This window comes from Denitromonas ohlonensis (assembly GCF_007625205.1).
In the GTDB taxonomy this organism is placed as follows: Bacteria; Pseudomonadota; Gammaproteobacteria; order Burkholderiales; family Rhodocyclaceae; genus Nitrogeniibacter; species Nitrogeniibacter ohlonensis.
In genome coordinates this window covers 1-110,291 of sequence record NZ_VMNI01000003.1, presented here as the reverse complement: position 1 = coordinate 110,291, position 110,291 = coordinate 1, and the positions used below count along the sequence as shown (strand labels likewise).

Here is a 110,291-nt window from a genome sequence, read left to right as displayed (position 1 = left end):
CGAAAAGCGCGAGTTGTTCGGCGAAATGAGTGTCGAGGACAACCTTGTGCTCGGCGCCTTCCAGCGCTATCGCATGGGGCTGCGTGACCATGCCGGGACCATGGAAGAGGTGTATGCGCTGTTCCCGCGGCTCAAGGAGCGGCGCAGCCAGATGGCGGGAACGCTGTCGGGGGGCGAGCGCCAGATGCTGGCGGTCGGCCGCGCCTTGATGGCCCGGCCCAAGCTGCTGATGCTCGACGAACCCAGCCTCGGATTGGCACCGCTCATTGTCCGGGAGATCTTCCGGATCATCGGTGAACTGCGAAAACGGGGTGTTTCCATCCTGCTGGTCGAACAAAATGCACGTGCTGCACTGCAAGTGGCGGACGAGGCTTATGTGCTCGAAACCGGGGAGGTGGCGATGAGCGGGCCGGCCCGGCAACTGGCTGACGACCCGCGTGTAATCGAGGCCTATCTGGGGCTCGGTGGCAAGCATCAGGACCGACTGGCGGTGACCGGTGAATGATGCTGCAGCGCAGCAGCAAAAAAATAATTGATATGCACGGGTTGACGTTCACGTACAACACGTAAAAATATGCGTCCCAAATCCCTGAATCCGCGTCAATCCTTGCATCCGGCGACGCATTGCTCGAATGTTCGGTGCTAGAATCGGCTGCAGGAAATAACCCTTCCACTCCTATCCGAGGATCAACATGAACAAAGGTGAATTCGTCGAAGCCCTGGCCGACCGTATGGACGTGTCGCGCGCTCAAGCTGACCGTGCAGTGTCCGCTGTGCTCGACATTATTGCGGAAGAGCTCGCCAAGGGCGGCAAAGTGGCGTTCACGGGTTTCGGCTCCTTCGAAGTGTCGAAGCGCGCTGCCCGTACCGGCCGTAACCCGCAGACCGGCGCGACCATCAAGATCGCAGCCTCCAGCGTGCCGAAGTTCTCCGCTGGCGCGACGCTGAAAGCCGCTGTCAACGGCAAGTAATCCCAGCGATTACGCAGTTCAGAAAGACCCGGCCTTGGCCGGGTTTTTTCTTGTCTTGCGTTCCGCGTCGATCCGCCGCAGCACCACATGGCATGAAGATCACAACCCACAGGGAGCACACCGATGGCTGAGACCAATTTTGAAGAATTCTACGGGCACCGCTTTGAAGACCTGACGGTCGGCATGAGCGGCGCGTATGGTCATACCGTGACCGAAGCGGACATCCTGCTGTTTGCCGGCGTGTCGGGTGACACCAATCCGGTGCATCTCAATGAGGAACTGGCCGCAGCGTCGATGTTTGGCGGCCGGATCGCTCACGGCATGCTGTCGGCCAGTTTCATCTCCACCGTGTTCGGCACCCGTCTGCCGGGCCCGGGCTGCATCTATCTGTCACAGACCCTGAAGTTCAAGGCGCCGGTGCGCATCGGCGACACCGTGGTGGCGCGGGTGACCGTCAAGTCGCTCACCCCCGAAAAGCGCAAGGCGCTGTTCGACACGGTGTGCACGGTGGGCGAGACCGTGGTGCTGACCGGCGAAGCCGAGATCATGGTGCCCAAGCGCGACTGATCGGTTGTTGCGCGGCCCTCCCGCCGATGGCGGGTGGGCCGTGTGAGGCTCAGCGCAGTTTCAGCGCCCGGGCCTGGTCGCGCAGCTCGCTCCGGAAGTCCGGGTGGGCAATGTTGATCAGCGCTTCGCAGCGTTGGTGAGCGCTCTTGCCGCGCAGTTGCGCCACGCCGTATTCGGTCACCACATAGTTGATGTCATTCTTGCTGGTGGTGACATGCGTGCCCGGCGTCAGTGTCGGCACGATGCGCGAGATGCTGCCGCCCTTGGCCGTCGAGGGGAGCACGATGAAGGCCTTGCCGTCACGCGAGCGATTGGCGGCGCGCACGAAATCGACCTGACCGCCCGTGCCTGAATAGGGCAGGCTGCCCAGACTCTCCGAGCCGCACTGGCCGAGCATGTCGATTTGCATGGTGGCGTTGATGGCGACCAACTGATCGTTGCGTGCCGCAATGTAGGGGTCGTTGGTGAATTCGACCGGGTGCATCTCCAGCGCCGGGTTGCGGTGCATGAAGCGATAAAGCTTCTGCGAACCGAGTCCGAAGGTGGCGACCATCTTGCCGGGCATGAAGGTCTTTTTGCGGTTGGTGACGGCGCCCGCTTCGAGCAGCGTCAGAATGCCGTCGCCGATCATTTCGGTGTGAATGCCCAGATCGCGCTTGTGCTTGAGCTGCATCACCACCGCATCGGGGATGCCGCCGTAGCCGATCTGCAGCGTCGAACCGTCGTCGATCAGGTCCGCTACATATTTGCCGATGGCTTCCTGCACCGGCCCGATCTCGGGCAGACCGACTTCCAGCAGCGCGTCCTGGCTTTCGACCAGGGCGCTGACCTGCGAGATGTGCACATGGCAATCGCCGAAGGCGAAGGGCACGTTGGGATTCACCTCCAGCACGATCACACGCGCCTTTTTAATGGCGGCCATGGTGTAGTCGGGCGCCAGCGCGAGCGAAAAGTAGCCGTGCTCATCCATCGGTGAGGCGAGCGAAAAGACGACGTCGGACGGGGTCAGCCCGCGTTCGATCAGCTGCGGCAGTTCCGAGAAATACGCCGGCACAAAGTCGATCCATCCGGCCTGCCCACCGGGGCGTGACGCGCCGCCGAAAAAGTAGGCGCTATGACGAACGTGGTCGAGCGTGGTTTCGTCGAAATAATCAAATTTGCGCAGCGGCAGGATCTGGCTGACCACGACGCCGTTGAGTGACCGGCGCTGGTCCGACAAGGCGGTGAGCAGCGCGGGCGGCTCGCCCACGCCGGTCGGGACGATGATGGTGTCGCCGTCTCGGACCAAAGCGATGGCCTCGGCGGCGGTGCAGGTTTTCTGCGTGTAGTGCTCGAGATGATTCATTTCACGGCTCCCTCCGAAAATGTGTGCATTGCAGCATCTACGGGGGAGTATAACGCGAACATACGCCGCCGTATGGCGCGAATGTCATTTGGTATGCGTGCGCAAACACAAACGCCGGCGCAAGGGCCGGCGTTTGTATTTGAGGCGGACGGCGTGTCGCCGCCGGGCGCTTAGTCCGAGTTGCCGAAGCGGCGCGGACGGGCGTCACGGCCCGGGGCGCCCTGGCTGCGGCCGGCCGGCTTGTCGCGGCCTTGACCCTGCGCGTCGCGCGGGGCGCGTTGCGGGTGGGCGGGGCGCTTGCCGTCGGCGTTGCGAGTGTTCTGGCTGTCCGGGTTGGCGCGGCCGTGTCGATGACCATTGCGCTGCGACGGGGCCTTGGCATCACGCGGGGGGCGCTGACGGGATGCACGGGTTTCGTCCACTGTGAACCCGGCCACGACGATACGCTCGATGGGGGCGTTGATGACCCGCTCGATGGCGCGCAGCTGCTTCATTTCGTTGTCCGGGCAGACCAGCGATACGGCCTTGCCTTCGGCGCCGGCACGACCGGTGCGGCCGATGCGGTGCACATAGTCTTCCGGCACGTTCGGCAGTTCGAAGTTCACCACCATCGGCAGCGAATCCACGTCGATGCCGCGGGCGGCGATGTCGGTGGCGACCAGCACTTGCAGCTTGCCGCGCTTGAACTGGTCCAGCGCGCGGGTGCGGGCGTTTTGCGCCTTGTTGCCGTGCAGGGCCGCGGTCGGGATGCCGGCGCGGGTCAGTTGCTCGGACAGGCGGTCGGCGCCGTGCTTGGTGCGGCTGAACACCAGCACCTGGAACCATTGCTGTTCCTGGATGAGGTGGATCAGCAGATCACGCTTGCCGCTTTGCGGGACCATCATCAGCGACTGGTCGACCCGCTCGGCGGTGGTGTTGCGCGGTGCCACATCGACGCTCACCGGGTTGGTCAGCAGGCTGTTGGCCAGGCCACGGATGTCGTCGTTGAAGGTGGCCGAGAACAGCAGGTTCTGACGCTTGGCCGGCATCTTGTCCATGATCTTGCGGATGTCGCGGATGAAGCCCATGTCGAGCATGCGGTCGGCTTCGTCCAGCACCAGGATCTCGATGTCCGACAGGCTCAGGTTGCCCTGGCTGATGTGGTCGAGCAGACGGCCCGGTGTCGCGACCAGGATATCGACCGGGCGGCGCAGGGCCTTGCTCTGGCCGAACACGCTGACGCCGCCATACACGGCGAAGGAGCGCAGCGGCAGGTGCTGGCCGTAGGTGCGGACCGACTCATCGACCTGGGCCGCGAGTTCGCGGGTCGGGGTCAGGATGAGGGCGCGCGGACGACCGGTGCGGGTGCGCTGGGCGGTTTCCATCAGACGGTGCAGGATCGGCAGCGCGAAGCTGGCGGTCTTGCCGGTGCCGGTCTGGGCGGCGGCGAGCAAGTCGCCACCGGCCAATACAGCCGGAATGCCTTTGGTCTGAATCGGGGTCGGGGTGGTGTAGCCTGCGTCGGTGAGGGCGCGCAAGAGGGGTTCTGCCAGCCCAAGGGCGGCAAAGGTGTTTTCGGATTGCATTGTGTTCTGCTCCAGCGACGGCCTGTCGCTGTGTTGAGCGACACCAATCAAGGCTGGCGGGGGAAGTGGGCGTGCGAACGTGTATCGCTTCGCCCCGGTTGAATGATTCTGGCCGGTACGCTGATTGGTCGACGCGTACGGGAGGCCGGATGATAACGGATATCGCCTTGCTGTTGGGGATTATTTTGCAGTGCGGCATTCCATTGCGGCCGCATCTGCGTACCATGTCGCCTTTTCCCGGGGCGGCGCAGGCATGGCACTCAAATCCACCGTTTTCAAGTTTCAGCTGCAGATCGCGGATCTGGATCGTCATTATTACGCCGACCATGCGCTGACCCTGGCGCGCCACCCCTCCGAGACCGATGTGCGGCTGGTGTCGCGGGTGCTGGCCTTCGCCCGCCAGGCCGACGAGCGCCTGTCGATGACCAGCGCGCTGTGCGATCCGGATGAGCCGGATCTGTGTCTGGCCAGTCTGGACGGGCGGATCGAGCGTTGGATCGATGTCGGTCAGCCGGACGCGCGTCGGATCATCAAGGCCGCCGGGCGGGCCGATCGGGTGACGATTCACCCCTACGCCGGCGCGTCGTCGCTGCTGTGGTGGCAGGGCGCGCAGCGCGAGCTGGCGCGCTTGCGAAAGCTTGAGGTGATTGCTTTCCCCGAGCCCGAACTCAAAGCGCTGTCAGCGTCGCTGGTGCGCACCACGGCCTGGCAGATTACGGTGCAGGACGGCATTCTGGCGGTGTCTGGCGATCATGGCTGTGTCAGCGTCGAACCTGACACCTGGCGCGGCATCGCGTAGAAAGTGTCCTCGCCCCGGCGGGCGAGTTTGCGCTATAAGGTGCATATGCACTTATTCAAAGCTCAACCGTGAAAACGTCGCTGCCGCCGCTGGCCTGCACGGGCGCCCGCCTGCGCCGTCTGACCCGTCGGGTGACGGTTTTTTATGAGCAGTATCTGCGGTCGGTCGGCTTGCGCCTGACCCAGTACTCGCTGCTCGCGCATCTTGAGTTGGAGCCGCAGCCGCTGCAGGTGCTGGCCGAGAAGCTGGAAATGGATCGCACCACGCTGACCCGCGGGATCAAGCCGCTGGTGGCGGCGGGATGGATTGTTCAGACCCCCGGCGCGGATGCCCGCCAGCGCTTGCTCGCGCTGAGCCCGGAGGGCGTTGAATTGCGTGCGCGTGCCCGTGAGGTGTGGGCGCGCGCGCAAGGTGAACTGGAGGCGGTGATGGACCGCGACTTTGTGGCCGAACTCAATCTGAATCTGGACGCGGCGCTGCTGCGCTTGAAGCCGGCCTTGCCGGAGGACAACTGAGCATGCGCTGGCGCGACGATCCTGACATGCGGCAATGGGGCCTGGTGCTGGCGGCCGCGGGCTTGCTGGCGATCACCATGGGCGGGCGGCAGACGCTTGGTCTGTTCGTGTCGCCGATCAACACGTCCACCGGGCTCGGCATCACCACCATCAGTTTTGCGATGGCGGTGGCGCAGTTCGTGTGGGGGGCGATCCAGCCGGTGGCCGGCGCGGTGGCCGACCGCTATGGGCCGGGGCGGGCGCTGGCGGCGGGCATCCTCCTGATGGCAGCCGGTGCGGCCCTGACGCCGATGATGGATTCGAGCATCGGCATGGTCTTTTCGATTGGCTTTCTGATGGCGGCCGGCTCGGGGGCCGGCAGCTTTTCGGTCTTGATCGGCGCCGCGTCGCAGCGCTTGCCGACGCATCGCCGCGGCATGGCCTCCGGGGTGATCAATGCCGGCGGCTCCTTCGGGCAGTTTGTGTTTGCGCCGCTGATGCAGAAGCTGATTGGCGTGTTCGGCTGGATGGGCGCGATGTATTCACTGGCCGTGATCACGCTCGCTGCCTTACCAATGGCGCGGCTGCTTCGCGGGCGCCCGGCGCCAGTAGCCAGCGTGAGCGCGACCGAGGCGCCGCCGCTCGAACGGGGCATGCGCGCCACCCTGAGCGATGCGTTCCGCGATCGCAGCTACCTGCTGGTGCATGCCGGTTTCTTTACCTGCGGTTTCCATATTGCGTTTCTGGTGACTCACCTGCCGGGCGAGGTCGACCTGTGCGGCTTGCCTGCGCAGGTGGCGAGCTGGTCGCTGGCGATCATCGGGCTGGCCAATATCGCGGGCAGTCTCTACGCCGGTTGGTGCGTCCAGCACTATCGCAGCAAATACATCCTGTTCTGGATGTACGCCTCGCGTGCTGCGCTGGTGGCGCTCTATCTGGTCGCGCCCAAAACGGAGATGACCTTCTATATCTTCGCCGCGGGTCTCGGCTTTACCTGGCTGGCCACGGTACCGCCCACGGCAGGCGTGGTGGGCAAGCTCTTTGGTACGCGTTATCTGGCCACCTTGTTCGGCATGACCTTGCTGAGCCACCAGGTCGGCGGATTTCTCGGTGCCTGGCTGGGCGGTATCGCCATCACCGAGACCGGCGACTACCAGTGGATGTGGTACGCTGACATCGCCTTGGCAGCATTGGCGGCGGTGGCAAATCTGCCCATCCGCGAGCCGCGCATCGAGCCTCGGCCACAGCCGGCGTGAGCCGGTTTTTTCGTAGTTTGTAATTCAGGAGTTTGTCCGAATGAGTAAGCGGCGTAGTGCTCGCCTGCGCAAGAAATTGTGCGTTGGAGAGTTCAAGGAACTGGGGTTTGATCTCGATCTGAGCTTCCCCGAAACAGCGGACGAGGCGTCGGTGGATGCCTTTTATGAGGCTTTCTTCAACGAAGCCATCGACCCGGCCGGCTTGATTTACGGCGGTGGCGACGACAGCGGCTTCGTGTGCTGCGCCGGTCGCGGCTCGGTCACCCCGGAGCAGCGCGCCGCCGTCGAGCAGTGGCTGTCCGGCGCCAAGGTGTTGGCCGACTACCGCGTTGGCGATTTGGTCGACGCCTGGTACCCCGGTATCAACGGGATTTAAGCCTGATTGCGGCCGGGGTGTTGACAGTCAATGCCCCGGCCCGTTAGTTTGCACTCATGATTTCGCAACAGACCCGCTTCGCCATCGTCTCGATGGTCGCCTGCCATACCGCGCTCTGCGGTCTGGGTCTGCTGCTGCGCGCCCCGCGCAGCTAACCTCTACCCCTTCCTGTTGTGACCCCGCCGCCGCTCACCGAGCGGTGTGATGCCATGTCTGGCGCCTTGCGCCCCTGGAGCGACCATGCTTCCGAAGCCTCGATTTGATCTGCGACTGCCAACCGGTAACCGGGCCGCGAAGCCGTGGTCGCCCGGTTGCCGTGACGGCCACCCGAATTCGAATGATGTTTTGCAAAAATCGAGGAGTGATTTCCGATGTTGAACGACCCGAGTCAAAAATACCCTGCCTTCAATTCCTTCCCGGACGGCCAGCCCTTGCGCGACCGGACCTGGCCCGACGCGACGCTGACCCATCCGCCGATCTGGATGAGCACCGATCTGCGCGACGGCAACCAGGCCTTGTTCGAGCCGATGAACGCCGAGCGCAAGCAGCGCATGTTCAAGACGCTGGTGGCGGTCGGCTTCAAGGAGATCGAGGTCGGCTTTCCGTCGGCCAGCCAGACCGATTTTGATTTCGTGCGCGCCCTGGTCGACAGCGGCGACGTGCCCGATGACGTGACCATCGAAGTGCTCACCCAGGCGCGCGAGCCCTTGATTCGCCGCACCTTCGAGTCGGTGCGCGGCGCGCGGCGTGCGATCATTCATTTTTACAACGCCACGGCGCCGAACTTCCGCCGCATCGTGTTCGATCAGGACCGTGCCGGCGTTAAGCAGATCGCCGTTGAGCATGCACGCCTGATCCGCGAGCTGGCGGCCACCCAGCCCGACACTGAGTTTGTCTTTCAGTACAGCCCGGAAGTCTTCACCGGCACTGAAATCGACTTCGCCGTTGAGGTGTGCAACGCGGTGATCGCCGAGTGGGAACCGACCCCCGAGCGGCCATGCATCATCAATCTGCCGGCCACGGTGGAGATGAGCACGCCGAACATCTACGCCGACCAGATCGAGTGGATGAGCCGCCACCTCGACCGGCGCGACGCCGTGGTCTTGTCGGTGCATCCGCACAATGATCGCGGCACCGCCGTGGCCGCGGCGGAACTGGCGGTGATGGCCGGCGCCGACCGTGTCGAAGGTTGCCTGTTCGGCAACGGCGAGCGCACCGGCAACGTCGACCTCGTGACGCTGGCGCTCAATCTCTACAGCCAGGGCGTGCATCCGGGGCTCGACTTCTCGTGTATCAACGAGATCGCCCGCACCGTCGAGCACTGCACCCAGTTGCCGATCCACCCGCGCCACCCGTATGTCGGCGATCTGGTGTTTACCGCCTTCTCGGGCTCGCACCAGGACGCGATCAAGAAAGGCCTGGCCGTGCAGCAAGCCGATGCGCCGTGGGCCGTGCCCTACTTGCCGGTCGACCCGGCGGACCTCGGGCGCAGCTACGAATCGGTGATCCGGGTGAACAGCCAGTCGGGCAAGGGCGGCATCGCCTATTTGCTTGAAGCCGAATATGGACTGGTGATGCCGCGCCGCCTGCAGGTGGCGTTCTCGAATGCCGTGCAGGCGGTCACCGATGACACCGGGCGCGAGATGCGCGCCGAGGATCTGTGGGCGATCTTCACCGAGACCTACCTCGAAAATGCGGATCAGGTGGCCTATGCTGAACATCATCTGTTTGAACATGGCGATCAGCAGGGTATCCAGCTGGGGGTGACGCGCGGCGGCCGGCAAGAAGCCTTGCGCGGCATCGGCAACGGGCCGATCGATGCGGCGCTGCACGCGCTGGCGCCGGATGCGCGTTTGCTCGGCTACGAGGAGCGGGCGATCGGTCAGGGCTCCGATGCCCGCGCGGTGGCCTTCATCGAGTTGCAGGGCGAAGGCGCGGCTGGCGCGGTGTTCGGCGTCGGGATTGATGGCAGCATCGTCACGGCCTCGGTGAAGGCGATTGTCTCGGCGGTGAATCAGCTGGAGCAACGCGCCGGGCTGGAAGCGGATGTGAAGAAGCGCGCCTGAGGCGAGCGAGAGGGAGGGGCGGGCGGCCATCGGGTCGCCCGTTTCTTTTCTGGGCGGGGGCGCTGCGCGTGTGAAATCGGCGGGGCTGTTTATGCCATATGCAGGAACGCCCCAATGGCGGGGGGAGTGAGGTAGCGGGTAGTGTGATGTCATATGCTGTTCGGTCGACATGCGGCGACTACGTCTAAAGTTGTATTTTTATTGTCATTTCAATCGTTTACAGTGAGCCCTCCTCGGATTTACCGGACGCCATGACGCGTATTCGCCCCCGATCTTCTGCCACGGTTCGCCGTCTGGCTCGCCGCCTGTCCTGGCGCGCAGCCGGGGCGCTGACCGTGCTGGCACTGGCATCCGTTGCCAGTGTGGGCCTTGCCGTGGTGCTGATGATTGCCGTGGTGCCGGCGTCGGCCGGGACGCCCATGCTGCAGATCGGTGTGGCGGGGTTGGCTGCGGCACTGGTCTGGGGGGCGGTGCGAATCGTCCGCTGGTTGCTGGTGCCGGCGCCGCGCGCTGAAGGGGTGCGGATTGATCGACACGCCGCGCCAGCCCTGTATCGGCTGCTCGACAATCTCGCCGAGCGCATGGGCGCCGAAAGCATTCAGACCATTCGTATCTCGTCCGAAATGAACGCCGCCGTTTTCCAGCGCCCGCGGTGGGGCTACTGGGGCGCGATGGACACCACCTTGATTATCGGGCTGCCGCTGGTGCACAGCGTGTCGCCGCGCCAACTCGCCGCCATCCTGGCGCATGAGCTGGCCCACCTCAATCGACAGCGCGGCGGCTGGCCCGCCTGGGGCGCACATGTGCGCGCCTGGTGGCACCGGGTGTGTGAGCGGATTGCGGCCGAAGACAGCTGGCTGGCGCAGTGGGTCGATCGTGGTTTTGCGCGCTGGGCCGAGGCCGACCTGATGGCCGCCGTACGCCTCAACCATCTCGAAGAATACGAAGCCGATCGGCTGGCCGCCCGTATCGTCGGCAGCAAATTGCTGGGCGATACGCTGGTGGAAGTGGCCATGAAGGCCAACTTCATCGAAACCGATTACTGGGATGCGGTGATGTCGCAGGCCGCCGAAATGCCGCGCCCCAGTTTGCGCCCCTTCCGCGACATGGGGATGGGCGTGGCGGCGGGCTTTCACGCAGCGCCGCAGCACCGGGCGCTGCATTCGCTGGTGTGCGAGGATAGCGGCTTGTGCTTTCATCCCACGCTGACCGATCGTCTGGTGGCCCTGGGCGTGGCCCCGCGCGTGCCTGAGCCCGACGCGCACACGGCGGCCAGTCACTATCTGCAGCGATCGCTGCCCCGTTTGTCCCGTGTGCTGGATCGGCGCTGGTGGCGAGCCGCGCGTCAGGACTGGCGCCGCTATTACGCGAGCACCATGCTCGGTTCGGGCGAGCGCGATTAGTCCGGCGCGTGGCGCGGCTGCGTCAGATTGCCGAGACGCGGTCGAGCGCGGCAGCAATGGCCGGCAGACCGGCCTCGATGGCGACCATGCCCGGCGACAGGATCAGCGCTGATTTGATCTCGTGAATGCGCTGTTGGCGAACGGCCTCCAGCGCGTCCCAGCCGGGCCGCCCGGCGATCTGCTCCGCCCGTACTTTCTTACCGCACCACGAGGCCAGAATGATGTCCGGCTGCCGCGCGATCACCTCGGCGCCATCGGCGATGATGCGGGCGCTGGCGCCGGGCGCGGTCGCTCGCTCACCAAACACGTCCTCGCCCCCGGCCACCGCGATCAGCTCGGACACCCAGCGGATGCCGCAGATCATCGGCGTATCCCATTCTTCGAAATAGACCCGTGCTCGCCGGCCGAGTCGTGCGATGCGGGCATCGCCGGCGCGGCCGGCGGCGTCGAGTTGGGCATCGAGCTGCGCCACCAACACCTCGGCCCGCGCCTGCGCGCCGACCAGGGCGCCGACGGTGGTGATCATCGCCAGGATGCCGGCGATGTCACGCTGGTTGAACACATGCACGGCGATGCCGGCGCGAATCAGGTCGCGGCAAATGTCCGCTTGCATGTCGGAGAAGGCCAGCACCAGGTCGGGGCGCACTGCCAGAATCTTGTCGATGCGTGCGCTGGAAAAGCCGCTGACCTTGGGCTTTTCCTTGCGCGCTCGGGCGGGGCGTACCGTAAAGCCAGAGATGCCGGCAATGCGGTCGGCTTCGCCCAGCGCATACAGCACCTCGACCGTTTCGGTGGACAGGCAAACGATGCGTTGCGGGTGGCGTGACATCAGGGCGTGCGCTTGCCGCGGGCGGTATCGAGGTGGCGGCAGAGCCTATCTGCGCCGTCGAGAATGCGCGGGGTGTGGCGCTGGATCAGGTCGGGCGGCACAAAGAACAGGTTGTTTTGTTGCACGGCGGTCAGGGTGGGCCATTTGCGCCATTCATCCAGCCACTCGGGGCGCGACTCGCCCATGCCGCTGGCGACGATGGCTTCGGGGTTGCTGGCCAGCACCGCCTCGACGCCGATCTTGGGCGCCAGCACATCGAGGCTGTCGAACACATTGTGGCCACCGCACAGGCGGATCACATCCGAGATCAGGTGGTGGCCGTTGATGGTCATCAGCGGCTGGTTCCAGATCTGGTAGAACACCGGCACCGGCGGGCGGCTGCCGTAGTCGTCGCGCAGGCGATTGCGGTGCGCCACGAAGGCGTCGGCGGCGCGGTTGGCCTCGCCCTGCGTGCCGGCCAGAATACCGATCTGACGGAGTGAGTGGGCGACCGCATCAAGGCTGCGCGGCTCGTTGATATACACCGGCAGACCCAGCGCGCGCAGGCGTTCGAGCTGAGTGGCGGGGTTGCCGCTGCGCCAGCCGATGACCACGTCCGGCTTGAGCGCCGCGACCGCCTCGAGATCGATTCGCACATAGCTGCCGATGCGTTTGACCGCGCGCGCCTCGGCCGGATAGTCGCTGTAATCGACCGCGCCGACCAGCATGTGACCGGCGCCGGCGGCGTAGATCAGCTCGGTGACATGTGGCGCCAGCGAGACGATGCGTCGCGCCGGGGTGGGCAGGGCGACCGACTGGCCCACGTCGTCGGTGACGGTGAGTTGCGCATGCGCCGGCGGGCCGGGGATGAGCAGGGCGAGTGTGAGGATCAGGGCGGAAAAGCGAAAAGTCATGGGCAAAGATTACTCCAGTGAGTGTCCGTCGCGCCGGGCGCGAGAGAGCGCGGCGTCGAGCCGTCGCCAGCCGGCTTCGTCTGGCGGCAGGCCGAGGCGTAGCGCGGCTGGGGTGTCGAAAGCGCGCACCAGAATCGCCTCGCGCGCCAGGGCGTCTTGCCATGGGCGGGCGGTGTCGGTGCGAAGGGTTTTGAACAGCGCCGGGCCGGTGGGGCTTGCGCCGTGGTGCTTGAGCAGCGCCGCCATGCGTGCGCCGTCGGTGGCGAGCGCGGCGCGCATGTGGTGTTGCCAGGCGGTGTCACTGAGCGCCTGACGGGCGATGTCTTGCGCGGGGGCGCTGATCGTCCAAGGGCCGAGGTGATTGGCGAGGGCATCGCGCACCGCCGGTTCGGCCAGCACGAAACCCACCCGCGCGCCGGCCAGGCCGAAGAACTTGCCCAGCGAGCGCAGGATCACCAGTCCGGGCGTGCCGGCAAGCGGGGCGAGGCTGTCGGCGGGGGCGGCGTCGATGAAGGCTTCGTCCACGATCAGCGTGCCGCCGTGCCGCGCCAGCCGGCGGTGCCAGCCGATGAGGTGCGCGCGGTCAAAGTGCTCGCCGGTCGGGTTGTTGGGCTGCACCAGCAATAGCGCGTCCAGGGTGTCGACTGCGGCGTCGATAGTGTCCGCGTTCAGCCACACAATGTCGTGGTGTCGCCAGGCATGCGCGTGTTCGGCGTAGCTGGGCGCCAGCATGCCGACGCGGGGTGCGCGGAGCACCGCCGGCAAGGCCTGAATGGCGGCCTGGCTGCCCGCTACGGGCAATAGCTGGTCGCTGCCGTAATAGGCGGCGGCCGCGGCCAGCAGGCCGGCGTCGGGTTCGGGCAGGCGATGCCACGCGCTGGCCGGCGGCGCGACCAGCGGATAGTGGGCGGGGTTGATGCCGGTGGACAGGTCCAGCCAGTCGGCGACCGGGATGCCGTAACGCGCTGCTGCCGCGCGCAGACCGCCGCCGTGCTCAAGCATGGGCCAGCCCCCACGCGACGGCGCCGGCGAGCAGGCTGAGTCCGATCCACAAGGCCAGCGTGCGATTGACCAGCGCGATGGCGGCAAACAGGCTGGACGCATCCGGCGCGCTGCCGCTGCCCAGTGGCGGTCGTTGGGTCATTGCGCCATGGTAGGGGGCCTCGCCGCCGAGCTGCACGCGCAGGGCGCCGGCGCCGGCGGCCATCACCGGCCCGGCGTTCGGGCTTTTCCAGCCCGGCCCCTGGTGTCGCCAGCAATGCAGGGCGTGGCGGGTGTGGCCGAGCAGGGCATAGCTCAGCGCCGTCAGCCGGGCGGGCAGCCAGCCGAGCACATCGTCAGCACGCGCGGCGATGCGGCCAAAGTGCAGGTAGCGCTCGGTGCGATAGCCCCACATGGCATCCAGCGTGTTGGCCAGACGAAACAGCAGCGCGCCCGGGCCGCCCGCGACAAGAAACCAGAACAGGGTGCCGAAGATCGCATCGTTGCCGTTTTCCAGCACCGACTCGGTGCCGGCGGCGGCCACCTGCGTCGGGCTGAGCGCGGCGGTGTCGCGCGAGACGATCCAGCCAACACGGCGGCGGGCTTCGGCCAGATCGCCCGCCTGTAGCGGCACGGCCACGGCGCGGGCGTGTTCGACCAGCGAGCGTGCGCCGAGGGCAAACCACAGCAGGGCGATGTCGACGCCGATCGCGATGGCGCTGCCAAGGCTTCTGAGCCAGAGCGCGGCAAGCACCCACGGCAGCACGGCCAGCGTCCACGCCAGTGCGCCGCGGGCGATGCGGTGTTCATTTCGGTTCCATCGTTTTTCCAGCCAGGCCGCCAGCGCGCCGAAGCCCACCAGCGGGTGAAAGCGTCGCGGTTCGCCGAGTAAACGGTCGAGCAGCACGCCGGCGGCGAGGGTGAGGGCCAGTTGAGTGAGCGGTGGCATGGCGAAAGTGCGCGGCGTGGCGCCGCTTGCGGGATAATCCGGCGTTTTGCGAGAACGGGATTGTACGTGATGCACGATTGCGCCAGCCTGATGGTTCAGGGCACCACCTCGGATGCCGGCAAGACCACTCTGGTCGCTGGCCTGGCCCGCCTGCTGGCGCGCGGTGGTTGCCGGGTCGCGCCCTTCAAGCCGCAGAACATGGCGCTGAATTCGGCGGTGACGGCCGACGGTGGCGAGATCGGCCGGGCGCAGGCACTCCAGGCGCTGGCCGCTGGCGTCGCGCCGCACACCGATTTCAACCCGGTGCTGCTCAAGCCGGCGACCGACATCGGCGCGCAGGTGATCATCCACGGCAAGGTGATGTCCACGCTGTCGGCCAAGGACTACCACCACTACAAACCGACCGCGATGGCGGCGGTGATGGCAAGCTGGGGGCGATTGACGGCAGCTTATGACTGCGTGCTGATCGAGGGCGCAGGCAGCCCGGCCGAGATCAATCTGCGTGACCGCGACATCGCCAACATGGGCTTTGCCGAGGCGGCGGATTGCCCGGTGATTCTGGTCGCCGATATCGACCGCGGCGGCGTGTTTGCGCATCTGGTCGGCACGCTGGAACTGCTCTCGCCGAGCGAGCAGGCGCGGGTGAAGGGCTTCATCATCAACCGTTTTCGTGGCGACATCAGCTTGCTGCAGTCGGGGCTGGACTGGCTGGAGGCGCGCACCGGGCGGCCGGTGATCGGCACCGTGCCGTATCTGCACGGCTTGTTTCTGGATGCCGAAGACGCGTTGGGCGATGCACGGATCGACAAGGGCGAGATCGCGCTGCGCGTGGTGGCCCCCGCCTTTCCGCGCATTTCGAACCACACCGATCTGGACGCGCTGCGCCTGCATCCGCAGGTCGACTTCCGTTGGGTCGGGCCGGGTCAGCCGATTCCGCCGGCCGATCTGATCGTACTGCCGGGCTCAAAGAGCGTGCGCGCGGATCGCGAATGGATGGTGGGGCAGGGCTGGGACGCTGCGATTCAGCGGCATCTGCGCTATGGCGGCAAAGTGGTCGGCATCTGCGGCGGCTTCCAGATGCTTGGCAAAGAAATGCACGATCCGCAGGGTGTCGAAGGGGCGCCGGGCAGTAGCGCCGGGCTGGGCATTCTCGACATGGACACGACGCTCGAGGCGGTCAAGCAACTGCGCAATGTGAGCGGCCGCTTGTGCTTCGGCGGTGCGGCCGCCATGACCGGCTACGAAATTCATATGGGGGTGAGCCGCGGTGCGGCGCTGGACCGCCCGGCGGTACGTTTTGACGACGGGCGTGTTGATGGCGCGATCAGCGACGATGATCAGGTGCTTGGCAGCTACGCGCATGGTCTGTTCGATGCGCCGGAGGCGCTGGCGGCGCTGCTCGCCTGGGCGGGGGTGCAGGCGGCGCAACCGGTGGATGTGGCGGCGCGACGCCTGGCCGATCTCGACCGTCTGGCCGATTGTCTGGCCGAGCATCTCGACCTCGACCGCCTCGCCGCGTGCTTTGGACCGGCGCATGAAAGCGCCATCCGTGCATACGTTGCTTGACCGCGACCGGCCCGGCTCACTACCATCTGATCCATGGACGCCGAACTCGACCACCTCCAGCAGCAACTGGAAGAACTGATCCGCTACTTCGATGCGCAGAAGCAGGAGAATCGCGAGCTCAAATCGCGGATCGCCACGCTGCAGACCGAGAACAAGCGACTGGCCGCAAAGGTCGATGCCGCCGTGCGTGGCGTCAGTGCCGTGCTCGAAACCCTGCCCGAGAGCTGAACGACATGGACACACTCGATATCATTCTGCTGGGCAAGGAATACCGGGTTGGCTGCGCGCCGGAAGATCGCGAAGGCCTGCAGGCCGCGGTGCAGGTGCTTGAAGGTAAATTGTCCGAACTGGGTGGAAAGACCGGCGCCACGGGCGAGAAGCTGGCGGTCATGACCGCCCTGAATATTGCACATGAATATCTGCAGTTTCAGCGCTCAGGAGGGTTTGACATGCCGGGCATGAAGCGTAAGATTGACTCCATGAATTCGCGCCTGGACGATGTCCTGGCGCAACAGGAAAAGTTGTTCTGAGAGCCCGTCGGGCTGTCTAAGATCAATCCCCTGCGGTGTTCGCGTCGGCCGTTGATTCCTTGAACCAATGTCATGCGACACGGTTGCTAACCGCTACGATTGCCGTTGTGCGCATCCCTTGTTGGATGTGCCTGAAGCGTCAGGTACAGCGACCACCTGAACCCTAGGTTCAGGATGCCCGGTCGGGTCGGCATCGCGGGGGACCTACACAAGAGGGTGTGGCCAAGGCCACGCCCTCTTTATTTTTGTGCGGCCGCTTCGCAGGCGTGGATGTCGACGCGCGCGATCTCGGGCAATCCTGGCAGCCAATCGACCAGCGCCTGACAGCGGCCCGCCGCGCACAGGGTGTAGCCGGCGGTAAAGGGCGAGTGGGTCAGGGCCAGTGTCGGCTCACGGCGCATCACGTGGTAGTGCCACACGCCGTCGATCAGACGGGCGCCCGGCGCGGGTTCCATGCCGGCGCCCGAGCCCAGTACCCGTGCTTCGTCCAGCACCATCTGGCCGGCGTCGAGGCGCCAGTCTTCTTCCCAGCGGATTTTCTCGATCGAATGCGTCCAGGCCAGCGTGAAACGCGTGTCCGGCAGTGTCTGGGCGGGGACGCCTTCGCTGCTCAGGCAGAGCTGTGGTGTCGCGACGATGGCCGGGTGGGTGCAGGCGGTCATTAGCATTGCGGCGAGCATGGGGAGGCGTTGGCGCATGGGCGCATGCTAGTCGCTCGACCGGCCCGGCTCAAGCGGCGCGCTGGTAAAGTAGCGGCCTGACCCGCGGGAGCCCGCCATGCGCTACTGGCTGATGAAATCCGAACCGGACGATTGCTCGATCGACGACCTGGCGGCAATGCCCGAGCAGACCGTGGCCTGGTACGGCGTGCGCAACTACCAGGCGCGCAACTTCATGATGAATCAGATGACGGTGGGCGATTGGGTGTTGTTTTATCACTCGAGTTGCCCTGAACCGGGGATTGCCGGCATCGCGCAGGTGGCTTCGCCGGCCTACCCGGACGCAACGCAGTTCGATGCGTCGAGCCGGTTTTTCGACCCCAAGTCCCGTCCCGAGCAGCCGCGCTGGTTCAATGTCGATGTGCGCTTCGTGCGCAAGACGCGCCTGATCGGCTTGCCCGAATTGCGCGACACGCCCGAACTGGCCAACATGCGCGTGCTGGCGCGGGGCAACCGCTTGTCGATCACGCCGGTGGATCCGGATGAATGGCGCTTTATTACTGAAACGATGCTGGAACTGAAGACTGATGAGCTTTGATGTGTGGTGGCTGTCCTATCCCCTGCTCGGGGCCTTCGTCGGCTTTTTCGCCGGGCTGCTTGGGGTGGGCGGCGGCGGCATCATGGTGCCGGTGCTGGCCTCACTGTTTGCCGCGCAGGGCTTCCCCGCTGACAAGCTGGTGCACATGGCGCTGGGGACCTCCATGGCCGGCATCGTGATGACCTCGGTGGCGAGCCTGCGTGCGCATCATCGTCATGGCGCGGTGCGCTGGGATGTGGTGCGCTTCATCACACCGGGCATTCTGGTGGGCACTTTCGGCGCCACCTTCATCGCCTCGCAGGTGGCATCCAGGCCGCTGGCGATCTTTTTTGCCTGCTTCATGGCGTATGTCTCGACTCAGATGCTGCTCAACATCAAGCCCAAGCCCAGCCGGGCCTTGCCTGGCCCGGTCGGGATGAGCGGGGTGGGGCTGGGCATCGGTGGCATTTCGGCGTTGGTGGCGATTGGCGGCGGCTCCTTGTCGGTGCCGTTCATGACCTGGTGCAATGTGAAGATGCAGAACGCAATTGGCACCTCGGCGGCCATTGGTTTGCCGATTGCGCTGGCCGGGACGCTTGGCTATGTCGTCAATGGCTGGGGTGCCGAAGGCACGCCGGCCTATACCGCGGGTTTCATCTATCTGCCGGCGCTGGTCCTGATTACCGCGGTCAGCATGTTCACCGCGCCGGTCGGCGCACGGCTGGCACACCGGCTGCCGGTGGCGACGCTGAAGAAGATCTTCGCCGGCGTGCTCGTTATCCTGAGCCTGAAGATGCTGCACAGCGTCTTCGGCGCATGAGACCTATTTACCTGTGAATTGCGGTTTGCGCTTCTCGAAAAAGGCGCGAATCCCTTCGCGGTAGTCGTCCGTCGCCAGAAAGTCGAAGGCTGAACGCTTCTCCGCTTCGCTGAGTGGCCGGTCGTGGGTCAGGCGTAGCGCCCACTGCTTGTGCCAGCGCGCAACCAATGGCGCGCCTGCGCTGATGCGGGCGGCCGTTTCTTCGGCTTCGGTGAATACGCGCTCATCGCTAACCACGCGGCTGAGCAGGCCTTTGGCCAGTGCTTCGTGTGCGTTGAAAATCCGGCCTTCGAGCAGAATCTCCAGCACGACCGCCGGCCCGACCAAGGCCAGCAGCCCCGCCATTTCACCGGGATACATCGAGAAACCGAGCCGGTTGATGGGCGCGCCGAAGCGTGCCGATTCGCCGGCAATGCGAATGTCGCAGCAGCCGGCGATCTCCAGTCCGCCGCCGATGCAGGCGCCCCGGATGGCGGCGACGGTCGGGATCGGGCTTTGGCGGATGGCCTCCAGCGCTGCCGCGACCAGCGTGTCGTGGTAGTGCAGGGCGTCGTCAACGGTGGCCCGGACGGTCTGGAACTCTTCGATATCCCCGCCCGCAGCGAAGGCGTCGTCGCCGTCGCCGCGCAGGATGATGCATCGAACCTCAGGATTGCCGGCGGCGCGTTCGAGTGTAGCGCGCAGTGCGGTCCACATGCCGGCGTCAATCGCGTTGAGCTTTCCCGGGTGGCTCAGACGGATGGTCAATGCCGGGCCATCCATACGCTCAATGACCATTCCCATGATTGATCTCCATCAAGAATTTGTGCATTGCAGCATGCCGAAACACCACCGTTTGTCGGTTAAATTCAAAGAGTTGCTGCAAGTGCAAAAAAATCCCATACGCACTGGTATGGCGGAGTGAAGATGATATATCATCCGGCTAGCAACATGACCGCGGTCTAAGTCGCGGCAAATAATATTGGGCCGTTATTGGACCGAGGATGTTCGCGCGCCGTGCCGATGGCAGGCGTGCAGACCTGCAAGGCCAGCGCGCCCCTGCACCATTTTTTTAATGGTTTTTTTGGGAAGGGAGGTCGCAGCATGTCTAGCATTGCCTATGCTCGCATTCGCAACAACCCGCAGTTCGCTCAGTTGGTGGCTGCACGAGGGCGTTTTGCTTGGTTTCTGTCAGCGATTGTATTCATCGTTTTCTTCAGCTTCGTGTTGGCCGTGGCGTTCGCGCCGGACTTCCTCGCGCAGCGTCCGTTTGCCAGCAGCAACATCACGATCGGTATTCTCGCGGGCTTGTTTCAGTTCATCTCCTTCTGGCTATTGACGCTGATGTATGTGCGACGTGCCAATGGTGAATTCGACGACCTGAACAAGGCCATCATCGACGCCGCTTCGCGGGAGGACAAATGATGCGCGCCTTGAATCCCGTACGTTCGCTCGCGCTTGGCGCGGGTCTGTTTGCCTCGTCGGCTTTTGCCGGTGATGCCATCAGCCAGACGGCCAAGCAGCCGATCAACCTGACCGCGATCGGTATGTTCTTCATCTTCGTGCTGATGACGTTGGCGATCACCTACTGGGCGGCCAGCCGCACCAAGTCGACTGCGGACTTTTACACCGCTGGCGGCGGCATCACCGGTGCGCAGAACGGCCTGGCCATTGCCGGCGACTACATGTCGGCGGCCACGCTGCTTGGCCTGACCGCGATGATGTACACCCGCGGTGTCGACGCCTACATCTACATGATCGCGTTCTTCGTGGGCTGGCCCGTCATTCTGTTCCTGATGGCCGAGCGCCTGCGCAACCTGGGCAAGTTCACCTTTGCCGACATCACCGCCTATCGCCTCAACCAGGGCAAGGTGCGCACCATGGCCGCGATCAGCTCGCTGGTGGTGGTGTGCTTCTACCTGGTGGCGCAGATGGTGGGCGCGGGTCAGCTGATCAAGCTGCTGTTCGGCCTCGACTACGGCATTGCGCTGGTCGTGGTGGGTGCGCTGATGATGGTGTATGTCACCTTTGGTGGCATGGTCGCGACCACCTGGGTGCAGATCATCAAGGCCTGCATGCTGCTGTTTGGTGGCACGACGGTGGTGATTCTGGCGATGACCCAGTTCAATTTCAGCTTTGACGAGCTGACCACGCGCGCCATCGATGTGCACAAGCTCGGCACCAAGCTGCTCGCGCCGGGCAGCCTGCTGGCCGATCCGGTCACCGCGATCTCGCTGGGCCTTGGCCTGATGTTTGGTACGGCCGGTCTGCCGCACATCCTGATGCGCTTCTTTACCGTCACCGACGCAAAAGAGGCGCGCAAGTCGGTGCTCTACGCGTCGGGCATCGTGGCCTACTTCTTCAACGTGGTGGCTTTGATGGGTCTGGCCGCGATCATCATCGTCGGTCAGAACCCCGAGTACTTCGAAGGTGGCGATATCAGCGGCGCGATCATTGGCGGCGGCAACATGGTGGCCATGCACTTGGCCAAAGCCGTTGGCGGTGACATCCTGCTCGGCTTCCTGTCGGCCGTGGCCTTCGCGACCATTCTGGCCGTGGTGTCGGGTCTGGCACTGGCCGGTGCCTCGGCGATCTCCCATGATATCTATTCGCGGGTGATCATGAAGGGCAAGGCGACCGAGAAGGCTGAACTTCGCATGTCCAAGTTCGCCACCATCGGCCTCGGCATCGTGGCCGTGCTGCTGGGCCTGGCCTTCGAGAAGATGAACGTCGCCTTCATGGTGGCGCTGGCCTTCGGTGTGGCCGCCTCGGCCAACTTCCCGGTGCTGATCCTCTCGATGTACTGGAAGGGGCTGACCACGCGCGGCGCGCTGGCTGGTGGCTATCTTGGCCTGTTCTCGGCGGTGACGCTGGTGGTCTTGTCCAAGTCGGTGTGGGTGGATGTGTTCGGCTTTGCCGCGCCGCTCTTCCCCTATACCCAGCCGGCCTTGTTCTCGATGCCGCTGGCCTTCCTGGCCACGATCATCGTGTCGAACATGGACACGAGCCGTGCGGCAGAGGCTGAGCGCGAAGCCTTTGGCGATCAGTATGTGCGTGCCCAGACGGGCCTGGGGGCCGCCACGGCGTCCTCGCACTGACGGTATTGCGCGGCGAGACTGTCGCGCTGCAACAACAACCCCGGCCAGCAGCATCGGCCGGGGTTTTTCGTTCACCGGGTGACCCGCTAGACTGGCGCCCTGTCGGATGTTCGGATCAACCCCATGTTTCATCGCTTGTTTGGTTTATTGATGCTTGGCGCCGTGCTGGCCTCGCCGGCGAGTGGCGGGCAGGGCGGTGTGGCGCTCGTGTTGTCAGGGGGCGGTGCGCGCGGCGTGGCGCATATCGGCGTGCTCAAGGTGATGGAGCAGATGCGCATTCCGGTCGACTGCGTGGTGGGCACCAGTATGGGCGCGATCGTCGCCGCCGCTTACGCCGCGGGCGTGCCGCTGGACGAGATGGAGCGCCAGGTGCGCGCCGCCGACTGGGACGCCATTTTCGCCAACACCGTGGCGCGCGATCAGCAGCCCTTCCGCGAAAAACAGGACGCCTCGCGAAACCGCAGCGCGGTGTCGCTCGGCTACGGCAACGGCCGCGTGCTCTTGCCGCACAGCGCGATCGCCGGGCAGGAGCTCGATCGCTTCTTGCAGCGCCTGATCGGCTCGGCCGACGCGCTGACCAATTTTGATTCGCTGGCGCTGCCCTTCCGTGCCATGGCCACCGACCTCGAGACGGGCGGACTGGTGGTGCTCGACGACGGACCGCTGTGGCGGGCGATGCGCGCCAGTATGGCCGTGCCCGGCGTATTTTTGCCGATCGAGCGGGAAGGGCGTCTGCTGGTCGATGGTGGCCTGGTCCTTAACTTGCCGGTCGATCAGGGGCGGCGCTTGTGTGGCTCGCGGGTGATTGCGGTCAATCTCGGCACGCCGCCGATGGCGCGCGATCGCCTGCAATCGGCCACCGATATCGTGTTGCAGGCGATCAACCTGGCGCTGGAGCAGAACGTGGCGCAGCAACTCGCCCAGCTTGGCCCCGATGATGCGCTGGTGCAGGTCGACCTCGGCACGATCACCTCCATGGATTTTGACCGGGTGCTCGATACGCTACCGCTGGGCGAGGCGGCGGCACGACGGGCGGCCACCGATCTCGCCCGTTTCAGTGTGGACGCCGAGAGTTTTGCCGCGTGGCAGCGCCAGCGCGAGTTGCGTTGGCGAGTGCCCGAGCCGGTCATTCGCGAAGTGGTGGTGGATGGCTTGCGCTATGTGTCGCCCGATGCGATGGCGGCGCGCCTGCGTGGTCTCAAGGGCGAGCCGCTGGACCGCGTTGCGCTTGAGACGCAGATTGACGACCTGTATAGCGGCGGGGACTTCGAGCGTCTGCGTTACAGCCTGGTGCGCGATGGCGCGGTGGCCGACCTGCGGATCGAGGCGGCGGAAAAATCCTGGGGGCCGACCTTCCTGCGTTTTGGCGGTGGCTTGTCGGCTGATTTCGAAGGCGACGGCGCCGTCGGGCTGTATGCCGGCGTGTCGCGGCGCTGGCTCAACCGCTGGGGGGCGCGGCTCGATGCTGACATCCAGCTCGGCACGACCAACCGCTTCCGCTCGGAGCTCTATCAGCCGCTGGGGCGGAACGCGGCGTGGTTCGTGGCGCCGTCGATCGAGCTGCAGACCCGGGCGCTACCGGTGTACAACGACGGCAACAAGCTGGCCGATTACAAGGTACGCGAGCGGACGCTGGGCCTGGATCTGGGCTATGAGGTGGGCGCCTGGGGCGAGCTGCGGATGGGGCTGCGCCGCGGCACCCAGCGCGCCGAAGTGCTGGCCGGTCAGGCCTTGTATCCGGCCGTGGATTTGCACACCGGCTGGCTGGAGGCGTCTGCCACGCTGGACCGACTCGACAGCCCGTTCTTCCCGCGGCGCGGCTACGCGGCACGGCTGCGCGTGGCGCGCCACCACGAGCGCTTCGGCAGTGACCAGGATTACACGCTGACTGCGCTCAATGGCTCGGCCGCGATGTCTTATCGGGAACATAGCGCGCAGTTCGGTGTGCTGGTGTCAGGCAGCCCCGATCGGGATCTACCTGCCGTGGCGCGCACGCTGCTGGGCGGCCCGTTCCTGCTGTCGGGGTATCGCTACGGTGAGCTGACCGCCGATCAGGTTTTCTTGCTGCGCGGGGCCTACTACCGCCGCATCAGCAAGCTGCCCGACTCACTGGGGCGGGGCGTATACATGGGCGCGACCTACGAATGGGCCAGCCTGCGCGCTTACGCGTCGGCCGATGCGGACGCCGGGGTCTACCGCTCGCTGTCCTTGTTCGTCGGGGCGGATACGGTGCTCGGGCCGCTGTATCTGGGGGCGGGCGTGTCGCCGGAGGTCAATGAAGTGCGCTTCTTCTTGCAGTTCGGCCAACCGTACTGAGGGCGGTTCAGGCGGCCTCGGTGCGTGCGGCGGCAATGCGCGCCAAGGCTTTGCGGCCGCTGGCGATGTGCTCGCGCATCGCGAGATCGGCGGCATCGGCGCTGCGCGCCAGCATGGCTCTGAGGATCTGACGGTGCTCGGCGAGTGACTGCTCGAGCCGGCCGTCGCTGAACAGCGAGTGGTGGCGCGAGAGCTTGATCACCTTGCGCAGGTCTTCGATCACATGCTGCAACCAGTGGTTGTCGGCGATGCATTGCACCTGCTGGTGGAAGGCCTGATTGGCTTCGAAATACCCGTTGATGTCGCCGGTCGTCGCGGCACGCTCCAGATCGGCGTGGATCTTCTCCAGTTGCTTCAGGTCGGCAGCGCTGGCGCGGGTTGTCGCGTCGCGCGCGCACTGGCCTTCGAGCAGGCCCATGACGGTGAAGATTTCGTCCAGATCGCGCTCAGAAATTTCGGTCACGTAGCAGCCACGGCGCGGCTTGAGCGTGACCAGTCCTTCGGACGCCAGCACCTTGAGTGCTTCGCGCAGCGGTGTGCGGGAGATGCCGTAGTGCTCGGTGAGGGCTTGTTCGTCGATCCAGGTGCCGGGTTTGAGCTCGTGGGCAAAGATCCGCTCACGCAGGCGTTCCGCGACTTCCTGGTACAGCGCCATGGGCGCGATGCGAGAGGCGTTCATAAAACCCTGGTCTCCTGACGGGTGGCGATGGCAGCAACAGGTGTTGTAGGCTGCGCTTGTGCGTTGTATACAAGAACGGCACACGCGATGAAAGCTTGCGAACCGAAGGGGCTTTTCGACCCCTTGGCCTGCGCGTAACATGATAGCGCGATTCCGATAGGTCTTGCATTCATAATTATGGATAAAGTATTATTGCTGCGTTGCAAGTCAAATCCTGTGCAGTGTCCGGACACAAAGAGGGCGTCGCTTCGGCGGCGGAGAGGGAGGGACGCTAGTGCAGGGCGCCGACGGCCGCCCGCGTTGATTGCGGGCGGCGCAGTCGCCGCAACACCCTAAGCAGACACCCGCGGGGCCGCGAAATCGGCCCCGCTTTGCAGATCAGAGAGGTAAGCATGTCGAAGGCGCCTGATACTCCCCAGTTCTCACTGGACGACTGGTACAAAGCTGCGGCCAAGACCGCACCGGGCAATGATCCTGCGTCGCTGAACTGGACGACGCCAGAAGGTATCGTCGTCAAACCCTTGTATACCGCCGAGGATGTGGCCGATCTGGCGTATACCAATACGCTGCCGGGTTTTGCGCCTTATGTGCGCGGCCCGCAGGCCACGATGTATGCCGGTCGCCCCTGGACCATCCGCCAGTACGCCGGTTTTTCGACCGCCGAGGCGTCCAACGCCTTTTACCGCAAGGCGCTGGCCGCCGGTGGGCAGGGCGTGTCGGTGGCTTTTGATCTGGCTACGCACCGCGGCTACGATTCGGACAATCCGCGGGTCACCGGCGACGTCGGCAAGGCCGGCGTGGCGATCGATTCGGTCGAAGACATGAAGATCCTCTTCGACAGCATCCCGCTCGACAAGGTGTCGGTGTCGATGACCATGAATGGTGCCGTGCTGCCGATTCTGGCCGGCTATATCGTGGCCGCCGAAGAGCAGGGCGTGAGTCAGGAGAAGCTGTCGGGCACGATCCAGAACGACATCCTCAAAGAATTCATGGTGCGGAACACCTATATCTATCCGCCCACCCCGTCGATGAAGATCATCGCCGACATCTTCGGCTACACCGCGCAGCACATGCCGAAGTTCAACTCGATCTCGATCTCCGGCTATCACATTCAGGAAGCGGGCGCGAACCAGGCCATCGAACTGGCCTTCACGCTGGCCGACGGTCTGGAGTATGTGCGTACCGGCATCGCCAGCGGCATGGATGTCGACAAGTTTGCTGGCCGCCTGTCCTTCTTCTGGGCGGTGGGCATGAACTTCTATCTTGAGATCGCCAAGATGCGCGCGGCGCGTCTGCTGTGGTGGCGGATCATGAAGCAGTTCAACCCCAAGAGCGAAAAGTCGCTGATGCTGCGCACGCACAGCCAGACCTCCGGCTGGTCGTTGACCGAGCAGGATCCGTACAACAACGTGGTGCGCACCACCATCGAGGCGATGGCCGCGGTGTTTGGCGGCACCCAGTCGCTGCACACCAACGCACTGGACGAAGCCATCGCGCTGCCGACCGAGTTCTCGTCGCGTATCGCCCGCAATACGCAGATCCTGATTCAGGAAGAGACGCACATCACCAGCGTGGTTGATCCGTGGGCCGGCTCCTACATGATGGAATCGCTCACCCAGGAAATGGCCGACAAGGCCTGGGCGATCATCGAAGAGATCGAAGCCATGGGCGGCATGACCAAGGCGGTCGAGGCCGGCTGGGCGAAGATGAAGATTGAAGAGTGTGCCGCCGAGAAGCAGGCGCGCATTGACTCGGGCAAGGATGTGATCGTCGGGGTCAACAAGTACCGGCTGGCCAAGGAAGACCCGATCGAAATTCTCGACATCGACAACCATGCGGTGCGCGATTCGCAGGTGGCCCGTCTCAAGACGATCCGCGCCACGCGTGACCAGGCCGCCGTCGAGGGCGCGCTCGCCGCGCTGACCGAATGCGCCAAGACCGGCGAAGGCAATCTGCTCGATCTGGCCGTCAAGGCCATGCGCTTGCGTGCCACGGTGGGTGAAGTGTCCGATGCGCTCGAAGCCGAATGGGGCCGCTACCGCGCGAATCCGCAAGTCGTTTCAGGAGTGTATGGCGCCGTGGTTGAAGAACAGGATGACTGGAAAGCCCTGAAGGCCGACATCGAAGCCTTTGTGGCCGAAGAGGGCCGCCGCCCGCGCATCATGATCGCCAAGCTCGGTCAGGACGGCCACGACCGTGGCGCCAAAGTGGTGGCCTCGGCCTTTGCTGACCTCGGCTTCGACATCGACATCGGGCCACTTTTCCAGACGCCGGAAGAGGCCGCACGCCACGCCGTTGAAAACGATGTGCACGCAGTGGGCTGTTCGAGCCTCGCCGCGGGTCACAAAACGCTGGTGCCCGAGATCATCAAGCATCTCAAGGCGCAGGGCGCGGACGACATCATCGTGTTCGTGGGCGGCGTGATTCCCGCGCAGGACTACGACGCGTTGCGCAGCGCAGGTGCGAAAGGTATTTTTGGACCGGGCACGCCCATCCAGACTGCCGCCCGCGAAGTGCTGGCCCAGGTCCGCAAGGCCCGCGCCGGTTGATTGGCCGGCGGGTCGGGGTTGGCCTTTGCCGCCCCGGACCGCTGACCGTTGAACAATGAATATTCCTCAGATGCCTGCCGATCTCGACATCTCTGACCAGCACCTGGTCGATGGTGTGGTCGGGCGACAACTGCGCCCACTGGCCAAGACCATCACGCTGATCGAGTCCCAGCGACCCGATCACCGCGCGCGTGCGCGCCGTGTGCTCGAAGCCTTGCTGCCGCATACCGGCGGCGCCATGCGGGTGGGCATCTCCGGCGTGCCGGGGGTGGGCAAGTCCACCTTCATCGAAGCGCTGGGTTTGTTGCTGATCGAGAAAGGCTTGAAGGTCGCGGTGCTGGCGGTGGATCCGTCCTCGTCGGTGACTGGCGGCAGCATTCTGGGCGACAAGACGCGCATGGAATTGCTGTCGCAGCGCACCGAAGCCTTCATCCGGCCCAGCCCGTCGGCGGGCAGTCTGGGCGGTGTGGCCAGCAAGACGCGCGAGACGCTGCTGGTGTGCGAGGCCGCCGGTTTTGATGTGGTGATTGTCGAGACCGTCGGCGTGGGCCAGAGCGAAACCGCGGTGGCCGGCATGACCGACATTTTCTGCCTGCTGCAGTTGCCCAATGCGGGCGACGATCTGCAGGCGATCAAGAAAGGGATCATGGAATTGGCCGACCTGATCGTCATCAACAAGGCCGATATCGACCCGCGTCAGGCGGCGGTGGCAAAGAGCCAGATCAAGACGGCTTTGGGCATGCTGCGGCATAGCTCGCCTAACTGGGTGCCGCCGGTGCTGACGCTGTCGGCCCTGAAGAAAGACGGCGTGGCGCAGTTCTGGGACGAGATCATGCGCTATCGCGACACCATGCGCGGCAGTGGCGAGTTTGATGCAAAGCGGCGGACGCAGGCGCAGGCCTGGATGTGGGAGTTGATCGACAGCGGCTTGCGCCAGCGCTTTCGCGAACATCCGCAGGTCCGGGCTGAACTGGCGGCCTTGCAGGCGGCCGTGGCGCAGGGAGAAACCACCCCGGCCGCGGCGGCGCACATCCTGTTGAACCATTTGAGTGAACACTAGGCGGCGCACCCGGTAACCGCCGGGTCGTCGCATGCAAAGAAGTGCCTTTCCGGAGACCTGAGATATGCATGAAATCATCCGACAGTTGGAGGAGAAGCGCGAGAAGGCCCGCCTCGGCGGTGGCCAGAAGCGCATCGACTCGCAGCACACCAAGGGCAAGCTGACCGCGCGCGAGCGCATCGAGCTGCTGCTCGACGATGGCAGCTTCGAAGAGTGGGACATGTTCAAGGAGCACCGCTGCACCGACTTCGGCATGGCGTCCGAAAAGGTGCCGGGCGACGGCGTGGTGATCGGCTACGGCACGATCAACGGCCGTCTGGTCTTCGTGTTCTCGCAAGACTTCACCGTGCTGGGCGGCTCGCTGTCCGAGACCCACGCCGAGAAGATCTGCAAGGTTATGGACCAGGCCATGAAGGTTGGCGCGCCGGTGATTGGCCTCAACGATTCGGGTGGTGCGCGTATTCAGGAAGGCGTGGCCTCGCTCGGCGGTTACGCCGATGTGTTCCAGCGCAACGTGATGGCGTCCGGCGTAGTGCCGCAGATCTCGCTGATCATGGGCCCCTGCGCCGGTGGCGCGGTATATAGCCCGGCCATGACCGACTTCATCTTCATGGTCAAGGATTCGTCATACATGTTCGTGACCGGTCCCGAGGTCGTGAAGACCGTGACCCACGAAGATGTGACCGCCGAAGAACTCGGTGGCGCGATGACCCACAGCAGCAAGTCGGGCGTGGCCGATCTGGCCTTCGAGAACGACGTTGAAGCGCTGATGGTGATCCGCCGCATGATGAGCTTCATCCCCGGCAGCAACCGCGAGAAGCCGCCAATGCTGCCGTGCGTCGATCCGGCCGATCGCCTCGACATGTCGCTCGACACCCTGGTGCCGGACAACACCAACCAGCCCTACGACATGAAAGAGCTGATCATCAAGATGGTCGATGACAGCGATTTCTTCGAGCTGCAGCCCGACTACGCCAAGAACATCATCATCGGCTTTGGCCGCATGGAAGGCTCGCCCGTGGGCATCGTCGCCAACCAGCCGCTGGTGCTGGCCGGATGCCTCGACATCAAGAGCTCGATCAAGGCGGCGCGCTTCGTGCGCTTCTGCGACGCGTTCAACATCCCGGTGGTGACGCTGGTCGATGTGCCGGGCTTCATGCCGGGCACCGCGCAGGAATACGGCGGCATCATCAAGCACGGCGCCAAGCTGCTCTACGCCTATGCCGAGTGCACCGTGCCCAAGGTCACCGTGATCACCCGCAAGGCCTACGGCGGCGCCTATGACGTGATGAGCTCCAAGCACCTGCGTGGCGATGTGAACCTCGCCTGGCCGACGGCCGAGATCGCGGTGATGGGGCCGAAAGGCGCGGTGGAGATCATCTTCCGCGAAGAAAAGAACAACCCGGAAAAGATCGCTGAGCGCGAGGCCGAGTACAAGGCCAAGTTCGCCAACCCCTTCGTGGCCGGTGCGCGTGGCTTCATCGACGACGTGATCATGCCGCACGAAACCCGCAAGCGCGTGTGCCGTTCGCTGGCCATGCTCAAGGACAAAGAACTCCAGAACCCGTGGCGCAAGCACGGCAACATTCCGCTCTAAGCCCGGGAGGACACAAACTATGTTCAAGAAGATTCTGATCGCGAACCGCGGTGAAATCGCCTGCCGCGTGATCAAAACCGCCCAGAAGATGGGCATCAAGACTGTTGCCGTGTATTCCGAGGCCGACAAGCGTGCGTTGTTTGTGGCGCTGGCCGACGAGGCCGTGTGCATCGGACCGGCGGCCTCGGCACAGTCTTATCTGGTGGCCGACAAGATCATCGCTGCGTGCAAGCAGACGGGCGCCGAAGCGGTGCATCCGGGCTATGGCTTTCTGTCCGAGAACGCGGACTTCTCGCGCCGGCTGGAAGAGGAAGGCATCAAGTTCATCGGCCCCAAGCACTACTCGATCGCCAAGATGGGCGACAAGATCGAGTCGAAAAAGCTGGCACTCGACGCCAAGGTCAACACCATTCCCGGCCACAACGAAGCCATTTCCGGCCCGGACGAGGCGGTCAAGATTGCTCAGGGCATCGGCTACCCGGTGATGATCAAGGCCTCGGCCGGCGGTGGTGGCAAGGGCTTGCGCGTGGCCTTCAACGACAAAGAAGCGCACGAAGGCTTCTCGTCCTGCGTCAGCGAAGCCAAGAACGCCTTTGGCGATGACCGCGTGTTCATCGAAAAATACGTGCTTGAGCCGCGCCATATCGAGATCCAGTTGCTGGGCGATTCGCATGGCAACTATGTGTACCTGAACGAGCGCGACTGCTCGATTCAGCGTCGTCACCAGAAAGTGATCGAAGAGGCGCCGTCGCCCTTCGTCGATCCGGCCATGCGCAAGGCCATGGGCGAGCAGGCCGTGGCGCTGGCGCGCGCGGTGAATTACGAATCGGCCGGTACGGTCGAGTTCGTGGTGGGCGCCGACAAGAGCTTCTACTTCCTCGAGATGAACACCCGCTTGCAGGTTGAGCACCCGGTCACCGAGTACATCACCGGCGTCGATCTGGTCGAGCAGATGATTCGCGTCGCCTACGGCGAAAAGCTGGCCTTCAGCCAGGCCGACGTCAAGCTCGATGGCTGGTCGATGGAGTGCCGCATCAACGCCGAAGACCCGTTCCGCGGCTTCCTGCCCTCAACGGGCCGCCTGGTCAGGTTCGATCCGCCGGCTGAGCGCGAGGACGTGCGTGTCGACACCGGCGTGTACGACGGCGGCGAGATCTCGATGTTCTACGACTCGATGATTGCCAAGCTGATCGTGCACGGCAAGGACCGCGACGACGCGATCCAGAAGATGCGCGACGCGCTCAACGAATTCGTCATTCGCGGCATCAGCTCAAACATCCCGTTCCAGGCCGCCTTGCTGCAGCATCCGCGCTTCTGCTCGGGCAACTTCAACACGGGCTTCATGGTCGAGGAGTATCCCGACGGTTTCGACGCGTCGATGGTGCCGCACGACGATCCGGCGCTGCTGGCGTCTGTCGCCACCTTTGCCCGCATGCGTTACATCGAGCGGGCGGTGCAGATTTCCGGTCAGATGGCCGGGCACGGACGCAGCGTCAAAAAGGATCTGGTGGTGTTGATGGCGGGTGTCCGCTATCCGGTGTCGGTCGAGGCCATCGACGGCGGCATGCGGATTCGTCAGGGCGACAAGGCTTACGACATCGTCTCCGACTGGACTTTCCGCGACCTGCTGTTCAAGGGGACGGTCAATGGCGCCCCGATCTGCTTGCAGATCGAGCGTCGTGGCCTGTGCTACCACATCAGCCATTTTGGCCTGCAGGTTCAGCCGATGGTGATGACCGGCGTGGCAGCCAGCCTGCTCGAGCGGATGCCCGAGAAGCAGCCCCCCGATCTGTCGAAGTATCTGCTGTCGCCCATGCCGGGCCTGCTGCGTGAAGTGGCCGTGCAGCCGGGTCAGGAGATCAAGGCTGGACAAAAGCTGGCGGTGATCGAAGCCATGAAGATGGAGAACGTTCTCAAGGCCGAGCAAGATAGTGTGGTCAAGAAAGTCGTTGCCCATCCGGGCGCCAGCCTGACGGTGGACGAAATCATCATCGAATTCGAATAAGACAGTTTCGCTGATCGATAGGGAGGGAGACTCGCTACGCAAGATGGCGAGTGCCTGTCGGCGCATCGGGGCTCACGCAAGTGAGCCCCTTTTTTTGACCGTGGCTGCGAGCGGAACCGGGTGATGCACGATGCGGTCAACCAAATACGAAAGCGGCGGTTGAGCCGGCTCGATTTGCTTTGAAATGTTTTGTGCAATAGTATTCGGTCGTTAACGTTTGACCCTTACCAGGATCGATAGCGCGCAGTGACCCTCTGCAGCGCGTCCTGATGGCAGCGGTCGGCGCCGTCCCTGTGCGCCCCAACCCGAGTATGTCTGCTGCCCCCAATGAATTGGCCAAAAGCCTTGGTACGCCATCGTGCCAGTCCCCCGCCGTGTGTCTGTCAATTGGACGGCGGGGAAAAGAAAGGAGACCATCTATGCCGCAACAAGCCGAAACCATCATCAATCAGTGGCCCTTGCATGCTGTGGACGGAGGTTACGAAATGGTGCCCTTCAAGGTGTATACGCAGCGCGATCTGGACAAGATCGAACCCTTGCAGAAGCTGTCCGAGGCGATGCGCTTCGAGATGAAAGTGGTGTCCTCGGTCCTGCCTTTCCGGGTGAACCAGTACGTGATCGATGAGCTGATCGACTGGGACAACGTCCCGGCCGACCCGATGTTCCAGCTCACCTTCCCGCAGCGCGGCATGCTCTCGGCCGAGCATTACGACACCATCGCCAAGCTGATTCAGGACGGTGCCGACAAGGCCACCCTGGCCGCCGCGGTGAACGAGGTGCGCCAGGCGCTTAACCCGCACCCGGCCGACCAGATGGAAATGAACATGCCGGTTGACGACGAGGGCAACCGCCTCGACGGCATCCAGCACAAGTACCGCGAAACCGTGCTGTTCTTCCCCAGCCAGGGCCAGACCTGCCACGCCTACTGCACTTTCTGTTTCCGCTGGGCGCAGTTCGTCGGCGACAAGGAGCTGCGTATCGCCGCCTCCGAGGCCAGCACGCTGCACGATTACCTGAAGGAACACACCGAGGTCACCGATCTGCTGTTCACCGGTGGCGACCCGATGGTGATGAAGACCAAGCACCTGGCCGCTTACCTCGAACCGCTGCTCGAACCCGAGTTCGACCACATTCAGACCATCCGGATCGGCACCAAGGCGCTCACCTTCTGGCCGCACCGCTTCCTCGGTGCGGAGGACGCCGGCGAGCTGATCGACCTGCTCACCCGCATGGTGCGGGCGGGCAAGCACGTGGCGGTGATGGGGCATTACAACCACTGGAAAGAGATGGACACCGACGCCGCCCGTGCCGCGATTCGTGCCATTCGCAGCACCGGTGCAGTGATTCGCGCCCAGGGCCCGCTGATCGCCCATATCAACGACGACCCCGATGTGTGGGCCAAGATGTGGAAGATGCAGGTCAAGCTCGGCATCATCCCGTATTACATGTTTGTCGAGCGCGACACTGGCGCCCGTGGCTACTTCGAGGTGCCGCTCGATCGCGCCTGGGAAATCTACCGTGAGGCCATGCAGCAGGTCTCCGGTCTGGCCCGGACCGCGCGCGGCCCGTCCATGTCGGCCAGCCCGGGCAAGGTCGAGGTGCAAGGCGTGACCGAGATCAACGGCGAAAAAGTGTTCGTGCTGCGCTTCATCCAGGGCCGCAATCCGGACTGGATCCAGCGCCCGTTCTTTGCCAAGTACAACCCGGACGCCACCTGGCTCCATCATCTGGAGCCTGCTTTTGGCGAAGAGAAATTCTTCTTCGAAGACGAGTACGAAGCGATCCGCGATGAGCGCATCGATGCCGCCCAGGCCTGAGTGTCAGCTCGTGTGTGACAAAAGCCCGCCCCTTGTGGCGGGCTTTTTCGTCAATTGATGCAACACGCGGCGCCGTCCGGCCGCTTTGCGCCGGCAAGCGTGCCGGGGTGTGCAACAATCGACGCCGATGACAGCATGCCGAGAGCGGCAAGAGGTGAGCCATGCGCTTCGACAATGGACGACAAAGTGACAACGTGGAAGACCGCCGAGGCGCCCGCGGTGGGCGCAGTGGCATGCGGATGGGCCGTGGCAAGATTGGCGTCGGCACCATCGTGCTCGCGCTGGTGGCCATGTACTTTGGCGTCGATCCGAGCGTGGTGCTCAATTCCGGCTTGACCGGCGGCGGTGTTGCGGTTGAATCGCCGGCCGGCGCGCCGCCCGCGAACGACGCCCAGGCGCGCTTCGTGTCCATGGTGCTGGCCGACACCGAAGCCACCTGGCAGGCCATTTTCCAGCAAGCTGGCGGCCGTTATGTCGAGCCCAAGCTGGTCTTGTTCACTGGCGCAACGAACACGGCCTGCGGCATGGGCCAGGCCGCGATGGGGCCGTTCTACTGCCCCGGCGACCAGAAGGTGTATATCGATCTGGCCTTCTATGACGAGCTGCGCACCCGCTTCCGCGCGCCCGGCGACTTTGCCCAAGCCTATGTGATCGCCCACGAGGTGGGCCACCATGTTCAGAACTTGCTCGGAATCTCCGGCAAGGTGCAGGAAGCGCGCCAGCGGGTCAGCGAAGCCGAAGGCAACCAGCTGTCAGTGCGGCTCGAATTGCAGGCCGATTGCTTCTCCGGCGTGTGGGCGCATCACGCCGACCGCGCGCGGCAAGTGCTTGAAGCGGGCGATATCGAGGAAGCCCTCGGCGCCGCCGCCGCGATCGGCGACGACCGGCTGCAGAAGCAGGCGCAGGGGTACGCGGTGCCCGACAGCTTCACCCATGGCTCGTCGGCGCAGCGGGTGCGCTGGTTCAAGCAGGGCTTGGGCAGCGGGGATCTGAAGAGTTGCGATACCTTCTCGGCGCGTACGTTGTAATCGGGGTGACGCACCATGGACATCCATCACATCCCCTTCGGGACGACCGACTGGTCAAGCATTCCTGTCACAACCCATGCGGGCGTGAATGGCGTGGCTTATTGGCGGACAGGCCACTTCGGCGATCTTCGCGTACGCATGGTCGAGTATTCGCCGGGCTATCTGGCGGATCACTGGTGTTCGAAAGGCCACATTCTTCTGTGCCTCGAAGGGGAGTTGCACACCGAGCTTGAAGATGGTCGGCGTTTTGTTTTGCGTCCGGGCATGAGTTATCAGGTTGCCGACAACGCCGAACCGCACCGCTCGTCCACCGCCACTGGGGCGAAGCTTTTCGTTGTCGACTGAGGGCGCATACCAACAAGAGACTGGCGGGGTTGATGCCTTGGGGCCAGCACCGATTCGTAAGAAGGGCGCCGTTTGGCGCCCTTTTTGATGTCGGGGGTCAGTCCGCCAGCCTGGCGAAGGCCGCCACCACTTCCGGCGGCGCCTGCACCAGCTCGATCAGCACGCCTTCGCCGGCGATGGGAAATTCGTCGTTGGCCTTGGGGTGCATGAAGGTGATGTCGAAGCCGGCTGCGCCCTTGCGGATGCCGCCCGGCGCGAAGCGCACGCCTTGCGAGGAGAGCCACTCGACGGCGGTGGGCAGGTCGTCGATCCACAGGCCGATGTGGTTGAGCGGGGTGGTGTGCACCGCCGGCTTCTTGTCGGCATCGAGCGGTTGCATGAGGTCGACTTCGACCTTGAAGGGGCCGCTGCCGATGGCGCAGATGTCTTCATCCACGTTCTCGCGTTCGGAGACGAAGTTGCCGGTGACTTCGAGGCCGAGCATGTCGACCCACAAGGTTTTCAGGCGGTCTTTGCTCGGGCCGCCGATGGCGATTTGCTGGATGCCGAGGACTTTGAAGGGGCGCTGAGTCATGGGAGTCTCCGTGGATTAATAATCCATAATTATGGATAGAAGTGCAGGCCTTGTCGAGAGGGCGGATGAGGATCCACGGCGGGGCCGCCCAGGGCTTGGCCGGGCGCTGCGATACGGCGTTATCGCGAGCGCAATGCGGCCCGGTTCATTCCCAGCTGACGCTGCTGCAGAACAGGTAGCCGGCGCCATACACGGTCTTGATCAGCGCGGGGTTTTGCGGGTCGTCTTCGAGCTTTCGGCGCAGGCGGGAGATGCGCACGTCGACGCTGCGGTCAAAGGGGTCGATGTCGCGTTCGCCGATGAGTTGCTCGCGGGTCAGGATGCGGTTGGGGCTCCGGAGCAGCGCGCTGAGCATGGTGGCCTCGGTGGCCGAGACCGAGACTTCGCGCCCGTCGGGGGTGATCAGCATGTGGCGGCCGAGGTCGAAACGCCAGCCGGAGAACACCGCGGTGCCGGGCGAGGCGGGGGCGTCATTGGACTCGGCGCTGCGCAGGTAGCGGCGCAATATGGAGCGCACGCGGGCGACCAGTTCACGCGGTTCGAAGGGTTTGACGAGGTAGTCGTCGGCGCCCAGCTCCAGGCCGAGCACGCGGTCGGTGACGTCATTGCGGCCGGTGAGGATCAGCACGGCGCAGGGCGAGTGCTCCTGCAGTTCGCGGATGACCTGCATGCCGTCCATGTCGGGCAGGCCGAGATCGACAATGGCCAGGTCCGGCGGGGTCTGTTTTGCCATTTGCAGAAAGCGCCGCCCGGTCTGATGGTGTTCGCAGCGGAAGCCGTAGCCGTCGAGACCGTTGCAGATGAGGCGGGCAATGTCGACCTCGTCTTCGAGCACCAGTATGCGGGGGTGGGTCGCGTCTGTGGTCATGCGTCGGAGTCCTGAAGAAGTTGAGCCAGGGTGCGCTCGAGCAGCTTGCGGTCGAAGGGCTTGCGCAGCACGGGGACGTCGAGCTCCTGCACCTCGTGGATGGCATTGCCACTGGCGTAGCCGGTGATCAGCAGGACGGGCAGGTCGGGGCGAATTTCGCGGGCGAACTGCACCAGCTCCTTGCCGCCAATGGCGCCGGGCATGACGGTGTCGGAGATCAGCAGGCCGATGTCGGGAATCTGCCGAACCATGTCCTGGGCGGCGGCGCCGTTGTCGGTTTCAAGCACAGGGTAGCCCAGCTCGGTGAGCTGCATGCGGATGATCTTGCGCACCTCGGGCTCGTCTTCGACCAGCAGCACAGGCGGGCGCGGCGCGTCGGCGTCGTGCGATTTCTCGCGCGCCTCGTCGGCGACCGGCGCAGGTGGGTCGGTGCGCGGGAGGACGAAGGTGACGGACGAGCCTTTACCGATGGTGCTGCGCACCCGGATATTGCCGCCGGATTGCCGCACGAAGCCATACACCATCGACAGGCCGAGCCCGGACCCTCGGCCGAAGGGCTTGGTGGTGACGAAGGGTTCGAACACGCGCGGCAGCAGCTCGGGGGCGATGCCGGTGCCGGTGTCGGAGACCTCGATCTGCACATAGTCGCCCACCGGCAGCTCGATCAGCATGGCGAGGCTGGAGGGGATGTGCCGCTCATGCACCCGGATGCTCAGCTCGCCGCCGCCGGGCATGGCGTCGCGGGCGTTGATGGCGAGGTTCAGCAGTGCGCTTTCGAGCTGATGCGGGTCGGCCATGGCATACAGCGGCATGTCGGGCAGATGGGTCTGGATGCGCACCGATTCGGTCAGCGAGCGACTGAGTAGCTGGGTCATGTCGCGCACCAGCTGGCCGACCTCAACGGCGCTGGGCTCCAGCGTCTGGCGGCGCGAGAAGGTCAGCAGGCGGCGGATCAGCTCGGCGCCGCGTTGGGCGGCATGCAGTGCGGGGTTGAGGTAGTCGGCAGCCAGCGCCGGGTCGCAGCGCTCCTTGGCGGCTTCGAGGTTGCCCATGACGATGGTCAGCAGGTTGTTGAAGTCGTGCGCCAGGCCGCCAGTGAGCTGGCCGACCGCTTCCATTTTTTGCGCTTGAACCAGGGCGGCTTCGCTGGCGCGTTGTTCGGTGATGTCGATCGACAACACGAAAAAGCCGACCACCTTTTTGTCGCTGTCGAACTCCGGCACCACCACGCTGCGTGCATAGACGGTACGGCCCTTGTCGGCCTTGCGTGCGTATTCGTAGGAGACGCGTTCACCGCGGGTGGCGGTGTCGAGGTAGTCGGTGATGCCGGCATAGGCCTCTTCGCCGAACACCGCCTCAATCGAGCGCCCGACGATGTTCTCTTTGGTCAGACCGAACCATTCGGCGTAGCCCTTGTTGGCGAACTGGTACTTGCGATTCACATCCACATAGGCGATCAGTGCGGGGATGGAGTCGATGATCATCAACAGGCGCGCCTCGCTACGGCCCAGTGCCTGAGCGATGTGGTCGATCTCGGTCTTGGCCGAGAGCAGCTCGGCGGTGCGTTCGCGCACTCTGGCTTCGAGCAGCACGTTTTGTTGCTGGATCAGGGTCTCGTAGCGGCGCTGCTCGGTGATGTCGGTCCACAGCGACACGAAGCCGAGGTTGGGAATCGGCACGCCGCGAATCGCCAGCACTTTGCCGTTGGGGCGCACACGCTCGACATAGTGGGGTTCGAAGGCGCGCACCGAGGCCATGCGCTCGGCGATCTGCTTTTCCAGGTTGCCTTCGCCGTACTCGCCACGCTCGGCGTTGAAACGCACAAAGGCCTCGAAGGGCGTGCCCACGCGGACCAGCGATTCGGGGAAGTCGAGCAAACGCACCATCGCCTTGTTCCAGGTCACCAGCTTGGGCGTGGCGTCGAATACCGCAATCGCCTGGTCAAGCAGATCGAGGCCGGCCAGCAGCAGGTCGTAGCGGCGCAACTCCTCGGGCGAGTTGCCGGCGGCGGGCGCTGGGTGTGCGAAGGGGTTGCGGGGTGGCATGAGCGCGTCTCAGTGGGCTGGGGCGGCGGGGCGAGGCACCATTCTAGTGCGTGGCCGTGTCGGGCGGGAAGGGCGCCGCGTCTTCACCCGTGTGCATTTGTACCTGACGGCGGAAGCGGTCGGGGGCGAGGCCGGTCCAGGCGACAAAGGCGCGGTAGAAGGCGGAGGTGTCGGCGTAGCCGAGATCGGCGGCGATGTCGGCGATGCGCTGGCGGGTCTTGGTCAGGCGCGAGAGCGCGATGTCGCGCCGGAAGGCGTCCTTGATCAAGCGAAAGCCCGAGCCTTCTTCTTCGAGCCGGCGGTGCAGGGTGCGGGTCGACATATGCAGACTAGCCGCCGCTTCGGTCACGGTGAGGGCGGCGGGCAGGGCGTCGCGCAGCAGATCGCGCACCCGGAACACCAGCTCGCGGTCGCGGCGGTAGAGCATGCTGATCTTGCCGGGGGCGCCGTCCAGGAACACGGCCAGCGCCGCTTCGTCGCGGCGGATGGGCAGGTCAAGCAGATTGGCGCGCAGGCTGGCTTCGAGGTCGGGCGCTTCAAACGACGAATGCTCGGTATACACCAGCGCGTAGTCGTCGGCATGGGCCGGGCGGGCGTAGGGAAAGCGCACCGCCTCCAGCGCCAGCCCGCGCCCCACCAGCCAGCAGGCGACGCTGTGGAGCAGGCGCAGCAGCCACTCGAAGGCAAATACGCGGGCCGGGTCGTCGCGGGGGCCGAGGGGGCGGGTTTCGACGATGCGCAGCTGCGCCATGTCGCCGCGGCGGTGGATGGTGATGTTCAGGTCGGGCAGCACCAGATGCAGAAAGCGGCCCGCGCGCTCCAGTGCGTCGGCCAGCGTGGTGGCGCCGAGCATGCTGCGGCACAGGAACTCGAAGCTGCCGGGGCGCACCGGTTGCGAGAACAGGCCAAAGCCCTCGTCGCCCAGTTCGGCAATGATGCGGTTGTACAGCGCGGCATAGCGGTCGACCTCGATGCGCAGCGTCGGGTTGTCCAGATCGATGCCGGCATCGGCCAGCAAGGGCGCGGGGTCGCGGCCTAGCCGCTCCAGCCCGGCGAGCATGCCGGTGACGAAGCCGGGGGCGACCGTGGCGCGCGGGCGGCGCGGCCGGCCGGCGGTGCCGGGCGAGGCGGCGGACTTTGCAGGTCGGGGCATGGCAATCTCCCGGTGTGCCGTTGCTGACAAGCGACGCAGAATGTTGGCCGATTTTGCACGATATGCGTCACCGGGGGCAATGGCATTGTGCCCGCCCGCCCTCTACCATGAGACAGATAACCAGACCCCGGGAGAGACACATGACTGATCTGAGCGTCGCCAAGAAGCTGAAGCCCTACAAGCCCAAGAACAAAGTGCGGTTCGTGACCGCCGCGTCCCTGTTCGACGGTCATGATGCCTCAATCAACATCATGCGGCGGATTATGCAATCTTCCGGCGCCGAGGTGATCCATCTGGGCCACAACCGCTCGGTCGGCGAGATCGTCAATGCCGCGCTCCAGGAAGACGTGCAGGGTATCGCCATCACCTCGTACCAGGGCGGCCATGTCGAGTTCTTCAAGTACATGATCGACCTGCTCAAGGCCAACGGCGGCGAGAACATCAAGGTGTTTGGCGGCGGCGGCGGCGTGATCGTGCCGAGCGAGATCAAGGAGCTGCACGACTACGGCGTGACCCGCATCTACTCGCCCGAAGACGGCGCCACGATCGGCCTGCAGGGCATGATCAACGACGTGGTCAAGACCTCCGACTACGATCTGGCCCCGCTCGCACCGGCCGCCAAGGACATGCTCAAGCAGCTCAAGGCGGGCGACCTGCGCGCGCTGGCACAGATCATCACCGCGCTCGAAAACGGCGCGTATGACGCCGCCACCAAAAAAGCCCTGATCGACGCCGCCGCCAAGCTGACCGTGCCGGCGCTGGGCATTACCGGCACCGGCGGCGCGGGCAAGAGCTCGCTCACCGACGAACTGGTGCGTCGCTTCCGCCTCGACCAGGAAGACAAGCTCAAGCTGGCCGTCATCTCCATCGACCCCTCGCGCAAGCGCACCGGCGGCGCGCTGCTGGGCGACCGCATCCGCATGAACGCCATCGAGCACGAGAACATCTTCATGCGCTCGCTGGCCACCCGCGACACCGGCGCCGAAGTCTCCGCCGCGCTGCCCGAAGTGATCGCCGCGTGCAAGCTGGCGGGCTTCGATCTGGTGGTGGTCGAGACCTCCGGCATCGGCCAGGGCGACGCGGCCATCGTGCCCTTTGTCGACAAGTCGCTGTATGTGATGACGCCCGAATTCGGCGCCGCCAGCCAGCTCGAAAAAATCGACATGCTCGACTTCGCCGACTTCGTCGCCATCAACAAATTCGACCGCAAGGGCGCTGACGACGCGCTGCGCGATGTGCGCAAGCAATACCAGCGCAACCGCGAAGCCTTCAGCACGCCGACCGAGCAGATGCCGGTGTTCGGCACCATGGCCGCGCGCTTCAACGACGACGGCGTGACCGCGCTGTATCAGGCGATTCTGCCGAGCTTGATCGAAGCCGGCCTCAAGGCCAAGCCGGGCAAGCTGCCGGTGGTGAGCGTGCGCTCGTCTTCCAAAGGCCGCGCCATTGTGCCGGCCGAGCGCATCCGCTACCTGGCCGAGATCGCCGAGTCGGTGCGTGACTATCACAAGCACACCGGCCAGCAAGTGCGCGTGGCGCGCGAGCGTCAGTCGCTGCGCACCGCCAAGGCGCTGTTCGAGCAGTGCGGCAAGCCGGCCGCGCATTTTGACGAGATGATCAACTGGAAGGACGGCGAGCTTACCCCGACGGCGCGCAAGCTGCTCGAGCAGTGGCCCACCGAGAAGGCGCTGTACGCTGAAGATGAGTACGTGGTGAAGATCCGCGACAAGGAGATCCGCACCCAGCTGACCCGCAAGTCGCTGTCGGGCACCAAGATCCGCAAGGTGTCGCTGCCCAATTTTGAAGACGAAGGCGAGACGCTGCGCTTCCTGATGAAGGAAAACGTCCCCGGCTCCTTCCCCTACACCGCGGGCGTGTTCGCCTTCAAGCGCGAGGGCGAAGACCCCACCCGCATGTTCGCGGGCGAGGGCGACGCCTTCCGTACCAACCGCCGCTTCAAGCGCGTCTCCGAAGGCATGCCGGCGCACCGTCTGTCGACCGCCTTCGACTCGGTCACGCTGTATGGCTGCGACCCCGACCCGCGTCCCGACATCTACGGCAAGATCGGCAACTCGGGCGTCTCCATCGCCACGCTCGACGACATGAAGGTGCTCTACGACGGCTTTGACCTGTGCGCGCCGACCACCTCAGTGTCGATGACCATCAACGGCCCGGCGCCCTTCATCCTGGCCTTCTACTTCAACACCGCGCTCGACCAGCAGGTGGCCAAGTTTAAGGCCGACAACGGCCGCGATCCGACCGAAGACGAGCATGCCAAGATCAAGGCCTGGACGCTGTCGACCGTGCGCGGCACGGTGCAGGCCGACATCCTGAAGGAAGACCAGGGGCAGAACACCTGCATCTTCAGTACCGAATTCGCGCTCAAGATGATGGGCGACATCCAGGAGTACTTTGTGCACCACAAGGTGCAGAACTTCTACTCGGTGTCGATCTCCGGCTATCACATTGCCGAAGCCGGCGCGAACCCGATCAGCCAGCTCGCCTTCACGCTGTCGAACGGCTTTACCTACGTGGAGTCGTATCTCGCGCGCGGCATGCACATCGACGATTTCGCGCCCAACCTGAGCTTCTTCTTCAGCAATGGCATGGACCCGGAATACACCGTGATCGGTCGCGTCGCCCGCCGCATCTGGGCCGTGGCGATGAAGAACAAGTACGGCGCCAACGAGCGCAGCCAGAAGCTCAAGTACCACATCCAGACCTCCGGCCGTTCGCTGCATGCGCAGGAGATGGACTTCAACGACATCCGCACCACGCTGCAGGCGCTGATTGCCATCTACGACAACTGCAACTCGCTGCACACCAACGCCTACGATGAAGCTATCACCACGCCGACCGAAGAATCCGTGCGTCGCGCCATGGCGATCCAGCTGGTCATCAACCGCGAGTGGGGCCTGGCCAACAACGAAAACCCCAACCAGGGCGCCTTCATCATCGACGAACTGACTGACCTCGTCGAAGAAGCCGTGCTGCGCGAGTTCGAAGCCATCAGCGAGCGCGGCGGCGTGCTCGGCGCCATGGAGACCGGCTACCAGCGCGGCAAGATCCAGGAAGAGTCGCTCTACTACGAGCACAAGAAGCACGACGGCTCCTACCCGATCATCGGCGTGAACACCTTCCTCAACCCGAAAGGCTCTGCCCAGCCCGAAATCGAACTGGCGCGCTCCACCGAGGAAGAAAAGCAGGGCCAGCTCACCCGCCTGGCTGACTTCCAGGGCCGCAACAAGGCCGAGTGCGACAAGTGGCTCGCCAAGCTGCGCCAGACCGTGATCGACAACGGCAACGTCTTCGAAGTGCTGGTTGATGCCGTGCGTTACTGCTCGCTGGGTCAGATCACCACCACGCTGTACGAAGTGGGTGGCCAGTACCGTCGCAGCATGTAAGTCATTGTTGCGGTGGCGGAATTTTCGCAACATGCCGCGGTCAGTGTTATTGAACGGTCGGGCGGGCAGATGCCCGCCGGCCGTCGGTAGCGCCGTTTCAACCGACCGAGGAGAACGTCATGACCAAAACCGTAACCGGCGACTTCAGCTCCAAGGATGCGATGGAGAACGTGCTCGACGATCTGGTGTCCATCGGCATTCCACGCGAAAACGTGTACCTGGTCACCGAGCAAATGCAGGTCAAGGTCATCACGCCCAATGCGACTGAGCGTGAAGTCACCGAGATCCTGATGCGACACAACCCGACCAAGATGCATCGATACCGAGCGCCATCGTCGCTTTGATAGCGCCAGAAACCGAGGCCGTGCGCCTCGGTTTCTTTTATCGGGTGCCCGCGCGACCTGAATCGTCGCGTATCGGCCAGGACGTCGCCCGCCGTGCAAATCCAGAAAATCTCGATTGACCGCAGGCGGCCGCGTGGGGATGCTCCTCCAACGCGTCTGGCAGCATCATCGCCATCGGCCATGGCGCCACACCAAGGAGTCGTCATGCGCCCGATCAAGCCATGGATCACCGCAACGCTGCTCGCCGGCGCACTGTTTGCCGGCAGCGCATCCGCGTGGGAACTGAGCGGCACCCGCAGCATCGTGCTGCACGCACGCGACGGGCAACCCATCCCCATCGGCACGGTCACTTTCACGCCACAAGGCGAGCGCATTGGCGTGGCCGTGCATATGGATCATGCGCGCTTCACCGACTTCTTTCTGTCGATGAAAGAGTTCAAGTGCCTCGAAACGCCAGACGAAGTGTTCTGCCACGTGCCGTATCCCCATGCCAACCCCGCCAGCGTCACCACCGACGATCTGGCCTGGCTCGAGCATGCGCTGATGTTCTTCTACAAACTGCCCAACGAGTTCGGCGCCAAACTCTGGAACGGCGTGTACTACCGCCTGCAGCGCACCGATGCGGGGCTGGTCGGCACGCCCCAGGCCATCGACCTCAACCTGATCGGCGCGCCGCCAGCCGACCCCGCGCTGCCGCCCTACGGGCCACATGAGCGCAGCGATGTCGCGCCCGGTGCGCGCTGGTTCGGAAGGCTGACGATTCAGTAGCGCCACTGCCGTTCGGCTGGCCGGCGCGATGCTTTTTGCCCTCGCACTGTGCGTGCCTGGCGCATCGAACGTACTATCGCCCCATGAACACCACCACGCTCGATGCGGCCGTCGCGCCCATTCCCTCACTGAAGCAGGACGCCGCCGTGATCGGCCTCGTTGGTCTGGCGCATGGCATCTCGCACTTCTCGCACCTGCTGCTCGCCCCCTTGTTTCCGGTGTTCATCCGCGAGTTCGGCCTGAGCTTCTCGGATGTTGGCCTGCTGATGAGCCTGTTCTTCGTCGTCTCGGGCACCGGGCAGGCGCTGGCGGGTTTCGTGGTCGACCGCTTCGGCGCCCGACCTGTGCTGTTCGCCGCGATCTCGCTGTTTCTGGTGGCGGCGCTGGTGGCGAGTCAGGCGACGGGTTACACCGGCTTGATGCTGGTGGCCGTGCTCGCCGGCCTGGGCAACGCGCCGTTTCATCCGGCCGACTTCACCATCCTCAACCAGAAGGTATCGACCGGCCGGCTCGGTCATGCCTTCAGCGCCCACGGCCTGACCGGCAACCTCGGCTGGGCGCTGGCGCCGGCCTTTCTGGTCGGCATCACCGCGCTGGCCGACTGGCGCACCGCCTATCTGTGCGCCGCCGCGCTGTACGCGCTGGTGTTGGCGGTGTTGTTCTGGCAGCGCGACAAACTGCGCACAGAGGTGGCCGTGCGCCACCCCGACGCCCCCAAAGGTTCTGATCTCGACTACCTCAAGCTGCCGGTCATCTGGTGGTGCTTCGCCTTCTTTTTGCTCTCCACCATGACGCTGGCCGTGGTGCAAAGCTTCGCGCCCTCCATTCTCGAAGCGGTGCACGGCGTCAGCGTCGAAGCCGCCACACTCACCATCAGCGCCTACATGCTGTGCGGCGCCTTTGGCATGCTGGTCGGTGGTTTCATCGCCGGCCAGACCCGCCACAGCGACCGGGTGGTCGCCTGGGCCATGACCGCCGGCGCCGTGCTGCTACTGGTTTGCGCCACCGGCTGGCTCGGCGGCCAAGGCACCATGGCCCTGCTCGCCGCCACCGGCTTCGCCGTCGGCATCGGCGGCCCCAGCCGCGACATGATGATCAAGAAAGCCGCCCCCAAAGGCGCCACCGGCCGTGTCTACGGCACGGTGTATTCCGGCCTCGACGTCGGCTTCGCCATCTCGCCAGTGCTCTTCGGCGCCTTCATGGATCAGGGCTGGTACGGCGCGACCCTGGCCGGCGCGGCGGTGGTGCTGATGATCGCCGTGGTCGCGGCGCTTGGGGTGGGGCAGCGTACGGTCTGAGCGTGACCGGCGTGTAGGTTGGGTTGAGCGCAGCGAAGCCCAACGCGTAGCCTGCAATAGTGGAAGACCGAGTCTTGGGCAAGCCGCATGCACTAAACTCCCGCCCATGCGTATCGAAACCCCGATTCCCGGCATCCGCATCAAACACCGTTCTGGCGCGATTCACGTCGAAAGCGAGGCGCTGCTGACAACACTCTCGTCGTCTTTCCATGGCAGCGGATTTCGCCGGGTACGCCATATCCTCAACGCGAATGTGCCCGTCGACTACGGCTCCGATGACCCGGCGTCAGACCTTGAACGCATCGCCAGCCAGTGCGACATCAGCGGCCCCTTCATCGGCCTGCTCACTGCGGTGCCGCTACACAAGGCACGACTCGCCCTCGTCGAAGACAACGGCGTGCGCGTCGGTGTGCTCGCCACCGCCGGCATCGGCAATGCCACCAGCGCCGGCATCTCAGCGCCGTACAAAGCCACGCCCGGCACCATCAACCTCATCGTGCTGGTCGACGCCGCATTCACCCGAGCCGCCATGGTGAACGCCATCATCACCGCCACCGAAGCCAAGACCGCCACACTCACCGAGATGGCCATCCGCACCTCCGACGGCGCACTCGCCACCGGCACCTCGACCGACACCGTGACAGTCGCAACCACCGGGCGCGGCGCCTCCCAGCCCTACGCCGGGCCCGCCACGATTCCTGGCTGGTTGATTGCGAAAGCCGTGCGACAAGTCGTTCGGGACGCGTTACTGGCGGAGTGATGCCTCCACGAGGCATCGCAGTAGCTCGCCACTCGCCCGGTAGTGCTTGTGGCTGCCGATACACGCATGGCGGACGTTGGTCTGGCATCACTCACGCTCACCATCGTGTTCAAGGTGTGAATGGTGGGTAATCGGGGAAAGGGCGTGACGGACCGCTATCGACGCCGAGCCGTCCGTCGCAAGTGCGCCACGGCTCCATGTAGGTTGGGTTGAGCGCAGCAAAGCCCAACGTTCAGCACTGAAATATCAAACCTGATATTGAAACTATTGCTTCGATGCAACTGAGGTTTCATTGCTTTCAACGGCGCTAGGTGAAAAGGTTCTAAACCGGGTCGTCACCGGCGGCGGTTGGTGCAGGGTTTGCTGCACCACGCAGCACCTTTGGGCCGCCGCATGCAGGGCATCTAGCAACTTGGGGGGCGTGCTCTCCTGCACACTCAGATGGATGTCACAAGTCATGGACTGAAAGCCCACCGGCACAGCCGTGTCCATGCCCAAGGCGCCTCGCACATCGACTTGCGCAGTCACACGAACTTCCAGGTGGATGATTTCGATCCCTAAACGATTGGCCACCATTCTGACAGCGGAGTCCTGACACGCCGCCAGCGCAGCGCACAGCATGTCACCGGGTGTGGGGGCATCATGCAGGCCACCGACGGCTCGATGAACACCAATAGGAACGCAAACGCCGCATCCATCCATAGGTTCCACCAAGGTGTGGAAAGGATCTGCGGGATTAGTGCCACAAGTGCGCGCGTGGTCGGTCACCATGGCCAAAGCCGGTGCCTCCTTGAACTGTTTGCGCAGCGGCTCCTGGGCATTTTGGACGATTGTTTTCACGGTTTAGTCCCTGTGAGCACTATCTCAATGTATTCACTGGGGACGACGCCGCTTGCCCATGCAGATGCTTGCATCTGCTCAACGGCATTGAAATGAGTTGAAATTTGCACGGTGATATCTCCCGAGTTGTAACGTTTAGACGGTGCCTCAATGAATGACGACTCGTCCTGTCTAGGCGTCGCGACGAATTGACTGACCGTCCTGAATTGGTAATGAATCCTCGCGACCGTTGCCTCAACGTCCGGATTTACTGTTTGATCATCCTGCGTGCAGTTCTGGTCAGCGCTAGGCATTGCTGGAAGCTGCTCAAAGCGCCCAGAATGTCATCTATTGAAACCAACCAAGGGGTCAGAAAATGGTACTTCAAGACATTGAGGCAGCGATATGCCGCGCGAAGGCTGCTTTTCAGCGACGCCCCAAGGTTGGTATTAGCGACGATGCTCCGGCAAGCGCCAGATGGGTATCCGGAACAAGGGTGCTTATCCGAAACGCCAATGGCATGGAGGTGGCAACTGACATGCCGGCGGAACTCGGTGGTAGCGGCGACCAGGTTTCGCCGGGCTGGTTGTTTCGTGCCGGTATTGCGTCATGTGCGACAACTTCAATCGTGATGGCCGCCGCATGTGAAGGAATCATACTTACGAATATTGAGGTCGATGTCGGCAGCCGCTCAGATGCTAGAGGTCTTCTTGGAATGTCTGAGTCCAATGGAGCGCCGGTTTATGCAGGCCCCTTCGATGTTGAGTTGCGTGTCACAGTCGCTGCGAACGGATCAACTCCGGCGGCCTTGAAAACTTTGGTTGAGAGTTGCCTTAGTCACTCCCCCGTCCCGAGTGCACTCCTGACAGCAACGCCGTTTTCCCTGCATGTCACCGTCGCGTCGTGACAATGGATGCCCTGTCTGAAACTTTGAGAGTTGTGCGTCTGATGGGCGCTATCTTTATCAACGGACGATTCACAGCACCTTGGTGCTATCAGTCTCCGCATGCTGACTATGCCGCGCCATTGCTAGAGCCTGGTGCCGAGCGAGTGGTAATTTTCCACATGATTACCGAAGGAGAATGCTATGTAGAGATGGCTGGGCAGCCACCTGTGCACCTCGTTGCTGGTGATGCGGTGGTTTTTCCTCAAGGCGATGCGCATCGCATGGCCTCCGCGCCAGGTGTACCTGCAGCCACCGGCGCGAAATTAGACGTTGTGTTGTCAAGGCGTCCTCGTAAATTGAGCTACGGTGGGGGCGGCGCAGTGACGCGCCTGGTGTGCGGGTATATGGCTTGCGATGCGCGTCTGGCCCGCATGCTCATGGCAGGCTTGCCTTCCATCGTCAAAGTCCATGTTCGCGGCTCAAATGCCGGCGTTTGGCTGGAATCATCATTGCGTTATGCACTGAGTGAGGCCCGGTCGCCACGCCCGGGTGGTATGGGCGTTTTGGCCAAATTATCCGAAGTGTTTTTCATTGAAGTTCTGCGTATCTACATGAACGAGCCGACGCTTGGAACCACAGGCTGGCTGGCCGGTTTGAGTGATCGCATCGTTGGAGCGGCATTGGGCGCGCTGCACAAGAGCCCCGCACATGCATGGACTCTCGAGGATCTGGCGAGCCAGGTAGGGACATCGCGATCGGTGCTTGCTGAAAGGTTTCAGCTGATTGTCGGCATCGCACCGATGCAGTATTTGACACAGTGGCGGATGCTTATGGCTGCCAACCTTCTAGCAGGTAGCAGCGCGCCACTGATCCGGATTGCCGAGGAAGTAGGGTACCAAACTGATACCGCATTTAGCCGCGCCTTCAGTCGAGAATATGGCGTACCGCCGGCGAAGTGGCGTCGTAGTCAGGTCGAAAAAAAAATTCAGGAAAACTGACAGGCAAAGTTCTGCCGTGGTCGTTTCAACTGCCGCGGATTGAGCAGTGCCCCGGGATTCAGTCTTCGGTGATGGACTGCAAACGCCGTGTTCTTGCCTCTAAATTCCCCGCCAGGCATGTCATTGCGAATGGAATGTCTTCAAATGAGAGACGGCTTCATGAAATCTCTCAAGTGAAAATTTTTCTGTCGCCAAAATGCTTCAAACTGAGCGCACTCCTGTCTGGTCGAAACGGGTGCCGTGGTCGTCGCACTCGACCACACCTTGCCGATGGGTAGTGACTGAGGTGAATGTCGGGTTGTTGGCGCGCAATTTGGAAATCCAATGTCGCCTTGCGCTGCATTGCTGCCTATTGCGCTGCTGGCTTCATCCGGCGGTTCCTGGCAGATGGCTGCCGTCTGTCGAAGATAGTGTGTCCTTGGGATGGGCGTACGCCGACGGCAGGTCAGCGGTTAGCGTCTCGGCTAAAGCCCAAGCCAGTAAGGGCGGCTGATGTCCGGCGGCCGATCAATCGATGAACTTCGGAGGCCCCCTGCGGGCCCCGGCCGGACTGCGCTGGCTACTTCGATGCGGCCTCGAATTTCCCGGAATAGCGGAAAACCTGCCCGAACAAAGGGTGGGTGAGGCGGAAGTCCATTGCGAAATGCTTTTCATCCACCGCTTCCTCGACGATTGTCGTGTGGCCCAGCACCATCCATTCCGGAATCGGAAGAAGGATCGGCCCCAATTTTGCGACGAACCGAACGCCGCGATAGTGGAGCCGGTTCTCCGTCACGAACGGCGCCATCTGCAGACCGAGCACAGGATTGACGAACTCGATCACTTGGCCATGAACGGCCGACACCCAGAAGCTATCGAAACGGATGACCTTCCCGTTTGGGTAGGTGATTGTCCGCCGCCAATGCTGCCGATCGCCGACCACGTGCTTTTCAACTACGGTTGAGACTTGCCGCCCGCTGCGATCGACCAGCGCGCCGAATACTCTCAGCACACTGAGAAGCGGCTGCATGAACCGCGGATATTCAATGTCCATTTCGCCGGTGTCGGTCGTCGTGCCGAACCGGTAGTGTGCCTGCAGGGCGGGCGGCAGCTTGTCCCAGTCGGCGCCGAGCGCCAGTTGCATCAGGCTTTTCATGATCCAGTTCCCGGAATGTGTTTGAAGACCATCAGCGCGACCACTGCAACCATCGCCGTAAAGGCGGGTACGCCCAGCCAGAACCACCAACGCGCCATTCGCCAGTAGAGCGGCGGTAAGCTCGACCCGTTGGCAAGGGCGTTTGCCGCGATCTTTTGCATGCGAATCTGCAGCCATACGACGGGGAGCCAACATGCGCCGGCCAGGAAAAAAAGCGAGAAACTGGCCGCGATCCATGGCGTTGTCAGGGGAATGTCGAGCAGGTAAACCATCCACAGCCCACTGACGGGCTGCCAGATGACGGTTGGCGTGGTGAAGATCCAATCGGCGAGCACAACATGACGGTTGGTGATGGCGATATGGGCAATATTGCCGCCACGGTCGGCCATCCACTTGTAGAACGCACTGCCAAGCCCGGTACCAAAGAGCAGCACCATGCTGAGGATGTGCAGCGTTTTGAGCGTGGCGTAGGTCATGACGCCCTCCTTGTGGGTTCGGATTGGGAGAAGAACAGCGCGGCCGTCGCGGTGTGCGGCAGGCGTCCGAGAAACCGTGCCAAGGGGGTGAAGTCAGCCCAGTACCCGCGCTGCAGCATGCGCAGGTTCTCCGGTTGCAGCATCGGGTTGAAGTAACGCCCCACGTAGGCTGCGGCCATCGCTATCCAGAGCGGGATGTGGGCAATCCGGGTGCGGGAGAGTCCGTGTGCTGCGCGCATCGTTTGCAGCCACTCGGCGAACGCGATGGTGTCGGGCCCCACGATGTCCAGCGTCTGTTTTGCCTCGGGCGATGTGAGGCTCTTCATGACGGTCAGCACGACATCGCTGATATGAACCGGCTGCAGTGCTTGCTGCCCGTCGCCGATGACCGGTATCCAGGGCAGCGTCGCCAAACGCATGAACAGTTCCGCGCTTTTGCCGCCGGGCCCGTAGATCAAGGAAGGGCGCAGCACGAACCAATCGAGATCGAGGCTGCGTAGGCAGTCGTCGGCAGATCGCTTGCTCAGGTGGTAGGCAGAAAAAGCGCTCTCGTCGGCGCCCAGCGCGGATATCTGCAATACCCGCCGGACGCCGGCTTGGGCGCAAGCGTGGAACAACGCCGACGGCGCTTGCGTGTGCAGGACGGCAAAACGCTGAGTGCCGCGTTCCCCGATGATGCCGACGCAGTTGATGACGGCATCCACGTCTTTGAGGCGTGGGAGCCAATGCTCGACAGACAGCATCTGCTTGAAGTCGACGCCCTCGCTGCGGCACACGGGCTTGATCTGGTGCCCCGCCGCGCTCAACGCGGTCGCGAGCGTGCGGCCGATGAAGCCGCTCACCCCGGTGATGAGGATATTCATGATGTGTGTCCCGGTTGCTCTGGCACGCGAACGAACTGGCCCAGGCGTTTTCCGATCGAGTGCAGGCCGATCAGCAGGCCGGCAAACGCCGCCATCAAGGCGAGGCGCACGCTATCTATCGGGCTGCTGAAGTGCGAGAACATATCGACCACCAGGACGAGCAGCAGCGGGGCGATCATCAACATCACCTGCGTGTAGCTCATCCAGAAGGACGCGGCCTGTTCGTCCGGGCAGACTCGGCCGAGGACATTCAACAAGGGGCGAGACAACACATGAAGCACTGCGAGGCTCATGGCGATACTGATGAGCACCTCGGCAAGCAGTAGAACGTAGGTGTTCATGACGGGCTCCTGATGGGTTGCTGGAGCCTGCAGTTTGGCGATCAGCCATTCCGGGTTCTTCCGTTCTTATCGGAATGGAACAGTTTTCGGTTCCGGAATGATCATTTCGGAGCTTTGGAAAACCCACAAACGCTATTGAGCCGGGCCGCTCCGAGCGCGAAGCTTGCGGAACTGGCCGGGGGCCATGCCCTCGATCTCGCGGAATGCTTCGTAGAAATTCGACTGCGAGGTAAATCCCACGCTGAGTCCAACAGACAGCACGGAAGCCGACGGTTCATCACACAGCATGATCTTGGCGGCTTCAATGCGCAGCTCTCGCAGGTAGCGGGAGAAGCTTTTTCCCAACCGGGCGTTGATCAGCTCCGACAACTGATGGTTGCTGAGCCCGAGACGCTCGGCCAAGCCGGGAAGGCTGAGGTTCGGATCGACATAGGTTCGGTCGGTCACCATGAGCCTGTCCAACGCCGACAGGACCGTATCGCAATCCACGTTGTTCAGCGTCGAGTTGGAATAGGCGGTCTGCACCGCCTCCCGGATTTCGGTCGACAGTCTTGGCCGGAGGCCGAGCGTGGTTTGCGCCAGAAAAAAGGCAGTTCCGATCGACACGGAATACAGGCTGAAAAACAATTTGCCCGGGAGCGACGCCTGGGCCAGTCCGAGCGCCGAGACGCCGACGGCGATGCCGAATACACCACCTAGCAGCATCATTTCCCGGTGGAAGTTTGCCCGCTCTTGCCGCAAGGCGTAGAGGCTGCGCGCCAGCCAAAGCAAGTAGCCGGCGCCAACGATGAACGCCAGCGGCAACGCCAAGCCTTCAGGCAGGAAGGGCGAAATCACAATTGGCAGTGCGTGGCTGAAAAGCGCGGGCCTGATTGATGGCAGTGCCTTGGCGTTCAGCAATGGCTGGCTGAACAGGAAGAAAGACGGCGCCACGGCAAACAAGCTCATTCGGTAAGCCAGCGTGGCGACCCATTCCTGATCGAGGTGCAGCCATGCGAAATGTGCGACCTGCAGACTGCTCAACGCCATCAGCAGGATCAGCCCCATCCAGCGGGACATCGGTTGGTCCTGGTATAGATCGCCGCTGAAATGCGACAGAGCGAGGCTCATCGCGCTGAAGATCGAGAAACCAGCGAGGAGGATGGCGAGAGATGTCACTTCAAAAGAAACGCAAGTTTGTTGAACGAAATGGAGAGCGATCTATTCGGGTGCCGAAAGCCGCCTCTATTCTGTCAGCATTTTTCCCGAAGGTGGGCGCTGACTTCACGGATGCGAGGAGTATTCCTGCCCGCTGAAGAACGAGCTCGGTTGGGGTTTCGACTCGCGAACGCACGTCGACGATCAGCTGCTGGCATCCCCGCCAAAGCCCATACCGGCAACCGCCGCCGATGCCCGGCTGCCGATCAGGCATTTGATCTCGGTGGGGCTCAGTTGCGGGTGGAGTCGGTAGGCTTCGGCGACTTCGGTGCGCGCGTTTTCCGGCTTGCCGGCGGTCAGGAGTGTGGCGGCGAGGGTGAGGTGGGGGATGTGGTTGCGGGGGTCTCTGCGGCAGGCGGTTCGGGCGGTGTCGATGGCTTCGTCGAGTTGGCCATCGAGCATTAGCCCGACGGCGAGAAAGCTGCCCCAGACGGCGAGGCGGTTGTCGAGTGGGCTGATCTTGATGCCGTGGCGGAGGTCCGCAATGCCGGCCTGATAGGCGCCGCTGACGATTTTGGCGGCGCCTTGGGCGGCCCAGGCTTGGGCGTTGGAGGGGTCTTGCTCGATGGCTTTTTCGAGCACGGGCATGGCGCGCGGGGCCTGGCCGAGGTCGGCCAGTGCGCAGCCGGCAAAGCCGAGTACGGTGGAGTCGGTGTCGTCCAGCGCCAGCGCGGCGTCGGCGGCGCGCAGGCCTTCGGTGCGTGCGGCGTCGCGGTCGTGCAGCAGGCCGATGCGGTGGCCCAGGGCGAGGATGAGTGCGAGGTAGGCGTGGGCGGGGCTGTAGGCGGGGTCGATTGAAATGCTTTGGCGCAGCAGCGACACGGCTTCGGCGAAGGTGTCGGGGTGCCAGCCTTTGACCGCCAGCAGGCCGCTCGCCTGTTGATAGCGCTGCCACGCGTTGCGGTCGTTGGCGTGTACGCGGGCCTGGTGGTAGGACACCCGGACCAGGGCGGGTTCGAGCACCTGGCCGATGGCGAGGGCGATCTCGTCCTGCACGGCGTCGATGCCGGTATGGGGGCGGTCGAAGTGCCGCGCCCACAGGTGGCCGCCGGTGGCGGTGTCGATGAGTTGCACATGGATGCGCAGCTGGTCGGCAACCCGGCGCACGCTGCCTTCCACCATGTAGTCGACGCCGAGTTCTTCACGCACTTGTTGGGCGGTCGGCTGCTTGCCCTTGTAGGCGAAGCTGGAGGCACGCGAGATGACGAGCAGCGCGGGGATGCGGGCCATGGCGGTGGTGAGGTCCTCGACGAGGCCATCGGCCAGATAGTTGAGATCGGCATCGTTGGAGAAGACCTCGAAGGGCAGCAGGGCGAGGGTCGTTTGCCTGGGCGGCGATGCTGCCGGAGCGGCGGCCGGTAGCGGTGCGGGATCGAGCGCGCCGACGAAGCGGAAGCCGCGGCCGCGTACGGTGCGGATCAGGCGCTGGGCGTCGCCGTCGTCGCCAATGGCGTGTCGCGCGGCCTTGATGCAGGTCGATAGCGTGGCGTCCGACACCACCCGGCCGCGCCACAGCTCGGCGAGGATGTCGTCCTTGCTCACCACTTGATCGTGCTTGCGCAGCAGCAGCGCTAGCAGATTGAACACCTGCGGCTCGAGCTTGCGCACGCTGCCTGCGTGTCGAAGCTCGAAGAGGCCGGTGTCGAGTTCGAAGTCACCGAAACGGAAGATCACGGTCGCCCCCCTGTTCTGGCGGTGTGCGACTGACTCTAACAGGTCGTCCGTGCGGGCAGGCCGAAAAGTCGGTGCGCAATCTTCAGCGAATCCCCACGCGGTCTTCAAGCGCCGGTGCGCGCGAGGTTCAAGAATGGCATCACGCAACGGGGCTGATCCCGCTGCGAAAAAGCCAAGGAGAACCATCATGCCGCTCGTCGACATTCATGTGATTGAAGGGGTTTTCAGCCCCGAACAGAAGAAGGACATGATCGCCAAAGTGACCGACACCATGGTCGGCATCGAGGGCGAAAACCTGCGCGGCGTGACCTGGGTCCGCGTGCTGGAAGTGGCCAGTGGTAGCTGGGGTATTGGCGGTCAGGCGCTGACTGCGGCCGATGTGAAAGCCATTCAAAGCGGCGCGAGCTGATCGCCCCGGCGGCACGCTTGGCGCAATGCCGGCGGCGTGCCCATGCATTCTTATAAGGAGTCAGACCATGTCACCGACCGCCAACGTGTTACAGACGCCGAGCACCGCCACGCCCGCCATTGATATGGCGGCACGGCAGATGCCCTTGCAGGCGCACTATCAGACGACCCCCGCCGACGCGTGGATTACCGACCACGCCTCGACCCATTCGCGCAGCCATGCGCCCTCGATGCCGCTGTACGGCCATGTCACCCTGCAGGGCGGTCGGCCGATCGAATTGACCTACGGCGTGCATACCGCCGTGGGCGGCGAGAGCGACTACCCGGTGCCGGGCGAGCTTCTGTGCGCGGCGATTGCGGCCTGCTTCGACAGCACCTTGCGCATTCTCGCCAATCGCTTCGGCATCGCGTTCGACGCGCTGGAAGTGCAGGTCGACGCCGAGGTGGATGTGCGCGGCACCTTGCTCGTCGATCGCGCCGTGCCGGTGGGCTTTCAGAAGATTGCGCTGTGCGCCCGCCTGTCGCCCAGCGAAACCCCCGCGCCCGGCGTGATCGAGCGGCTGATGAAGGCCGCCGAGCATAGCTGCGTGGTGCTCCAGACGATGCGCAACGGCCCTGAAATTACGGTGCGAAGCGAAGTGCTGTGAGCGTGTCTGCCGACCGACGCGACCGGCTGGCCGCGTCGGTGCGCGGGCTCAGACGAAGCTGACCGTCTGCCCTTGCGCGTCGAAGGCCAGGAAGCGCTGAACCTCGCCGTTCTCGATGTGCTTGACCATCAGCTCCAGCGGCTGCTCGGCCTGCTCGGTGCTGAGCATCACGCCGTTGTGGCCGTCGAGTGCGCCGACAAACACGATCTGCCACTCACGCCCCATCTGGCGGGATTCATTCAGCAGGGCCTCAAAACTGGGGACTTCGTGCAGCGCCTTGTCGACATACATGATGGGCGACAAGGTGCCGCCCTGGCCCTGGGCAAACCGCTCGGCTTCGTCGTCGGTGTGCTCGTCGGGGAGCTGTGCGGCGGCAAACACGAACAGCAGCCGTTGTGGCTCGATTTGTTGACCTGCCATGCGCAGGAAATCGTCGAAATTCGTCAGTTCCATTGTCCTTCCTCCCGAAAATGCGTGCATTTTACGTCGTTCTGGCGCGTCAGATGACGCCGTGGCGGAGGCGGCGCGTCGGTCACGCGTGTCGCGGCGGCATTGTCGTGCGGCGTTCAACGCGCCCTACAGTCTGCTGGCCGGCGGTCGTAGATACATGGAGGCGATTCTTGCCGCCGGCGGCTGCGGATACTGGGTCGGCGGCATCGAGTAACGCATTCCTTGCGCGTCTTTGGTGGGCATGACATGGCAGTTCAACAAAATATTCGACTCGGTCATTCTCTGCTTCAGGATGCTCGCCTGGCGGCGCGGGCGTTCCATGATGCGGTCGCGCAGCGCGACTGTTCGCTAGTCGTGTTCTTTTGTTCCACCTTGTACGATCTGGACGCCCTGGCCGATGAGTTGGCGCGACTGTTCGATGGGGTGACGGTAATCGGTTGCACCACGGCAGGTGAAATCGGGCCCGCTGGGTATTGCCGGCACAGCCTGTCGGGGGCGAGCTTTTGTCGCAGCGCGTTTAGCGCCGTGGTGGGTCGCCTCGACGGTTTGCAGCAGTTCGACATGCCAGCTGGCCAACTTTTTGCCAATGAGCTGTTGGCCCGACTCAAGGCGCTGAGTCCATCCGGCAATGCGCCGGCCCATTGTTTTGGATTGCAGCTGATCGACGGGCTCTCGGTTCGAGAGGAGACGGTGTCGCATGCGGTGCAATCGGCACTGGGGCGTCTTCCGGTCATTGGGGGGTCGGCGGGGGACGATCTGGAGTTCAGTCACACGTGGGTCTATCACGAAGGGGCGTTTCATGCCGACTGCGCGGTACTTGCGCTGATTGGTACCGAGCTTCCGGTCCTGGCATTCAAAACGCAGCATTTTGCGACCGAGGACGAGCGCTTTGTGGTGACCGAGGCGGACGCCAGTCGTCGCATTGTTCATGAAATCAACGGACTGCCGGCTGCGCAGGAGTATGCACGGCTGGTTGGCGTGGCGTGTGAGAGCCTGGGGCCGGCGCAATTCGCAGCGCACCCCGTGGTGGTGATGATCGACGGCACGGATTATGTCCGGTCGATTCAGAAAGTGAATGCGGACGGCAGTCTCACCTTTTACTGTGCCATTGAGGAGGGGTTGGTCTTGCGGGTCGCCCGGGGGCAGGACATGGTGTCTGATCTGTCGCGGGCGCTGGACAGTGTCCGGGCGCAGATCGGGCCCCCCGACTTTGTGTTCAGTTGTGACTGCATTCTGCGTCGCCTGGAAATGGACGCCGGCCAGCAGCGCGATGCCGTGGCCGATCTGCTGGTTCGCAACAACTGCGTGGGCTTCAGTACCTACGGAGAACAATATGGCGGTGTGCATGTTAACCAGACGCTGACCGGGATAGCGATTGGCCGGTCGCTGGAGGTGGAGGATGTCTGAGAGCGCAGGCGGCCCCAAGGTGGTGACTGAACGCAGCGCGGAGGATGAGGTCGTCCGTCAGCAAAAAATCATCCAGGCGCTGTTGGACCGGATTGACCGCGAGGCGAGAGGGCAGCGCTCCGATTTTGCGCAGTTCCAAAACAATGTGATCCTCGAAAACCAGGTGCGAGCGCAGACCGCCGAGCTGGAGTCGGCCGTTGTCGAAAACCGCGAGATCAACCAGAGCCTGGCGGCGGCGCGCTTGAAGATGGCGCAGGAAATCGACGAGCGAAAGCGCGTGCAGGCGGCTCTGGAAAAGGAGAAGGACGAGCAGCGCGCCCTGATCCAGAAACTGGAGAGTGCCCAGAACCAGCTTCTGCAGTCGGAGCAATTGGCCTCAATCGGGCAGCTGGCCGCCGGGCTGGCGCATGAGATCAACAATCCCATCGGCTTCATCAATTCGAATCTGTCGACATTGCAAACTTATGCGGCGGATATGCTCCGGTTGATCGCGGTGTATGAGCGTCACACTGCCCGGCGCGAGCTCGACCCGGCCGCCCTGGCCGAGGTCGAGGCCGTCCGGCAGGCGATCGATATCGATTATTTGCGCGAAGACATCGCAAGCTTGATCGCTGAGTCGATCGACGGTGCGGTGCGTGTCCACCGGATCGTGCAGGACATGCGCGATTTTTCGCGGGTGGGCGATGACGGGTGGCAGTTCGCCGACTTGCACCATGGACTCGACAGTACGCTCAACATCGTCGGCGGCGAGATCAAGGATCGGGCGCAGATCGTCAAGGCGCTTGGCGATCTGCCCGAGGTCGAGTGTCTGCCGTGCCAGATCAACCAGGTGTTCATGAACCTGTTGATGAATGCGGCCCAAGCCTGTGAGGGCGGCGGAACCATCACGCTCTCGTCGGGGGCAGACGGCGAGTGGGTGTGGATTGACGTGGCCGATACCGGCTGCGGCATTGCCGCCGAACACCTGACGAAAATCTTCGACCCCTTCTTCACCACCAAACCGGTCGGCCAGGGGGCCGGGCTTGGCCTGTCGGTCTCCTATGGCATCGCCAAGCGTCACGGCGGTTGTCTCGAGGTCGAGAGTCATTTGGGACGGGGGGCGCGGTTTCGCCTTTGTCTGCCCGTTCGCCAGCGCCCGGTGAACGACGATCGTTCGCCGCCGTGTAGGTGTCCGACGGACAGTAAATGCGCCTAGCTTGTCGCGAGAAGCGGCGGACAGTGTCGGGGCCATCACGCCTGCAATGCGTCGGGCGAATTCGCCGGAATGGGCCGTCGCAGACGATACGTCCCGGGTTGATCCGCGCCTCTGTTGCCCGCGTCATCTGAGCGCAATCCGCTTGTCACGAAGCTGACACGCCACCTGAACACACTGCGCAGCAATGCGCTGGAAAACCGTCTTTCTCTCTGATATTCACCTGGGCACGCGGGCCTGCCAGGCCGATCGCCTGCTCGACTTTTTGCGTCACCACCCTTGCGAACGCCTGTATCTGGTCGGCGACATCATCGACTTCTGGGCCATGTCGCGCAGCATTCACTGGTCGGCAGATCAAAACACCGTGGTGCAAAAACTGCTGCGCATGGCGCGGCATGGCACGCAGGTGGTGTTCATCCCCGGCAACCACGACGAGGCCTTGCGCGACTATTGCGGCACGGCGTTTGGCGGTGTCGAATTGCGCGAAGAGGCGATTCACACCACGGCCGATGGCCGTCAGCTGCTGATTATCCACGGCGACGCCTTCGATCAGGTGACGCGTCACCATCGCTGGGTCGCGGTACTCGGCGACATGGCCTACAACACGCTGGTGCGGATCAACATCTGGCTGTCGCGGGCGCGGCGCCTGCTGGGCATCAGCGGCTACTGGTCGCTGGCCGGCTACGCCAAGCAGAAGGTCAAGAAGGCGATCGATTTCGTCTTCGATTTTGAGGATTCGGTCATCCACCATGTGCGCGACCGCGGGCTCGATGGCGTGGTCTGCGGGCACATCCACTGGCCGACGATCAAGGACTTTGACGGCACGATGTACGCCAACTGCGGCGACTGGGTGGATTCGTGCTCGGCCCTGGTGGAAGACGACAGCGGCGCGCTGCGGGTGGTGCGCTGGGACGCGAGCATGGCGCGCCCCGCGCCTGAGCTCTTGCCACACAAGGAGGATGCCGAATGCGTGTCCTGATGTTGAGTGATGTGTATTTTTCGCGCATCAACGGGGTGTCCACCTCGATCGAAACCTTCCGCCGTCAGTTGCCGGCGCACGGGGTGACGTCCACGCTGCTCGCGCCGGATTACGGCGGCGACACCGTGACCGAGGCCGACATCCTGCGTATTGCCGGCCGGCCGGTGCCGGGCGACCCGGAAGACCGCATCATGCGCTGGCGCGACGCCTGCCGCGCGGTGGATGCGCTGCCGCTGGCCGACTACGACGCCATCCACATCCAGACGCCGTTTCTGGCCCACTATCTGGGCAGCCGTCTGCGCCGCAAGACCGGGCTGCCGACGGTGGTGACCTACCACACCCTGTTTGAAGACTACCTGCACCATTACGCGCCGTGGGTGCCGCGTTCGGCGCTGCGCGCACTGGCACGCCGCCTGTCGCGCCAGCAGTGCAACGCCGTCGACGCGGTGATCGCGCCTTCGTCGGCCATGGCCGGGCGCCTGCGCGACTACGGCGTGCGCCAGCCGATTCATATTCTGCCCACCGGCATTCCGGTGGCGCACTACGCCAAGGGCAACGGCGCGCGCTTCCGGGCGCGGTTCGGCTTCAGCGCCGAGCGTCCGCTGGCCTTGTATGTGGGGCGACTGGCCTTCGAGAAAAACCTGCATTTTTTGCTCGATGTGGCCGAGCAGTTGCGGCATAAGCAATCGAACGCGCGCATCCTGCTGGCCGGCGACGGGCCGGCCAATGCGCCGCTGCGCGAGGCGGTCAAAAGCCGTGGGCTGACCGACTGTGTGGCCTTCGTCGGCTATTTGTCGCGCGAAGATGAGTTGCCCGACTGCTACGCGGCGGCCGACGCTTTCGTGTTCGGCTCCAAGACCGAAACCCAGGGCCTGGTGCTGCTCGAAGCCATGGCCGCCGGCGTGCCGGTGGTGTGTCTGGCCGAGATGGGGGTGCGCGACGTGGTCGCCAACTGCGCCGCCGCCCGCACGCCGCCCGCCGAGGCCGAGCCCTTCGCGCAGGCGCTGATTGATCTGCTCGCCGACCCCGACCGCAAGACCACGCTGGCCAGCGCCGCCCGCGCGCATGCGGCCGAGTGGTCCGACACTGCCATGGCCGCGCGCCTGGCCACGCTCTACCGGCAACTCGCCGCCCCCGATATCTGCACCGTTCCCGGAGATCTGCATGGAAAGCCCGTTCAAGGGTAAAACCGGCCTGCGCCGGTTGATCAACGCCTTTGGTTATTCAATGAACGGCCTGGCCACCGCGTTTCGTGTCGAAGACGCGTTTCGTCAGGAAGTGCTGCTCGCCGCCGTGCTCATTCCGCTCGCCCTGTGGTTCGACGTAAGTGGCATCGAGCGCGCCATGCTGATCGCCAGTGTGATGTTCGTGCTGGTGGTCGAGCTGCTCAACTCGGCGGTGGAGGCCACCGTCGACCGCGTCTCGCTCGACAGCCACTCACTGGCCAAGCGTGCCAAGGATATCGGCAGCGCGGCGGTGTTTGTGGCCTTGGTGAACGCCGCTGCCATCTGGGCGCTGGTACTGCTGCGCTGAGCACCGTCATCGCACACGAGAACACCCCCGCTGCACCTTCAGCCCGCCCCCGGCGGGCTTTCTTTTGCGCAGATCAGATGCCGTGCGCGTCGGTCCATGCCTTGAGGTGTTCCAGCACGCCCAGCGCGCTGTGGCCCATGTCGGTCATCTCGTAGGCGACCGCGATCGGCCGGGTGCTGAGCACCTCGCGGCGCACCAGGCCTTGCGCCTCGAGTTCTTTCAGGCGTTGGTCCACCATCTTCTTGCTGGCGCCGCCGAGCTGGCGGGCCAGGTCGTTGAAGCGCACCGGCCCGTCCTTGAGGTGCCACAACACCGACCCCGTCCACTTCCCGCCAAGCACGCGCATGCCGCGCTCGATGGGGCAGGGTTCATTGCAACCGGCTTTCTTGGTTTCGACTTCGGTGGCGGGGGCATTCATGCGGGGCTCCGGATTCACTGTGGCGAGTAGGTTACCAAAATACCACTGGTTGATATTTGTTACCAGCGCCCCCACACTCTGCCCAAGCTGTCTTTTTGCACTGAATTCGAATAAGGACACCATCCATGACCACGTTGTTTTCACCCCTGCAAGTTGGCGCACTGACGTTGCCCAACCGCATCCTGATGGCGCCGCTGACCCGCACCCGCGCCGAGGCCGAGCATGTGCCGGGCGCCCTGATGGCCACGCACTACGCCCAGCGCGCCAGCGCCGGCCTGCTCATCGCCGAGGCCACCATGGCCATGGAAGGCACCTCGGCGTTCTGGAAAGAGCCGGGCATCTACTCGGAGGCACAGATTGCCGGTTGGAAGAAAGTCACCGACGCCGTGCACGCCGCCGGCGGCCGCATTGCGCTGCAGCTCTGGCATGCCGGCCGTGCCGCGCATCCGCTGCTCAACGATGGCCGCCAACCGGTGTCGTCCAGCGCCGTGGCGATTGCCAACGATGAAGTGCACACCCCGCAGGGCAAGCAGCCCTACACCGTGCCGCGCGCGCTGGCCGATGACGAGATTCCGGCCATCGTGGCCGGCTTCGCACAGGCCGCCCGCAACGCCAAGGCGGCGGGTTTTGATGCGGTGGAAGTGCACGGCGCCAACGGCTATCTGCTCGACCAGTTCCTGCGCGATGGCGTGAACGCCCGCACGGGGACTTACGGCGGCCCCATCGAAAACCGCGCCCGTCTGCTGCTCGAAGTGCTCGACGCCGTCGTCGGCGTGTGGGGCAGCGACCGCGTCGGCCTGCGCCTGTCGCCGCTCAACAGCTACAACGACATGATCGACAGCGATCCGGTCGCGCTCATCACCTGGCTGGCCAAGCGCCTGAACGATTACGACCTGGCCTATCTGCACCTGATGCGCGCCGACTTCTTCGGCAAGCAACACGGCGATGTCGTGACGCCGGTACGCGAGCACTATAAAGGCGTGCTCATCGGCAACATGGGCTACACGCCGGATGAGGCAAGCGCCGCGGTGGCCGCAGGCACGCTGGACGCTGTTGCGTTCGGCACCAGCTTCCTGGCCAACCCGGATCTGCCGGCACGGATCGCGGCGGGCGCCGAGCTGAACGCCCCGGATCCGGCGACCTTCTACACCTCGGGCCCCGAGGGCTATATCGACTACCCGACGATGGAGACGGCCGAGGCGGTGTAGTTACCGGGTCGGGCTGCGTGTGGGAACATTCTCCGACGTCGTTCGTTTCAGTGATCAGAGCCGCTCAACGGTCGATGAAGCACCGTTGAGTGGTCTGTCTAATCATTGATAGAAAAGGACTCGAGATCATGACAACACGTACTTTGACCCATCTTGCCTGCGTACTGAGCGCGTTGGCCGCCTTCACCATGGGCGGGGCCGTGGCGGCGAGTGGCGAGCACCATCACGACGCCAGCCCGCCCGCCCTGACCCTCAACGCCGGCAGCAAATGGCAGACCGATGCCCCGTTGCGCGAGGGCATGCAGCATATCCGTGCTCGTCTCGAGCTGACCCTGCCGGCGGTCCACGCTGGGCAAGCGTCGGCTGCGCAGTATGGCGCGCTCGCTGAGGCGGTGGAACAGGAGGTGGCCGGCATTGTTGCGCATTGCAAGCTGCCGCCCGACGCGGATGCCATGCTCCATGGCGTGATCGCCGAGTTGAGTCAGGTGGCCGATGCGCTCCGTGCCGCCCCGGCGGAGACTGATCAGCGGGCCGGTGTGATCCGGCTGGTGACGGCGCTCGATGCCTATGGCCGTCATTTCGATCATCCGGGCTGGGCCCCGGTGGCGACCGGGCACTGAGTCGCGACGCGCGCTGGGCATGCGAGATGAGGATGCATTGCGCGAGGCCGCCGAGATCGCGCGTGCCCGTGCTGGCGACACCGGCGCCTTCGCGGCGCTGGTGTGTCGTTATCAGGACCGCGTGTTCGGCTTTGTGTTGCGGATGATCGGCGTGCGTGAAGAAGCCATGGAGCTGACCCAGGATGTCTTCCTCAAGGCCTGGACGGCCTTGCCGGACTGGCGCCCCGAGGCGCGCCTGTCGACCTGGCTGCTGCAGATTGCGCGCAATGCCGCGCTCGATGTATTGCGTCGCCGTGAGCGTGTCGGCTTTACAGCACTCGAGGCCCTGGCGGAGGTCGCCGATACCGCGCCGGGGCCCGACGAGAACTATGCGGGGCGCCAGCGCCAGGGACGCCTCATCGACGCGCTCGCCCAGATCGCGCCAGAGCATCGCGAAATCTTGCTGCTGCGCGAGATCGAAGATTTGTCGTATGCCGAGCTTGGCGCGACGCTGGGGCTGAGCGAGGGGACGGTGAAATCGCGCCTTGCCCGCGCGCGCGCGGCCTTGCTGGCGCGTTATCGCCCGTTCGCCGGAGATGCCGATGACTGAAACCTGCCTTGATCTGGAGACGCTGTCGGCCTTGGTCGACGGTGCTTTGACGACGACCGCCGAACGCGAGGCCCGCGCGCATGTGGCGTGCTGTCCCGCCTGTGGCCTGCGGTTGAACGAGATGCGGCAGCTGAGCGAGGATTTTCATGTCTTGCCGACGCCGCCGCTCGGCTTCGATCTGGGCGCGCGGATCGAGACGCGCCTGCCGTCGCGACCCGCGCCGCGCCGTCACCTGTGGGGTGGGTGGTCGTCGTTGGTGGCACTGGCTGGTGCCGCCGCTGCGCTGGTCCTCGGATTGCGCCTCGGTATGAGTCTGGTGTCCGATGATGTCGGGCGAGAAGCGACCACACCGGTGGTGCTGGCGATGTCGGTTTTCGATGCCGTTCCGCCCGGCAATCTATGCCCCCGTCCCGACGCCTGTTTTCTTGCGAGAGTGTCCCGATGAAACGAACTGCCTTGCGCTTTGCCTTGCTGCTGTCCGTCCTGCTCAACCTTGGCGTGGTGGCCGCCATTGCGCTCGATGCCTTGCGTGCGCCATCGGCGCCGGTGCTGCCGGACTATCTGTCGCTGAACGCGGATCAGCGGGCGCGCTGGCACGCCGCGGAAGCACCGTTTCTGGCGCAGTTTGGTGCTGCCTCGGCTCGGCTCGAAACCCATCGCATGGCCTTGATTCGGCACATATTCTCCGAGACGGTTGATCCTGTGGCCATCGAAGCTGAACGCGCCCAGATTGCCCTGCTGCAACAGGCGCAGCAGCGATTGATGATCGAGCAACTGCTCACGGAGCGTGCGATGCTCGACCCCGCGCAACGCGAGCGCCTGGCCCACCTGCTGCTGAACCAGCCAGAGGTGTCGTCAGCGCTCGAAGCGCTGCATCGGCCGTGATTCGGCAGTGGCTGAGCGGACAACACTGCGGCGACAGCCGCTTTTAGATATGACTGGGCCGCGCGAAACGCATGAATGCCGGGTGAACGCGGGCTTCAGGTGCAGTTCAGCGGGCGGGTTTCAGAATGGCTCCACGGTCGAACAGACGATCGAAATGAACCCAAAGGAGAACCACCATGAAAACCCGTACCCTGCTTGCCTCCCTCGCCATGGCTGCCGGACTCGTTGCCGGCGGTGCTGCCCTGGTGCCCGCGTTTGCGCAGAATGCGCCTGTTGCCGCACCCATGTCCGAGGCCGCGTGGCTGAGCATCCCGCAAATCCACGACAAACTGACCGCGGCCGGTTACCGCGACATCCGGTCGGTGGAGCGTGAGCGCAATCGTTATGAAGTGAAGGCGACCAACGCCGAGGGACAGCGGGTCGAGTTGTATGTCGATCCGCAGTCTGGCGAGGTCATGAAGACCGAGCGCAAGCGCGCCGACCGCGATGATGAGGATCGCGAGCGGGGCGCGAAGGATCGGCGTGACTGACTGCGACTTGACGGTGGCGATTGGCCGCCGCTGAAAACAAGAACGGCGACCGAGGTCGCCGTTTTGCATGGTGCGCGAGCGTGTTCAGCGGCGACGGCGGGCAGCGCCCAGACCGAGCAGGCTCAGGCCAAGCAGCGCCAGCGTGGCCGGTTCGGGGATGGTGCCGCCGGGCTGCTCGGGAAAGATTTCCACCGCAGTGCCCTGAATACCGACGGTGAAGCCGTTCCAGTTTTCGCTGCTCAGGCTGCGCCAGCTGACCGAGTCAAAGGCGCCAGTGAAGCGCAGGGTGCCGTGCGGCTCGCCGGTGCCCAGCAGCTGGTATTCAAAATTGCCACCGCCCAGATCAACGATGTTCTTGTAGGACGTGCCGCAGCCCCAGTAGCCGCAGTCATTGCCATCGGCACCGCCAGCGCTGATGATGACGAAATCCTGATTGAAGGCATAGCCGTTGCCGTTGAGGCTGACAAAGCCGAACACCGGATTGGCGATGGCCTCGGAGAACTGCAGCGTCTGTGTGCCCGCGTAGCGAAGCGCGACGATGTCAGTCCCGGTCGGGATGTTGTCGACCTGGGCGCTGGTGTAGGGCGAGGTTGCGTCGTTGCGGCCCGAGCGCGCGTTCTGCCAGTAGTCGATGCCACCGGTGGGCTGATAGAAGGCGATGCCATTGGCGTTGGTGTAGGTGACGTCGACCGTGGCGGTGCCGGTGGTAATGGTGCCCTGGGCCTGGAAACCTGAGGTCGGGTCGAGGTCGCCACCGGTCCAGTCGGTCCAGAAGGTCGGGGCGGCCTGGGCGCCAGCGGCGGCGAGTGTCAGGGCGGTGGTCAGGGCGATACGAGAAAGCTGTGTCATGCGTTTGGCTCCAGAATCATGAGGACGGTGCTTTTCGGCGGTGGTGCGGGTGAGGCCGTCGGCAATGGGTCTGGATAGTCAAAAGCAAGTCTTGCGCCAAAGCGGATGTGTGCCACATTGTTCCAATAGAACAATGGGTTGGCCTTAGCAGCGCCGATACTGCGACGTATTGTCTGTAAAGAAAGCCGACGCCATGCGGTGTTGCGGGCTGTCGGCTTTCTGGCACTCAGTGAGTGCTTCGCTGACGCACGCCTACAACAAATACCGCTCCATCTGCTTCACCGGCACATTGCGCAGCAGATACAGATTGGGGTTGTCGCGCTGGGCGCTGCGCCCCGATTCGGTGACTTCAACCGGCTCACGTTCGAGGATGCACAGGCGGCGGCTGATGCAGTCGGCGCGCCACGCGGCGTTGGCCTTGCGGCCGCGCTCTTCGACCGCGATGCGGGTGAGCTGGAATTCGTCGGTCGGGTTTTCGGCGGCGACGCGGCGGCGGATGGCGTCGTGGGCTTTGTTGAGGCTACCTTGTTGCACGCACAGATCGTAGAGCGCGGCGAGGCAGCGGAAGTTGCCGATGGGGATGGGGCAGACACCATTGAGCCATGACAATGCGGCAATCAGCTTGCGGCCGTACACATCGTAGGCATAACGCAGGGTTTCGTCACGGAAGGCGGGGGTGTTGCCCACGGCTTGCAGCGCGGCTTTCCAGGCGGGGTCGAAGTCGGCCTTGTTGCGACCCCGGCTGAGGCCGTCGGCCCAGGCCACCTGGCGGCTGCGCGAGGGCAGGGCCAACACCTGCAGCCATTCCGTCCACAACTCGCCGAAGCAGCGTTTGAGGGCGGCTTCGTCGCGCGCCCGGTAGCGGCGGAACATCTCTTGCAGCGTGCCGGTGCCGAAGTTGACCTGGATGGGACCGAAGGACAGCCCGGCGCCGTCGAAATTGCCAGTCACCTGCAGGTAGGGGTCGCCCGAGGTCTCGAATGCGGCGGTGACCTGGATTGCGCGCTCGAGCGCGTTTTCGGCCACCAGCGGCGGAAGCTGCGCGGGGTCGGGCATTTCGAGATAGACCCGCGGCCCCTTGATCTCGATGCGCTCGAACCAGCCATCGCGCGCCAGTCGGGTGGCGGCGGCGGCGACCTCGGCGGGGTCGCCCGATTCGACCCACACGAAGCGGCCGTCCCGCCCGCGCCCCAGGCCGCCTTCGGGCAGCAGCGAGGCGATATCGACGCTGCGCTTGAGTGCGTTGCGCAGCATCTGGACGGCGCCGACCAGCTCGCGGTGGACCCGGATGCTGCCGTCGGGGCGGGTGTATTCGGCGAGTCGGAAGTTGGGGGTGACGGCGGCACGCGCGGGGCCGCCGACAAGATAGTCGTTGTCGTACTTCAAGCCTTGTGCCATGACATTTCCCTATGAGATATGCATTCGATGGGCGGGCGGTGGTGACAGATCTCAGTGTAGACGGCCAGCCTGCGCGAACAAGGCGTGTTGCTGGCTGAGCTCGCCGGCGCCCGGCTTTTGCCGTTACATCAGGGGTTTGGGCGGACGCAATTGATATCCATCAACACGCGCCCCGGGCCGTTCGGGACAATCGAGGCTTGACGCGCGGCGCCACGAGTGCCCGCGCGACCTGGCCCGCCAGACCATGCAGATGGCCGGTTCGGGGCGACTCCTGAGGTGATGTGAATGCAGATTGTGGCGTGGAACGACTCCCTGAAAACCGACATCGACGTGGTCGATCAGCAGCATCGCGGGCTGGTTGAACTGGTCAACGCGACGGCCGCGAAGCTGGCCGAGGCGCCCGAGTTGTCGGCAGACGAGGTGCGCTTGCTGCTGGGCTATCTCACCGAGTATGCGCAGGTGCACTTCAGCACCGAAGAGGCCTTGATGGCCTTGTGTGGGCTGGAGGCAAAACAGAGCGACGTCCATCATCAAAGCCATGCGCGCTTCCTTGCCCAGGTGGGCGACATGGTCGAAGCGCTGGGCGAGGACGGCGTACTCGACGGGCAGCGTCTGTTGATGTTCCTTGGCGACTGGCTGGTCGATCACATCCAGGGCGAGGATCAGGTCGTGGCCAAGGCGCTGCGTGCGGCACAGGCGAGTGCGTCCCCGACGGGGGGCGCAACAACCGCCTTGCCGACCGACGGGATGGCCAGCTGGGAGGCGCGGGCGCAGGCCTTGATGGCGCCGGCGGCGACCGAGCCGAGCTTCAGCGATGTGGTGGCGCAGCACAGCGCGGCGCTGCTGGCGAGCGAGGCCGGCGTGCTGGAGATGTGCGCACACGGCGAGGCGCCCGCCTTGATTGTGTCGGTCGATTCGGCCTTGATGCCGTCGGCCATCCTGCATGCCAACACCGCCGCGGCGGATTTTTTTGGCGAGTCGGCCGACGCTTTGAGCACGCAGCATCTGGCGGATGTGCTGGCGCCCGATGAAGCGCTGCGTTTTCCGGTGCTGGTCAGTGAAGTCTTGATGGCGGGCCGTTTTGAAGGGCGACTGCATTGCCGGGGCGCCGAGGCGCCGGTGTGGGCGCGGCTGACGCATCTGGCGCTGCATGGTCAGATGGTGTTGCTGGTGCTTTTGCGCCCGGCGGTCAGCGAGGCGGATGCTGCGGCGGCGGGGGTGGGCGAGCGGCTCAAGGAAGACAGCTCGGTGCTGTCGCGACACGCGCTGTTTCAGGGGCTGACAAAAGTGGAGCGCGATGGCCTGGAGTCTGCCTCACGCCTGATGCGCATGCCCAAGGGCAAGGTGGTGTTCAATCGCGGGGATGCGCCGCATGGCGTGTACCTGGTCATCAGCGGGCAGGTGAAGCTCGCGGTGTCGAACGCCCGCGGCGCCGAAAAAGTCATGGATATTGCCGGTCCGCTGCAGGTGTTTGGCGAGGCCGATGCGCTGACCGGCTCGGCGCACACGGTGTTCGCGCAAGCACTGACCGCCTCCGTGCTGCTGCTGATTCCGCAAGCGCCGCTGCTGGCCTTGCTCACGCGTAGCCTGCCATTTTCGCAAGCGGTGCTGGCGCATCTGGGCCGGCGTTACCACGCGGTGGCGGCCGAGCTCGAAGCCTTTGCGCTGCAAACCGGCATGGAGCGGGTCATCCACCATTTGCTGGCACATGCCCGCATCAACGGGCACGGCGTGCTCGAAGCCGTGCTGCCTGCGCAAAAGCAGATCATCGCCTCGTATCTCAATCTCACTCCGCCAACGTTGTCGCGAACCTTCCAGCAATTGAGCGAAGCCGGGCTGATCGAGATGAGCGGGCGCTATGTGCGCATCCCCAACAAACGCCGGCTGCTGAATTTCAGCACGGATTGAGCCCGCGTCGGCCCGTCGATGGCTGCGCCGGGCGTAGCAGCTATGCTGAAAATGGGCGCGGCCCCCGACCGCGCCGGGGAGGAGCGCCATGCACGATGTGACCGGTTATCGGGATTGGCCTGACATGGCGCGGTCGGCCAGATCCCGCTTGGCGACCATGGCCGACTTGCGCTGGTGCGAGCCGTGACCATGTGCCCACCCGCCCGACTCGCCGTGTTGCTGATCGCCGCGCTCACCGCTGCCTGCGGTGGTGATGAGCGCACGCTCACCGTCACCGCCACGGCCTACACCTCATCGCCCGGCGAAACCGACGACACCCCCAACATCGCCGCCTGGGGCGACACCCTGGCGCCCGGCATGAAAGTCATCGCCGTCTCGCGCGACCTGCTCGAGCTCGGTCTGGTGCAAGGCGCCGAAGTGACCATCGACGGCCTCGACGGGCGCTATGTGGTGCTCGACAAGATGCATCCGCGCTGGAACGAGAAGATCGACATCTATATGGGCGAGAACGTCAAAAAGGCCCGCGACTGGGGCCGGCGTGAGGTGACGATTCGCTGGGAAGGCGCCGAGGACTGAGCGCACCCGCTCGATTGAGGCTATTTTCCGCCGCCGCGCTGCTGCTGGCGGAACGCCTCCACCGGCAAGCCGCCAATGCCCCAGTTGTCGAGATCCACTTCGTCGATGACCACCACGGTGGTGGTCGGGTTTTTGCCGAGGACGCGGGCGAGCAGGGTGGTGACGCCGTCGATGAGTTCGGCTTTTTGCTCGGCGGTGGTGCCGCCTTCGCGGGTGATCTTGATGTTCACATAGGGCATGGTCAGCGGGCGCCTGTGGGGGTGGCCGGGTCGAAATGGAAGACCTTGGCGATGATGCGCCATTGGCCGTCGAGGCGGATGAGGCTGAGGATATCGTTGAAGTGTTTTTGCATCATGGTGCTTCGCATGCGCGCCAGTGCGGTGACCGGGCCGATGAGTTCGATGCTGTCGATGGTGTAGCGGCAGGCTTCGCCGGTGCTGTCGGGCGAGGTGCGACCGGCCACGATGGGAAAGTAGGTGGGCATGTCGAGGTGCAGCAACGTGCCGTCGCTGGCGGTGAAGTAGTGCGCCTCGGGGTGCAACACCTCGGCCAGTAGCGCGGTGTCGCAGCGCACCAGCGCATCGTAGTATTTTTGCAGCAACTCGGTGATGGCGGCGGTGTCGTCGGTCATGAGGGTTCCTTGGCGGTCAGCACTTCGCGGACGCGGGCTTTGAGGGCGGGTAATACGTCGTGTTCGAACCAGGGGTTGCGCACCAGCCAGCGGTTGTTGCGCGGGCTGGGGTGCGGTAGCGGCAGGGCTTGCGGCCAGTGGTCGCGCCAGTTTTCAACCACTTCGGTGAGCGGCGCCTTGCCGGTGCCGAGGTGGTAGTCCATGGCGTAGCTGCCGAGCACGATGACCAGCGACAGGCGTTCGAAGCGTTGCATGAAAGCATCGCGCCAGGCGGGGGCGCATTCGGGGCGCGGCGGCAGATCGCCGCTTTTGCCGGTGCCGGGGTAGCAGAAACCCATGGGCAGGATCGCGATTTTGGTGGCGTCGTAGAAGGTGTCGCGGTCCACGCCCAGCCAGGCGCGCAGGCGGTCGCCGCTGGGGTCGTCAAAGGGCACGCCAGAGGCATGCACGCGGGCGCCCGGCGCCTGGCCGGCGATGAGGATGGGCGCGCTCGGGTGAAACTGGAACACCGGACGCACACCATGCGGCAGATGCGCGGCGCAGCGCGTGCAGGCGCGGACGTCGGTCAGAAAGGTGTCGAGTGTCGGCATGGGGCGCTTCCGGAAAGGGCGCTTCGCGCAGAACGAGAGCGATCATCCTGCGCGAAGCGTATCCCGACAGCAAGTCAGTGCGGTGACAGCGTCGGATAGCCCTGGATGAACACCCGGTCGGTTTGCGCTGCGGGGATATGGCAGGCCTTGCAGTCGGCGTCATAGCTGGCCGCCACATTGGTGGCCGGCGCGTCGGCCTTGAACATGGCCCAACCCCAGCCGTCGCCCCATTGCGGGTTGCTGGCGAAACGGCCTTTGGCGTCCTTGACCATCACGAACCACACGGCCGCATCGGACCCCCAGACCACCGGATCGCCGGTGGTCATGGCGCCGGTCTCCAATTTGCGGATTTCCTTCACCAGCGTGGCGCCGTCCGGGAACTTGCCCGTTTTGCGATAGGCCTCGGCCGAGGCCTTTTCGGTGTACACATCGTGCATGCCGCGCGCGGCGGATTTTTCGTCCAGCACCGCCCATGAGCCCAGATGGACGAAGTGGGTACGGAAGTCGGTGGGGCGGCTGATGCTGCCTTTGGCGTCGACATAGGGTGAGAAGTCGCCGGCGGTGGCGACCAGTGGCAGGGCGAGGGCGCTGGCGAGCAGCGCGCGGGTGAGCGTGGTTTTCATCATCTTCTCCTTTTTACCAAGGTCGGTCAGACGGCGACGACGGGGAAATCCACTGTCGTGTCGGCGATGTGGTTGGTGTAGTTGGTGAGGGTGTTGAGCGCGACGTTGGCGATCACTTCCAGGATCAGGCCGTCGTCGAGCCCGGCGCGGCGGTAGCTGGCAATCGCCTCGGTGGCGACTACGCCGCGTTGTTCGACCAGCGCGCGGGCAAAGCCGGCGATGGCGTCGTCGAGGGCGTTGGCGCCCTTGCCGCTGCGGGCGGCGGCGATGGCCTCTGCCGACAGGCCGGCGCCTTTGCCGATCAGGGTGTGTGCGCTCAGGCAGTACTGGCAGCGGTTGGCCTGACCGGCGGCGAGTGCGACGATTTCGCGTTGTGCGGTGCTGAGGCGGCCGGTGCCCAGCGTCTCGGACAAACCGAGGTAGCCGTTGAGCGCGGCCGGTGCGTGGGCGAGCGTGGCGAACATGTTCGGCACCATGCCGAGTTTGGTTTTGACGGCCTTGAGTGTGGCGGCGGTCGCGGTGTCGGCGGTGTCGAGGGTCAGGGGGGCGATCTGGGTCATGTGTTTCTCCGTTGTGAGTGAGGTGCAAGAGCACGTGACGCATCATCGCCGCTTGTTTGGTACGATATGGCGCATTCAGTATCAAATATGTAACGCATCGTCTTGGATGGAGATTGGCATGGCAGATCGACTGGCTGGTTTGCTTCAGCACTACTCGCTGTCGGCGCGCGTGTTTCACAGCGGCGCCTTCTGTGGGCAGCATCACTACGCGGCGCCGCACGGCTATATCCATCTGCTGCGGCGTGGCCCGATCACGGCGTGCTCGTCGGTGCATGGGGATCTGCTGGTCACCGAGCCGAGCCTGCTGTTTTATCCGCGCGTCGCCTCGCACCGCTTTATCGCAGCACCGGGCGACACCGTCGACTTGCTGTGCGCCGAAGTGGACCTGGGGGCCTCGGCCGGCAACCCGCTGGCCATGGCCTTGCCGCCGATGTTGCAGATTCCGCTGGCCGATCTGCCGGGACTGGGCCCGACGCTGGACTTGCTGTTTGCCGAAGCCGAGCGCGATCAGTGCGGCCGGCAGGCGGCCATCGACCGGCTGTGTGAGTTGTTGCTGATTCAGCTGTTGCGTTATCTGATGGACCAGGGCGCGGCCCAAACCGGTTTGCTCGCCGGCCTGGCTGACCCGAAACTCGCGCGCGCCATCACCGCGATGCACGACGCGCCGCAGACCGCGTGGTCGCTGGAGGCGCTGGCGGCGCAGGCGGGCATGTCACGCGCGCGCTTCGCCGCCGCGTTCAAGGACACGGTGGGGGTGACGCCGGGCGACTATCTGGCCGACTGGCGCATGAACGTGAGCTGCACCTTGCTCAAGCAGGGGCGGCCGGTGGCGGTGGTGGCGGATCGGGTCGGCTATGGCAGCCCGAACGCGTTGGCGCGGGCCTTCCGTGCGCGCATGGGCTGCGCCCCGCGTGACTGGCTGGCGCAGGTGCGCGGCGAGGCGGCGCTCAGCGATTCGTGAGCTTGAGTTCGATGCGTCGGTTCTTGGCGTAGGCGGCGTCGGTGTTGCGTTCGTCGAGCGGGTGGAATTCGCCGTAGCCGGTGGCGGCCAGGCGCTGTGGTTCGATGCCCTGTGCGCGCAGGAACTTGACGATGGACAGCGCGCGCGCGGTCGATAGCTCCCAGTTCGAGGGGAAGCGCTCGGTCGAAATCGGGCGGCGGTCGGTGTGGCCATCGACTTGCAGCACCCAGGGCAGATCGGCCGGAATCTCGCGGGCGATGCCCTTGAGCGTGCTGGCCAGTTTGGCGAGCTGGTGTTTGCCGGCCTCGCTGACATTGTCCGAGGCGCTGTCGAAGAGCACCTCGCTGGAGAACACAAAGCGGTCGCCGACGATCTGCACATCGTCGCGCTTGTCCAGCACCTCACGCAGTCGGCCGAAGAACTCCGAGCGGTAGCGCGCCAGTTTTTGCACCCGGCTGGCCAGCGCCACGTTGAGCTTCTTGCCGAGTTCTTCGATTTCCAGATCCTTGCTGCGCGCGGCGGTTTCGGCCGCGCCGAGGGCTTCATTGAGCTGTTCGAGCTGGGTGCGCAGGGCGGCGAGTTGGCGGTTGAGCAGTTCGACCTGGGCGATCGAGCGCTCCGACAGTTCGGTCTTTTCCTTGAGCGCCGTGCCGGTGCTGTCGAGCTGGCTGGCCAGTCGTGCGGCCTCGGCTTCGAGTTCGGTCTTGAGGCGTTGCAGGGCGGCGATGTCGGCGACCAGCCGCAGCCCTTCGGCCTCGGCGGCGGCGCGGGCCGCCTCCGTTTCGGCGCGCGCGGCTTCGGTCGATTGCAGGCGGACATCGAGGGCTTGACGGGCCGATTCGCTGCTGGCGAGCGAGGCGGAGAGTTCGCCCAGTTGCACATCGGCTCTCTTGCGGGCGTTGGTTTCGAGGCTCAGTTGCTCAGCCAGCTGAGACAGCTCGGCGTTGAGCTGCGCCAGCGCGCGGTCGCGGCCGGAAACGGCGTCGGTGAGCACGAACTGACCAATGGTGAAGATCAGGATGACGAAGATCATCACCATCAGTAGCGCAGCCAGCGCATCGACAAAGCCGGGCCAGAAGTCGATGCCGCGCCGGCGGCGGCCGATGGAGGCCATCGGCTTAGTCCGTCCGCCGGTTGTCGAGGGCTGCCGCGATGGTGCGCGACATCAGCCGGATCTCTGAGCGGAGCTCTTCGGAGAACTGCGCGTTCTGGTTGGGTTGGTGGGCCAGATGACGGACCAGTCCGGCGAGATCGTCCTGACTGCTGGCCAGGGTGCTGAAGTCACGCGACTCGCGCGAGATGAGGTCGGCCAGGCGGGTGAGCTGGCTGTTCAGATCGCCGAGCTGGTCGCCAATCGCGTGGCGTTCGCGTTCGGACTCAACCGAGGATCGCTGCATGCGCTCCAGGCTTTCAGCGGTCTGCTCGAGCAGGGCCACCACGTAGGCCGGGACGGTGCCGTCGCCATCGCCGCCCATGCCGGACGAGGGCAGGCGGGTGATGCTGGAGAGCCATTCTTCGAGTTCGTTGTAGAAGCGGTTCTGGGCGTGACCGGATTGCAGGTCGAGAAAACCGACCACCAGTGAGCCGGCCAGACCAAACAGCGAGGTGGAGAAGCTGGTGGCCATGCCCGACAGCGGTGCATCCAGCCGGGTCTTGAGCGTTTCGAACATGGCGACCGGGTCGGCGCCCACGCTCATGCCGCCGATGATGTCGCCGACCGAGCGGATGGTGGCGAGCAGGCCCCAGAAGGTGCCGAGCAGCCCGAGGAAGATGAGCAGCCCGATCAGGTAGCGGGACAGATCGCGCTGCTCTTCGAGGCGGATCTGCACGCTGTCGAGGATGGTGCGCATCGACGCCGGCGAGAGGTGAAAGCGGCCACCGTCGCGGCTGGTGAGCAGGCGGGCCATGGGGGCGAGCAGGACCGGGCGGCCGTCGCCGGTGCCGCCGCCGTCGGCGCGCGGCTCGAAGGCTTCGATCCACAGCACTTCACGCTGCAGTCGCCACACCTGGCGCAGATTGACGCCAATGCCAACCACCAGCACGGCGATGATCACGCCGTTGAACAGCGCGTTGGCGCGAAAGGCGGATTCGAGTTGGGGGGCCAGAAAGGCCGCCAGCAATGCCACGAGTGCCAGAAACAGGCTCATCCAGGTGGTGGCATGGACGGGCCGGGTGAAGGCTTTGTGTTGCATCGACATGGGCTCCTGATGGCGCAGCGGGGGCGCTCGGACCCATCCAGTCTAACGCGCTTCACCCCCGAAGCCGAAGCACCACGGGCGCCTTGGGGCGTGACGCATGTCGCGACGCAGGCCGGCGAGCGGGCTTATAACGCAAAGTTTCATGCGTTCAGCGCGTTTATATAGAAATTGGCGCTATCCATATGCGCGACGAGGCAGGGGGCGCTGCTTTAGTCTTCGATCCCATCAAGGCCGCGTTCAGGCGGTCGAACAGCGCAACACGGCGGTGTGACACACACCGCGAACGGAGAAGACGCATGGAACTGATCGGCGCAGTGGCAATCGTGGTGGTGGTGTTGGCGGGGTCCTACCTGGCTGGCAAGCGCAAGAAGCAAGACGGTCTGGCCCGCATCGAAGCCGACCCGACGCTGGCGGCGCGGGTGTATCTGCGCGCCGACGCCGAGACGGGCGCTTTCTGGCTGCATGTTGAAATGCGTACGGGCAAGAAGCTTCGCCTGGCGGCGCCTTGGGATCTCGACGCCACGCTGGCACGTCTGGCGGCCGTTGGTCTGCATCTGTCTGCGGACGATCAGGCCGCGCTGACGGCATCGCGTGTGGTGTCGGCATCCGCCGCCGAGCCGCAACGCCGACGTGCCGAGGGCTTCTCCGCCGCGCACGCCTGATCCTGTTTTTTACGCCTTCGGGCCCGTCATGATCGCCGCCTTGTGCGGCGATTTTCTATTTTGCCTCTATTTCGAAAGTCTTAGCGTCAAGCTTGGCGGCCGGCTGCCGTTGAGTGATTGATGAACGACGGCGGTCGAGGTGTGGCATGAGCCAAGAGGATGAAAAGCACGATCAGGCAGCGGCGCGGTTTCGCCACCTGCTGGATCTGTCGTCGGACTGGTACTGGGAGCAGGACGCCGAGTATCGGTTTTCGGCGTTCTCCGATGGTCTGGCTGCACGCGGCAACACGTCGCCCAGCGCTTTTGTCGGCATGACACGTTGGGCGTTCTTGCGACTCAAGGGTGCAGGACTGAGCGAGGCCGAGATTGCGGCGCACGAGGCGCTGGTGCGCGCCCACCAGCCATTTCGTGAGTTGGAATACAGCTTGATGACCAACGATGGTTTGCGGCATTTTTCGATCAGCGGCGATCCGGTTTTTGACAAGAATGGGGCTTTCGCGGGCTATCGCGGGATCGGCCGCGACGTCACCGCCCGCTGGCTGGCGCAAGAGGCCTTGCGCGAGCGCAACGCCGCGCTGGAGGCCGCCAACGCCCGGCTTGAGAAGGCGCACAATCAATTGCTGCAATCCGAGAAGATGGCCTCGGTGGGGCGTCTGGCGGCCGGCGTGGCGCACGAAATCAACAACCCGCTCGGCTTCGCCACCGGCAATTGCGACATGCTGGCGCGGGATGTGACCGCCTTGATGGCCTTGCTGTCAGCCTATCGCGACGCCGACACGCTGATCGCCGCCCAGGCGCCGGCGGTGGCGGCGACCCTGTCGCAGCAATGCGTTGAGGCGGATGTGGCGTTTCTGACCGATGACATCCCTGAGCTGCTGAACGAGTTGAAATCGGGCCTGGATCGGGTGCGTGTGATTGTGGCCGATCTGCGCACCTTTGCCGAAGCCGGCACCAGCGCCATGGAGCAGGTCAGCTTGCGAGCGCTGGTGACGCGGGCCCTCAACCTGTTGCCTGCGCAGTCGCTGGAACGCGCTGATGTTCAGTCCCGGTTTGCCGAGTTGCCGCCGCTGGCGTGTCGCGCGGGGGACGTGAGCCGCGCCTGCGTGCACCTGCTGACCAATGCGCTACAGGCCGTGGCCGGCGGCGGCAAATTGACCATCGAGACCGGCCAGACTGACGGTGAGCAGTGGGTGGCCGTCGAGGACACCGGGCCGGGCATCCCTGCTGACATTCAGGCCTACGTGTTTGACCCCTTCTTTACCACCCGCCCGGTGGGCGAAGGCGTGGGCCTGGGTCTCACGCAGGCCTGGGGCATTGCCGAGCAGCACGGCGGCCGCATCGACATGGACAGCGTGGCAGGTCGCGGGACGCGCATGACGCTGTTTCTGCCGATCTCGCAGGACGCCTAAGCGCCAGTCGGCTTGCCGAGCAGCATCGCCAGTGCGCTGTCGGCCAGCGCGTCGAGCGACAGCGCGCCGTCGGCGCGATACCAGTGCGTACTCCAGTTGAGCATGCCGAACAGCCACAGCCGCACCGGCGGCGCGGCGCTGGCGATGTGTCCGGCGGCGGCCAGCGCGTCCAGCGATTGCTGCCACGGAATCTGATATTGATCGAAGGCGTCGGCGATTTCACGCTTGGCGGCGGCGTCGAGCGCGCGGGTTTCGCCGATCAGCAAGGGCGAGTCGCAGTCGAATTCATGCAGGCTGGCCAGATGGGCGCGCACCAGTACCCGCAGGCGCGCGAGCGGGTCGTCCACGCCGGCGATGGCCGCCCGCTGGCGGGCATCGCTGTTGGCAAGGCCTTCGAGGATGACTGCCTTGAGCAGATCGAGCTTGCTACGGAAGTGGTAGAAGGGGCTGCCCGAGCGCATGCCCGCGGCCTCGGCGATATCGCGCGTGGTGGTGGCCTCGAAGCCTTTTTCGACAAACAGCCGGGCCGCCGCGCGCAGCACGTCGGCACGGCGGTTGGCCTCGGCGGCGGGCTCTATCTTTTTGCGCGGCATGTTTACAGTGCCGCCGCGACGCGGGTGCCCTGGTCGATGGCGCGCTTGGCGTCGAGCTCGGCGGCCAGGTCGGCACCGCCGATCAGGGTGACCGGAATGCCGGCGGCTTCGAGCGGGGCCTGCAGTTCGCGGCGCGAGAGCTGGCCGGCGCACACCACGATGGTGTCGACCGGCAGCGTCCTGGCTTCGCCATTGACCGTGATGTTCAGGCCGGTGTCGGTGATGGCGTCATATCTCACGCCGGGGATCATCATCACGCCGCGCTTCTTGAGCAGGGTGCGGCGGATCCAGCCGGTGGTCTTGGCCAGGCCTTCGCCTACCTTGGATTCCTTGCGCTGCAGGAGATAGACCTGGCGCGGCGCCTTTTCGTCCACCGCCGCCACCAGCCCGCCGCGATTGGCGTAGGTCGTATCGATACCCCACTCGCTGTTGAAGCGCTCGGCCTCGGTGCGCGCGTCATGGCTGTGGGTGAGGAACTCGCCCACGTCGAAGCCGATGCCGCCCGCGCCGATGATGGCCACCGACGCGCCGGCCACTTTGCGGCCCTCAATGATGTCCAGATAGCTCGCCACCTTGTCGCTGTCGGCGCCGGGGATGTCGAGCTTGCGCGGGATGATGCCGGTGGCCAGCACCACATGGTCAAAACCGGCCGCCTTGAGCGCGTCCGGCTCGGCCCGCGTGTTCAGTTTCAGCGCGACGCCGGTGGTCTCGATACGCTTGCCGAAGTAGCGCAGCGTCTCGTTGAAGTCCTCCTTGCCGGGGATCTGCTTGGCAATGTTGAACTGCCCGCCGATGCGGTCCGCCGCGTCGAACAGCGTCACTGCGTGGCCGCGCTCGGCCGCCGTGGTGGCGCAGGCCATGCCCGCCGGGCCGGCGCCAACCACCGCCACTTTTTTGGGCGTGGTGGTCTTTTCGATGACGAATTCGGTTTCGTGGCAGGCGCGCGGATTCACCAGGCAGGAGGTCAGCTTGCCGTTGAAGATATGGTCCAGGCAGGCTTGGTTGCAGGCGATGCAGGTGTTGATCTCGTCGCCACGGTTCTCGGCCGCCTTGTTAACAAAGTCGGCATCGGCCAGGAAGGGGCGGGCCATCGACACCATGTCCGCGCAGCCCGAGGCCAGCACGTCTTCGGCCACTTCCGGCGTGTTGATCCGGTTGGTGGTGATCAGCGGAATCGTCACCTCGCCCTTGAGCCGCTGCGTGACCCACGCAAACGCCGCGCGCGGCACCATGGTGGCGATGGTCGGGATGCGCGCCTCGTGCCAGCCGATGCCGGTGTTGATGATGGTCGCGCCCGCCGCCTCGATGGCCTTGGCCAGCGCCACCACCTCGTCCCAACTGCTGCCGCCCTCAACCAGATCGAGCATCGACAGGCGGAAGATGATGATGAAGTTCGGCCCCACCTTGGCCCGCGTGCTGCGCACCGTCTCCACCGCAAAGCGGATGCGGTTCTCGAAGCTGCCGCCCCAGTCATCGGTGCGGTGGTTGGTTTGCGGCGCGATGAACTGGTTGATCAGGTAGCCCTCGGAGCCCATGATCTCGACCCCGTCATAGCCCGCGTCCTGCGCCAGCTTGGCGCATTTGGCGTAGGCCGCGATGGTGCGGCGGATGCCCCAGCCGGTCAGCGCGCGCGGCCGAAAACGGTTGATCGGCGCGCGCAGGGCAGATGGAGCCACACACAGCGGGTGGTAGCCATAGCGGCCGGTGTGCAGAATCTGCAGCGCGATCTTGCCTCCCTCGGCATGCACCGCGTCGGTCACGATACGGTGCTTCTTCACCTGCCACGAAAAGCTCAACTGCGAGCCTGCGTGAAACACCCGGCCCGCCAGGTTCGGCGCAAAACCCCCGGTCACGATCAGCCCCGCGCCGCCGCGCGCACGCTCCGCATAAAACGCCGCCATGCGCTCGAAGCCGTTCTTCTCCTCCTCCAGCCCGGTGTGCATCGAACCCATCAGCGTGCGGTTGCGCAGCGTGGTGAAGCCCAGATCAAGCGGGGCGAGCAGGTGCGGGTAAGGGGCGTTGGCAGGGGCGTTCATCGGGTCTCCGTGCAGCGATTAATTTTTAAGCAAGCAAGCGCTTGGTTATTGTTCCTTGTGCGCGGGAGAAATGCAAGCGGCTTGCGAGCGACGGTGCTCACGAGTGCAGCACAGATTGTCGTAGGGTGGGCGGCTCGCCGCCCACCAAACCGCGTGCGAGACCATCGACCGATGGTGGGCAGCAAAGCTGACCACCCTACGACAATCGGCCTCGCGCGATCAGCCGCCGAAGCTGGTGCAATGCCCTTCGTTATTGCTCTCTACGGCCTTGCCTCTAGATTTTTGCCCTCGCTAGGGAAGGCACCCTGTCAGACTGTCGACAAATCGATTGCAACGAGGACCGTGATGACAGACCAAGCAAGCGCGCCGAGCCGCCGCAGAATTCCCTGGGTATTGATCGGCGTGGTGCTGTTCGTTCTGGCGTTCATGGGGCGGACGGGCTACGACATTTACGATAAGCGCAAGGCGATGGCCTTGGTGCAGGCGGCGTTTGCGGAGTTTGATGTGGCGGATCAGCGGTGGGGGTTGGCCGCGGAGTCGGCGATGAGTGCGCCGGGCGACAAGGCGGTGGCGTTGATCAGGGACATGACCGAGGCCGAGCAGGTGGTGGCGGGGGTGTCGGCGTGGGGGTGTGCGGCGCGGGTGGGTGAGCAGTTGGTGCTTGCGATGCAGGCGTCGAGGTTGGCGGTGATGGCGCGGTCGGCGAGTGACTCGACCGACGATGCTGCATTCGCCGAGGCGATGCGTGGTGCGCGGGATGCGCGTCTGGAGTATGAGATGGTGCGGGCGCGGTGTTTTGAGAAGCCGCGCAGTTGAGTGCGTCGCCCGGAGGCGGGGTGCGTAGCCCGGATGCAGGCCGCAGGCCGGAATCCGGGGGCGGTGCTTGATCAACCGATGAATCCCGGATTCCGCTTCGCTGCATCCGGGCTACCGTTGCCTTCGGTCGCGGGCGGTTTGAACAGCGCCGGCATGGCTTCTGACGCCGGTGCGTCAGCGCTCGCAAGGGGCGTTTCAATAGCTGGTGCCTTTGCCGGCTTCTTTGCTTTCTTCTGCCGCCGGAAGTGGCGATTGCCGACGTGTTCGATGCGGTTGAGCTGGAAGGTGATCTCGGCGCCGTAGAGCAGGATCAGCGACACGTAATAGACCCATAGCAGCACGATGGCGAGTGAGCCGGCGGGGCCGAAGGCGGCGGCGGTGTTGCTGCGGCCGAGGTAGAGGCCGATGGCCCATTTGCCGAGTTCGAACAGGATGGCGGTGAGCACGGCGCCGATCATGAGGGCGCGGGTGGACAGTTTGGTGGGCACCAGCACTTTGTAGATGATGCCGATCATGCTGCTTTGCAGGGCGAGCGAGATGCCGATCTGCAGGGCGGTGGCGAGCCACAGCAGGGCCTGGATGCCGCGGGTGGCGTATTCGCCAACGGCGAGGATGGCGGCGCTGGCGACCAGCGAGATCATGAGCAGAAAGCCGATGCCGATGACGACGGTGAGGCCGCGCAGGCGGCCGATGAGTTGTTTCATCCAGGCGCTGCGGCCCTGGTTGGGGCGCCCAAAGACGGCTTCGAAGGCGTGGCCCATCTGGACGAACAGGCCGGTGGCGCCGATCAGGGTGATGACGGTGCTCACTGCGGCGGCGAGCGCGCCTTTGCCGGATTCCTGACTGGCGGTGACCATGCGTGCGATGAGGCGGGCGCCGTCGGCGCCGATGAGCGCTTCGAGCTCGCCGACGATGCGCTCGCTGGCGGTGTCGGCGCCAAAGATGAGGCCGGCCACCGAGACGGCGATGACCAGCACGGGTGCGAGCGAAAACGCGGAGTAGTAGGCGAGGGCGGCGGCGTAGGTGGCGCAGCGGTCATCGCCCCATTTGCGGGCGGCGCGCCAGGGGACGAGGGCGTAGCGAAGTGCGCGGGTGAGTGTCGTCACGGCGATGGCTTATTGCGGATGCGTGAAGCCCCTACTGTAACCGCGTTGCGCGGCGATGTCGGTCTTGCGCGGACGCGGATCGGGCAATTGTCACAATTGCGTACATTCTGAAAATAGTTGCGCAAACATAGGCTGCGAGACTCCAGCCTCGAACATGGCCCCCAGGCCACCCGGACGCCGAATAAGAAAACCCCCGGCGCTGCGGCATAGAAAAGCGATACACAAGGAGGAGGCGGGTATGTCAGACCCCCGTGGGCAGGCTGAACTGAACACTTTTCCGCGCCTGTTGATGCAGCATGCTCAACAGCGGCCGACCCGGCCGGCAATGCGTGAGAAGGAATACGGCATCTGGCAGACCTATAGCTGGGCAGAGGTTGCGCAAAACGTGCGCGCCATCGCCTGCGGTCTGGCAGAGCTGGGTTTCAAGCGGGGCGATCGCCTCGGCATCATCGGGGATAACCGCCCCCGCCTGTACTGGTCGGTCGCGGCCTGTCAGTGCCTGGGTGGCATTCCGGTGATGATGTATCAGGATGCGGTGGCCGAGGAAATGGCCTACGTGCTGCAGGACGCCGAGATCAAGTTCGCCGTGGTCGAAGACCAGGAACAGGTGGACAAGATGCTCGAGATTCGCGAGCAGTGCCCGCTCCTCGAGCATGTCATTTATGACGATTCGCGCGGCATGCGTCACTACGCCGACACCTTCCTGCTTGGCCTGGATGAGTTGCAGTCGATGGGCACGGCCCACGACAAGAGCCAGCCGGACTTTCTCGATGGCGAGATCAGCAAGGGCGGGCCTGACGATGTGTCGGTGATGCTCTACACCTCGGGCACGACGGGCAAACCGAAAGGCGTGTGTCAGACGCACGACGCGTTCATTCAGTCGGCCAAGGGCGGTTGCCAGTTCGACAAGCTGACCGAGAACGAAGACATCCTCTCTTACCTGCCGATGGCCTGGGTGGGCGACCACCTGTTCTCGTATGCGCAGGCGATGGTGTCGGGTTTCACCATCAACTGCCCGGAGTCGGGCGAGACGGTGATGACCGACCTGCGCGAGATTGGCCCCACCTATTACTTTGCACCGCCGCGCGTGTTCGAGAACCTGCTGACCACCGTGCTGATCCGCATGGAAGACGCGAGCTGGCTCAAGCGCAAGATATTTGCCTTTGCCATGGATGTGGCCAAGCGCTGCGGCGGCGAGATTCTGGATGGCAAGCCGGTGTCGAGCTCGGACCGCTTCCAGTACTGGCTGAGCAATCTGCTCATCCTCGGGCCGCTCAAGAACGTGCTGGGCTTCTCGCGTATTCGCGTGGCCTACACCGCCGGTGCGGCGATTGGCCCGGATCTGTTCCGTTTCTATCGCTCGATCGGCATCAACCTCAAGCAGCTGTATGGCCAGACCGAAACCTGCGCCTATGTGTGCCTGCAGCCGGACGGCCAGATCAAGCTCGATTCCGTCGGCAAGCCGGCGCCGGGGGTGGAGGTGAAACTGGCCGAGAACGGCGAGATTCTGGTCAAGGGGCCGATGCTGCTCAAGGCGTATTACAAGCGCCCCGACGCAACGGCCGAGTCGATCAACGAGGACGGTTACTTCCTCACCGGTGACGCGGGCTTCTTTGATGAAGACGGCCACCTGAAGATCATTGACCGTGCCAAGGATGTGGGCAAGCTCAATAGCGGCAGCATTTTTGCGCCGAACTACATCGAGAACAAGCTCAAGTTCTTCCAGCACGTGAAGGAAGCCGTGGCCTTCGGCAACGAGCGCGATTACGTGACCGCCTTCATCAACATCGACCTCGAAGCCGTGGGCAACTATGTCGAGCGCCGCGGTCTGGCCTACTCGGGCTATACCGATCTGGCCGCTCAGCCGATGGTGCTGCAGCTGATCAAGGAGTGTGTTGAAGAGATCAACGCGCAACTGGCGGCCGACCCGATGATGGCCGATTCGCAGATCAAGCGCTTCCTGATTCTGCACAAGGAGCTGGATGCCGATGACGGCGAGCTGACCCGAACCCGCAAGGTGCGTCGCAAGTTCGTGTCGGAGCGCTACGCGGTGCTGATCGATGCGCTGTATTCGGGCAAGAGCGAGCAGCACATCGAAACCGACGTGAAATACGAGGATGGTCGCCAGGGCAAGGTTTCTGCCGACCTTAAGATCGAAGAGGCGAAAACCTTCGCCCCGCAGGCCGCAAAGACGGCCGCCTGAGCGCGAGGAGACAACATGGCACGAGAAATCGGCGACGTCATTCTGAAGATGGAGGGCATCTCGCTCTCTTTTGGTGGCGTCAAGGCGCTGACCAACATCAGTTTTGATGTGCGCGAACACGAAATCCGCTCAATCATCGGCCCGAACGGCGCTGGCAAGAGCTCGATGTTGAACGTCATCAACGGGGTGTATCACCCGCAGGAGGGGCAGGTGACCTTCCGCGGTGAGGTGCGCCGCGACATGGAGCCCCACAAGGCGGCCAAGCAGGGTATTGCGCGCACCTTCCAGAACATCGCCTTGTTCAAGGGCATGAGCGTGATCGACAACATCATGACCGGCCGCAACCTGAAGATGAAGTGCAACGTCTTTCATCACGCGCTGCACTGGGGCAAAGCCCGCGCGGAGGAGATCGAGCATCGCAAGAAGGTCGAGGAAGTGATCGACTTTCTCGAGATCCAGAACATCCGCAAGACGCCGGTCGGGCGCCTGCCCTACGGTCTGCAAAAGCGCGTCGAGCTGGGCCGGGCGCTGGCCGCCGAGCCGTCAATGATGCTGCTCGACGAGCCGATGGCGGGCATGAACGTGGAAGAGAAGCAGGACATGTGCCGCTTCATCCTCGATGTGAATGACCAGTTCGGCACCACCATCGTCCTGATCGAGCACGACATGGGCGTGGTGATGGATATCTCGGACCGCGTGGTGGTGCTCGATTACGGCAAAAAGATTGGCGACGGCGAGCCGGATGAGGTGAAGAACAATCCGGACGTGATTGCCGCCTACCTCGGCACCAGCCATTGAGCGCGCCGCGAAAAGGATAAGGGAGACAAACAATGCAGTTCTTTTTCGAAGTGCTGATCGGCGGCCTGCTCTCAGGGGTGTTGTATGCCCTCGTGGCGCTGGGCTTCGTGCTGATCTACAAGGCGTCCGGGGTGTTCAACTTCGCGCAGGGCGCCATGGTGTTTTTTGCCGCGCTGACCTTCGTCGGCTTTCTGGAAGTCTTGCCCGGCTGGACCGGGATGGAAGAAGGCGGTCGGGCGGTGTTCTGGCTGGCCTTTGTGCTGTCGCTGGCCGCCATGGTGGTGCTGGCGATCGCGACCGAGAAGTTCGTGTTGCGCCCGCTGGTCAATCAGCCGCCGATTACTTTGTTCATGGCGACCATCGGTCTGACCTTTCTGGTGGAAGGGATTGCACAAGGCATCTGGGGCGCCAACGTGCGTGGCCTGGATCTGGGTATCGCGGATGTCCCCATTGAATACATGATGGACAACTTCAACATCCTGATTTCGTCCTTCGACGTGTTCGCCGCCGCGGTGGCAGCGGTGCTGGTGGCAGCGCTGGCGCTGTTCTTCCAATACACCCGCATCGGTCGTGCCCTGCGCGCCGTGGCGGACGATCACCAGGCGGCCTTGTCGATCGGTATTCCGCTGCGTCACATCTGGGTCATCGTGTGGGCCGTGGCCGGTTTCGTGGCCCTCGTGGCCGGGATGATCTGGGGCGCGCGTAACGGGGTGCAGTTTGCGCTGACCTTCACCGCACTCAAGGCGCTGCCGGTGCTGATCCTCGGCGGATTCACGTCGGTGCCCGGTGCCATCGTGGGCGGCCTGATCATCGGCGCCTCCGAGAAGCTGGCCGAGGTGTATGTCGGCCCCTTCGTTGGCGGTGGTATCGAATCCTGGTTCCCGTACATCCTGGCTTTGGGCTTCCTGCTGATCCGGCCTGAAGGGCTGTTCGGCGAAAAGCACATCGACCGCGTCTGATGGTCTGCGACCCAACGATAAAGACAAGACTGGAGACACCCTATGCTTTACCGTGAAGCCGGCCAGTTCAAGGCCAGTTACGAGGCAGATCAACAGATCTTCCCGATTCTTCAGGACCGTATCGGCGTCATGCTGCTGATCGGTTTCTTCGCCCTGGCGGTGCCGCTGTTTGCCGACCAGTACTGGCTCAAGGCCATTTTGATTCCGGTGCTGATCTTCTCGCTGGCAGCGATTGGTCTGAACATCCTCACCGGCTACGCGGGTCAGCTGTCGCTGGGTTCGGCCGCGTTCATGGCGGTGGGCGCCTTCGGGGCCTACAACTTCATGCTGCGCATCGACGGCATGCCCTTCCTGGTGGCGATTTTGCTGGGCGGGCTGTGTGCGGCCCTGGTTGGCGTGATGTTCGGTCTGCCAAGCTTGCGTATCAAGGGCTTTTACCTCGCGGTGGCCACGCTCGCGGCGCAGTTCTTCATCGTCTGGGCGCTGGTCAAGATCGAGTGGTTCTCCAACTACTCGTCCTCGGGCGTGATCACCGCACAGCAGATCGAAATTCTCGGCTTCGCCTTCGAGGGGCCGCAGTCCAAGTACCTGCTGACCCTGTTCGTGGTGGTGATGATGGCCCTGGCGGCCAAGAACATGGTGCGCTCGACCACCGGCCGTTCGTGGATGGCGGTGCGCGACATGGACGTGGCTGCCGAGGTGATCGGCATCCGCCTGATGCGCACCAAGCTGACCGCGTTTGCGGTGTCCTCGTTCTACTGTGGTGTGGCTGGCGCGCTCTATGCCTACACCTACATCGGCACGGTGGAGCCGGAGGGCTTCAACCTGGACCTGTCCTTCAAGATCCTGTTCATGATCATCATCGGCGGGGTGGGCTCGATCATGGGCTCCTTCCTCGGCGCGGCCTTCATCGTGCTGCTGCCGATCGCGCTCGATGTGTTCGTGCCGATGCTGCTGGGTGACCTGGTGTCTTCGAGTTTCGTATCCAACCTTCAGCTCATCGTCTTTGGTGGGCTGATTGTGTTCTTCCTGATTGTCGAACCGCACGGGCTGGCTCGCTTGTGGCAGATCGGCAAGGAGAAGCTGCGGCTGTGGCCGTTCCCGCACTAAACTGGAATTCGATTGGCGTTTTGCGCTGATCTCACCAGGCAACACCAAAGAAAAAAGAGGAGATAAACACATGAATCTGAAGAAAACAGTCATTCTCGGCGCCGCTGTTGCGGGCTTGCTGGGTTCGTCCATGGCGATTGCGGCGGAACAGTTCATTGGTCTGCCGAGCTACCGCGTCGGTCCCTACGCTGCAGGCGGCTCCGGAATCTACGGTGGCTGGATCGACTACATGCAGATGATCAACGAGCGCGATGGCGGCATCAACGGCGTCAAGCTCGCTTGGGAAGAGTGCGAAACCGAGTACAACAACGCCCGGGGCGTCGAGTGCTACGAGCGTCTGAAGGAAAAGGGCGAGACGGGTAACTCGGTGTTCCAGCCGCTGTCGACCGGTATCACCTATTCCGTGCTCGACAAGGTCGCCAAGGACAAGATTCCGCTGGTGACCATGGGTTACGGCCGTACCGATGCAGCCGATGGCCGCGTCTTCCCGTACGTCTTCCCGCTGATCACCACCTACTGGTCGCAGGCGACCACGATGGTCAAGTACATCGCCGGCAAAGAAGGCGGTACCGACAAGCTCAAGGGCAAGAAGATCGCCCTGCTGTATCACGACTCCGCCTACGGCAAAGAGTCGCACGCCGTGCTCGAGAAAATGGCCGAGCGTTATGGCTATGAGCTGACCAAGCTGGCCGTTGCCCACCCGGGTAACGAGCAGCAGTCGCAGTGGCTGCAGATCCGTCAGCTGCGTCCGGACTGGGTCATTCTGTGGGGCTGGGGTGTGATGAACCCGACCGCACTCAAGTCAGCCGCCAAGACCGGCTTCTCGCGCGAGAAGATGGTCGGCGTGTGGTGGTCCGGCGCAGAGGAAGACACGGTGCCGGCCGGTAGCGCTGCCAAGGGCTTTACGGCCGCAGGTTACAACGTGGCAGGCGCCGACTACCCGGTCATCAAGGATATCGAGAAGTTCGTGTACGCCAAGGGCCACGGCAACATGGAAGACAAGTCCCGCATCGGTAGCGTCTATTACAACCGCGGCGTGGTGCACGGTCTGATCACGGTCGAGGCGATTCGCAAGGCGCAGGAGAAGTACGGCAAGGGCAAGGCCCTGACCGGCGAGCAAGTGCGCTGGGGCTTCGAGAACCTCGACATGGACGACAAGCGTCTGGGCGAATTGGGCGCCACCGGCTTCCTGCCGCCGCTCAAGACCAGCTGCATGGACCACGAAGGTTCCGGCAAGGTCAAGTACCAGCAGTGGGACGGCAACAAGTGGAACGTCGTCACCGACTGGATCGACGCCGACAAGGAAATGGTTCGCGGCATGATCGAAGAGTCCGCGGCGGCCTACGCCAAGGAAAAAGGCATTACCCCGCGCGATTGCTCGAAAGAGATGTAATTGCAAGGGCACGCACGGCCGCCTGGGCGGCTGTGCGGGGCCTTCCCCGAATGGGGGAGGTCCGCCGAGCGCATCGCGGTGCGTTCGGCGGACCCTCTCTTGAGCAGTTTGCGGGGAAGGAGGGGCAACACCAAGTCGGCAGAGACATGACAATGACAATGCAGAATACTGCCGCGGCCATCGAGGCCGCACCCTACCTCAGCGTCAATAACGTCGAGGTCATTTACGACCACGTCATTCTGGTTCTCAAGGGCGTATCCCTTGTTGTTCCGAAAGGCAAGATCGTCGCTTTGCTCGGTGCCAACGGCGCCGGCAAGAGCACAACGCTCAAATCCATCTCGAACCTGCTGCGTGCAGAGCGTGGCGATGTGACCAAGGGCAATATCGAATTCAAGGGCGCGCGCATCGATCAGATGACGCCGGCCGACCTCGTCAAGCGTGGCGTGATCCAGGTGATGGAAGGCCGTCACTGCTTCGGCCACCTGACCATTGAAGAGAATCTGCTCACCGGTGCCTACACCCGGGGCGATGGCAGCGCCGGCATCAAGCGCTCGCTCGACATGGTCTATGACTACTTCCCGCGTCTCAAGACGCGTCGTAGCTCGCAGGCGGGCTACACCTCGGGCGGTGAGCAACAGATGTGCGCCATTGGTCGCGCCATCATGGCCAACCCCGAGATGGTGCTGCTCGATGAGCCCTCCATGGGCCTGGCGCCGCAGATCGTCGAAGAGATTTTCGAGATCGTGAAAGACCTGAACAAGAAAGAAAACGTGAGCTTCCTGCTCGCCGAGCAGAACACCATGGTCGCGCTGCGCTATGCCGACTTCGGGTACATCCTCGAGAACGGCCGCATCGTGATGGAAGGCGAGGCGCAGTACCTGGCCACCAACGAGGACGTGAAAGAGTTCTACCTCGGTTTGTCGGGCGAAGGGCGCAAGAGCTTCCGCGACGTCAAGCACTATCGCCGTCGTAAGCGCTGGCTGTCTTGATCCGTGGTTGCGGGCAGCGCTCGTAACCACGGCTGGCCCATCGCGCCGGAGCGCGGGCCGCGCCTGTATTGATTGAATCAAGGAATCCTATGAACTTCTTCGACGCCAGAGAACACCGCGATCCCGCCGAGCGCGAGCGGGACTTGCTGGCCCGCCTGCCCCAGCAGATTCAGCATGCAAAGGCCAAGACGCCGGCGTTTGCGAGCCTGCTGAAGGCGGTCGATCCGAGCACCATCACCTCGCGTGAGGCGCTGTCAGCATTGCCAGTGACCCGCAAGTCGGAGCTGCTCGAGTTGCAGAAGGCGGCGCGCCCCTTCGGTGGCTTTTCTGCCATCAAGTGGGGCGTGTCCTGCGCGCGGGTCTTTGCCTCACCGGGACCGCTCTACGAGCCCGAAGGCGCGCGTGAAAACTACTGGCGAATGGCCCGTGCGCTGTTTGCCGCCGGCTTCCGCGAAGGCGATCTGGTGCACAACACCTTCTCCTATCACATGACACCGGCGGGCTCGATGATGGAAACCGGTGCGCATGCCATTGGCTGCTCGGTGTTTCCGGGGGGGGTGGGTCAGACCGAACAGCAGCTGGCCGCCATGCTCGATCTGCAGCCGGTGGCCTATACCGGCACGCCGTCTTTCCTGCGCATTTTGCTCGAAAAAGCCGACGAAGCCGGCATTGCCCTCAGCCTGAGCAAGGCCTTTGTGTCGGGCGAAGCGTTTCCGCCCAGCCAGCGCGACGCGCTGGCGGCACGCGGCATTCATGCCTACCAGGCCTATGCCACGGCAGACATCGGCCTGATCGCCTACGAAACCCCGGCCCGCGAAGGCCTAGTGATTGATGAAGACGTACTGGTCGAGATCGTGCGTCCCGGCACCGGCGATCCGGTGGCCGAGGGCGAGGTCGGCGAGGTGGTGGTGACCACCTTCAACCCCGACTATCCGCTGATCCGCTTCGGTACCGGCGACCTCTCGGCCGTGCTGCCGGGCGCGAGCCCCTGCGGGCGCACCAACGCCCGCATCAAGGGCTGGATGGGGCGGGCCGACCAGACCACCAAGATCAAGGGCATGTTCGTGCATCCCGGGCAGGTCGCCGCGGTGGTCAAGCGCCACCCCGAGATCCAGCGTGCACGCCTGGTGGTGGACAACCCCGACCTGACCGATCGCATGACGCTCAAGTGCGAAGCCGCCGAAGACGCCGCGCTGCAGGCCGGCATCGTCGCCAGCCTGCGCGAGCTGACCAAGCTGCGCGGTGAGGTGGCGTTCTGCGCCGTAGGCTCGTTGCCCAACGACGGCAAGGTCATCGACGACGTTCGGACCTACGAGTAGCACGCCCTCGACCGATGGCCCCGCAGCGAACAGGATACGGGCTGACCGAGATACCCACGCGCTGCGGGAGAAGGGCATGATCAACGACCTGCTCAAAGGCAATCGTCGTTTCGTCGAGACGGTGTTCGAACGCGAGCGCCCGTATTTCGCCGAACTGTCTAAAGCGCAGCACCCTACGGTGCTGTGGATCGGCTGCTCCGATTCGCGTGTGCCGGTGAACACCATCACCCAGACGCGCCCCGGCGAGATTTTCGTGCATCGCAATGTGGCCAACATCGTCGCCGGCGCCGATTGGAACTTGTCGGCGGTGCTCGAGTTCTCGATCAACCACCTCAACATTCCCGACATCGTCATCTGCGGTCACTATGGCTGCGGCGGCATCCTGGCGCTCGACAACACCAGCGAGCACGATCAGTACGTGCCCATCTGGCTGAACAGTGCTCGCGAGGCGGCCCACCGCGTCGACGGGCGCCTGCAAGCCGCCGGCGAGCCGCTCAGCGCGGTACAGCGCCATCGGCTGATCGTAGAAGAAAACGTCAGCCTGCAGATGGAGCATCTGCTGGCCTACCCCTTCGTGGCGCGCGCGGTCGATGCCGGCAAGCTGGCGGTCCATGGCTGGGTGTACGACATGGACACTGGTGGCATCAACGTGCAGACCTCGCGTCCACGCCGCCCCAAAAACGAGTAAGACATGACCGACCGCCCCCAGGCTCTCGCCGGCCTCACCGTCCTTGATCTGACCCGCTTGCTGCCGGGCCCGCTGGCCACCATGCATCTGGGTGACCTGGGCGCCGAAGTCATCAAGATCGAAGACCCCGGCGTGGGTGACTACGCCCGCAGCATGGGGGCCATGCACGGCGACACCAGCTACTTCTTCCAGCTGGTCAATCGCAACAAGAAGAGCCTGGTGCTCGACCTCAAGGACCCGGCCGACAAGGCGGTGCTGCTTGGCCTGGTGGCGACGGCCGATATTCTCGTCGAAGGCTTCCGCCCCGGTGTGATGGCCAAGCTCGGGCTGGACTACGCCACGCTCAGCGAGCGCAATCCGCGCCTGGTCTATGCGAGCATCAGCGGCTACGGCCAGACCGGCCCCTACGCCCAGCGCGCCGGACACGACATCAACTACCTTGGCTACGCCGGCGTGCTCGATCAGATGGGCGTCGCGGGCGGGCCGCCGGCGATGAGCAATCTGCAGGTTGCCGATCTGCTCGGCGGTACGCTCACCTCGCTGGTGGGCGTGCTGGCCGCGGTGATTGACGCGCGCGCCAATGGCCGCGGCCGGCATGTTGATGTGGCCATGACGGATGCGGCGCTGGCGCATGCGATCTTCCCCATGGCCGAAGTGCTGGCCGAAGGCGAAACCCGGCCGCGCGGCGAAGATCTGCTCACCGGCGGCGTGCCCTGTTACGGCGTGTATGAAACGCAGGATGGGCGGCACATGGCAGTGGGTGCGCTCGAAGAAAAGTTCTGGCAGCTGACCTGCGATACCCTCGGTCGGGCCGACCTCAAACCCTATCATCTCAGCCGCGGCGAAGACGGTGCCTATGCCCGCGCACAGCTCGAAGCCATTTTCCGTGCCCAGCCGCTGGCTCACTGGACGGCAGTGTTCGATGCGGTCGATTGCTGCGTCACGCCGGTGCTGCGCCTGCACGAGAGCCTGCAGCACCCGCAGATTCAGGCGCGCGGCATGGTGGTGGAGGTCGGTGGTATCCGCCAGTTTGCGCCGCCTTTCGGCCTGAGCGACTATGCGCTCGGCGAGGCGAAGCCGGCGCCCGCGGCCGATGCGGATCGCGAAGCGCTTCGTGCGCGTGCATCCAGCGCGAGGCCATAGTCGTACAGGGAGCAAGGGCGCCTCTTTTGCGCCGAGAAGGGAGCCATGCTCGACGATATCCACATCCGACGATTGATTCTCCTTAGCGCCGCGCGCGACGCCGAGGCCTTTGAACAGCTCTATCGCCTGACAGCGCCGGTCTTGCTGGGCGTGGCCTTCAAGATCACCGGCCGGCGCGAGCTGGCCGAAGAGGTGCTGCACGACGCTTTCATCAAGATCTGGCATGCGGCGGCACGCTTCGATCCGATGGCGACCCGGCCGGTGGCCTGGATGGCGACCATCGTGCGCAATCGTGCCATCGACACCGTAAGTCGGGCCGACGTGGCGCGGGTTATCTCCGTCGATGAGGACGAAGACAGCCTGGATCGCTATTTCGACTGGTCCGACGCGTCCGAGGACGAAGCCGACAGCGCCCGCATGCGTCACTGGCTGCGCGGCTGCCTCGATGAGCTCAAGGGCGGCGAGCGGCAGGCGCTGGTGCTGGCCTACATGCATGGCCTCAGTCATGGCGAACTGTCCAATCAGCTGGCCAAGCCGCTGGGTACCGTCAAATCCTGGGTTCGACGTGGCATGCAGAGCCTCAAGCAGTGCGTCGATAGCTGCATGGGGGTGTCATGAAGCTCGACCAATCCCCGCTTCTCGACGCGCTGTGTGGCGAATACCTGCTGGGCACGCTGCGTGGCGCGGCGCGGGCGCGCTTCGAGCGCGCGTGCACTGAAGAGCCACGTGTCGCCCTGCGTCTTCAGCATTGGCAGCACGTGTTTACGCCCCAGCCCAGCGAGGCTTTCCGTATGCAACCGGCACCGCGAACCTGGCAGCACATCTCGCATGATCTCGATCTTCGCCGCTATCGGCAGCCGTGGTTCGCTCGTGTCGGTCTGTGGCGTGGCTGGGCGCTGAGCGCCACGGCGGCGCTCACCGTCTGGCTGGGTGCCAGCCTGCTCGAGCGTGCGCCGGTGGCGCCAGTCATGCACCCGATCGCCACGCTGGCCAGCGGCGCGGGGGCGGCGCCGGTGGTGGCCTCCTTGTCGGACGATGGGCGCTGGCTGCAATTGGCGCCGTCGCGGCCAGTGCTCGCGGCCAGCACTCAAAGCTACGAGCTGTGGCTGCTGCCGCCCGACGGCGGCGCACCGGTGTCGGTCGCGGTGCTTGGCCAGCTGAGCGCGCAAGTGCCAGTTCCGGTGCCGCTGGTCGGGCGCTTGCAGGCCGGGGCCAGGCTGGCGGTGTCGGTCGAACCGGCGGGTGGTTCGCCTACCGGGGCGCCAACCGGCCCGGTGATTCTGGTCGGTGCCATCGACGCGGTATAAGCCGTTTCATTCTGGCCATGGGCGCTCGCTTTGGCGGGCGTCTTTGCGTTGCCCCCGCCTGGGTGCATCCACCGAGGGGCTTGGCCCGTACAAGTGAGGTATCCCCCCGGATACATCCACAGCACTGACGGGAGTACGCTCATGAATACGAAACGATTCCACTTGACGGCCCTCAGCCTGGCCGTGATCGGCGCCACCGTGATCGGCGCTGGCTGTGCCAGCCATCGTGGCGCCGAGCCCATGGTCAAGGCGCCTGCCGATGGGGACATCGGCGTGCCAGCCACGTATCGCGCATGGCCGAGCTTCGTGCCGACCGTCGACAAGGTCGACGGGGCGCAGGTGCGCGAGATCTATATCAACCCGGTCGGGCTGAGGGCACAGAAGGGCGAGGCCTTTCCGGCAGGGACGGTCTCGGTGATGGAACTCTACGCCGCGCGCAAGGATGCGGCTGGCAAGGTCCTCATGACCCCGGAGGGGCGATTGATCAAAGGCGAGTTGTCAAAGATCTTCGTCATGGCCAAGGGCGAGGGCTGGGGCGCGAGCCTGCCCGCCGGTACCGTGGGCAACGGCGACTGGGTGTATGGCGCCTGGCAGGCCGACGGCAAGACCGCCGCGACTTCTGATTTCAGTGGCTGCCGCAGTTGCCATCTGCCGATGGCAAGCACCGACTTCGTGGCGCGCTACGACGAGCACTTCATGGCGCGCATGCGCTGACACATCTGCCCGGGGCTCGCAGCCCGGGCAGGCAAGTAACACCACGGGCCGGCATTGTTTTGCACAGATGCCGGCCAATAAAACGGGGATCGCGCCGAACTGGCGCGATCCCCGTGCTCTGATCAAGCCCAGGCCCTTGCGGGACCGGGCGTTGGATCAGGCGATGAAGGCGGCCGGGACCGGGTCTTCGCCCAAGGCGTTGAGCAGGATCGCCCAGTGCATGGTTTCGTCGCCCAGAATGCTGGCCGCTGCGCGGGCCAGTTCGCGGTTCGAGAACTGCGGCACCGCACCCAGGTAGGCGCTGGCTGCCCCTTTTTCCAGCCCGGCAGCAAAGCGCAGGACGTCGGCCTGCTCTTTGAGTTGGGTGACCGGGAATTGGTAGTCTTCTGCACGCATCGCCATCACCGGCTTGCCGCCGAGCTTCTCGATGGTGCCGGCAAGCACATCGGCATGCGCCTTGTGGTGGCCCTGAAATTTCACGGCTACATCGAGCACCGGCTTTTGCAGCAGGCCCGACTCGGCGCCGACCTGATAGGCCGCGATTGCCTGATACTCCAGGCCGAGGGCAACGTTGAGGATGGCCAGGTCGTCGGTCTCGCTCATTTTCATCTTGCCGGCCAGCGCGCGTCCGGGGGCGGCCAGGCCAATGGCGGCGGTGGCGCCGAGGGCGAAGAGGCTGCTGTTCTTCAGAAACAGACGACGTTCGACGCGGGTCAGGGACAGATCGATCTCTTTCTTGTTCATGGTGATCTCCGTTGTTGGCAAGGGGGCGACGATGGCCGCCCTTGTCTCCTGTACGGACCCGCTCGGTCACTGGATGCATCGGTGGCAAAAAGAATGTGTGTATTGCGGATGTCGTGCGTCGTGAGCCACGGGTATCCTCGCGCTCATGGACACCTTCTTGCTTCTGCTACCGGATTTTTCGCTGATTTTGCTGGGCGCCCTGCTACGCCGCTACGGCGGTTTTGGCGAAGGGTTCTGGCCGGGTCTCGAGAAGCTGGTGTATTTCGTGCTGTTTCCGGCCTTGTTGTTTGGCGCCCTGGCGCGTGCGCAGATTGATCTGGAAACCACCTTGCCGCTGTTTCTGGCTGGCTTGGCGGTGATGGGGTCGGGGTTTTTCCTTGGGCTCGCAGCGCGGCCGTTTGCCGGGCTGTCGTCGATGGGTTTTGCGTCACGCGTGCAATGCGCCTTTCGGTTCAACACCTATATCGGGATGGCGATTGCCGGCAAAGTGCACGGCGCCGAGGGCCTTGCGACCATGGGCGTGTTGTGCGGCACCATGGTGCCCTTCGCCAATGTCATGGCCGTGGGTTTGATGGCGCGTCATGGTCAGGGCGGGGTGTTTCGCGAGTTGGCGAAGAACCCGTTGATCCTGGCAACCCTCGCCGGGCTGGCGTTCAATCTGCTTGGTGGGACGCTGGCGGTGCCGGCGCAGTCGTTTCTGACTCGCCTGGCCGACGCGTCGATTGCGCTGGGCCTGCTGGCGGTGGGTGCTGCGCTGCGCTGGGGTCAGGCCGGCGGCCGCTGGGTGGGCTCGGTGTGGATCATGGCGGTCAAGTTGTTGTGCCTGCCCGCCGTGGTGTGGTTTGTCGGTCCGTGGTTGGGCTTGTCCGGTGTGGCGCGGGATGTGGCGGTGATGTTCGCCGCACTGCCATCTGCGTCATCGGCTTACATTCTGGCAATGCGTATGGGCGGCGACGGGCCGGGGGTGGCCTGGCTGATCTCCGCCACCACGCTGCTGGCCGTGCCGTCTCTGACGTTCTGGCTCGGCCTGCTGCGCGGCTAGACGCACCTCGCCGATGATTCGGGGCTGGGTGCTTTTGTGGCGTGCTGCGCGTGCCGCGTGCTCAGGTTTTTTTGCGGGGCGCGGCCGCCGGCTTCTTTGCGGCGGGCGTACGAGCGGCGGCTGGCTTTGCGCGGGCGCTGCTCGCGGGTTTTTTGGCCGCCGGTTTCTTGGCGGGTGCGGCCTTTTTTTCGGACGCTTTCTCGGGCATCAATTGCCAGGGCCACATGGCCGCGCTGGCCGCTGCGTTGGTTGCCGCGGCGGCGACTCCGGCAAACGGGTTGCTGCCTTCGGCGCTGGATTCCGGGGGCTCGCTCTGCGGTGTGGCCTGGGCCGCCGCCTCGGGCGCGGCGCCGCTCATGGCTTGCAGCCATGACCACAGGGCGGCGTTGTTGAAGGGGTTGGCGTTGTTGGGCGAGTCATTGGTGTCGGCGGCGTCCGGGCCTTTTTGGCGGGTCGCCTCGCCCATGGCCTTGATCGTGGTCAGGGTGGCGTGCTGCATTTCAAGGCCCTGAATGCTCATCTGCAACATGTTGAGATTCATCTTGAGCCAGCCTTCCACCGCTTTCATGTCGGTGATGCGCTTCTCGAGCTCGTCGACATCCAGGGTGGGCGTCACCATGCCGGGCAGCGAGAAGCCCATGCCACTCCACATGTTGCGCACAAAATCGAGAGGGTCAGACGAGGATTCGTGGCTCATTGGGGGCTCCGTGGGTTTGCAGGTTGAGCGTTGATCTTAGCTGAGCCCGCGGCGAAATGCATGGTGCATGGCAGCATTTTGGTGGGGCGGTCCGACCCGGCGAGAGGGACTAGTTGACGTCTTCCGATGCATCGCTGCTCAGCATGCGTTGCACCAGCGCGCGTAGTTTGGCGGGGCGCACGGGCTTGTGCAGTAGCGGCACGCCAGCCGCCCGGGCGCGATCGGCGGGTTCGGGGGCGGTGTCGCCGCTGATCAGGATGGCTTGCAGGCGGTGGCCGAAGGCGTGGCGCAGACTGCCGATGACGTCGAGCCCGGTCTGGTGTTCTTGCAGGCGGTAATCGGTAATCAGGATGTCGGGCACGGGGGCGCCGGCGAGAGCGTCGATCAGCGCCGATGGCATGGCGGCCGAGGTGACATCGCAGCCCCATGAGCACAGCAGGCTGTTGAGGCTTTCGAGGGCGAGCGGGTCGTCGTCGAGAATGGCGATGCGGACGTTCTGAAGGCTGCCCGGCTGGCGGTCGGTGGGGGCAATTGTGTCGGGTGCTTCGGGCGGAACGCGTCGGGCGCTGACGCCGAATACCGAGCCCCAACCGGGGCCCGAGCGCAGACTGAGTCGGTGGCTGAGAAGCTGGGTCAGTCGGCGGACGATGGCCAGGCCGAGGCCGAGGCCTTTGCTGCGGGCGCGCTCCGGATTGTCGAGCTGGACGAATTCCTGAAAGATCAGCTCCTGAGCGTCGCTTTCGATGCCCCGGCCGTTGTCGCGCACCTCGACACGCAGAAACTCGCCCTCCTGCCGGCAGGCGATGAGAATGCGCCCGTGATCGGTGTAGCGGATGGCGTTGCTCACCAGGTTCGACAGAATGCGCTCGAACAGCAGGGGGTCGGTGGCGATCCAGTGCGGGCAGGGGCGCACGCGGAGTTTCAGGTGGCGCTCCTCGGCCCAGATGTGGAAGTCGTTGGCGATGCGGTCGAGGATGGGTTGTACGGGGGTGGGCTGGATGCTCGGTTGCAGGGCGCCGGCGTCGAGTCGGGAAATATCGAGCAGGCTGTCGAGCAGGTTTTCCATGGCTTCGGCGGAGGCGGCAATCTGGCGGACGAGCCGATGCGTGGCCGGTGGATGATCTTTTTCGCTGAGTTCGGCAATGAACAGACCCAGCGCATGCATGGGCTGGCGCAGGTCGTGGCTGGCGGCGGCGAGGAATCGGGACTTGGCGATGTCGGCGCGTTCGGCTTCATCCTTGCGCTCACGCAGCTCGGCGGTGGCTTCGGCGATGCGGCGAGTCATGTCGTCGTGCGCGCCTTGCAGGCGTTCGGCCATGTCGTTGACGCCGACACCCAGTCGCCGCAAGCTGCCGCCGCCGCGAATTTCGACGCGTTCGTGCAGACGCCCGGCCCCGATTCGCCCGACCGTTTCAGCGACCTTTCGGATCGGCTCGCTGACACCCTGGCTCATGCGAATGGCCAGCAGCACGCTGCCGGCGAGCACCAGCATCAGCGCCGACAGACCGGTCCACAGGAGCGAGTCGCGCTGCGCGTCGAGGCGGGTGCGGGACAGATCGAGCAAGACGACGCCCAGCTGCTGCGTGCTGCTGCCTTGCTGGGCTTCGTTAAAGGCGAGGAGATCGACGTCCAGCCGGGTGGGCAGGATGGGTTCGTAGAAGCGCAGCGTCTGGTCGAAGGCCTCATCAACGGATTGGGTCGGCCGGCGCAGCGGGGCGGCGACGGAAATGAGGCCGCTGCGGGCCAGCTCCTGGCCGGAAGTGTCGGCGATGAAGATGCCGCGAACGCCTTCTTCGGCGCGGGCGCCGTCGAGCAGACGGCGTATGTCTTCGCGGTTGTTCGAGAAGACGGCGTACTCGGTCGCGCTGGCGATCTGCCGGGCAAAGGCGCGCCCGCGATCGCGATAGGCTTCTTCGAGGTCGGCGATCCGCGAATGGGTGTAGTAGATCGTCATGAACACGGCCAGCACGATGGCCGGCACGACGGCCACCAGTATGACGCGGGCGCGGATTCCCCAGGATTGAATCACCGCGCGCCCTCCTGGCGGCGAATCTGCGCCTCGAGTGTGGCGGCATCGGGCAGCTCGATGGCGAGCGAGCGGGCCACATGCGGATTGACGCTGACCGAGAAATACCTCGGATGCGTGGCCTCGGGCAGGGGCGCGCCGCGCAGGCTCTGCAGGGCGATCTCGGCAGCCTGTTGGCCCATTTGTTCGGGGCTGGAGTACACCGCCATGACCGCGCCCGCGCGAACATAGGCGGGCGAGAAGCCGATCACTGGCGAGCGATGGCGGTAGGCCGTGAGCAAGACGTTCTGGATGGTGAAGTTGTTGAACACCTTCGGGTCGGGGACGGCGAGCAGAACCGATGGCGTGGTCAGGACGGTCTGCAAGGCGTTGTAGAGCGTCTGATTGCTGGTGACCGCGGCGGTGCTTGTGGTCAGGCCAAGTGCGGGGGCGGCGGCATGGATTGCCTTGACGAAATCGCGCGAGTCGGCACCGTGCACGATCGCGATGCGCGACCATTCCGGCAGGCCGGCGCGAATCAGCGCTAGCTGTCGGGCGACGGGCTGGTCGATGAAAACCGCGGTGCGTTGGCCGGCCACGGCGGGTGGCAGGGCGCTGTAGCTTTGTTCGGTGAGCAGCGAACAGATGAGCCGCTGGTCGGGGCGTTGCGACAGGACTTGCGCCGCCCGCGTACCGATGGCGATCAGTATGTCGTCTGCTTGCAGTGTTTGCGTGTCGAGGGCGTCGATGTCGGTGCGAATCGTTTCGACATCGGGCAGGCTGGCTTGCAGGGTGTCAGCGGCTGTTTGCGCGGTGCGTTGGTAGGCATCGGCCTCGCCACTGAGGACAAGGTAGACACTGGGCGCCGCCATCGGCGATCCGGCCATGCAGCACAGCAGCATGACCAGAGCGCGAAGAAGGCGGGCGCCTGTGCGTTTCATGGGCGGTTAGTGCCAGCGCGTGGAAACGTCGGCAATCGCGCGCCGGCTGAGCCGGCGGCGGGTCATGGCGAACGGGGCCGGCGAGTTGAAGAACGCCATGCTTTAGTACTCCAGCCTCAAGCTTGCGTAGGCCTGGGTCGGACGGGTCAGCGATGGCAGGTAGTCGGCGAAGGCGTCGGTCCAGTGCTGCACGCCCACTGCGATTTCACCGCGAACGCCACGGGTTGAGAAGCGGTGCGCCAGCCGAAGGTTGGTCTGGCGATAGGCTTTCAGCCGGTTCTTTTCCTGGGTATACCACTGCATGCTGCCCACAAAGTGGTGCGTTAAGCTCATATGCCATCCGGGGTGTATTTGCGCTGCTGCAAAGACCGAAAACTGCTCGTTCGGCGCCGATCGATCTGCGAATTCGTCATTGCTGTTGATATCTAACGAAGCATAATGCCCGCCGATCCATGTGTCATGTGTCGGACGATATAGACCGGTCAATTCAGCACCACGAATTCGCGCGTAGCCGCCGTTGTAGTAGCGGGTGCTGTCGCCGTTCCATGTCGAAAGAGGGAAGCGTGCATCGGTGGCGTTGGTGGCTGTGGTGTCGCGCCGCAAGAGATTCTCGATCCGCTCATCAAACAGGCGGAGGTCCATATTGCTGCGGCCACTCTGCCATTCTTGGCGGATGCCGATTTCGCGGGTGGTCACGCGTTCTGGCTGAAGCCCGGGTGAGGGTTGAAAACTCTGCTGAACAAGTAGGCCGCTATTCTTTTCATAGAAACGCATGTCCGCCTGACGTTCGAATGGTGTGAGATTTCTATACGCGCGGCTGATGGCAGCGCGAACCGTAGTGTTTGAAAGAATGTGGAAATTGGCCGCGAAACGGGGTGAAATGCGACGGCCGGTGTCGTTGGTTTTTTCGAGCATGGCGCCGGCGTTAAGCGTCCACTGAGGGCTGACTTGCCACTCCGCGTTGGCAAACACTCGAGCATGGCGGATGACAATGTTGTCGGAGGTGTTAAAAAACTGGTGTGAGCTGATTCGGTCTTCGCGCAGTCCCACGCCCCATGCCAGGCGCAGATCGCTTCGCGGGTTGAGCAGATGTTCGAACTCAAGGTCGTCACGGATTGATCGGTTTCCGTAGTCGAATGAAACCCCGATAGTTGGGGCGAGGGGTACAAAATATGCGTCATCCGAGCGTTCCTCCTGGTGAAAATACGTCGCCTTGATCTCGTCGCCCAGGTCGAGTTGCTTGCGCCAGCGGACCTGGCCGAAGCCGGTGTAGTTGTCGATGGTTCTTGGTGGATTGGAGATGTCGGTCGTTTCCCCGGTTCGCGCCCGGTTGTCGACAAAGCCCAGATGAAACTCGACCTCCTGGTCGGGCGTCAGTTGCCAGTCGATGCGTGCATCGACCCGTTGGTTGCGATAGGTGTCGTCGATGGGGGCGAGGCCGTTGTCGCCTTGGCGGCCGACGGTGAGCCGGGCCGTGAGGTCGCCGAATTGCTGGCGGGTCGACAGCACGCGCTCCTGAATGCCGTTCTCGCCTTCGGTGAAACGCACGCGGTAGCGTGGGGTGTCGGCGGCGGGGCGGGTGATGATGTTGACCACGCCGAGGAAGGCGTTGCTGCCATAGGCGGCGGCGTTGGAGCCGCGGAAGACCTCGATGCGTTCGATATCGTCGATATCGACGCTGAGCTTTGCCCACTCGATGCCGCTGATAAAATACGGTGAATAAGCTGAACGGCCGTCCACCCGCACGAGCATCCGACGGGGCGCGTCGTCAGACAGGCCGTGGTAGGTCGTCAGTGCGGTTGAGCCGTTTTTGCGCCCGGTCTGAAACCCTGGCACCCAGGCCAGCAGTTCGGCGACATCGCGCGCGCCCGAGGCGCGAATCATGGCGCGGTCGATCACCGTGACGGCGCCGGGCGCATCCTTGAGGGGTTGGACCAGACGGGCGGCCGACAGCACCACCGGGATGTCATCGAGAAAACTCATCTCGCTGGCGACCGCGTCAGACGCGGCATATGACGAAAGAGGCGACGCAGCAAGCGCGAGAGCGGCGACCCAGGAGGCGTGGTGACGGGACATGGTGGGCTTGACGGTGTGGCCCCGGTTTTACGGGGCAAGGAGCCGTTGGATAGAGACGAAAACCCCTCCATTGTTACCGGATTGAAGGCAAGCGCATAGGGTGAAAGTGCGTCGACCGAGCCGGTTTTAACGGTGCCGCAGATCGCGTGGCGCAGGGGGGAGGTTGGGCGCGGGGAGACGCAATGTCACTGCATTGATTTGAATGGTGTCGTGCTATCCTTTCGGAATGTGTGGGTTGAAACGACCGCGGGCGGCACCAAAGCAGGCTCGGATGTCAATGGAGAAGTGTGCGTGACCAAGATTCTGGTGGTTGAAGATCACGTCCTCGTGCGTGAAGCCATGTCGCAGACGCTGATGCGACTGGAAGATGGTGTCCAGTGTTCGGGCTTCAAGGCCGCGGATGAGGCCTTGGCGGAGCTTGAGCGTGATCCGGAGTGGGATCTGGCGGTCATCGATTTGATGTTGCCTGACATGAACGGGTTTTCGCTGCTGGCGATTCTGGCCAAGCGCTTCCCGGATGTGCCGGCGATTGTCGTGTCCGCGCTCGACGATAGCGCGTCGATTCAGCGCGCCTTGAAGGCCGGGGCGTCGGGTTTCGTGCCGAAATCCTGCTCAAGCGAAGAACTGCTCGACGCGATTCGTATCGTGCTCAATGGCGGGGTCTATACGCCCAAGGAAGACGCCACGGGGGCCCGCCGGCGAAGTGGCGCACCGGTGCAGGACCGCTTTGGCCTGACCACGGCGCAGACCCGTGTCATGGAGTTGCTCGCCCAGGGGCGCACCAATCGCGAAATTGCCGAGCTGCTGGGCTTGTCTGAAGGGACGGTCAAGGTGCATATGTCAGCCATCTTCCGCGCGCTGAACGTCACCAATCGCGCACAGGCGGTGTTGGTGATTACCCGCCACGGCGCACGCGTATAAACCTGGAAACCGCAGTCGACCACTTGTGCCCATGAGCAAGGTCGGGCGCGTCCAACGACGGTTTCTAGGATAAATCGACCCGCGGTCGGCCCGAGGTGGCTCGGGCGACCGCTTTTAGCGCACCTGGCCGTTGGCGTAGTGCGGCAGGCTGCCGGCGGTTTCCATTTCGTCGTCGGTGCCGACGACCACCTCTTCCGGGTCTTTGCTGTCCCGGTATTCAATTTCCATCACATCCAGCATCTGACGGGCAATGCCGCGGCAGGCGTTGGCCAGCGGCGTGGGCAGTTGATCTGGCACTTCACGTTGCAGCAAGAGTTTGGTCGACGACAATCCGTTAACCGGCCGCAGAATGCGATGCCGGTAAGCGCTCATCCATTGCGCCACGCTGCGGTCGGCCGCTTCGCGCGCCCACGGGTTGGTTGGCCACTGCGAGGGCAGGGCATAGGCGCGCGGGAAGCGTTCCAGGTCGGCGACGACGGTGCGGATGTCTTCATGCGACTCCCGAAACGGCAGCAGGATGATGTCGGCCAGCGCGTACAGGCGCCGATCAACCTCGGGCCGGTTGCCGCCGCCGTCGATCACACCGAGCCAGCCGTCCATGGTGCGCAGTTTGTCCACCACCTTGGTGAGGCTCTCGGGCGTGCGCGCGTCGGCCGTGACATAGCGTCGGCCATTGGGGGCGAGGGGTTCGCGGGAAGTGTCGGTGAGCACGCACGCCGAGCGCTGCCCGAGGAGGCCAAGCCCCTGGCAGAGCATGTGCGAGAGAGTGGTTTTGCCAGTCCCACCCTTGTTCCCGATCACGCAAATGATGTCAGCCATGACGGTAATTCCGATGCGCGGCCGATGCCGCATGATCGAATTATCGCCGTGCGCCGAGGGCGACGGCCGGTGGAACTGACCGGTTTTTATCCCTTTATTGGCGCTTTGCCTTTTGCGGCGGGTGAATAGACATACAGCTCGCGGCCGCCCGTTGCCGTGGCGGGCACGATGAAATCAGGCGCAACCCCCGGCACCGCGAAGCTGTTGCTCACCAGCCGGGCGCCCGGTCGCATCTGTGCTTGCGCCTTGGCCCACACCTCGGGCATGGGCACCGGTGACAGGAAGGTGTAGATCAGGTCGTAGGCGGCCCAGTCGTCGGCCCAGAAGTCGCCGCGCCGCCAGTCGATATTGGGCGTGCCCGCCGCCAGCAGGCGGCCGATCAACCAAGGCCCGGGCGCCGCCTCGATGCCCACGAAATGGCAGTCGGGCCGCGCGGCGGCGAGCGGCCGGACCAGCGAGCCGGTGCCCGCGCCGGCATCCAGCACCCGGGTGGGCTTCTTGGGGAGCAGGTCGAGCACGGCGTGGGTGGTGGCCGCATTGGTCAGAAAGAGCGGCACCTGGGTGCGAAAACTGGTCCAGTAGAAGAGCGCGAGCACCGTGAATGCGGCCAGATACCAGCCGGCCGAAATCCCGAGCCCGCTCGCCGCCCACACCAGCGGCGTGAAGGCGAGGTGGAAGGCGTGCCACCAGCGCGGTGCTCCAAGCACCCGACTGGCGAGCGCGGCAAGTGCGCCCTGGCTGAGTGCCAGCGCGAAACCACTCAGCGGTGCGCCGAGCTTGAGGGCGGCGAAGATCACGGCCCAGCCAATCAGCTGAGAAAGTACAAATCGAATGAGCGGCATGGAAGACGGGATAAGCCAGCGTGGGCTCATGATAGCCGGCCGCTGGCAGGGGCAAGGCGAGATCTGCCGGGAAAACCCGGGGCAATTCCCTGGCGGGCGAAGCGCCATCGCCCGCCAGAGGGTTGTCAGGCGGCGCTGGCCTCCTCGGTGCTTGGCGCGGGTTCGCGCCACTTTGCGAGCAGGGCTTGCCGTTGTGCCTCGGCCGCGGCCATGTTGCGCGCCTTGACGTGCCCGAAGCCGCGAATGGTCTCCGGCAGGCGGGCGATGTCGACGGCCTGCTTGTGACGCAGGAAGCTCAGTGAGTCGAGAAGCTCGCCGATGTCCTGCTCGTATTGCCGGATCAGCGCCCGTTCGGCGCGCCGCTCTTCGGTGCGGGCGAAGATATCCCAGCGTGTGCCACGCAGGCCCTTGAGCCGGGCGAGGATGCCGAACACGCGTCGCATGCCCTCGCCGTAGATGCGTTTGGCGATGCGGCCGGTGACCGGGTCGGGGCGCGACAGGAAGGGCGATGCGAGGTGGAACTTGACCTCGAACTCGCCTTCGAAGGTGTCGCTGAGGCGGTCCCAGAAGGCCGGATCGCTATACAGGCGGCCCACTTCGTACTCATCCTTGTAGGCGAGCAGCTTGAAGTAGTTGTGGGCAACGGCTTCCGCCAGCCGGGTCATGCCCAACGGCGCCTCGGCGGCGCGCACCCGTTCGACCAGGTGCTGGTAGCGGCGAGCATAGGCGGCGTCCTGATAGTCGGTGAGTGTGCGCACCCGGCGCGCGACGATTTCGTCCAGCCCCGGCGGGTGCAGCGGGACGGCGCGCGGCGGGCGGGCGATGCGGCTGACCGCGTCGATATCGCAGGCCGCGCGGCGGCCCCAGACAAAGGCCTGTTTGTTCATGGGGACGGCGGTGCCATTGAGCTCGATGGCTTTCATCAGGCCCGCGTGGCTGACCGGCACCATGCCTTTTTGCCAGGCGTAGCCGAGCAGGAACAGGTTGGTGGCGATGGCGTCGCCCATCAAGGTGGTGGCGAGGCCTTGCGCGTCGAGGAAGTCGGCGTTGTCGGCGCCGACGGCGTCGCGCACGGTGCGCTCCATTTTGTCGAGCGGGAACTGCCAGTCCGGGTTCTTGGTGAAGTCTGAGGTGGGCGTTTCGGCGCAGTTGATGACTGCGCGGGTGCGCCCGGCGGCCATCTTGGCTAGGGCTTCGACACTGGCCGAGACCACCACGTCGCCGCCGATCACCGCATCGGCTTCACCGGCGGCGATGCGCACGGCGTGCAGGGACTCGGGCTGGTCGGCGATGCGGATGTGACTGAACACCGAGCCGCCTTTTTGCGCCAGACCGGTCATGTCGAGCACCGTGACGCCCTTGCCGTCGAGGTGGGCGCCCATGCCGATCAGCGCGCCGATGGTGACCACGCCGGTGCCGCCGACGCCGGTGACCATGATGCCGAAGGGCGTGCGGGTGTCTGGTAACTCAGGCTCGGGCAATGCGGGGAAACGCTCGCCCGCGTCGGTAATCGCCCGGCCCTTGCGCGGGGCGCCGCCTTCGATGGTGACAAAGCTGGGGCAGAAGCCGTTCAGGCAGGAGTAGTCCTTGTTGCAGGAGGACTGATCGATCTGCCGCTTGCGGCCGAACTCGGTCTCGACCGGCAGGATGGACATACAGTTGCTGGCTACGCCGCAGTCGCCGCAGCCTTCGCACACCGCTTCGTTGATGAACACGCGGCGGGCCGGGTCGGGGTAAAGCCCGCGCTTGCGGCGGCGGCGTTTTTCGGCGGCGCAGGTCTGGTCGTAGATCAGCGCGGTGACGCCGCCCGAGGCGCGCAGCTCGCGCTGGACCGCGTCGAGCTCGTCGCGGTGGCGCACCGGAATATGCGGGATGTCGGACGGGCCGTAGGCGCGGTCGGTGCCGTCGGTGACGATCACGATGTTGTGCACGCCCTCGGCCTGCAGCTGCTGGACGATGATCGGCACCGACAGGTGACCGTCGTGCGGTTGGCCGCCGGTCATGGCGACGGCGTCGTTGTACAGAATCTTGTAGGTGATGTTGACGCCGGCCGACACCGCCTGCCGGATCGCCAGCAGGCCGGAGTGGAAGTAGGTGCCGTCGCCGAGGTTGGCGAACACGTGTTTCTCGCGCGTGAAGGGCGACTGCCCCACCCAGGGCACGCCTTCGCCGCCCATCTGGGTGAAGGTGCCGGTGCGGCGCTCGGGCATCCAGGTGACCATGTAATGGCAGCCGATGCCGGCCAGCGCCCGGCTGCCCTCGGGCACATGGGTGGAGGTGTTGTGGGGGCAGCCAGAGCAGAAGGTGGGCACGCGGTCGATGGAAAACACGCGTTGGTCGAGTGCCGCCTCCTTGGCTTCGAGAAAGGCCAGGCGCGCCTGGATGCGGTCGGAGGTGAAGAAGCGGGCGATGCGACCGGCGATGACCCGGGCGATCATTGCCGGGGTCAGTTCGCCGGCGGCGGGCAGCAGCCATTTGCCGTGGTCAACCTTGCCGTCGCCCTTGGGCAGCAGCGCCCACTCGCCCTTTTCGTCGAACTTGCCGACCACGCGCGGGCGGACGTCTTCGCGCCAGTTGTAGAGCTCTTCCTTGAGCTGGTATTCGAGCAGCTGGCGCTTTTCTTCGACCACCAGAATTTCTTCCAGTCCTTCGGCAAAGTCGCGCACGCCAACCGATTCGAGCGGCCAGACCATGCCGACTTTGTAGAGCCGGATGCCGATCTCGGCCGCCAGTGCGTCGTCGATGCCCAGGTCGTCGAAGGCCTGGCGCACATCGAGGTAGCTCTTGCCCGAAGTGATGATGCCGAGCTTGGGCGCGGGTGAGTCGATGATGATCTGGTTGAGCCCGTTGGCGCGGCAGTAGGCCAGCGCGGCGTATAGCTTGTAGTTGAGCAGGCGCTTTTCCTGTACCAGCGGCGGGTCCGGCCAGCGGATGTTGAGGCCGTCGCGCGGGATGGCGAAATCGTCCGGGATGATCACTTCGACGCGGTTCGGGTCGACGTCCACGGACGCGGAGGTTTCCACTGTGTCGGCGAGTGCCTTGAATGCAACCCAGCAGCCCGAATAGCGTGACAGCGCGTAGCCATGCACGCCGAAGTCGATGTACTCCTGCACCCCGGCGGGCGCGAGCACCGGCATCATCATCGACTTGAAAAAGTGATCGGTCTGATGCGGGAAGGTGGATGACTTGGCCGCATGGTCATCGCCCGCCACCACCACCACCCCACCGAACTTCGAGCTGCCCGCCGCGTTGCCGTGGCGGAACACGTCGCCGCTGCGATCGACGCCCGGCCCCTTGCCGTACCACAGGGCGAACACGCCGTCGTATTCCGCGTCGGGCGAGAGGTTGACCTGCTGAGAACCCCATACCGCCGTGGCGGCGAGGTCTTCATTGATGCCGGGCTGAAACACGATGTTGCGCTGTTTCAAGTGGGGGCGCGCCTTCCACAGTGTCTGATCGAGCCCGCCCAGCGGCGAGCCGCGGTAACCCGACACAAAGCCAGCGGTGTTGAGCCCGGCGGCGTGGTCGCGCTCTTGCTGGATCATCAGCAGCCGCACCAAGGCCTGGTAGCCGGTGAGATAGACGCGCCCGCTGTGCAGGGTGTACTTGTCGTCGAGGGTGACGTCGCGTGGCGGGGCGGTGATGAGCGTGCTTTCGGCCATGAGGCTCCTCCTCAAAAATCGTATTTTTGGGTGCCGCAAAAAGCAGATGCCGTTGCGTGTCCGAGGGATGAGGGTCCACGCGCCGGTTTCGTTAGCCTAGCGTGCGGCCGACGTGACCGCTAGGTGTTTGGAGCGCTGGTCTGCGGGAAGGTTGCGTGTCGTGAAACAGTGCCGCCGCCTGGCCGCCAACGGCGGGCGGCCACGCAATCAAATTGCGCATGATGTTAATTGCGCACAAAATCCATCCGACCAAACCCCGGGGCGTGGCATGAATCCATTGGATAGAACCGATTTAGGCATTCTTGAACTGTTGCAGCGCGACGGGCGCATGACCAACGCCGACCTCGCACAGCGCGTGTCGCTGTCGCCGTCGCCGTGTTTGCGGCGCGTCCGGCAATTGGAGACGGCGGGCGTCATCCGGCACTACGCGGCCATTGTTGATCCGTGGCGGGTCGGGCTCGGACTTCAGGCCTATGTCACGGTCACCATGGAGAAGCGTGGCGATACGCAGATTCGTGCATTTCATGCGGCGGCCCAGGCCTGGCCGGAGGTGCTTTCCTGCTTTGCGCTGACCGGCGAAATGGATTATCTGTTGAACGTGATCGTCGAGGATCTCGAGCATTTTTCGCGCTTTCTGATGGAACGTCTGCTCAAGCTCGAAGGCGTGGCAAACGTCAAATCCAGCTTCGTGTTGCAGACAGTCAAACACACCACGGCCTTGCCGCTGGACAGTCTTGCACGCCGTACCGCGCCGCATTCCTCGGTGTCGCCAAAAAAGGTTTGACACAGGGGGTTGCTACGCCTATAGTGCGGGGCTTCTCGCTGGAGGGGTTCCCGAGCGGTCAAAGGGATCAGACTGTAAATCTGACGGCACAGCCTTCGAAGGTTCGAATCCTTCCCCCTCCACCAGATTTTTTAGATGTGCGTAGTGAGACAGCGCCGCGGCGAGTTGCCCGGTGAGGCGAGCGGTGTTGGTGTAACGCTTCGTTGTGTGCGGGTGTAGCTCAATGGTAGAGCAGAAGCCTTCCAAGCTTACGACGAGGGTTCGATTCCCTTCACCCGCTCCATGGTTTGTGTGTGGTGCGCCCATGTAGCTCAGTGGCAGAGCACTCCCTTGGTAAGGGAGAGGTCGGCAGTTCAATCCTGCCCATGGGCACCAAGAATTCTTGGTGTGGCCTGCGTAAATTGTGTAGCGCGTATTCCTGATTTCGGACAGAGGTATCGATATGGCTAAGGGTAAGTTTGAGCGGACGAAACCGCACGTTAACGTGGGTACGATTGGTCACGTTGACCATGGCAAGACCACGCTGACCGCGGCGATCACGACGATTCTGTCGAAGAAGTTCGGTGGTGAAGCCAAGGACTACGCGTCGATCGATAGCGCGCCGGAAGAAAAGGCACGCGGCATCACGATC

At 64.2% G+C, this 110,291-nt stretch carries 108 protein-coding genes, 3 tRNA genes and 1 other RNA gene (1 of these 112 running past the window's edge); 70 read left to right on the top strand and 42 right to left on the bottom strand.

The genetic code is table 11. The annotated features are described in order from the left end of the window. The 3 genes from FHP89_RS02935 to FHP89_RS02925 form a co-directional block, all read left to right on the top strand. Nucleotides 1-505: the 3' portion of an ABC transporter ATP-binding protein gene (locus FHP89_RS02935; RefSeq protein WP_144176246.1), read on the top strand. 251 nt of this gene lie to the left of the window's left edge; the window shows 505 of its 756 coding nt (coding positions 252-756); the start codon falls outside the window, past its left edge; it ends in the stop codon at nucleotides 503-505. Nucleotides 506-692: 187 nt separating this feature from the next. After that, complete coding sequence (locus tag FHP89_RS02930; RefSeq protein ID WP_144176245.1) at nucleotides 693-971, top strand: HU family DNA-binding protein; 279 nt, start codon at nucleotides 693-695, stop codon at nucleotides 969-971. Between the two features lie 123 nt (nucleotides 972-1,094). Beyond that, nucleotides 1,095-1,538, top strand: a complete 444-nt coding sequence (locus tag FHP89_RS02925) for a MaoC family dehydratase (protein ID WP_144176244.1) — start codon at nucleotides 1,095-1,097, stop codon at nucleotides 1,536-1,538. Nucleotides 1,539-1,587: 49 nt separating this feature from the next. Here FHP89_RS02925 and FHP89_RS02920 read toward each other — a convergent pair whose 3' ends face one another. Both FHP89_RS02920 and FHP89_RS02915 read right to left on the bottom strand, forming a co-directional pair. Then, nucleotides 1,588-2,883, bottom strand: coding sequence for an acetyl-CoA hydrolase/transferase family protein (locus tag FHP89_RS02920; RefSeq protein WP_144176243.1), 1,296 nt, complete (start codon nucleotides 2,881-2,883; stop codon nucleotides 1,588-1,590). Between the two features lie 170 nt (nucleotides 2,884-3,053). Further along, nucleotides 3,054-4,448 (bottom strand): DEAD/DEAH box helicase, encoded by a 1,395-nt coding sequence (locus FHP89_RS02915; protein ID WP_144176242.1) that lies wholly within the window; start codon nucleotides 4,446-4,448, stop codon nucleotides 3,054-3,056. 253 nt (nucleotides 4,449-4,701) lie between these two features. Here FHP89_RS02915 and FHP89_RS02910 point away from each other — a divergent pair, with 253 nt between their 5' ends. The 6 genes from FHP89_RS02910 to FHP89_RS02885 all read left to right on the top strand — a co-directional run bounded on the left by FHP89_RS02910 (nucleotide 4,702) and on the right by FHP89_RS02885 (nucleotide 10,842). Beyond that, nucleotides 4,702-5,247 (top strand): YaeQ family protein, encoded by a 546-nt coding sequence (locus FHP89_RS02910; RefSeq protein WP_144176241.1) that lies wholly within the window; start codon nucleotides 4,702-4,704, stop codon nucleotides 5,245-5,247. Between the two features lie 68 nt (nucleotides 5,248-5,315). Beyond that, nucleotides 5,316-5,762, top strand: a complete 447-nt coding sequence (locus FHP89_RS02905) for a MarR family winged helix-turn-helix transcriptional regulator (protein ID WP_186300254.1) — start codon at nucleotides 5,316-5,318, stop codon at nucleotides 5,760-5,762. A 2-nt stretch (nucleotides 5,763-5,764) separates the two neighbouring features. Beyond that, nucleotides 5,765-6,997, top strand: coding sequence for an MFS transporter (locus FHP89_RS02900; RefSeq protein WP_260851461.1), 1,233 nt, complete (start codon nucleotides 5,765-5,767; stop codon nucleotides 6,995-6,997). A gap of 40 nt (nucleotides 6,998-7,037) precedes the next feature. Then, on the top strand, nucleotides 7,038-7,373 hold the full coding sequence (locus FHP89_RS02895) for a YggL 50S ribosome-binding family protein (RefSeq protein WP_144176239.1): 336 nt from the start codon (nucleotides 7,038-7,040) through the stop codon (nucleotides 7,371-7,373). Between the two features lie 371 nt (nucleotides 7,374-7,744). Beyond that, a complete protein-coding gene (leuA, locus tag FHP89_RS02890) occupies nucleotides 7,745-9,439 on the top strand; it encodes a 2-isopropylmalate synthase (protein ID WP_144176238.1) in 1,695 nt (564 codons plus the stop codon). 251 nt (nucleotides 9,440-9,690) lie between these two features. Further along, nucleotides 9,691-10,842 carry a M48 family metallopeptidase gene (locus tag FHP89_RS02885; protein ID WP_144176237.1) on the top strand — a complete coding sequence of 384 codons (1,152 nt, stop codon included), beginning with the start codon at nucleotides 9,691-9,693 and terminating at the stop codon, nucleotides 10,840-10,842. A 22-nt stretch (nucleotides 10,843-10,864) separates the two neighbouring features. On the opposite strand, the gene FHP89_RS02880 is transcribed toward FHP89_RS02885, so the two are convergent. Genes FHP89_RS02880 through cbiB form a run of 4 tightly spaced genes read right to left on the bottom strand, consistent with a single transcriptional unit; the run spans nucleotide 10,865 to nucleotide 14,494 of the window. Continuing rightward, the gene (locus FHP89_RS02880) at nucleotides 10,865-11,671 is read right to left on the bottom strand and encodes an ABC transporter substrate-binding protein (protein ID WP_144176236.1); all 807 of its coding nucleotides are present in this window, start codon (nucleotides 11,669-11,671) and stop codon (nucleotides 10,865-10,867) included. After that, nucleotides 11,671-12,564 carry a cobalamin-binding protein gene (locus FHP89_RS02875; protein ID WP_144176235.1) on the bottom strand — a complete coding sequence of 298 codons (894 nt, stop codon included), beginning with the start codon at nucleotides 12,562-12,564 and terminating at the stop codon, nucleotides 11,671-11,673. Before FHP89_RS02875 ends, FHP89_RS02880 begins: the two co-directional genes overlap by 1 nt. Before the next feature lie 9 nt (nucleotides 12,565-12,573). Continuing rightward, nucleotides 12,574-13,566 (bottom strand): threonine-phosphate decarboxylase CobD, encoded by a 993-nt coding sequence (gene cobD / locus FHP89_RS02870; protein WP_144176234.1) that lies wholly within the window; start codon nucleotides 13,564-13,566, stop codon nucleotides 12,574-12,576. Further along, a complete protein-coding gene (gene cbiB, locus FHP89_RS02865; RefSeq protein ID WP_144176233.1) occupies nucleotides 13,559-14,494 on the bottom strand; it encodes an adenosylcobinamide-phosphate synthase CbiB in 936 nt (311 codons plus the stop codon). The genes cobD and cbiB overlap by 8 nt, the downstream gene beginning before the upstream one ends. A 69-nt stretch (nucleotides 14,495-14,563) precedes the next feature. On the opposite strand from cbiB, the gene FHP89_RS02860 reads away from it, so the two are divergent. The 4 genes from FHP89_RS02860 (at nucleotide 14,564) to ssrS (ending at nucleotide 16,796) form a co-directional block, all read left to right on the top strand. Beyond that, nucleotides 14,564-16,060, top strand: a complete 1,497-nt coding sequence (locus FHP89_RS02860; RefSeq protein WP_260851466.1) for a cobyric acid synthase — start codon at nucleotides 14,564-14,566, stop codon at nucleotides 16,058-16,060. A 33-nt stretch (nucleotides 16,061-16,093) separates the two neighbouring features. After that, on the top strand, nucleotides 16,094-16,288 hold the full coding sequence (locus FHP89_RS02855) for a hypothetical protein (protein ID WP_144176232.1): 195 nt from the start codon (nucleotides 16,094-16,096) through the stop codon (nucleotides 16,286-16,288). A 5-nt stretch (nucleotides 16,289-16,293) separates the two neighbouring features. Further along, entirely contained in the window at nucleotides 16,294-16,590 is a 297-nt protein-coding gene (locus FHP89_RS02850; RefSeq protein ID WP_144176231.1) for a cell division protein ZapA, read from the top strand. Nucleotides 16,591-16,614: 24 nt separating this feature from the next. After that, nucleotides 16,615-16,796, top strand: a non-coding RNA gene (ssrS, locus tag FHP89_RS02845) — 6S RNA. 33 nt (nucleotides 16,797-16,829) lie between these two features. Here the strand turns inward: ssrS and FHP89_RS02840 are convergent. After that, nucleotides 16,830-17,288, bottom strand: coding sequence for a DUF1850 domain-containing protein (locus tag FHP89_RS02840; protein WP_222105301.1), 459 nt, complete (start codon nucleotides 17,286-17,288; stop codon nucleotides 16,830-16,832). Between the two features lie 79 nt (nucleotides 17,289-17,367). On the opposite strand from FHP89_RS02840, the gene FHP89_RS02835 reads away from it, so the two are divergent. Together FHP89_RS02835 and FHP89_RS02830 are read left to right on the top strand one after the other, a co-directional pair. Further along, nucleotides 17,368-17,847 carry an EVE domain-containing protein gene (locus FHP89_RS02835; RefSeq protein WP_144176230.1) on the top strand — a complete coding sequence of 160 codons (480 nt, stop codon included), beginning with the start codon at nucleotides 17,368-17,370 and terminating at the stop codon, nucleotides 17,845-17,847. Continuing rightward, nucleotides 17,837-18,646, top strand: a complete 810-nt coding sequence (locus tag FHP89_RS02830) for a sulfite exporter TauE/SafE family protein (RefSeq protein WP_144176229.1) — start codon at nucleotides 17,837-17,839, stop codon at nucleotides 18,644-18,646. The genes FHP89_RS02835 and FHP89_RS02830 overlap by 11 nt, the downstream gene beginning before the upstream one ends. 3 nt (nucleotides 18,647-18,649) lie before the next feature. Here the strand turns inward: FHP89_RS02830 and FHP89_RS02825 are convergent, their stop codons facing one another. Further along, a complete protein-coding gene (locus tag FHP89_RS02825; protein WP_144176228.1) occupies nucleotides 18,650-19,429 on the bottom strand; it encodes an enoyl-CoA hydratase/isomerase family protein in 780 nt (259 codons plus the stop codon). Between the two features lie 219 nt (nucleotides 19,430-19,648). Between FHP89_RS02825 and FHP89_RS02820 the strand changes: the two genes are divergently transcribed. The 3 genes from FHP89_RS02820 (at nucleotide 19,649) to FHP89_RS02810 (ending at nucleotide 24,039) form a co-directional block, all read left to right on the top strand. After that, complete coding sequence (locus FHP89_RS02820) at nucleotides 19,649-20,050, top strand: DUF485 domain-containing protein (protein ID WP_313792176.1); 402 nt, start codon at nucleotides 19,649-19,651, stop codon at nucleotides 20,048-20,050. Next, a complete protein-coding gene (locus FHP89_RS02815) occupies nucleotides 20,050-21,723 on the top strand; it encodes a cation acetate symporter (RefSeq protein WP_144176402.1) in 1,674 nt (557 codons plus the stop codon). Before FHP89_RS02820 ends, FHP89_RS02815 begins: the two co-directional genes overlap by 1 nt. Before the next feature lie 123 nt (nucleotides 21,724-21,846). Next, nucleotides 21,847-24,039: a patatin-like phospholipase family protein gene (locus tag FHP89_RS02810; protein ID WP_144176227.1), complete on the top strand. Its 2,193-nt coding sequence runs from the start codon at nucleotides 21,847-21,849 to the stop codon at nucleotides 24,037-24,039. A 7-nt stretch (nucleotides 24,040-24,046) separates the two neighbouring features. Here the strand turns inward: FHP89_RS02810 and FHP89_RS02805 are convergent, their stop codons facing one another. After that, the gene (locus tag FHP89_RS02805; RefSeq protein WP_144176226.1) at nucleotides 24,047-24,718 is read right to left on the bottom strand and encodes a GntR family transcriptional regulator; all 672 of its coding nucleotides are present in this window, start codon (nucleotides 24,716-24,718) and stop codon (nucleotides 24,047-24,049) included. 392 nt (nucleotides 24,719-25,110) lie between these two features. Here FHP89_RS02805 and scpA point away from each other — a divergent pair, with 392 nt between their 5' ends. The 7 genes from scpA (at nucleotide 25,111) to FHP89_RS02770 (ending at nucleotide 35,119) form a co-directional block, all read left to right on the top strand. After that, complete coding sequence (scpA, locus tag FHP89_RS02800; RefSeq protein ID WP_144176225.1) at nucleotides 25,111-27,267, top strand: methylmalonyl-CoA mutase; 2,157 nt, start codon at nucleotides 25,111-25,113, stop codon at nucleotides 27,265-27,267. A gap of 55 nt (nucleotides 27,268-27,322) precedes the next feature. Continuing rightward, nucleotides 27,323-28,327 (top strand): methylmalonyl Co-A mutase-associated GTPase MeaB, encoded by a 1,005-nt coding sequence (gene meaB / locus FHP89_RS02795; RefSeq protein ID WP_391525259.1) that lies wholly within the window; start codon nucleotides 27,323-27,325, stop codon nucleotides 28,325-28,327. Nucleotides 28,328-28,391: 64 nt separating this feature from the next. Beyond that, nucleotides 28,392-29,924, top strand: coding sequence for an acyl-CoA carboxylase subunit beta (locus tag FHP89_RS02790; protein ID WP_144176224.1), 1,533 nt, complete (start codon nucleotides 28,392-28,394; stop codon nucleotides 29,922-29,924). 19 nt (nucleotides 29,925-29,943) lie between these two features. Continuing rightward, on the top strand, nucleotides 29,944-31,929 hold the full coding sequence (gene accC / locus FHP89_RS02785) for an acetyl-CoA carboxylase biotin carboxylase subunit (RefSeq protein ID WP_144176223.1): 1,986 nt from the start codon (nucleotides 29,944-29,946) through the stop codon (nucleotides 31,927-31,929). Nucleotides 31,930-32,414: 485 nt separating this feature from the next. Then, nucleotides 32,415-33,746, top strand: coding sequence for a KamA family radical SAM protein (locus tag FHP89_RS02780; protein ID WP_144176400.1), 1,332 nt, complete (start codon nucleotides 32,415-32,417; stop codon nucleotides 33,744-33,746). Nucleotides 33,747-33,907: 161 nt separating this feature from the next. Continuing rightward, complete coding sequence (gene ypfJ, locus FHP89_RS02775) at nucleotides 33,908-34,774, top strand: KPN_02809 family neutral zinc metallopeptidase (protein WP_144176222.1); 867 nt, start codon at nucleotides 33,908-33,910, stop codon at nucleotides 34,772-34,774. 15 nt (nucleotides 34,775-34,789) lie between these two features. Continuing rightward, nucleotides 34,790-35,119 (top strand): DHCW motif cupin fold protein, encoded by a 330-nt coding sequence (locus FHP89_RS02770; RefSeq protein ID WP_144176221.1) that lies wholly within the window; start codon nucleotides 34,790-34,792, stop codon nucleotides 35,117-35,119. 97 nt (nucleotides 35,120-35,216) lie between these two features. Here the strand turns inward: FHP89_RS02770 and FHP89_RS02765 are convergent, their stop codons facing one another. The 4 genes from FHP89_RS02765 to FHP89_RS02750 form a co-directional block, all read right to left on the bottom strand. Beyond that, the gene (locus tag FHP89_RS02765) at nucleotides 35,217-35,693 is read right to left on the bottom strand and encodes a VOC family protein (RefSeq protein WP_144176220.1); all 477 of its coding nucleotides are present in this window, start codon (nucleotides 35,691-35,693) and stop codon (nucleotides 35,217-35,219) included. A gap of 145 nt (nucleotides 35,694-35,838) precedes the next feature. Next, nucleotides 35,839-36,561, bottom strand: coding sequence for a response regulator transcription factor (locus FHP89_RS02760; RefSeq protein ID WP_144176219.1), 723 nt, complete (start codon nucleotides 36,559-36,561; stop codon nucleotides 35,839-35,841). Then, complete coding sequence (locus tag FHP89_RS02755; RefSeq protein WP_144176218.1) at nucleotides 36,558-38,606, bottom strand: PAS-domain containing protein; 2,049 nt, start codon at nucleotides 38,604-38,606, stop codon at nucleotides 36,558-36,560. Before FHP89_RS02755 ends, FHP89_RS02760 begins: the two co-directional genes overlap by 4 nt. A gap of 43 nt (nucleotides 38,607-38,649) precedes the next feature. Further along, the gene (locus tag FHP89_RS02750) at nucleotides 38,650-39,759 is read right to left on the bottom strand and encodes an AraC family transcriptional regulator (RefSeq protein WP_391525254.1); all 1,110 of its coding nucleotides are present in this window, start codon (nucleotides 39,757-39,759) and stop codon (nucleotides 38,650-38,652) included. A 140-nt stretch (nucleotides 39,760-39,899) separates the two neighbouring features. Between FHP89_RS02750 and icmF the strand changes: the two genes are divergently transcribed. From icmF to FHP89_RS02725, 5 genes are all read left to right on the top strand, one after another. Beyond that, a complete protein-coding gene (gene icmF, locus FHP89_RS02745) occupies nucleotides 39,900-43,163 on the top strand; it encodes a fused isobutyryl-CoA mutase/GTPase IcmF (protein ID WP_144176217.1) in 3,264 nt (1,087 codons plus the stop codon). Nucleotides 43,164-43,282: 119 nt separating this feature from the next. Next, on the top strand, nucleotides 43,283-43,507 hold the full coding sequence (locus FHP89_RS02740; RefSeq protein ID WP_144176216.1) for a hypothetical protein: 225 nt from the start codon (nucleotides 43,283-43,285) through the stop codon (nucleotides 43,505-43,507). 204 nt (nucleotides 43,508-43,711) lie between these two features. Beyond that, nucleotides 43,712-44,275, top strand: coding sequence for a hypothetical protein (locus FHP89_RS02735; protein ID WP_144176215.1), 564 nt, complete (start codon nucleotides 43,712-43,714; stop codon nucleotides 44,273-44,275). 83 nt (nucleotides 44,276-44,358) lie between these two features. Continuing rightward, complete coding sequence (locus FHP89_RS02730; protein WP_144176214.1) at nucleotides 44,359-45,573, top strand: MFS transporter; 1,215 nt, start codon at nucleotides 44,359-44,361, stop codon at nucleotides 45,571-45,573. A 106-nt stretch (nucleotides 45,574-45,679) separates the two neighbouring features. Continuing rightward, a complete protein-coding gene (locus tag FHP89_RS02725; RefSeq protein ID WP_144176213.1) occupies nucleotides 45,680-46,333 on the top strand; it encodes an adenosylcobinamide amidohydrolase in 654 nt (217 codons plus the stop codon). 264 nt (nucleotides 46,334-46,597) lie between these two features. Here FHP89_RS02725 and FHP89_RS02720 read toward each other — a convergent pair whose 3' ends face one another. Beyond that, on the bottom strand, nucleotides 46,598-47,173 hold the full coding sequence (locus FHP89_RS02720) for an OsmC family protein (RefSeq protein WP_144176212.1): 576 nt from the start codon (nucleotides 47,171-47,173) through the stop codon (nucleotides 46,598-46,600). A gap of 355 nt (nucleotides 47,174-47,528) precedes the next feature. Between FHP89_RS02720 and FHP89_RS21325 the strand changes: the two genes are divergently transcribed. Both FHP89_RS21325 and FHP89_RS02710 read left to right on the top strand, forming a co-directional pair. Further along, complete coding sequence (locus tag FHP89_RS21325; protein ID WP_144176211.1) at nucleotides 47,529-48,059, top strand: OsmC family protein; 531 nt, start codon at nucleotides 47,529-47,531, stop codon at nucleotides 48,057-48,059. Nucleotides 48,060-48,061: 2 nt separating this feature from the next. Next, nucleotides 48,062-49,036 carry an AraC family transcriptional regulator gene (locus tag FHP89_RS02710; RefSeq protein WP_144176210.1) on the top strand — a complete coding sequence of 325 codons (975 nt, stop codon included), beginning with the start codon at nucleotides 48,062-48,064 and terminating at the stop codon, nucleotides 49,034-49,036. 559 nt (nucleotides 49,037-49,595) lie between these two features. On the opposite strand, the gene FHP89_RS02705 is transcribed toward FHP89_RS02710, so the two are convergent. The 6 genes from FHP89_RS02705 to FHP89_RS02680 form a co-directional block, all read right to left on the bottom strand. After that, a complete protein-coding gene (locus FHP89_RS02705; RefSeq protein ID WP_144176209.1) occupies nucleotides 49,596-50,171 on the bottom strand; it encodes a DUF4166 domain-containing protein in 576 nt (191 codons plus the stop codon). Continuing rightward, the gene (locus tag FHP89_RS02700) at nucleotides 50,168-50,647 is read right to left on the bottom strand and encodes a DUF2269 family protein (protein WP_144176208.1); all 480 of its coding nucleotides are present in this window, start codon (nucleotides 50,645-50,647) and stop codon (nucleotides 50,168-50,170) included. The genes FHP89_RS02705 and FHP89_RS02700 overlap by 4 nt, the downstream gene beginning before the upstream one ends. Continuing rightward, nucleotides 50,644-51,510, bottom strand: coding sequence for an NAD-dependent epimerase/dehydratase family protein (locus FHP89_RS02695; RefSeq protein WP_144176207.1), 867 nt, complete (start codon nucleotides 51,508-51,510; stop codon nucleotides 50,644-50,646). Before FHP89_RS02695 ends, FHP89_RS02700 begins: the two co-directional genes overlap by 4 nt. Continuing rightward, the gene (locus FHP89_RS02690) at nucleotides 51,507-51,851 is read right to left on the bottom strand and encodes a hypothetical protein (RefSeq protein ID WP_144176206.1); all 345 of its coding nucleotides are present in this window, start codon (nucleotides 51,849-51,851) and stop codon (nucleotides 51,507-51,509) included. The genes FHP89_RS02695 and FHP89_RS02690 overlap by 4 nt, the downstream gene beginning before the upstream one ends. 132 nt (nucleotides 51,852-51,983) lie before the next feature. Continuing rightward, nucleotides 51,984-52,910 (bottom strand): AraC family transcriptional regulator, encoded by a 927-nt coding sequence (locus FHP89_RS02685; protein WP_222105299.1) that lies wholly within the window; start codon nucleotides 52,908-52,910, stop codon nucleotides 51,984-51,986. 282 nt (nucleotides 52,911-53,192) lie between these two features. Then, nucleotides 53,193-54,722: a winged helix-turn-helix domain-containing protein gene (locus FHP89_RS02680; RefSeq protein WP_186300253.1), complete on the bottom strand. Its 1,530-nt coding sequence runs from the start codon at nucleotides 54,720-54,722 to the stop codon at nucleotides 53,193-53,195. A gap of 187 nt (nucleotides 54,723-54,909) precedes the next feature. Here FHP89_RS02680 and FHP89_RS02675 point away from each other — a divergent pair, with 187 nt between their 5' ends. Both FHP89_RS02675 and FHP89_RS02670 read left to right on the top strand, forming a co-directional pair. Next, nucleotides 54,910-55,131 (top strand): tautomerase family protein, encoded by a 222-nt coding sequence (locus FHP89_RS02675; protein WP_144176203.1) that lies wholly within the window; start codon nucleotides 54,910-54,912, stop codon nucleotides 55,129-55,131. A gap of 67 nt (nucleotides 55,132-55,198) precedes the next feature. After that, nucleotides 55,199-55,777 carry an OsmC family protein gene (locus FHP89_RS02670; protein WP_186300252.1) on the top strand — a complete coding sequence of 193 codons (579 nt, stop codon included), beginning with the start codon at nucleotides 55,199-55,201 and terminating at the stop codon, nucleotides 55,775-55,777. Nucleotides 55,778-55,825: 48 nt separating this feature from the next. On the opposite strand, the gene FHP89_RS02665 is transcribed toward FHP89_RS02670, so the two are convergent. Further along, nucleotides 55,826-56,230: a ribonucleotide reductase subunit alpha gene (locus FHP89_RS02665; protein WP_144176201.1), complete on the bottom strand. Its 405-nt coding sequence runs from the start codon at nucleotides 56,228-56,230 to the stop codon at nucleotides 55,826-55,828. A 243-nt stretch (nucleotides 56,231-56,473) separates the two neighbouring features. On the opposite strand from FHP89_RS02665, the gene nosP reads away from it, so the two are divergent. From nosP to FHP89_RS02640, 5 genes are all read left to right on the top strand, one after another. Beyond that, entirely contained in the window at nucleotides 56,474-57,634 is a 1,161-nt protein-coding gene (gene nosP / locus FHP89_RS02660) for a nitric oxide-sensing protein NosP (RefSeq protein ID WP_144176200.1), read from the top strand. A gap of 22 nt (nucleotides 57,635-57,656) precedes the next feature. Continuing rightward, entirely contained in the window at nucleotides 57,657-58,829 is a 1,173-nt protein-coding gene (locus FHP89_RS02655; protein ID WP_260851460.1) for an ATP-binding protein, read from the top strand. Between the two features lie 184 nt (nucleotides 58,830-59,013). Then, complete coding sequence (locus FHP89_RS02650; RefSeq protein ID WP_144176199.1) at nucleotides 59,014-59,805, top strand: UDP-2,3-diacylglucosamine diphosphatase; 792 nt, start codon at nucleotides 59,014-59,016, stop codon at nucleotides 59,803-59,805. Continuing rightward, entirely contained in the window at nucleotides 59,793-60,992 is a 1,200-nt protein-coding gene (locus FHP89_RS02645) for a glycosyltransferase (RefSeq protein ID WP_144176198.1), read from the top strand. Before FHP89_RS02650 ends, FHP89_RS02645 begins: the two co-directional genes overlap by 13 nt. Next, nucleotides 60,970-61,338 (top strand): diacylglycerol kinase, encoded by a 369-nt coding sequence (locus FHP89_RS02640; protein ID WP_144176197.1) that lies wholly within the window; start codon nucleotides 60,970-60,972, stop codon nucleotides 61,336-61,338. Before FHP89_RS02645 ends, FHP89_RS02640 begins: the two co-directional genes overlap by 23 nt. A 73-nt stretch (nucleotides 61,339-61,411) precedes the next feature. Here the strand turns inward: FHP89_RS02640 and FHP89_RS02635 are convergent, their stop codons facing one another. Continuing rightward, the gene (locus tag FHP89_RS02635) at nucleotides 61,412-61,756 is read right to left on the bottom strand and encodes a winged helix-turn-helix transcriptional regulator (RefSeq protein ID WP_144176196.1); all 345 of its coding nucleotides are present in this window, start codon (nucleotides 61,754-61,756) and stop codon (nucleotides 61,412-61,414) included. 125 nt (nucleotides 61,757-61,881) lie between these two features. Between FHP89_RS02635 and FHP89_RS02630 the strand changes: the two genes are divergently transcribed. The 6 genes from FHP89_RS02630 (at nucleotide 61,882) to FHP89_RS02605 (ending at nucleotide 65,588) form a co-directional block, all read left to right on the top strand. After that, nucleotides 61,882-62,964 (top strand): alkene reductase, encoded by a 1,083-nt coding sequence (locus FHP89_RS02630; RefSeq protein ID WP_144176195.1) that lies wholly within the window; start codon nucleotides 61,882-61,884, stop codon nucleotides 62,962-62,964. 128 nt (nucleotides 62,965-63,092) lie between these two features. Beyond that, nucleotides 63,093-63,584: a hypothetical protein gene (locus FHP89_RS02625; protein WP_144176194.1), complete on the top strand. Its 492-nt coding sequence runs from the start codon at nucleotides 63,093-63,095 to the stop codon at nucleotides 63,582-63,584. Nucleotides 63,585-63,603: 19 nt separating this feature from the next. Then, nucleotides 63,604-64,173: an RNA polymerase sigma factor gene (locus tag FHP89_RS02620; RefSeq protein ID WP_144176193.1), complete on the top strand. Its 570-nt coding sequence runs from the start codon at nucleotides 63,604-63,606 to the stop codon at nucleotides 64,171-64,173. Further along, entirely contained in the window at nucleotides 64,166-64,618 is a 453-nt protein-coding gene (locus FHP89_RS02615) for an anti-sigma factor family protein (RefSeq protein WP_186300251.1), read from the top strand. Before FHP89_RS02620 ends, FHP89_RS02615 begins: the two co-directional genes overlap by 8 nt. Continuing rightward, on the top strand, nucleotides 64,615-65,058 hold the full coding sequence (locus FHP89_RS02610; protein ID WP_144176191.1) for a periplasmic heavy metal sensor: 444 nt from the start codon (nucleotides 64,615-64,617) through the stop codon (nucleotides 65,056-65,058). The genes FHP89_RS02615 and FHP89_RS02610 overlap by 4 nt, the downstream gene beginning before the upstream one ends. A 176-nt stretch (nucleotides 65,059-65,234) precedes the next feature. Next, entirely contained in the window at nucleotides 65,235-65,588 is a 354-nt protein-coding gene (locus FHP89_RS02605) for a PepSY domain-containing protein (RefSeq protein WP_144176190.1), read from the top strand. Nucleotides 65,589-65,672: 84 nt separating this feature from the next. On the opposite strand, the gene FHP89_RS02600 is transcribed toward FHP89_RS02605, so the two are convergent. Together FHP89_RS02600 and FHP89_RS02595 are read right to left on the bottom strand one after the other, a co-directional pair. Next, complete coding sequence (locus FHP89_RS02600; protein WP_144176189.1) at nucleotides 65,673-66,437, bottom strand: PEP-CTERM sorting domain-containing protein; 765 nt, start codon at nucleotides 66,435-66,437, stop codon at nucleotides 65,673-65,675. A gap of 252 nt (nucleotides 66,438-66,689) precedes the next feature. Then, the gene (locus FHP89_RS02595) at nucleotides 66,690-67,835 is read right to left on the bottom strand and encodes a hypothetical protein (RefSeq protein ID WP_144176188.1); all 1,146 of its coding nucleotides are present in this window, start codon (nucleotides 67,833-67,835) and stop codon (nucleotides 66,690-66,692) included. Between the two features lie 285 nt (nucleotides 67,836-68,120). Between FHP89_RS02595 and FHP89_RS02590 the strand changes: the two genes are divergently transcribed. Both FHP89_RS02590 and FHP89_RS02585 read left to right on the top strand, forming a co-directional pair. Beyond that, complete coding sequence (locus FHP89_RS02590; protein WP_144176187.1) at nucleotides 68,121-69,743, top strand: bacteriohemerythrin; 1,623 nt, start codon at nucleotides 68,121-68,123, stop codon at nucleotides 69,741-69,743. Nucleotides 69,744-69,932: 189 nt separating this feature from the next. Further along, a complete protein-coding gene (locus FHP89_RS02585; protein ID WP_144176186.1) occupies nucleotides 69,933-70,319 on the top strand; it encodes a 3D domain-containing protein in 387 nt (128 codons plus the stop codon). A gap of 20 nt (nucleotides 70,320-70,339) precedes the next feature. Here FHP89_RS02585 and FHP89_RS02580 read toward each other — a convergent pair whose 3' ends face one another. The 5 genes from FHP89_RS02580 to FHP89_RS02560 all read right to left on the bottom strand — a co-directional run bounded on the left by FHP89_RS02580 (nucleotide 70,340) and on the right by FHP89_RS02560 (nucleotide 72,723). Beyond that, complete coding sequence (locus tag FHP89_RS02580) at nucleotides 70,340-70,558, bottom strand: tautomerase family protein (protein ID WP_144176185.1); 219 nt, start codon at nucleotides 70,556-70,558, stop codon at nucleotides 70,340-70,342. A 2-nt stretch (nucleotides 70,559-70,560) separates the two neighbouring features. Then, a complete protein-coding gene (locus tag FHP89_RS02575; RefSeq protein WP_144176184.1) occupies nucleotides 70,561-70,950 on the bottom strand; it encodes a nuclear transport factor 2 family protein in 390 nt (129 codons plus the stop codon). Beyond that, nucleotides 70,947-71,540 carry a uracil-DNA glycosylase family protein gene (locus tag FHP89_RS02570; RefSeq protein WP_144176183.1) on the bottom strand — a complete coding sequence of 198 codons (594 nt, stop codon included), beginning with the start codon at nucleotides 71,538-71,540 and terminating at the stop codon, nucleotides 70,947-70,949. The genes FHP89_RS02575 and FHP89_RS02570 overlap by 4 nt, the downstream gene beginning before the upstream one ends. A 74-nt stretch (nucleotides 71,541-71,614) precedes the next feature. Beyond that, a complete protein-coding gene (locus FHP89_RS02565; protein ID WP_144176182.1) occupies nucleotides 71,615-72,163 on the bottom strand; it encodes a cytochrome P460 family protein in 549 nt (182 codons plus the stop codon). A gap of 26 nt (nucleotides 72,164-72,189) precedes the next feature. After that, the gene (locus FHP89_RS02560; protein WP_144176181.1) at nucleotides 72,190-72,723 is read right to left on the bottom strand and encodes a carboxymuconolactone decarboxylase family protein; all 534 of its coding nucleotides are present in this window, start codon (nucleotides 72,721-72,723) and stop codon (nucleotides 72,190-72,192) included. 118 nt (nucleotides 72,724-72,841) lie between these two features. On the opposite strand from FHP89_RS02560, the gene FHP89_RS02555 reads away from it, so the two are divergent. After that, nucleotides 72,842-73,684 carry a helix-turn-helix transcriptional regulator gene (locus FHP89_RS02555; protein WP_144176180.1) on the top strand — a complete coding sequence of 281 codons (843 nt, stop codon included), beginning with the start codon at nucleotides 72,842-72,844 and terminating at the stop codon, nucleotides 73,682-73,684. Here the strand turns inward: FHP89_RS02555 and FHP89_RS02550 are convergent. Both FHP89_RS02550 and FHP89_RS02545 read right to left on the bottom strand, forming a co-directional pair. After that, nucleotides 73,671-74,798, bottom strand: a complete 1,128-nt coding sequence (locus FHP89_RS02550) for a peptidoglycan -binding protein (RefSeq protein WP_144176179.1) — start codon at nucleotides 74,796-74,798, stop codon at nucleotides 73,671-73,673. The genes FHP89_RS02555 and FHP89_RS02550 overlap by 14 nt on opposite strands. Nucleotides 74,799-74,802: 4 nt before the next feature. Beyond that, the gene (locus FHP89_RS02545) at nucleotides 74,803-75,876 is read right to left on the bottom strand and encodes a flagellar motor protein MotA (RefSeq protein WP_144176178.1); all 1,074 of its coding nucleotides are present in this window, start codon (nucleotides 75,874-75,876) and stop codon (nucleotides 74,803-74,805) included. Between the two features lie 302 nt (nucleotides 75,877-76,178). Between FHP89_RS02545 and FHP89_RS02540 the strand changes: the two genes are divergently transcribed. After that, on the top strand, nucleotides 76,179-76,544 hold the full coding sequence (locus FHP89_RS02540; RefSeq protein ID WP_144176177.1) for a hypothetical protein: 366 nt from the start codon (nucleotides 76,179-76,181) through the stop codon (nucleotides 76,542-76,544). Nucleotides 76,545-76,690: 146 nt separating this feature from the next. Beyond that, nucleotides 76,691-77,953, top strand: a complete 1,263-nt coding sequence (locus FHP89_RS02535) for a sensor histidine kinase (RefSeq protein ID WP_144176176.1) — start codon at nucleotides 76,691-76,693, stop codon at nucleotides 77,951-77,953. Here the strand turns inward: FHP89_RS02535 and FHP89_RS02530 are convergent. Then, entirely contained in the window at nucleotides 77,950-78,546 is a 597-nt protein-coding gene (locus FHP89_RS02530) for a TetR/AcrR family transcriptional regulator (protein WP_144176175.1), read from the bottom strand. The two genes, FHP89_RS02535 and FHP89_RS02530, sit on opposite strands and share 4 nt — an antisense overlap. Nucleotides 78,547-78,548: 2 nt before the next feature. Next, nucleotides 78,549-80,582: an NADPH-dependent 2,4-dienoyl-CoA reductase gene (locus FHP89_RS02525; RefSeq protein ID WP_144176174.1), complete on the bottom strand. Its 2,034-nt coding sequence runs from the start codon at nucleotides 80,580-80,582 to the stop codon at nucleotides 78,549-78,551. Nucleotides 80,583-80,927: 345 nt separating this feature from the next. Between FHP89_RS02525 and FHP89_RS02520 the strand changes: the two genes are divergently transcribed. Further along, complete coding sequence (locus FHP89_RS02520; protein ID WP_144176173.1) at nucleotides 80,928-81,398, top strand: hypothetical protein; 471 nt, start codon at nucleotides 80,928-80,930, stop codon at nucleotides 81,396-81,398. A gap of 71 nt (nucleotides 81,399-81,469) precedes the next feature. On the opposite strand, the gene FHP89_RS02515 is transcribed toward FHP89_RS02520, so the two are convergent. Further along, complete coding sequence (locus FHP89_RS02515) at nucleotides 81,470-82,504, bottom strand: YihY/virulence factor BrkB family protein (RefSeq protein WP_186300250.1); 1,035 nt, start codon at nucleotides 82,502-82,504, stop codon at nucleotides 81,470-81,472. A 238-nt stretch (nucleotides 82,505-82,742) separates the two neighbouring features. Here FHP89_RS02515 and FHP89_RS02510 point away from each other — a divergent pair, with 238 nt between their 5' ends. The 12 genes from FHP89_RS02510 (at nucleotide 82,743) to FHP89_RS02455 (ending at nucleotide 95,127) form a co-directional block, all read left to right on the top strand. Continuing rightward, nucleotides 82,743-84,707, top strand: a complete 1,965-nt coding sequence (locus FHP89_RS02510; RefSeq protein ID WP_144176171.1) for an AMP-dependent synthetase/ligase — start codon at nucleotides 82,743-82,745, stop codon at nucleotides 84,705-84,707. Nucleotides 84,708-84,722: 15 nt separating this feature from the next. Continuing rightward, nucleotides 84,723-85,505 carry an ABC transporter ATP-binding protein gene (locus FHP89_RS02505; protein ID WP_144176170.1) on the top strand — a complete coding sequence of 261 codons (783 nt, stop codon included), beginning with the start codon at nucleotides 84,723-84,725 and terminating at the stop codon, nucleotides 85,503-85,505. A gap of 32 nt (nucleotides 85,506-85,537) precedes the next feature. After that, on the top strand, nucleotides 85,538-86,464 hold the full coding sequence (locus FHP89_RS02500) for a branched-chain amino acid ABC transporter permease (RefSeq protein ID WP_144176169.1): 927 nt from the start codon (nucleotides 85,538-85,540) through the stop codon (nucleotides 86,462-86,464). A 42-nt stretch (nucleotides 86,465-86,506) separates the two neighbouring features. Then, complete coding sequence (locus FHP89_RS02495; RefSeq protein WP_144176168.1) at nucleotides 86,507-87,574, top strand: branched-chain amino acid ABC transporter permease; 1,068 nt, start codon at nucleotides 86,507-86,509, stop codon at nucleotides 87,572-87,574. A gap of 70 nt (nucleotides 87,575-87,644) precedes the next feature. Then, nucleotides 87,645-88,967, top strand: coding sequence for an ABC transporter substrate-binding protein (locus FHP89_RS02490; RefSeq protein WP_144176167.1), 1,323 nt, complete (start codon nucleotides 87,645-87,647; stop codon nucleotides 88,965-88,967). A 158-nt stretch (nucleotides 88,968-89,125) separates the two neighbouring features. Beyond that, nucleotides 89,126-89,956: an ABC transporter ATP-binding protein gene (locus FHP89_RS02485; protein ID WP_144176166.1), complete on the top strand. Its 831-nt coding sequence runs from the start codon at nucleotides 89,126-89,128 to the stop codon at nucleotides 89,954-89,956. 89 nt (nucleotides 89,957-90,045) lie between these two features. Next, entirely contained in the window at nucleotides 90,046-91,275 is a 1,230-nt protein-coding gene (locus FHP89_RS02480) for a phenylacetate--CoA ligase family protein (protein WP_144176165.1), read from the top strand. A 76-nt stretch (nucleotides 91,276-91,351) separates the two neighbouring features. Further along, entirely contained in the window at nucleotides 91,352-91,963 is a 612-nt protein-coding gene (locus FHP89_RS02475; RefSeq protein WP_144176164.1) for a carbonic anhydrase, read from the top strand. A 3-nt stretch (nucleotides 91,964-91,966) separates the two neighbouring features. Further along, on the top strand, nucleotides 91,967-93,106 hold the full coding sequence (locus tag FHP89_RS02470) for a CaiB/BaiF CoA transferase family protein (protein ID WP_144176163.1): 1,140 nt from the start codon (nucleotides 91,967-91,969) through the stop codon (nucleotides 93,104-93,106). A gap of 45 nt (nucleotides 93,107-93,151) precedes the next feature. Then, on the top strand, nucleotides 93,152-93,724 hold the full coding sequence (locus FHP89_RS02465) for a sigma-70 family RNA polymerase sigma factor (RefSeq protein ID WP_144176162.1): 573 nt from the start codon (nucleotides 93,152-93,154) through the stop codon (nucleotides 93,722-93,724). Further along, a complete protein-coding gene (locus FHP89_RS02460; protein ID WP_144176161.1) occupies nucleotides 93,721-94,413 on the top strand; it encodes an anti-sigma factor in 693 nt (230 codons plus the stop codon). The genes FHP89_RS02465 and FHP89_RS02460 overlap by 4 nt, the downstream gene beginning before the upstream one ends. 141 nt (nucleotides 94,414-94,554) lie before the next feature. Then, nucleotides 94,555-95,127, top strand: a complete 573-nt coding sequence (locus FHP89_RS02455; protein WP_144176160.1) for a cytochrome P460 family protein — start codon at nucleotides 94,555-94,557, stop codon at nucleotides 95,125-95,127. Between the two features lie 156 nt (nucleotides 95,128-95,283). On the opposite strand, the gene FHP89_RS02450 is transcribed toward FHP89_RS02455, so the two are convergent. Next, complete coding sequence (locus FHP89_RS02450; RefSeq protein WP_144176159.1) at nucleotides 95,284-95,871, bottom strand: ferritin-like domain-containing protein; 588 nt, start codon at nucleotides 95,869-95,871, stop codon at nucleotides 95,284-95,286. A 157-nt stretch (nucleotides 95,872-96,028) separates the two neighbouring features. Here FHP89_RS02450 and FHP89_RS02445 point away from each other — a divergent pair, with 157 nt between their 5' ends. Beyond that, complete coding sequence (locus FHP89_RS02445; protein ID WP_260851453.1) at nucleotides 96,029-96,913, top strand: AEC family transporter; 885 nt, start codon at nucleotides 96,029-96,031, stop codon at nucleotides 96,911-96,913. A gap of 61 nt (nucleotides 96,914-96,974) precedes the next feature. On the opposite strand, the gene FHP89_RS21320 is transcribed toward FHP89_RS02445, so the two are convergent. From FHP89_RS21320 to FHP89_RS02425, 4 genes are all read right to left on the bottom strand, one after another. Further along, nucleotides 96,975-97,610 (bottom strand): PhaM family polyhydroxyalkanoate granule multifunctional regulatory protein, encoded by a 636-nt coding sequence (locus tag FHP89_RS21320; RefSeq protein ID WP_391525246.1) that lies wholly within the window; start codon nucleotides 97,608-97,610, stop codon nucleotides 96,975-96,977. 109 nt (nucleotides 97,611-97,719) lie between these two features. After that, nucleotides 97,720-99,639, bottom strand: a complete 1,920-nt coding sequence (locus FHP89_RS02435; RefSeq protein WP_144176157.1) for a hybrid sensor histidine kinase/response regulator — start codon at nucleotides 99,637-99,639, stop codon at nucleotides 97,720-97,722. Beyond that, nucleotides 99,636-100,556 carry an ABC transporter substrate-binding protein gene (locus FHP89_RS02430; protein WP_144176156.1) on the bottom strand — a complete coding sequence of 307 codons (921 nt, stop codon included), beginning with the start codon at nucleotides 100,554-100,556 and terminating at the stop codon, nucleotides 99,636-99,638. The genes FHP89_RS02435 and FHP89_RS02430 overlap by 4 nt, the downstream gene beginning before the upstream one ends. A 102-nt stretch (nucleotides 100,557-100,658) precedes the next feature. Continuing rightward, nucleotides 100,659-102,632, bottom strand: coding sequence for a TonB-dependent receptor plug domain-containing protein (locus FHP89_RS02425; RefSeq protein WP_144176155.1), 1,974 nt, complete (start codon nucleotides 102,630-102,632; stop codon nucleotides 100,659-100,661). Between the two features lie 291 nt (nucleotides 102,633-102,923). Here FHP89_RS02425 and FHP89_RS02420 point away from each other — a divergent pair, with 291 nt between their 5' ends. Continuing rightward, a complete protein-coding gene (locus tag FHP89_RS02420; RefSeq protein WP_144176154.1) occupies nucleotides 102,924-103,553 on the top strand; it encodes a response regulator transcription factor in 630 nt (209 codons plus the stop codon). 114 nt (nucleotides 103,554-103,667) lie between these two features. Here the strand turns inward: FHP89_RS02420 and FHP89_RS02415 are convergent, their stop codons facing one another. From FHP89_RS02415 to FHP89_RS02405, 3 genes are all read right to left on the bottom strand, one after another. Next, complete coding sequence (locus FHP89_RS02415; protein ID WP_144176153.1) at nucleotides 103,668-104,372, bottom strand: ParA family protein; 705 nt, start codon at nucleotides 104,370-104,372, stop codon at nucleotides 103,668-103,670. 86 nt (nucleotides 104,373-104,458) lie between these two features. Continuing rightward, complete coding sequence (locus FHP89_RS02410; RefSeq protein WP_144176152.1) at nucleotides 104,459-105,244, bottom strand: class I SAM-dependent methyltransferase; 786 nt, start codon at nucleotides 105,242-105,244, stop codon at nucleotides 104,459-104,461. A 95-nt stretch (nucleotides 105,245-105,339) separates the two neighbouring features. Beyond that, complete coding sequence (locus FHP89_RS02405; RefSeq protein WP_144176151.1) at nucleotides 105,340-108,876, bottom strand: indolepyruvate ferredoxin oxidoreductase family protein; 3,537 nt, start codon at nucleotides 108,874-108,876, stop codon at nucleotides 105,340-105,342. A gap of 160 nt (nucleotides 108,877-109,036) precedes the next feature. On the opposite strand from FHP89_RS02405, the gene FHP89_RS02400 reads away from it, so the two are divergent. The 5 genes from FHP89_RS02400 to FHP89_RS02380 form a co-directional block, all read left to right on the top strand. Further along, nucleotides 109,037-109,660, top strand: coding sequence for an Lrp/AsnC family transcriptional regulator (locus FHP89_RS02400; protein WP_260851450.1), 624 nt, complete (start codon nucleotides 109,037-109,039; stop codon nucleotides 109,658-109,660). Nucleotides 109,661-109,700: 40 nt separating this feature from the next. Next, nucleotides 109,701-109,785, top strand: a tRNA-Tyr gene (locus FHP89_RS02395). An 84-nt stretch (nucleotides 109,786-109,869) separates the two neighbouring features. Further along, nucleotides 109,870-109,943, top strand: a tRNA-Gly gene (locus tag FHP89_RS02390). A 17-nt stretch (nucleotides 109,944-109,960) separates the two neighbouring features. Then, nucleotides 109,961-110,035, top strand: a tRNA-Thr gene (locus FHP89_RS02385). Between the two features lie 67 nt (nucleotides 110,036-110,102). Beyond that, nucleotides 110,103-110,291: GTP-binding protein (locus FHP89_RS02380; RefSeq protein ID WP_260851449.1), on the top strand; the 189-nt coding region annotated here is incomplete at its 3' end.

Excerpts from the sequence above, each read along its gene's own strand:
- FHP89_RS02920 (WP_144176243.1), bottom strand. The coding sequence starts at position 2,883 with ATGAATCATCTCGAGCACTACACGCAGAAAACCTGCACCGCCGCCGAG.
- FHP89_RS02565 (WP_144176182.1), bottom strand. The coding sequence starts at position 72,163 with ATGAAAACCACGCTCACCCGCGCGCTGCTCGCCAGCGCCCTCGCCCTG.
- FHP89_RS02530 (WP_144176175.1), bottom strand. The coding sequence starts at position 78,546 with ATGCCGCGCAAAAAGATAGAGCCCGCCGCCGAGGCCAACCGCCGTGCC.
- FHP89_RS02635 (WP_144176196.1), bottom strand. The coding sequence starts at position 61,756 with ATGAATGCCCCCGCCACCGAAGTCGAAACCAAGAAAGCCGGTTGCAAT.
- nosP (WP_144176200.1), top strand. The coding sequence starts at position 56,474 with ATGGCAGTTCAACAAAATATTCGACTCGGTCATTCTCTGCTTCAGGAT.
- FHP89_RS02475 (WP_144176164.1), top strand. The coding sequence starts at position 91,352 with ATGATCAACGACCTGCTCAAAGGCAATCGTCGTTTCGTCGAGACGGTG.
- FHP89_RS02625 (WP_144176194.1), top strand. The coding sequence starts at position 63,093 with ATGACAACACGTACTTTGACCCATCTTGCCTGCGTACTGAGCGCGTTG.
- FHP89_RS02570 (WP_144176183.1), bottom strand. The coding sequence starts at position 71,540 with ATGCCGACACTCGACACCTTTCTGACCGACGTCCGCGCCTGCACGCGC.
- FHP89_RS02460 (WP_144176161.1), top strand. The coding sequence starts at position 93,721 with ATGAAGCTCGACCAATCCCCGCTTCTCGACGCGCTGTGTGGCGAATAC.
- FHP89_RS02510 (WP_144176171.1), top strand. The coding sequence starts at position 82,743 with ATGTCAGACCCCCGTGGGCAGGCTGAACTGAACACTTTTCCGCGCCTG.
- FHP89_RS02575 (WP_144176184.1), bottom strand. The coding sequence starts at position 70,950 with ATGACCGACGACACCGCCGCCATCACCGAGTTGCTGCAAAAATACTAC.
- accC (WP_144176223.1), top strand. The coding sequence starts at position 29,944 with ATGTTCAAGAAGATTCTGATCGCGAACCGCGGTGAAATCGCCTGCCGC.
- FHP89_RS02520 (WP_144176173.1), top strand. The coding sequence starts at position 80,928 with ATGACAGACCAAGCAAGCGCGCCGAGCCGCCGCAGAATTCCCTGGGTA.
- FHP89_RS02665 (WP_144176201.1), bottom strand. The coding sequence starts at position 56,230 with ATGGAACTGACGAATTTCGACGATTTCCTGCGCATGGCAGGTCAACAA.
- FHP89_RS02620 (WP_144176193.1), top strand. The coding sequence starts at position 63,604 with ATGCGAGATGAGGATGCATTGCGCGAGGCCGCCGAGATCGCGCGTGCC.
- FHP89_RS02675 (WP_144176203.1), top strand. The coding sequence starts at position 54,910 with ATGCCGCTCGTCGACATTCATGTGATTGAAGGGGTTTTCAGCCCCGAA.
- FHP89_RS02540 (WP_144176177.1), top strand. The coding sequence starts at position 76,179 with ATGGAACTGATCGGCGCAGTGGCAATCGTGGTGGTGGTGTTGGCGGGG.
- FHP89_RS02760 (WP_144176219.1), bottom strand. The coding sequence starts at position 36,561 with ATGACCACAGACGCGACCCACCCCCGCATACTGGTGCTCGAAGACGAG.
- FHP89_RS02670 (WP_186300252.1), top strand. The coding sequence starts at position 55,199 with ATGTCACCGACCGCCAACGTGTTACAGACGCCGAGCACCGCCACGCCC.
- FHP89_RS02630 (WP_144176195.1), top strand. The coding sequence starts at position 61,882 with ATGACCACGTTGTTTTCACCCCTGCAAGTTGGCGCACTGACGTTGCCC.
- FHP89_RS02925 (WP_144176244.1), top strand. The coding sequence starts at position 1,095 with ATGGCTGAGACCAATTTTGAAGAATTCTACGGGCACCGCTTTGAAGAC.
- FHP89_RS02880 (WP_144176236.1), bottom strand. The coding sequence starts at position 11,671 with ATGTCACGCCACCCGCAACGCATCGTTTGCCTGTCCACCGAAACGGTC.
- FHP89_RS02600 (WP_144176189.1), bottom strand. The coding sequence starts at position 66,437 with ATGACACAGCTTTCTCGTATCGCCCTGACCACCGCCCTGACACTCGCC.
- FHP89_RS02835 (WP_144176230.1), top strand. The coding sequence starts at position 17,368 with ATGCGCTACTGGCTGATGAAATCCGAACCGGACGATTGCTCGATCGAC.
- FHP89_RS02455 (WP_144176160.1), top strand. The coding sequence starts at position 94,555 with ATGAATACGAAACGATTCCACTTGACGGCCCTCAGCCTGGCCGTGATC.
- FHP89_RS02750 (WP_391525254.1), bottom strand. The coding sequence starts at position 39,759 with ATGCCCCGACCTGCAAAGTCCGCCGCCTCGCCCGGCACCGCCGGCCGG.
- FHP89_RS02590 (WP_144176187.1), top strand. The coding sequence starts at position 68,121 with ATGCAGATTGTGGCGTGGAACGACTCCCTGAAAACCGACATCGACGTG.
- FHP89_RS02735 (WP_144176215.1), top strand. The coding sequence starts at position 43,712 with ATGCGCCCGATCAAGCCATGGATCACCGCAACGCTGCTCGCCGGCGCA.
- FHP89_RS02415 (WP_144176153.1), bottom strand. The coding sequence starts at position 104,372 with ATGGCTGACATCATTTGCGTGATCGGGAACAAGGGTGGGACTGGCAAA.
- FHP89_RS02495 (WP_144176168.1), top strand. The coding sequence starts at position 86,507 with ATGCTTTACCGTGAAGCCGGCCAGTTCAAGGCCAGTTACGAGGCAGAT.
- FHP89_RS02405 (WP_144176151.1), bottom strand. The coding sequence starts at position 108,876 with ATGGCCGAAAGCACGCTCATCACCGCCCCGCCACGCGACGTCACCCTC.
- FHP89_RS02815 (WP_144176402.1), top strand. The coding sequence starts at position 20,050 with ATGCGCGCCTTGAATCCCGTACGTTCGCTCGCGCTTGGCGCGGGTCTG.
- FHP89_RS02700 (WP_144176208.1), bottom strand. The coding sequence starts at position 50,647 with ATGACCTACGCCACGCTCAAAACGCTGCACATCCTCAGCATGGTGCTG.
- FHP89_RS02705 (WP_144176209.1), bottom strand. The coding sequence starts at position 50,171 with ATGAAAAGCCTGATGCAACTGGCGCTCGGCGCCGACTGGGACAAGCTG.
- FHP89_RS02465 (WP_144176162.1), top strand. The coding sequence starts at position 93,152 with ATGCTCGACGATATCCACATCCGACGATTGATTCTCCTTAGCGCCGCG.
- cobD (WP_144176234.1), bottom strand. The coding sequence starts at position 13,566 with ATGCTTGAGCACGGCGGCGGTCTGCGCGCGGCAGCAGCGCGTTACGGC.
- FHP89_RS02585 (WP_144176186.1), top strand. The coding sequence starts at position 69,933 with ATGTGCCCACCCGCCCGACTCGCCGTGTTGCTGATCGCCGCGCTCACC.
- FHP89_RS02885 (WP_144176237.1), top strand. The coding sequence starts at position 9,691 with ATGACGCGTATTCGCCCCCGATCTTCTGCCACGGTTCGCCGTCTGGCT.
- leuA (WP_144176238.1), top strand. The coding sequence starts at position 7,745 with ATGTTGAACGACCCGAGTCAAAAATACCCTGCCTTCAATTCCTTCCCG.
- FHP89_RS02910 (WP_144176241.1), top strand. The coding sequence starts at position 4,702 with ATGGCACTCAAATCCACCGTTTTCAAGTTTCAGCTGCAGATCGCGGAT.
- FHP89_RS02915 (WP_144176242.1), bottom strand. The coding sequence starts at position 4,448 with ATGCAATCCGAAAACACCTTTGCCGCCCTTGGGCTGGCAGAACCCCTC.
- FHP89_RS02825 (WP_144176228.1), bottom strand. The coding sequence starts at position 19,429 with ATGGGAATGGTCATTGAGCGTATGGATGGCCCGGCATTGACCATCCGT.
- scpA (WP_144176225.1), top strand. The coding sequence starts at position 25,111 with ATGTCGAAGGCGCCTGATACTCCCCAGTTCTCACTGGACGACTGGTAC.
- FHP89_RS02850 (WP_144176231.1), top strand. The coding sequence starts at position 16,294 with ATGGACACACTCGATATCATTCTGCTGGGCAAGGAATACCGGGTTGGC.
- FHP89_RS02740 (WP_144176216.1), top strand. The coding sequence starts at position 43,283 with ATGACCAAAACCGTAACCGGCGACTTCAGCTCCAAGGATGCGATGGAG.
- FHP89_RS02615 (WP_186300251.1), top strand. The coding sequence starts at position 64,166 with ATGACTGAAACCTGCCTTGATCTGGAGACGCTGTCGGCCTTGGTCGAC.
- FHP89_RS02855 (WP_144176232.1), top strand. The coding sequence starts at position 16,094 with ATGGACGCCGAACTCGACCACCTCCAGCAGCAACTGGAAGAACTGATC.
- FHP89_RS21325 (WP_144176211.1), top strand. The coding sequence starts at position 47,529 with ATGGTACTTCAAGACATTGAGGCAGCGATATGCCGCGCGAAGGCTGCT.
- icmF (WP_144176217.1), top strand. The coding sequence starts at position 39,900 with ATGACTGATCTGAGCGTCGCCAAGAAGCTGAAGCCCTACAAGCCCAAG.
- FHP89_RS02790 (WP_144176224.1), top strand. The coding sequence starts at position 28,392 with ATGCATGAAATCATCCGACAGTTGGAGGAGAAGCGCGAGAAGGCCCGC.
- FHP89_RS02805 (WP_144176226.1), bottom strand. The coding sequence starts at position 24,718 with ATGAACGCCTCTCGCATCGCGCCCATGGCGCTGTACCAGGAAGTCGCG.
- FHP89_RS02595 (WP_144176188.1), bottom strand. The coding sequence starts at position 67,835 with ATGGCACAAGGCTTGAAGTACGACAACGACTATCTTGTCGGCGGCCCC.
- FHP89_RS02725 (WP_144176213.1), top strand. The coding sequence starts at position 45,680 with ATGCGTATCGAAACCCCGATTCCCGGCATCCGCATCAAACACCGTTCT.
- FHP89_RS02860 (WP_260851466.1), top strand. The coding sequence starts at position 14,564 with ATGCACGATTGCGCCAGCCTGATGGTTCAGGGCACCACCTCGGATGCC.
- FHP89_RS02810 (WP_144176227.1), top strand. The coding sequence starts at position 21,847 with ATGTTTCATCGCTTGTTTGGTTTATTGATGCTTGGCGCCGTGCTGGCC.
- ypfJ (WP_144176222.1), top strand. The coding sequence starts at position 33,908 with ATGCGCTTCGACAATGGACGACAAAGTGACAACGTGGAAGACCGCCGA.
- FHP89_RS02780 (WP_144176400.1), top strand. The coding sequence starts at position 32,415 with ATGGTGCCCTTCAAGGTGTATACGCAGCGCGATCTGGACAAGATCGAA.
- FHP89_RS02525 (WP_144176174.1), bottom strand. The coding sequence starts at position 80,582 with ATGAACGCCCCTGCCAACGCCCCTTACCCGCACCTGCTCGCCCCGCTT.
- FHP89_RS02930 (WP_144176245.1), top strand. The coding sequence starts at position 693 with ATGAACAAAGGTGAATTCGTCGAAGCCCTGGCCGACCGTATGGACGTG.
- FHP89_RS02770 (WP_144176221.1), top strand. The coding sequence starts at position 34,790 with ATGGACATCCATCACATCCCCTTCGGGACGACCGACTGGTCAAGCATT.
- FHP89_RS02710 (WP_144176210.1), top strand. The coding sequence starts at position 48,062 with ATGGATGCCCTGTCTGAAACTTTGAGAGTTGTGCGTCTGATGGGCGCT.
- FHP89_RS02640 (WP_144176197.1), top strand. The coding sequence starts at position 60,970 with ATGGAAAGCCCGTTCAAGGGTAAAACCGGCCTGCGCCGGTTGATCAAC.
- FHP89_RS02450 (WP_144176159.1), bottom strand. The coding sequence starts at position 95,871 with ATGAACAAGAAAGAGATCGATCTGTCCCTGACCCGCGTCGAACGTCGT.
- FHP89_RS02755 (WP_144176218.1), bottom strand. The coding sequence starts at position 38,606 with ATGCCACCCCGCAACCCCTTCGCACACCCAGCGCCCGCCGCCGGCAAC.
- FHP89_RS02500 (WP_144176169.1), top strand. The coding sequence starts at position 85,538 with ATGCAGTTCTTTTTCGAAGTGCTGATCGGCGGCCTGCTCTCAGGGGTG.
- FHP89_RS02685 (WP_222105299.1), bottom strand. The coding sequence starts at position 52,910 with ATGTCCCGCTGGATGGGGCTGATCCTGCTGATGGCGTTGAGCAGTCTG.
- FHP89_RS02480 (WP_144176165.1), top strand. The coding sequence starts at position 90,046 with ATGAACTTCTTCGACGCCAGAGAACACCGCGATCCCGCCGAGCGCGAG.
- FHP89_RS02470 (WP_144176163.1), top strand. The coding sequence starts at position 91,967 with ATGACCGACCGCCCCCAGGCTCTCGCCGGCCTCACCGTCCTTGATCTG.
- FHP89_RS02485 (WP_144176166.1), top strand. The coding sequence starts at position 89,126 with ATGCAGAATACTGCCGCGGCCATCGAGGCCGCACCCTACCTCAGCGTC.
- FHP89_RS02550 (WP_144176179.1), bottom strand. The coding sequence starts at position 74,798 with ATGGCCTCCATCGGCCGCCGCCGGCGCGGCATCGACTTCTGGCCCGGC.
- FHP89_RS02610 (WP_144176191.1), top strand. The coding sequence starts at position 64,615 with ATGAAACGAACTGCCTTGCGCTTTGCCTTGCTGCTGTCCGTCCTGCTC.
- FHP89_RS02555 (WP_144176180.1), top strand. The coding sequence starts at position 72,842 with ATGGCAGATCGACTGGCTGGTTTGCTTCAGCACTACTCGCTGTCGGCG.
- FHP89_RS02830 (WP_144176229.1), top strand. The coding sequence starts at position 17,837 with ATGAGCTTTGATGTGTGGTGGCTGTCCTATCCCCTGCTCGGGGCCTTC.
- FHP89_RS02690 (WP_144176206.1), bottom strand. The coding sequence starts at position 51,851 with ATGAACACCTACGTTCTACTGCTTGCCGAGGTGCTCATCAGTATCGCC.
- FHP89_RS02730 (WP_144176214.1), top strand. The coding sequence starts at position 44,359 with ATGAACACCACCACGCTCGATGCGGCCGTCGCGCCCATTCCCTCACTG.
- FHP89_RS02765 (WP_144176220.1), bottom strand. The coding sequence starts at position 35,693 with ATGACTCAGCGCCCCTTCAAAGTCCTCGGCATCCAGCAAATCGCCATC.
- FHP89_RS02900 (WP_260851461.1), top strand. The coding sequence starts at position 5,765 with ATGCGCTGGCGCGACGATCCTGACATGCGGCAATGGGGCCTGGTGCTG.
- FHP89_RS02545 (WP_144176178.1), bottom strand. The coding sequence starts at position 75,876 with ATGCAACACAAAGCCTTCACCCGGCCCGTCCATGCCACCACCTGGATG.
- FHP89_RS02645 (WP_144176198.1), top strand. The coding sequence starts at position 59,793 with ATGCGTGTCCTGATGTTGAGTGATGTGTATTTTTCGCGCATCAACGGG.
- FHP89_RS02875 (WP_144176235.1), bottom strand. The coding sequence starts at position 12,564 with ATGACTTTTCGCTTTTCCGCCCTGATCCTCACACTCGCCCTGCTCATC.
- FHP89_RS02410 (WP_144176152.1), bottom strand. The coding sequence starts at position 105,244 with ATGAGCCCACGCTGGCTTATCCCGTCTTCCATGCCGCTCATTCGATTT.
- FHP89_RS21320 (WP_391525246.1), bottom strand. The coding sequence starts at position 97,610 with ATGAGCCACGAATCCTCGTCTGACCCTCTCGATTTTGTGCGCAACATG.
- FHP89_RS02605 (WP_144176190.1), top strand. The coding sequence starts at position 65,235 with ATGAAAACCCGTACCCTGCTTGCCTCCCTCGCCATGGCTGCCGGACTC.
- FHP89_RS02650 (WP_144176199.1), top strand. The coding sequence starts at position 59,014 with ATGCGCTGGAAAACCGTCTTTCTCTCTGATATTCACCTGGGCACGCGG.
- FHP89_RS02490 (WP_144176167.1), top strand. The coding sequence starts at position 87,645 with ATGAATCTGAAGAAAACAGTCATTCTCGGCGCCGCTGTTGCGGGCTTG.
- FHP89_RS02505 (WP_144176170.1), top strand. The coding sequence starts at position 84,723 with ATGGCACGAGAAATCGGCGACGTCATTCTGAAGATGGAGGGCATCTCG.
- FHP89_RS02840 (WP_222105301.1), bottom strand. The coding sequence starts at position 17,288 with ATGCGCCAACGCCTCCCCATGCTCGCCGCAATGCTAATGACCGCCTGC.
- meaB (WP_391525259.1), top strand. The coding sequence starts at position 27,323 with ATGAATATTCCTCAGATGCCTGCCGATCTCGACATCTCTGACCAGCAC.
- FHP89_RS02560 (WP_144176181.1), bottom strand. The coding sequence starts at position 72,723 with ATGACCCAGATCGCCCCCCTGACCCTCGACACCGCCGACACCGCGACC.
- FHP89_RS02430 (WP_144176156.1), bottom strand. The coding sequence starts at position 100,556 with ATGAAACGCACAGGCGCCCGCCTTCTTCGCGCTCTGGTCATGCTGCTG.
- cbiB (WP_144176233.1), bottom strand. The coding sequence starts at position 14,494 with ATGCCACCGCTCACTCAACTGGCCCTCACCCTCGCCGCCGGCGTGCTG.
- FHP89_RS02695 (WP_144176207.1), bottom strand. The coding sequence starts at position 51,510 with ATGAATATCCTCATCACCGGGGTGAGCGGCTTCATCGGCCGCACGCTC.
- FHP89_RS02820 (WP_313792176.1), top strand. The coding sequence starts at position 19,649 with ATGGCAGGCGTGCAGACCTGCAAGGCCAGCGCGCCCCTGCACCATTTT.
- FHP89_RS02895 (WP_144176239.1), top strand. The coding sequence starts at position 7,038 with ATGAGTAAGCGGCGTAGTGCTCGCCTGCGCAAGAAATTGTGCGTTGGA.
- FHP89_RS02580 (WP_144176185.1), bottom strand. The coding sequence starts at position 70,558 with ATGCCCTATGTGAACATCAAGATCACCCGCGAAGGCGGCACCACCGCC.
- FHP89_RS02425 (WP_144176155.1), bottom strand. The coding sequence starts at position 102,632 with ATGTCCCGTCACCACGCCTCCTGGGTCGCCGCTCTCGCGCTTGCTGCG.
- FHP89_RS02535 (WP_144176176.1), top strand. The coding sequence starts at position 76,691 with ATGAGCCAAGAGGATGAAAAGCACGATCAGGCAGCGGCGCGGTTTCGC.